The 115,343-nt window shown below is 43.4% G+C and carries 97 protein-coding genes, 4 tRNA genes, 1 other RNA gene and 1 pseudogene (2 of these 103 cut by a window edge); 47 read left to right on the forward strand and 56 right to left on the reverse strand.

The window, feature by feature from the left end:
- Both FIV01_RS03195 and FIV01_RS03200 read right to left on the reverse strand, forming a co-directional pair.
- A protein-coding gene (locus FIV01_RS03195) for an alanine/glycine:cation symporter family protein (protein ID WP_152429696.1) crosses the window boundary here: on the reverse strand, window positions 1–1,121 show its 5' portion. Its footprint begins 418 nt before the window's first position; the window shows 1,121 of its 1,539 coding nt (coding positions 1–1,121); its start codon is at window positions 1,119–1,121; its stop codon lies beyond the left edge, outside the window.
- Window positions 1,122–1,479: 358 nt separating this feature from the next.
- Window positions 1,480–2,757, reverse strand: coding sequence for a D-amino acid dehydrogenase (locus FIV01_RS03200; RefSeq protein WP_152429697.1), 1,278 nt, complete (start codon window positions 2,755–2,757; stop codon window positions 1,480–1,482).
- Between the two features lie 106 nt (window positions 2,758–2,863).
- Between FIV01_RS03200 and FIV01_RS03205 the strand changes: the two genes are divergently transcribed.
- From FIV01_RS03205 to FIV01_RS03215, 3 genes are all read left to right on the forward strand, one after another.
- On the forward strand, window positions 2,864–3,760 hold the full coding sequence (locus FIV01_RS03205; RefSeq protein ID WP_152429698.1) for a LysR substrate-binding domain-containing protein: 897 nt from the start codon (window positions 2,864–2,866) through the stop codon (window positions 3,758–3,760).
- 93 nt (window positions 3,761–3,853) lie between these two features.
- Entirely contained in the window at window positions 3,854–4,831 is a 978-nt protein-coding gene (locus FIV01_RS03210; protein ID WP_152429699.1) for an ion channel, read from the forward strand.
- A 332-nt stretch (window positions 4,832–5,163) separates the two neighbouring features.
- Complete coding sequence (locus tag FIV01_RS03215; RefSeq protein WP_152429700.1) at window positions 5,164–6,138, forward strand: chemotaxis protein CheV; 975 nt, start codon at window positions 5,164–5,166, stop codon at window positions 6,136–6,138.
- Here FIV01_RS03215 and FIV01_RS03220 read toward each other — a convergent pair.
- Window positions 6,125–6,886, reverse strand: a complete 762-nt coding sequence (locus FIV01_RS03220) for a 1-acylglycerol-3-phosphate O-acyltransferase (RefSeq protein ID WP_152429701.1) — start codon at window positions 6,884–6,886, stop codon at window positions 6,125–6,127. The genes FIV01_RS03215 and FIV01_RS03220 overlap by 14 nt on opposite strands.
- 436 nt (window positions 6,887–7,322) lie before the next feature.
- Here FIV01_RS03220 and FIV01_RS03225 point away from each other — a divergent pair, with 436 nt between their 5' ends.
- The 4 genes from FIV01_RS03225 (at window position 7,323) to FIV01_RS03240 (ending at window position 11,862) form a co-directional block, all read left to right on the forward strand.
- Entirely contained in the window at window positions 7,323–9,704 is a 2,382-nt protein-coding gene (locus FIV01_RS03225) for a S8 family serine peptidase (protein WP_152429702.1), read from the forward strand.
- Window positions 9,705–9,713: 9 nt separating this feature from the next.
- The gene (locus FIV01_RS03230) at window positions 9,714–10,055 is read left to right on the forward strand and encodes an ATPase (RefSeq protein ID WP_152429703.1); all 342 of its coding nucleotides are present in this window, start codon (window positions 9,714–9,716) and stop codon (window positions 10,053–10,055) included.
- A gap of 218 nt (window positions 10,056–10,273) precedes the next feature.
- Window positions 10,274–10,603, forward strand: a complete 330-nt coding sequence (locus FIV01_RS03235; protein ID WP_152429704.1) for a helix-turn-helix domain-containing protein — start codon at window positions 10,274–10,276, stop codon at window positions 10,601–10,603.
- Complete coding sequence (locus FIV01_RS03240) at window positions 10,600–11,862, forward strand: type II toxin-antitoxin system HipA family toxin (protein ID WP_152429705.1); 1,263 nt, start codon at window positions 10,600–10,602, stop codon at window positions 11,860–11,862. The genes FIV01_RS03235 and FIV01_RS03240 overlap by 4 nt, the downstream gene beginning before the upstream one ends.
- Window positions 11,863–12,082: 220 nt before the next feature.
- Here FIV01_RS03240 and FIV01_RS03245 read toward each other — a convergent pair whose 3' ends face one another.
- Window positions 12,083–12,565 carry a helix-turn-helix transcriptional regulator gene (locus tag FIV01_RS03245; RefSeq protein ID WP_152429706.1) on the reverse strand — a complete coding sequence of 161 codons (483 nt, stop codon included), beginning with the start codon at window positions 12,563–12,565 and terminating at the stop codon, window positions 12,083–12,085.
- Window positions 12,550–13,911, reverse strand: coding sequence for a type II toxin-antitoxin system HipA family toxin (locus tag FIV01_RS03250; RefSeq protein WP_172971806.1), 1,362 nt, complete (start codon window positions 13,909–13,911; stop codon window positions 12,550–12,552). Before FIV01_RS03250 ends, FIV01_RS03245 begins: the two co-directional genes overlap by 16 nt.
- A 419-nt stretch (window positions 13,912–14,330) precedes the next feature.
- On the opposite strand from FIV01_RS03250, the gene FIV01_RS03255 reads away from it, so the two are divergent.
- From FIV01_RS03255 to FIV01_RS03270, 4 genes are all read left to right on the forward strand, one after another.
- Entirely contained in the window at window positions 14,331–16,664 is a 2,334-nt protein-coding gene (locus FIV01_RS03255; protein ID WP_152429708.1) for a type I restriction-modification system subunit M, read from the forward strand.
- Window positions 16,664–18,073, forward strand: coding sequence for a restriction endonuclease subunit S (locus tag FIV01_RS03260; protein WP_152429709.1), 1,410 nt, complete (start codon window positions 16,664–16,666; stop codon window positions 18,071–18,073). The genes FIV01_RS03255 and FIV01_RS03260 overlap by 1 nt, the downstream gene beginning before the upstream one ends.
- A gap of 79 nt (window positions 18,074–18,152) precedes the next feature.
- Window positions 18,153–21,425, forward strand: a complete 3,273-nt coding sequence (locus FIV01_RS03265; protein WP_152429710.1) for a type I restriction endonuclease subunit R — start codon at window positions 18,153–18,155, stop codon at window positions 21,423–21,425.
- Window positions 21,425–22,444 (forward strand): PDDEXK family nuclease, encoded by a 1,020-nt coding sequence (locus tag FIV01_RS03270; protein ID WP_152429711.1) that lies wholly within the window; start codon window positions 21,425–21,427, stop codon window positions 22,442–22,444. The genes FIV01_RS03265 and FIV01_RS03270 overlap by 1 nt, the downstream gene beginning before the upstream one ends.
- Before the next feature lie 202 nt (window positions 22,445–22,646).
- On the opposite strand, the gene FIV01_RS03275 is transcribed toward FIV01_RS03270, so the two are convergent.
- The 4 genes from FIV01_RS03275 to smpB form a co-directional block, all read right to left on the reverse strand.
- Window positions 22,647–23,948 (reverse strand): type II toxin-antitoxin system HipA family toxin, encoded by a 1,302-nt coding sequence (locus FIV01_RS03275; RefSeq protein WP_152429712.1) that lies wholly within the window; start codon window positions 23,946–23,948, stop codon window positions 22,647–22,649.
- Window positions 23,948–24,190, reverse strand: coding sequence for a type II toxin-antitoxin system antitoxin HipB (hipB, locus tag FIV01_RS03280; RefSeq protein ID WP_152429713.1), 243 nt, complete (start codon window positions 24,188–24,190; stop codon window positions 23,948–23,950). The genes FIV01_RS03275 and hipB overlap by 1 nt, the downstream gene beginning before the upstream one ends.
- Before the next feature lie 220 nt (window positions 24,191–24,410).
- Window positions 24,411–24,796, reverse strand: a transfer-messenger RNA (tmRNA) gene (ssrA, locus tag FIV01_RS03285).
- 67 nt (window positions 24,797–24,863) lie between these two features.
- Window positions 24,864–25,349, reverse strand: a complete 486-nt coding sequence (gene smpB, locus FIV01_RS03290; protein WP_114786504.1) for an SsrA-binding protein SmpB — start codon at window positions 25,347–25,349, stop codon at window positions 24,864–24,866.
- A 120-nt stretch (window positions 25,350–25,469) separates the two neighbouring features.
- On the opposite strand from smpB, the gene FIV01_RS03295 reads away from it, so the two are divergent.
- Window positions 25,470–25,913, forward strand: a complete 444-nt coding sequence (locus FIV01_RS03295; protein ID WP_152429714.1) for an SRPBCC family protein — start codon at window positions 25,470–25,472, stop codon at window positions 25,911–25,913.
- The gene (locus FIV01_RS03300) at window positions 25,903–26,268 is read left to right on the forward strand and encodes an RnfH family protein (RefSeq protein WP_152429715.1); all 366 of its coding nucleotides are present in this window, start codon (window positions 25,903–25,905) and stop codon (window positions 26,266–26,268) included. The genes FIV01_RS03295 and FIV01_RS03300 overlap by 11 nt, the downstream gene beginning before the upstream one ends.
- A gap of 103 nt (window positions 26,269–26,371) precedes the next feature.
- Here the strand turns inward: FIV01_RS03300 and bamE are convergent, their stop codons facing one another.
- Window positions 26,372–26,734, reverse strand: coding sequence for an outer membrane protein assembly factor BamE (gene bamE / locus FIV01_RS03305; protein WP_152429717.1), 363 nt, complete (start codon window positions 26,732–26,734; stop codon window positions 26,372–26,374).
- Between the two features lie 168 nt (window positions 26,735–26,902).
- Window positions 26,903–28,567: a DNA repair protein RecN gene (gene recN / locus FIV01_RS03310; protein ID WP_152429719.1), complete on the reverse strand. Its 1,665-nt coding sequence runs from the start codon at window positions 28,565–28,567 to the stop codon at window positions 26,903–26,905.
- A gap of 253 nt (window positions 28,568–28,820) precedes the next feature.
- Between recN and sodC the strand changes: the two genes are divergently transcribed.
- A complete protein-coding gene (gene sodC / locus FIV01_RS03315; protein WP_152429721.1) occupies window positions 28,821–29,333 on the forward strand; it encodes a superoxide dismutase family protein in 513 nt (170 codons plus the stop codon).
- Between the two features lie 61 nt (window positions 29,334–29,394).
- Here the strand turns inward: sodC and nadK are convergent, their stop codons facing one another.
- A complete protein-coding gene (gene nadK / locus FIV01_RS03320; RefSeq protein WP_152429723.1) occupies window positions 29,395–30,279 on the reverse strand; it encodes an NAD(+) kinase in 885 nt (294 codons plus the stop codon).
- Between the two features lie 145 nt (window positions 30,280–30,424).
- On the opposite strand from nadK, the gene grpE reads away from it, so the two are divergent.
- The 4 genes from grpE (at window position 30,425) to dnaJ (ending at window position 36,081) form a co-directional block, all read left to right on the forward strand.
- Window positions 30,425–31,030, forward strand: a complete 606-nt coding sequence (grpE, locus tag FIV01_RS03325) for a nucleotide exchange factor GrpE (RefSeq protein WP_152429725.1) — start codon at window positions 30,425–30,427, stop codon at window positions 31,028–31,030.
- 284 nt (window positions 31,031–31,314) lie between these two features.
- Window positions 31,315–32,586, forward strand: coding sequence for a dicarboxylate/amino acid:cation symporter (locus FIV01_RS03330; protein WP_152431640.1), 1,272 nt, complete (start codon window positions 31,315–31,317; stop codon window positions 32,584–32,586).
- Between the two features lie 240 nt (window positions 32,587–32,826).
- Window positions 32,827–34,743 carry a molecular chaperone DnaK gene (gene dnaK / locus FIV01_RS03335; RefSeq protein WP_152429727.1) on the forward strand — a complete coding sequence of 639 codons (1,917 nt, stop codon included), beginning with the start codon at window positions 32,827–32,829 and terminating at the stop codon, window positions 34,741–34,743.
- Window positions 34,744–34,932: 189 nt separating this feature from the next.
- Complete coding sequence (gene dnaJ, locus FIV01_RS03340) at window positions 34,933–36,081, forward strand: molecular chaperone DnaJ (RefSeq protein WP_152429728.1); 1,149 nt, start codon at window positions 34,933–34,935, stop codon at window positions 36,079–36,081.
- A gap of 42 nt (window positions 36,082–36,123) precedes the next feature.
- Here dnaJ and FIV01_RS03345 read toward each other — a convergent pair whose 3' ends face one another.
- The gene (locus FIV01_RS03345; protein WP_152429729.1) at window positions 36,124–36,558 is read right to left on the reverse strand and encodes a type IV pilin protein; all 435 of its coding nucleotides are present in this window, start codon (window positions 36,556–36,558) and stop codon (window positions 36,124–36,126) included.
- A gap of 106 nt (window positions 36,559–36,664) precedes the next feature.
- On the opposite strand from FIV01_RS03345, the gene FIV01_RS03350 reads away from it, so the two are divergent.
- The 5 genes from FIV01_RS03350 (at window position 36,665) to tadA (ending at window position 40,055) form a co-directional block, all read left to right on the forward strand.
- Window positions 36,665–37,156, forward strand: a complete 492-nt coding sequence (locus tag FIV01_RS03350; protein WP_152429731.1) for a pilus assembly FimT family protein — start codon at window positions 36,665–36,667, stop codon at window positions 37,154–37,156.
- Window positions 37,150–37,791: a PilW family protein gene (locus FIV01_RS03355; protein WP_152429733.1), complete on the forward strand. Its 642-nt coding sequence runs from the start codon at window positions 37,150–37,152 to the stop codon at window positions 37,789–37,791. Before FIV01_RS03350 ends, FIV01_RS03355 begins: the two co-directional genes overlap by 7 nt.
- A gap of 1 nt (window position 37,792) precedes the next feature.
- The gene (locus tag FIV01_RS03360; protein ID WP_152429734.1) at window positions 37,793–39,079 is read left to right on the forward strand and encodes a hypothetical protein; all 1,287 of its coding nucleotides are present in this window, start codon (window positions 37,793–37,795) and stop codon (window positions 39,077–39,079) included.
- Window positions 39,069–39,452 carry a type IV pilus modification PilV family protein gene (locus FIV01_RS03365; protein WP_152429736.1) on the forward strand — a complete coding sequence of 128 codons (384 nt, stop codon included), beginning with the start codon at window positions 39,069–39,071 and terminating at the stop codon, window positions 39,450–39,452. Before FIV01_RS03360 ends, FIV01_RS03365 begins: the two co-directional genes overlap by 11 nt.
- Before the next feature lie 102 nt (window positions 39,453–39,554).
- A complete protein-coding gene (gene tadA / locus FIV01_RS03370) occupies window positions 39,555–40,055 on the forward strand; it encodes a tRNA adenosine(34) deaminase TadA (protein ID WP_152429739.1) in 501 nt (166 codons plus the stop codon).
- 327 nt (window positions 40,056–40,382) lie between these two features.
- Here tadA and mltF read toward each other — a convergent pair whose 3' ends face one another.
- Window positions 40,383–41,900, reverse strand: a complete 1,518-nt coding sequence (gene mltF, locus FIV01_RS03375; RefSeq protein ID WP_152431641.1) for a membrane-bound lytic murein transglycosylase MltF — start codon at window positions 41,898–41,900, stop codon at window positions 40,383–40,385.
- Between the two features lie 286 nt (window positions 41,901–42,186).
- On the opposite strand from mltF, the gene purL reads away from it, so the two are divergent.
- Together purL and FIV01_RS03385 are read left to right on the forward strand one after the other, a co-directional pair.
- Window positions 42,187–46,107: a phosphoribosylformylglycinamidine synthase gene (gene purL, locus FIV01_RS03380; protein ID WP_152429740.1), complete on the forward strand. Its 3,921-nt coding sequence runs from the start codon at window positions 42,187–42,189 to the stop codon at window positions 46,105–46,107.
- A 138-nt stretch (window positions 46,108–46,245) separates the two neighbouring features.
- Window positions 46,246–46,434 (forward strand): DUF4250 domain-containing protein, encoded by a 189-nt coding sequence (locus FIV01_RS03385; protein WP_152429742.1) that lies wholly within the window; start codon window positions 46,246–46,248, stop codon window positions 46,432–46,434.
- 14 nt (window positions 46,435–46,448) lie between these two features.
- On the opposite strand, the gene FIV01_RS03390 is transcribed toward FIV01_RS03385, so the two are convergent.
- Window positions 46,449–46,838: a nuclear transport factor 2 family protein gene (locus FIV01_RS03390; RefSeq protein ID WP_216649454.1), complete on the reverse strand. Its 390-nt coding sequence runs from the start codon at window positions 46,836–46,838 to the stop codon at window positions 46,449–46,451.
- 365 nt (window positions 46,839–47,203) lie between these two features.
- On the opposite strand from FIV01_RS03390, the gene FIV01_RS03395 reads away from it, so the two are divergent.
- The 6 genes from FIV01_RS03395 to wecB all read left to right on the forward strand — a co-directional run bounded on the left by FIV01_RS03395 (window position 47,204) and on the right by wecB (window position 57,902).
- On the forward strand, window positions 47,204–47,566 hold the full coding sequence (locus FIV01_RS03395; protein ID WP_152429744.1) for a hypothetical protein: 363 nt from the start codon (window positions 47,204–47,206) through the stop codon (window positions 47,564–47,566).
- Window positions 47,567–47,664: 98 nt separating this feature from the next.
- Window positions 47,665–54,648 (forward strand): RHS repeat-associated core domain-containing protein, encoded by a 6,984-nt coding sequence (locus FIV01_RS03400; RefSeq protein ID WP_152429745.1) that lies wholly within the window; start codon window positions 47,665–47,667, stop codon window positions 54,646–54,648.
- The gene (locus FIV01_RS03405; RefSeq protein WP_152429747.1) at window positions 54,620–55,192 is read left to right on the forward strand and encodes a hypothetical protein; all 573 of its coding nucleotides are present in this window, start codon (window positions 54,620–54,622) and stop codon (window positions 55,190–55,192) included. The genes FIV01_RS03400 and FIV01_RS03405 overlap by 29 nt, the downstream gene beginning before the upstream one ends.
- A 101-nt stretch (window positions 55,193–55,293) precedes the next feature.
- Window positions 55,294–55,434, forward strand: coding sequence for a hypothetical protein (locus FIV01_RS03410; protein WP_246210418.1), 141 nt, complete (start codon window positions 55,294–55,296; stop codon window positions 55,432–55,434).
- A 583-nt stretch (window positions 55,435–56,017) separates the two neighbouring features.
- Entirely contained in the window at window positions 56,018–56,392 is a 375-nt protein-coding gene (locus FIV01_RS03420) for a hypothetical protein (protein WP_152429748.1), read from the forward strand.
- 385 nt (window positions 56,393–56,777) lie between these two features.
- Window positions 56,778–57,902 carry a non-hydrolyzing UDP-N-acetylglucosamine 2-epimerase gene (gene wecB / locus FIV01_RS03425; protein WP_152429750.1) on the forward strand — a complete coding sequence of 375 codons (1,125 nt, stop codon included), beginning with the start codon at window positions 56,778–56,780 and terminating at the stop codon, window positions 57,900–57,902.
- Between the two features lie 59 nt (window positions 57,903–57,961).
- Here wecB and FIV01_RS03430 read toward each other — a convergent pair whose 3' ends face one another.
- Together FIV01_RS03430 and FIV01_RS03435 are read right to left on the reverse strand one after the other, a co-directional pair.
- A complete protein-coding gene (locus FIV01_RS03430) occupies window positions 57,962–58,513 on the reverse strand; it encodes a thiamine phosphate synthase (RefSeq protein ID WP_246210419.1) in 552 nt (183 codons plus the stop codon).
- Between the two features lie 74 nt (window positions 58,514–58,587).
- Window positions 58,588–58,794 carry a YaeP family protein gene (locus FIV01_RS03435; RefSeq protein ID WP_152429752.1) on the reverse strand — a complete coding sequence of 69 codons (207 nt, stop codon included), beginning with the start codon at window positions 58,792–58,794 and terminating at the stop codon, window positions 58,588–58,590.
- 216 nt (window positions 58,795–59,010) lie between these two features.
- Between FIV01_RS03435 and FIV01_RS20570 the strand changes: the two genes are divergently transcribed.
- Complete coding sequence (locus tag FIV01_RS20570; protein ID WP_172971807.1) at window positions 59,011–59,148, forward strand: hypothetical protein; 138 nt, start codon at window positions 59,011–59,013, stop codon at window positions 59,146–59,148.
- A gap of 71 nt (window positions 59,149–59,219) precedes the next feature.
- On the opposite strand, the gene FIV01_RS03440 is transcribed toward FIV01_RS20570, so the two are convergent.
- The 3 genes from FIV01_RS03440 to purM all read right to left on the reverse strand — a co-directional run bounded on the left by FIV01_RS03440 (window position 59,220) and on the right by purM (window position 61,664).
- Entirely contained in the window at window positions 59,220–59,870 is a 651-nt protein-coding gene (locus FIV01_RS03440) for a tellurite resistance TerB family protein (RefSeq protein ID WP_152429753.1), read from the reverse strand.
- Between the two features lie 108 nt (window positions 59,871–59,978).
- Window positions 59,979–60,620 (reverse strand): phosphoribosylglycinamide formyltransferase, encoded by a 642-nt coding sequence (gene purN, locus FIV01_RS03445; protein ID WP_152429755.1) that lies wholly within the window; start codon window positions 60,618–60,620, stop codon window positions 59,979–59,981.
- A 3-nt stretch (window positions 60,621–60,623) separates the two neighbouring features.
- Window positions 60,624–61,664, reverse strand: coding sequence for a phosphoribosylformylglycinamidine cyclo-ligase (purM, locus tag FIV01_RS03450; protein ID WP_152429757.1), 1,041 nt, complete (start codon window positions 61,662–61,664; stop codon window positions 60,624–60,626).
- Between the two features lie 177 nt (window positions 61,665–61,841).
- Here purM and upp point away from each other — a divergent pair, with 177 nt between their 5' ends.
- Window positions 61,842–62,468, forward strand: a complete 627-nt coding sequence (upp, locus tag FIV01_RS03455) for a uracil phosphoribosyltransferase (RefSeq protein ID WP_152429758.1) — start codon at window positions 61,842–61,844, stop codon at window positions 62,466–62,468.
- Between the two features lie 71 nt (window positions 62,469–62,539).
- Here the strand turns inward: upp and FIV01_RS03460 are convergent, their stop codons facing one another.
- From FIV01_RS03460 to metN, 3 genes are read right to left on the reverse strand one after another with little or no spacing between them, the layout of a single operon-like run.
- Window positions 62,540–63,349 carry a MetQ/NlpA family lipoprotein gene (locus tag FIV01_RS03460; protein ID WP_152429760.1) on the reverse strand — a complete coding sequence of 270 codons (810 nt, stop codon included), beginning with the start codon at window positions 63,347–63,349 and terminating at the stop codon, window positions 62,540–62,542.
- A gap of 32 nt (window positions 63,350–63,381) precedes the next feature.
- The gene (locus tag FIV01_RS03465) at window positions 63,382–64,059 is read right to left on the reverse strand and encodes a methionine ABC transporter permease (protein ID WP_152429763.1); all 678 of its coding nucleotides are present in this window, start codon (window positions 64,057–64,059) and stop codon (window positions 63,382–63,384) included.
- Window positions 64,049–65,083 (reverse strand): methionine ABC transporter ATP-binding protein MetN, encoded by a 1,035-nt coding sequence (gene metN / locus FIV01_RS03470; protein WP_152429764.1) that lies wholly within the window; start codon window positions 65,081–65,083, stop codon window positions 64,049–64,051. Before metN ends, FIV01_RS03465 begins: the two co-directional genes overlap by 11 nt.
- A gap of 313 nt (window positions 65,084–65,396) precedes the next feature.
- Between metN and gmhB the strand changes: the two genes are divergently transcribed.
- From gmhB to treC, 5 genes are all read left to right on the forward strand, one after another.
- Window positions 65,397–65,948: a D-glycero-beta-D-manno-heptose 1,7-bisphosphate 7-phosphatase gene (gene gmhB, locus FIV01_RS03475; protein ID WP_152431644.1), complete on the forward strand. Its 552-nt coding sequence runs from the start codon at window positions 65,397–65,399 to the stop codon at window positions 65,946–65,948.
- A 51-nt stretch (window positions 65,949–65,999) separates the two neighbouring features.
- Window positions 66,000–66,308, forward strand: coding sequence for an MliC family protein (locus FIV01_RS03480; protein WP_152429766.1), 309 nt, complete (start codon window positions 66,000–66,002; stop codon window positions 66,306–66,308).
- 47 nt (window positions 66,309–66,355) lie between these two features.
- Window positions 66,356–67,303, forward strand: coding sequence for a trehalose operon repressor TreR (gene treR, locus FIV01_RS03485; protein ID WP_152429768.1), 948 nt, complete (start codon window positions 66,356–66,358; stop codon window positions 67,301–67,303).
- 189 nt (window positions 67,304–67,492) lie between these two features.
- Window positions 67,493–68,917: a PTS trehalose transporter subunit IIBC gene (gene treB / locus FIV01_RS03490; RefSeq protein WP_152429770.1), complete on the forward strand. Its 1,425-nt coding sequence runs from the start codon at window positions 67,493–67,495 to the stop codon at window positions 68,915–68,917.
- A 77-nt stretch (window positions 68,918–68,994) separates the two neighbouring features.
- Window positions 68,995–70,674: an alpha,alpha-phosphotrehalase gene (gene treC, locus FIV01_RS03495; RefSeq protein WP_152429771.1), complete on the forward strand. Its 1,680-nt coding sequence runs from the start codon at window positions 68,995–68,997 to the stop codon at window positions 70,672–70,674.
- A 122-nt stretch (window positions 70,675–70,796) separates the two neighbouring features.
- Here the strand turns inward: treC and FIV01_RS03500 are convergent.
- The 4 genes from FIV01_RS03500 to FIV01_RS03515 all read right to left on the reverse strand — a co-directional run bounded on the left by FIV01_RS03500 (window position 70,797) and on the right by FIV01_RS03515 (window position 71,299).
- Window positions 70,797–70,881: transfer RNA gene (locus FIV01_RS03500), tRNA-Tyr, on the reverse strand.
- A gap of 54 nt (window positions 70,882–70,935) precedes the next feature.
- A tRNA-Tyr gene (locus FIV01_RS03505) sits at window positions 70,936–71,020 on the reverse strand.
- A gap of 53 nt (window positions 71,021–71,073) precedes the next feature.
- Window positions 71,074–71,158 (reverse strand) — tRNA-Tyr (locus FIV01_RS03510).
- Window positions 71,159–71,214: 56 nt separating this feature from the next.
- Window positions 71,215–71,299 (reverse strand) — tRNA-Tyr (locus FIV01_RS03515).
- 463 nt (window positions 71,300–71,762) lie between these two features.
- Here FIV01_RS03515 and FIV01_RS03520 point away from each other — a divergent pair.
- Window positions 71,763–72,827, forward strand: a complete 1,065-nt coding sequence (locus FIV01_RS03520; protein WP_152429772.1) for an efflux RND transporter periplasmic adaptor subunit — start codon at window positions 71,763–71,765, stop codon at window positions 72,825–72,827.
- On the forward strand, window positions 72,827–75,937 hold the full coding sequence (gene vexH, locus FIV01_RS03525) for a vibriobactin export RND transporter permease subunit VexH (protein WP_152429773.1): 3,111 nt from the start codon (window positions 72,827–72,829) through the stop codon (window positions 75,935–75,937). Before FIV01_RS03520 ends, vexH begins: the two co-directional genes overlap by 1 nt.
- A 39-nt stretch (window positions 75,938–75,976) precedes the next feature.
- Here the strand turns inward: vexH and FIV01_RS03530 are convergent, their stop codons facing one another.
- A complete protein-coding gene (locus FIV01_RS03530) occupies window positions 75,977–76,576 on the reverse strand; it encodes a YitT family protein (RefSeq protein WP_152429774.1) in 600 nt (199 codons plus the stop codon).
- A gap of 351 nt (window positions 76,577–76,927) precedes the next feature.
- On the opposite strand from FIV01_RS03530, the gene glyA reads away from it, so the two are divergent.
- A complete protein-coding gene (gene glyA / locus FIV01_RS03535; protein ID WP_152429775.1) occupies window positions 76,928–78,178 on the forward strand; it encodes a serine hydroxymethyltransferase in 1,251 nt (416 codons plus the stop codon).
- A 68-nt stretch (window positions 78,179–78,246) separates the two neighbouring features.
- On the opposite strand, the gene FIV01_RS03540 is transcribed toward glyA, so the two are convergent.
- The 13 genes from FIV01_RS03540 to leuS form a co-directional block, all read right to left on the reverse strand.
- Complete coding sequence (locus tag FIV01_RS03540; RefSeq protein ID WP_152429776.1) at window positions 78,247–78,573, reverse strand: hypothetical protein; 327 nt, start codon at window positions 78,571–78,573, stop codon at window positions 78,247–78,249.
- Window positions 78,574–78,728: 155 nt separating this feature from the next.
- Window positions 78,729–79,694 carry a lipoyl synthase gene (gene lipA, locus FIV01_RS03545; protein ID WP_152429777.1) on the reverse strand — a complete coding sequence of 322 codons (966 nt, stop codon included), beginning with the start codon at window positions 79,692–79,694 and terminating at the stop codon, window positions 78,729–78,731.
- 22 nt (window positions 79,695–79,716) lie between these two features.
- Complete coding sequence (lipB, locus tag FIV01_RS03550; RefSeq protein ID WP_152429778.1) at window positions 79,717–80,370, reverse strand: lipoyl(octanoyl) transferase LipB; 654 nt, start codon at window positions 80,368–80,370, stop codon at window positions 79,717–79,719.
- 180 nt (window positions 80,371–80,550) lie between these two features.
- Complete coding sequence (ybeD, locus tag FIV01_RS03555; RefSeq protein ID WP_114786547.1) at window positions 80,551–80,829, reverse strand: DUF493 family protein YbeD; 279 nt, start codon at window positions 80,827–80,829, stop codon at window positions 80,551–80,553.
- A gap of 128 nt (window positions 80,830–80,957) precedes the next feature.
- Complete coding sequence (locus FIV01_RS03560) at window positions 80,958–82,136, reverse strand: serine hydrolase (RefSeq protein ID WP_152429779.1); 1,179 nt, start codon at window positions 82,134–82,136, stop codon at window positions 80,958–80,960.
- Between the two features lie 89 nt (window positions 82,137–82,225).
- Window positions 82,226–83,011 (reverse strand): septal ring lytic transglycosylase RlpA family protein, encoded by a 786-nt coding sequence (locus FIV01_RS03565; protein WP_152429780.1) that lies wholly within the window; start codon window positions 83,009–83,011, stop codon window positions 82,226–82,228.
- Window positions 83,012–84,133, reverse strand: a complete 1,122-nt coding sequence (rodA, locus tag FIV01_RS03570; RefSeq protein ID WP_152429781.1) for a rod shape-determining protein RodA — start codon at window positions 84,131–84,133, stop codon at window positions 83,012–83,014.
- A 2-nt stretch (window positions 84,134–84,135) separates the two neighbouring features.
- Window positions 84,136–86,019: a penicillin-binding protein 2 gene (gene mrdA, locus FIV01_RS03575; protein ID WP_152429782.1), complete on the reverse strand. Its 1,884-nt coding sequence runs from the start codon at window positions 86,017–86,019 to the stop codon at window positions 84,136–84,138.
- Window positions 86,020–86,026: 7 nt separating this feature from the next.
- On the reverse strand, window positions 86,027–86,497 hold the full coding sequence (gene rlmH, locus FIV01_RS03580; protein WP_152429783.1) for a 23S rRNA (pseudouridine(1915)-N(3))-methyltransferase RlmH: 471 nt from the start codon (window positions 86,495–86,497) through the stop codon (window positions 86,027–86,029).
- A 2-nt stretch (window positions 86,498–86,499) separates the two neighbouring features.
- A complete protein-coding gene (gene rsfS, locus FIV01_RS03585) occupies window positions 86,500–86,817 on the reverse strand; it encodes a ribosome silencing factor (RefSeq protein ID WP_152429784.1) in 318 nt (105 codons plus the stop codon).
- A gap of 54 nt (window positions 86,818–86,871) precedes the next feature.
- Window positions 86,872–87,885 (reverse strand): DNA polymerase III subunit delta, encoded by a 1,014-nt coding sequence (gene holA / locus FIV01_RS03590; RefSeq protein ID WP_152429785.1) that lies wholly within the window; start codon window positions 87,883–87,885, stop codon window positions 86,872–86,874.
- Window positions 87,886–87,892: 7 nt separating this feature from the next.
- Complete coding sequence (locus FIV01_RS03595) at window positions 87,893–88,486, reverse strand: LPS-assembly lipoprotein LptE (RefSeq protein ID WP_152429786.1); 594 nt, start codon at window positions 88,484–88,486, stop codon at window positions 87,893–87,895.
- A 110-nt stretch (window positions 88,487–88,596) separates the two neighbouring features.
- The gene (gene leuS, locus FIV01_RS03600; RefSeq protein ID WP_152429787.1) at window positions 88,597–91,170 is read right to left on the reverse strand and encodes a leucine--tRNA ligase; all 2,574 of its coding nucleotides are present in this window, start codon (window positions 91,168–91,170) and stop codon (window positions 88,597–88,599) included.
- Between the two features lie 129 nt (window positions 91,171–91,299).
- On the opposite strand from leuS, the gene FIV01_RS03605 reads away from it, so the two are divergent.
- Window positions 91,300–91,770: a zinc ribbon-containing protein gene (locus FIV01_RS03605; RefSeq protein ID WP_152429788.1), complete on the forward strand. Its 471-nt coding sequence runs from the start codon at window positions 91,300–91,302 to the stop codon at window positions 91,768–91,770.
- Between the two features lie 51 nt (window positions 91,771–91,821).
- Here FIV01_RS03605 and lnt read toward each other — a convergent pair whose 3' ends face one another.
- The 5 genes from lnt to miaB all read right to left on the reverse strand — a co-directional run bounded on the left by lnt (window position 91,822) and on the right by miaB (window position 97,447).
- Window positions 91,822–93,330, reverse strand: a complete 1,509-nt coding sequence (gene lnt / locus FIV01_RS03610; RefSeq protein ID WP_152429789.1) for an apolipoprotein N-acyltransferase — start codon at window positions 93,328–93,330, stop codon at window positions 91,822–91,824.
- A gap of 26 nt (window positions 93,331–93,356) precedes the next feature.
- On the reverse strand, window positions 93,357–94,256 hold the full coding sequence (corC, locus tag FIV01_RS03615) for a CNNM family magnesium/cobalt transport protein CorC (protein ID WP_152429790.1): 900 nt from the start codon (window positions 94,254–94,256) through the stop codon (window positions 93,357–93,359).
- A gap of 103 nt (window positions 94,257–94,359) precedes the next feature.
- Window positions 94,360–94,824 carry an rRNA maturation RNase YbeY gene (ybeY, locus tag FIV01_RS03620; protein WP_152429791.1) on the reverse strand — a complete coding sequence of 155 codons (465 nt, stop codon included), beginning with the start codon at window positions 94,822–94,824 and terminating at the stop codon, window positions 94,360–94,362.
- Window positions 94,821–95,918, reverse strand: a complete 1,098-nt coding sequence (locus FIV01_RS03625; protein ID WP_152429792.1) for a PhoH family protein — start codon at window positions 95,916–95,918, stop codon at window positions 94,821–94,823. Before FIV01_RS03625 ends, ybeY begins: the two co-directional genes overlap by 4 nt.
- Before the next feature lie 104 nt (window positions 95,919–96,022).
- Entirely contained in the window at window positions 96,023–97,447 is a 1,425-nt protein-coding gene (miaB, locus tag FIV01_RS03630) for a tRNA (N6-isopentenyl adenosine(37)-C2)-methylthiotransferase MiaB (protein ID WP_152429793.1), read from the reverse strand.
- Window positions 97,448–97,720: 273 nt separating this feature from the next.
- On the opposite strand from miaB, the gene FIV01_RS03635 reads away from it, so the two are divergent.
- Window positions 97,721–98,875, forward strand: coding sequence for a 2-octaprenyl-3-methyl-6-methoxy-1,4-benzoquinol hydroxylase (locus tag FIV01_RS03635; RefSeq protein WP_152429794.1), 1,155 nt, complete (start codon window positions 97,721–97,723; stop codon window positions 98,873–98,875).
- 62 nt (window positions 98,876–98,937) lie between these two features.
- Here FIV01_RS03635 and crr read toward each other — a convergent pair whose 3' ends face one another.
- The 5 genes and pseudogenes from crr to cysZ form a co-directional block, all read right to left on the reverse strand.
- Complete coding sequence (gene crr, locus FIV01_RS03640) at window positions 98,938–99,447, reverse strand: PTS glucose transporter subunit IIA (protein ID WP_125320444.1); 510 nt, start codon at window positions 99,445–99,447, stop codon at window positions 98,938–98,940.
- A 110-nt stretch (window positions 99,448–99,557) separates the two neighbouring features.
- Window positions 99,558–101,277 (reverse strand): annotated as a pseudogene (gene ptsI / locus FIV01_RS03645) (phosphoenolpyruvate-protein phosphotransferase PtsI).
- A 136-nt stretch (window positions 101,278–101,413) separates the two neighbouring features.
- Window positions 101,414–101,671 carry an HPr family phosphocarrier protein gene (locus FIV01_RS03650; RefSeq protein ID WP_114786565.1) on the reverse strand — a complete coding sequence of 86 codons (258 nt, stop codon included), beginning with the start codon at window positions 101,669–101,671 and terminating at the stop codon, window positions 101,414–101,416.
- Between the two features lie 300 nt (window positions 101,672–101,971).
- The gene (gene cysK / locus FIV01_RS03655; protein ID WP_152429795.1) at window positions 101,972–102,940 is read right to left on the reverse strand and encodes a cysteine synthase A; all 969 of its coding nucleotides are present in this window, start codon (window positions 102,938–102,940) and stop codon (window positions 101,972–101,974) included.
- A gap of 294 nt (window positions 102,941–103,234) precedes the next feature.
- A complete protein-coding gene (cysZ, locus tag FIV01_RS03660) occupies window positions 103,235–103,972 on the reverse strand; it encodes a sulfate transporter CysZ (protein WP_152429796.1) in 738 nt (245 codons plus the stop codon).
- Window positions 103,973–104,183: 211 nt separating this feature from the next.
- Between cysZ and zipA the strand changes: the two genes are divergently transcribed.
- From zipA to FIV01_RS03675, 3 genes are all read left to right on the forward strand, one after another.
- On the forward strand, window positions 104,184–105,077 hold the full coding sequence (gene zipA, locus FIV01_RS03665; RefSeq protein ID WP_152429797.1) for a cell division protein ZipA: 894 nt from the start codon (window positions 104,184–104,186) through the stop codon (window positions 105,075–105,077).
- Window positions 105,078–105,238: 161 nt separating this feature from the next.
- Complete coding sequence (gene ligA / locus FIV01_RS03670) at window positions 105,239–107,248, forward strand: NAD-dependent DNA ligase LigA (RefSeq protein ID WP_152429798.1); 2,010 nt, start codon at window positions 105,239–105,241, stop codon at window positions 107,246–107,248.
- A 593-nt stretch (window positions 107,249–107,841) separates the two neighbouring features.
- The gene (locus tag FIV01_RS03675; RefSeq protein ID WP_152429799.1) at window positions 107,842–109,242 is read left to right on the forward strand and encodes an OprD family porin; all 1,401 of its coding nucleotides are present in this window, start codon (window positions 107,842–107,844) and stop codon (window positions 109,240–109,242) included.
- A 502-nt stretch (window positions 109,243–109,744) separates the two neighbouring features.
- Here the strand turns inward: FIV01_RS03675 and FIV01_RS03685 are convergent.
- The 5 genes from FIV01_RS03685 to FIV01_RS03710 form a co-directional block, all read right to left on the reverse strand.
- A complete protein-coding gene (locus FIV01_RS03685) occupies window positions 109,745–110,203 on the reverse strand; it encodes an NfeD family protein (protein WP_152429801.1) in 459 nt (152 codons plus the stop codon).
- An 8-nt stretch (window positions 110,204–110,211) separates the two neighbouring features.
- A complete protein-coding gene (locus FIV01_RS03690) occupies window positions 110,212–111,132 on the reverse strand; it encodes an SPFH domain-containing protein (protein ID WP_152429802.1) in 921 nt (306 codons plus the stop codon).
- A gap of 351 nt (window positions 111,133–111,483) precedes the next feature.
- On the reverse strand, window positions 111,484–112,338 hold the full coding sequence (locus FIV01_RS03695) for a co-chaperone YbbN (protein ID WP_152429803.1): 855 nt from the start codon (window positions 112,336–112,338) through the stop codon (window positions 111,484–111,486).
- A gap of 310 nt (window positions 112,339–112,648) precedes the next feature.
- Window positions 112,649–113,476, reverse strand: coding sequence for an SDR family oxidoreductase (locus FIV01_RS03705; RefSeq protein ID WP_152429804.1), 828 nt, complete (start codon window positions 113,474–113,476; stop codon window positions 112,649–112,651).
- Between the two features lie 44 nt (window positions 113,477–113,520).
- Complete coding sequence (locus tag FIV01_RS03710) at window positions 113,521–114,435, reverse strand: TIGR01777 family oxidoreductase (RefSeq protein ID WP_152429805.1); 915 nt, start codon at window positions 114,433–114,435, stop codon at window positions 113,521–113,523.
- A 233-nt stretch (window positions 114,436–114,668) separates the two neighbouring features.
- Here FIV01_RS03710 and FIV01_RS03715 point away from each other — a divergent pair, with 233 nt between their 5' ends.
- Window positions 114,669–115,343, forward strand: partial view of a DUF1538 domain-containing protein gene (locus tag FIV01_RS03715; RefSeq protein WP_152431645.1) — the 5' portion only. 60 nt of this gene lie beyond the right edge of the window; the window shows 675 of its 735 coding nt (coding positions 1–675); it begins with the start codon at window positions 114,669–114,671; its stop codon lies off the right edge, out of view.

The raw sequence follows: 115,343 nt of genomic DNA on the forward strand, positions 1-115,343 counted from the left end.
GCGAAGAAGAACAGAGCAACAGCAATAAACGGCTTTCCTATACCTGGAAGCGCACTTTCAATCGCCATTTGTGTGAACATTGGGCCATTGGCTGCGATGTCGGCTGCCACGTTTTGTACTAAGAATCCTTCAGCGCCATGCACATTATACGCACCTGTTATGATGATCATAAATGCAGTTGCCGAACACACAAGCAGAGTGTCGATATAGATAGAGAATGATTGTACTAAGCCTTGCTGAGCAGGGTGATCAACGCTTGCTGCTGCCGCTGCGTGAGGCCCTGTTCCTTGGCCGGCTTCATTAGAATATACCCCACGCTTTACACCCCAACCGATGGCAGCGCCTACACCAGCCATTGGAGTAAAGGCATCGCCAATGATCATTGCAAAGACAGTAGGGACCTGTTCAATGTTGAGTAAGATAATCACAAACGCTGTGATGATGTACGCGAGTGCCATGAAAGGAACAACGATTTGGGTAAAGTTAGCAATTCGCTTCACGCCGCCGAAGATGACGAATGCAAGAATGACGGAGATGACGGTACCAGTGAAAACCTTAGCAAAACTAAAGGTGCCTATTGCTGTTTCAACCATGCCTCCTGAGCCAAACGCGCCTTCAACGGCATTGCCGATACTGTTTGATTGCACACCAGGTAGTAGAAAACCACAAGCGAATATAGTAGCGATTGCGAAAACCCATGCGTACCATTTTTGACCCATGGCTTTTTCTATATAGTAGGCAGGACCACCGCGAAACTCGCCGTTATCTTCTTCTTTATAGATTTGAGCTAGGGTTGATTCAGCATAAGCCGTAGCAGCGCCAAAAAACGCAACAACCCACATCCAAAAAACTGCACCAGGTCCGCCAAAGCCAATAGCTGCGGCAACACCTGCGATATTCCCGGTACCCACTCTTCCCGATAATGAAACCGCAAGCGCTTGGAAAGATGAAATTCCTTTAGATGAGCTTTTTCCTGAAAGAAGTAATCGCCACATCTCGCTAAAATGGCGAATTTGGACAAATCGCGTCATGATTGAGTAGAACAACCCTGCTCCCAAGCACAGATAAATCAATGCGGGGCTCCAGATAATTCCATTCAGAAAATCAACTAATGACTGCATAAGTATTTTCCCTGTTTTATTATGATTGGTGGTTTGCACTCTGGATATTAACCTTATTGTAATTTTATTGTTAAATTTTTTGTGTTCTAAAGTTGGTTTGCGTGAACTCAGACACAAAACATGACGCAAACGTTAAACCGTATAGTGTTAGGAAGTTGAGGGAAACAAAGGATATATTTTATATGATCCATATTGCTTTCTTTGGTGTCTGTTAGTTACTAATTATTGATTTTGTGCCGTTTTTAAACAGAATTTAATCTTAAAACCAGTCAAATACTTCGTGGCTAAGTCGCTTTAAATCATTGGCAATGATGTTGTTATGCTTTTTGAAAACATTTTATTAGCACTTCGGTGTTGATTAAATGTGGGAATATTCATTTATATCAGTTGTATATCGATGCAAGCTTAGCTGTTCGTGCTGTTTTATCGATGGCTGAGTAATGATCTGGGTAAGTATGTCGGCAGAGCCGCAAGCCATTGTCCAGCCCAAGGTGCCATGACCTGTGTTGGTGTAAAGGTTTTTCACTGGGGTTCTTCCTATAATAGGTGTGCCGTCTGGTGTCATAGGTCGAAGACCTGTCCAATATTCAGCTTTTGAGAGTTCCGTGCCATGAGGAAACAAGTTAGAGACAACATGGTTTAATGTTGATAGTCGTTTATTGGGAAGGGAAGAGTCAAAGCCAGCAAGTTCAGCCGTACCCGCGACACGTATGCGGTTATTAAACCGAGTGACCGCTACTTTGTGGCTTTCGTCCATAATGGTTGAGTTAGGTGCATGAGCTTCATTTATGATGGGCAAAGTGAGTGAATAGCCCTTTACGGGGTAGATGGGAAGATCTATGCCAATTTGTTTTAAAAAATGCTTTGAGTAACTGCCTAGCGCAACGACAAATTTGTCCGCGGTGAATCGGCCTTGGGAGGTTTCGATATTATCGATTTGTTGTCCCTTCAGATTTAGCTTATGGATTTCTGTATCAAATATAAAACTCACACCCGCTTTTTGAGCCAGTGCTTGAAGCTGTTGGCAAAATAAATGGCAGTCACCTGTTTGATCGTCAGGAAGATATAATCCTCCAGCCAGTTTTCCCTGCATGTGAGTGAGACCAGGTTCTTGTTTCAGACATTCTGCACTGTTTAATAACTGATAACGTGTGCCGCTTTCGTCCAGTAACAAAGTATCTTTTTCTACCGCCTTGAGCTGTTTTTCTGAGCGGAATATTTGTAGGGTACCTTTACTTCTCCCTTGGTAGTTTATTTGATACTTTTTGTTTAACTTTTCTAAACATTCTCTGCTATGAAGTGAGATTTTGAGCATGCGCGATTTATTGATGCGATATCGATCTAAGTTACATTGGGATAGCATCTTGGTTGACCACTTGAATAAATCTGGATCAAGGCTGGGTTTTATTTTCAAAGGCGCGTGTTTTTCCATCAGCCATTTTAATGCCTTAAGTGGTATACCAGGTGCGGCCCAAGGAGAGGAGTAACCGTAAGAAATTTGCCCTGCATTGGCAAAGCTGGTTTCCTGCGCTGATCGAGATTGTCTATCTATCACAGTCACATCACATCCTGATTGCTGCAAATACCACGCGCTGGTTAGGCCTATCACACCACTACCTAGAACAATGACTTTCACCGTGATTTCCTCCTTTTTATCAACCTTATCTTACTCTGAATGATTTACATTTGGTTAACAATCGAGAAGAATTAACATTACCTTATAAAAAAACTAAAACCTAAATATGAAGTCATCTTTATTGAGTGGTGTTCACCTTGTAAGTATTCTTGCCCCGCATCAAAGCTTATCGAGTGCTGCAAGCAATTTAAACATCACGACTGGTGCTGTGAGTCAGCAGTTGCAATTGGCTGAGGAACGACTCGGTTTTGAAGTGTTTGAACGTCATGCCCGAGGTATACGTTTAACTGATCTTGGGCGTAAGCTTTTAGATTCAGTTAACCCACATTTGACTGCCATTGAAGAAGCGATTGAGAAATTAAGCAAAGAGGCAAGTCGCAAACCCATCCGGCTTAAACTTACGCCTTCTCTCGCCTATAAGTGGCTAGTACCACGTCTGGATGACTTTCAAAAATCCCACCCAAATATCCAGGTGCAAGTATTTGCCGAAGGGGCGTTGGTCAATAGTAGTAGCCGTGATTTTGATATCGCAATTGATTATGGGCCAATACCCTACAAGCTCGGTGATGCAGAGCTATTGATGCAAGAATGCCTTATTCCTGTGATGAGTCCAGATTACTTCAATAAGGTATGCAAAACTCAGAATACAGGTCCCCAATTGGTGTGGGAGAGTGTTACTTTGCTCCACGATGCTATGCCTTGGCAAGGGGCACAGAAGGATCAAGAATGGCGATATTGGGCCCAAAAGCATCAACTTGAGCTGGACGTAAGTCAGGGCCATTTCTTTAACAGAACCGATATGGCCATGGCGGCTGCCGAGGCTGGTGTTGGAGTTGCTCTTGCTCGTAAAGCTCTGTTAAATGATGAAATTAAGCAGAAAAGACTGGTTGCTCCCTTACCCGCCATTGGTGCTAATGCAGGGTACTTTATTATTACTCACTGTGAAGCATCAGAGACGCAACTTTTTAAAAGTTGGCTGAAACAACAAGTGGTTATGGAATAGTGGACAAATATCATTTGCCAGAGCCTAACTCATCACTACAATTAATATTATCAATAAGCGTGCATTTACTGAGGTGCTTACAGGGCAGTTTATATGGAATCGACTCAAGGCCAATGCAGCTATCAAAATCCTGATGGCTGGTGCTGCGATCAACCGTGTGGAGAGTCCGGTCTATGTTACTGGCATGATCCAAAAGTCGATAAGAGCAAAGATGACATTAAAGACAAGGTTGAAAAGTGGGCTGCAGAAGGTAAACCTTTAGACGGATTTCAGTTGGCAAGAACAAACTTAGTAGATATTAATTTGGTAAATCGAGGTAACAAAGATGGCTATTCGTGCCGTGACGTAGATTTTTATCGTGCAGACTTAACAGACGCTCACTTTTTTGGTCTCGATTTACGGGGCTCATCTTTGATGAAAACCAAAATGGTAGGAGCGAACTTACACTGCGCTAAATTAGATAATTGCAATTTACTGGGAGCTGACCTAGAAAGAGCTAAGCTAGAAAATGTCAATTGGGGCCGTTTCATAAAGCAAGAAGAGCAAGTAAGAGAGGCGCGCAAGGCTCGCCAATACGATAAAGTTGGGCCCTTGTATCAAGAAGCGGAAGAAGTGTGTCGTAACATTCGGAAACAATGTGAAACACAGGGGCTATTTGAGATTGCTGGCGACTTCTTTAAGCGCGAAATGCGATTTAGACGCTACCAGATGCCAAGATTAAGTGCTAAGCGTGTGGTATCCAAGACCGTTGACTTGTTTTGTGGTTATGGGGAAGACCCGATGAGGGTGGTCGGATTTTCTATCTTTTTGATTTTAGTTTGCGCCTTAGCCTACTTTTTCCTCGATACAACAAGTGCACACCCGATATATGAAGAGCTAAGCGGTTGGCAATTCTATTTTTTTGAGTTCCTAAACTCGATATATTTTAGTGTGGTGACTTTCACAACACTTGGCTACGGAGATATTTCACCAGTGGGTTTTGCGAGGTTTATCGCGGCTTTTGAAGCCTTTCTTGGCAGCTTTACTATGGCATTATTTGTGGTGGTATTTGTTAAGAAAATGACGCGCTGATTTTCATTTTATTTGATGAGTTAGGCATCAGATGCACAGGTTTGCATTTTTAACTTGCTAATTAAAAAGCAGATTTATGTCACTGGTGAAAGTTTTTCAAGCGCGGCTTATACTTTGAGAAGAAACGAATATATCTTCATAGTGTGAGCGAGGCAGGAGCTTGCGACGATATTGATGGAATATTCTAGTATTTATAGTGATAGATGAGATAGTTTACTTCTACTTCACTTATTTGCGGGGTAAATGGTGGAGTAGCACAATGAAGGTAGTTACGTGGGCTTGAGATGACCCAACGTACATGTAATTGATACCGAGAATGAGTAAAACCCATTATGAGCACTTCAAGCAGTACAATTCTTACAGAAAGTGGCACAAATGAACTCGAGATCATTGAGTTTCATTTGGAAAAACAGATGCCAGATGGCTCGAAAAAAACCTGTTATTACGGCATTAACGTGGCCAAAGTGCGCGAAGTTATTCAAGTTCCCGAGACATCGGATTATCCTAATGCTCAGCCGCACATGATAGGGGTATTTTCATCCCGAGATATACTCACTCCTCTGGTCGATTTAGCAGGCTGGCTCGGTGTGCCAACCAGTAAAGAAATTGACAAGAAGTTTGTGATTGTTACTGACTTTAACCGTATGACCAATGGATTTCTAATCGACAGCATCAGTCGCATCCACAGGATCTCTTGGAACGATGTTGAATCGCCCAGTCAGTTCTTAGAAGCCGGCGAGCAGGATTGTGTTGTTGCCGTAGTACGTAAAGATCAAAACCTCATCATGATCCTCGATTTTGAAAAGATTATCGCTGACATCAACCCAGAACTGAGTATGGAAAAATACGATGTTACTGCGGATAAGAGTGTTGATCTTAACCAAAAAATGATCACCAAACGTAATGCGAAAACCATTATGGTAGTGGACGATTCTGCTTTCATTCGAAATCTCATTCTAGAAACATTGAGCTCAGCAGGTTACAACACCATTGCTTGTAAAGATGGTGGTGAAGCGCACGACAAGCTAACAGAACTTGCTGAAATTGCAAAAAAAGAAGATGTCCCCGTCAGTGAACTCGTCGACGCGGTAGTCAGTGATGTGGAAATGCCGCGTATGGATGGCATGCACTTAGTGAAGAGATTACGTGACTCGGATGTTTACAAAGAAATGCCGATTGTAATGTTCTCGTCATTAATGAGTGATGATAACCGAGAAAAAGCGTTGGCTTTGGGTGCTAATGACACCCTAACCAAACCTGAAATTGGCCGTATGGTGGCCCTGATGGATCAGTTTATTTTAAAGTAACGGCTTTATCGCTACGCGACTTTTCTGCTTCGAGCTGGGCAACTTCTTTGTCCAGCTCGTTTATTTTGGCTGACATTAACTGGTGGCAATGCAGTGCGAGCTTGCGAGCATCTTCCAATTTGTAATTGGACACATCAATTGGTTCTAGCATCTCGGCAATCACAATGCCGTTGTTTCTTCGGTTAAGGTTAATCTTATTGTGTGTTGTGCTGACACACATTGGTGTAATAGGCACGCCAGCTTCAATGGCCATTCTGAAAGCGCCTGTTTTAAACGGCAATAAACCTCGGCCTTTACTACGAGTTCCTTCTGGGTAGACCCAAACCGATAAATCTCTTTGATGGATAGCCTCAGCGACTTGTTTTATGGTATCTCTCGCTTGAGACTTGTTCTCTCTATTGATAAGGATGTTTCCAGTTATCCAATACAGCTGGCCAAAGAAAGGCAGCCAAAGCAGATCTTTTTTACCAAGAGAGACGGTTCTTGGCCTTAACATTCCAGGATCTGTAACAAAATCATAGATACTTTGATGATTGGAGATATACACGCTTTTCTCTGGTGTTGGCGCATTCTCGAGCCCTCTATGAATGAGCTTTACGCCAACAATTCTTTGTAGCTGATTAAACCAGCGACAGAAAAAATACACATGCTTTGGATTTCTTGGGCTAAACAAGCAATAGACAAAGGCAAATAGTGTCGTAAAGACAATAAATACAGCAGCCAATATCAGGCGAATAATAGCAAGCAAATGACTTTCCTCATCGAATATAAACGCTGCACACTTAAAGTATCTATCGGGCAGCTATCACTTAGGCTCTATTTAACCACATTAGGGTATTTCTAAGCGAGTTTGTTTTAAACATGGCCTTTGTAAGGCAAAAGTAGAGCTGTGATTTGGTTTGTTTTTGAGAAACCTAGTGACTCATTTATGGAATAAAAGCTCGACTTATTGTTGCCATTATCCACTTTTTGTTGATTTATGTCTCACTTTTTTGATGTTAAATGGTTTGATGTTAACTAATTCAGTTGTTTTATAGATTACCTAGCGTTTTATGGCTCTCAAATTTTATAAAGTATTGGTTGTTTTGTGAGCGTCCTATATAGCTAGGAATCTCCTGATATGTTCATAAACGGACTATTCAAGAGACTAAAACAATAAAAATAGCTCAAAAGGATCAGAGCATATGCACAACATGATAAACATAAACAAAGGAATGTGTTTCCTTTCATCAATGACGGTGGCAATGGCAGGCTTCACATTTAATGCAGCAGCAGAAGTGGCGGAGCTTAACGAGGCTAGTCTTCCAACAAAATACATCGTTAAGTTTAAAGAAAATCATCCCTCACCGATGCGAATGGCGTTTTCTCCCCGCACTGCTACTCAGTCTAATCAAGCGGTACTTGAGCAAGCCAGTGCGCGAGAAATTGAAACCTTGATTGGCGCTTCGATGTTTAGTGTGGAAATGGATCAACAGCAAGTTGCTAAGTTAGAAAAGCATAAGCAAGTGGATTATGTTGAGGTCGACCCACCTCGTTACTTGCTCAGTGAAACCATACCTTGGGGATACACCGCGGTTAATGCGCAGGTGTTGAGCGATGAGAATGCTGGTAATCGAACCATATGCATTATCGATTCTGGCTACGATATGACGCATCACGATCTTAGTGGCAACCGAGTCAGCGGCACCGATGATAGCGGTACAGGATCTTGGAAATCCCCGGGGACAGGTAATGCGCATGGAACTCACGTCGCTGGCATCATTGCCGCAATGGCAAATGGTGAGGGAGTGAAAGGCATACTTCCCAACCAAAATGTGAATCTTCATATTGTTAAAGTCTTTAATGAGTCTGGTTGGGGCTATTCATCAAGCTTTGTGAAAGCGGTTCAAACCTGCGCTGACAATGGCGCCAATGTCGTGAACATGAGTTTAGGAGGCAGTATTGCCAGCCGAACCGAGCGTGATGTTCTGCAATCTCTGTATGATGATGGCGTACTCTTGATTGCAGCATCTGGCAATGGCGGCAATACCGCTCACAGCTACCCAGCATCTTACGATTCTGTGATGTCGATTGCGGCAGTGGACAATCAAAATCATCATGCGGCATTTTCACAAGCCACCGACCAAGTCGATATCGCGGCGCCAGGCGTTGCTATCTTATCGACAGTTACCATGGGTGAGGGCGTGCTTGCCGATATTCGTTCGAGTGATGGTCACTATTTTGAGCGAGGCGTTGTACCTCATAACCGTAAGATACATAGAGTTCCAGCCAATCCGCTTGACCCATACAGACCCGATCCTATTGAAGGCAGTGTCACCGCGCCTCTTGCACTGTGTGATGTGTCCTCTGGCAGCTACGATTGTGGTGATATGTCTGACAAAATATGTCTTACCGAGCGTATTGTTAACCAAACTCCTGAGGTAAGGCCTGAGGTTGAGCCAGTGAAAGCTTGTTATCAGTCAGGCTCCAAAGCGGCGATTGTGTTTAGTAATAAAGCGCTTTCTGGACTGCAAAATCCCTTTTTACTCGACGATGATGATGAGTATCGTATGGTGTCAGTGACTGTCGATCGCCAACTTGGGTTAGAGCTGGCAGAAAAAGTGGGTGAGAATGTGACGCTCAAGGTTACTACAGGTGAGGATTACCAATACTACAATGGCACCTCTATGGCGGCGCCTCATGTTTCGGGTATCGCAGGCTTGGTATGGAGCTATCACCCGCAATGTACTGCTCAGCAAGTGCGACGAGCGCTTACGGTCACAGCGACCGATCTTGAAGCCCAAGGCCGAGACAACCAAACTGGCTATGGGTTAGTGAACGCACAAGCCGCTAAGGAGTATTTGGATATAGGTTGTAACGGCCCTGATGCTGGCGATAAAGTGCTGGTTAATGGTGTGGCTAAGCAGGAATTATTTGGTGAGAGTAAATCCAGCGAAATATACACCTTTGACGTTCCAGAGAATGCAACAGAGGTAACTTTTGAGCTTAGTGGTGGCACGGGCGATGTTGATATGTATGTGCGTCGTAGCGGTATACCGACAAAAAGCAGTAATGATTGTAAATCAATTGAAGAGGGCAATAGCGAGGCTTGCTCTTTAGATGTGAAAGAAGCTGGTACATACCAAGTACTGATATACGGCTACAAATCGTATCAAGGGGTGACTTTGCTCGCTACTCATAATGGGCAAGACTCGACCGACACAGCGCCCACATATTATAGCAATGAAGAGGTCATGGATATTCCGGATCAAAGTGAAGCGGGCGTTAGCAGTGAGATTGATGTCGAGCGCGTGGGCGATGCGGGTTTAGTGTCTATCGAGGTTGATATCAGCCATGGTTATATTGGTGATTTACAGCTCACGTTAGAGTCTCCCTCTGGTCAAGAAGTTGTGTTACACAGTAAAACCGGAGGCGCTCTTGAAGCAATTAAAGAGACGTATCAAAAAGACTTTACTGGCTCAGATTCACAAGGGACTTGGAAGCTAAAAGCGGTCGATAATTCTTCTTGGCATACCGGGAAGATTAACCGCTGGGCCCTATCTTTTGAGGCTTTTCCTGCTAAATAAGGAGAGAATATGAGAAATAGGATGGTCACAATACGCACCATAGGTTGTGTTCTCATCTCGCTCTGTCTGCCAGTGGTGACACTGGCAGCAGGCCAAGAGCCAATGTCTAAAGACAGCCAATTGACAAAGATAGAAAGCGAGCCGTCGAGATTTTACGTCAAATATCACCAAGGAAAGCAGCAGCCAGTTCGAGAGCTTTTGCAAACCAAACAGTTAGACATCCTCGATTCTCTCGATGATCTTCAAGTGTTAGTGGTAGCAGGCACCGAAGATAAGCTCAAACAGCTCGAAGCCAATGATTTGATCGATTATATCGAGCCAGAACCGATTCGGCAGCTGTATTCGCAGTAGGTTTGGAGTGGCCGAGTTTCCCTCAATAGACTGAGTTTTTAGTCTTGCCTTTTAAATTTGCCTCTAAATTACAACTTAGGAGTTGTTATTTGTTTCAAATACAACTTTGGGGTTGTATATTTTACATTGTACAACTTAAAAGTTGTTTATTGGTATATTTACAACTAATATGTTGTTTATAGAGGTTGATACAACTAACAAGTTGTTTGAGGTGTATAATGAAGGAAATTGATAAAATTGCGGGGTTGATCGCTGAGCAACGTAAAAGGCTAGGCATAGAGCAAAAAGATATGTATATGCGAATTGGCATGAAGCAGCAACAGTATCAACGTATTGAGGCGGGCAGTGACGTAAAATTATCGACTTTGCTCAGAGTGCTGGAAGGGCTGGATTTAGAACTTGTCATTGCGCCTAAAAGAGCGGAGATAATGTCTGTTCCAACCCAGAGTAAAGTCATTAGGCAAAGTCAACTTGGCATAAGTGAAACGAATCTTGAAGATGACTCAGATGATCTTGATTTTTGGTTTGGCTCTGAAGGTAAATCATGAGCAAGCAAATCGAGAAAGTTGAAGGCTTAAACATCCAGTTACACGGAGTCGATATTGCTGTTATTGCGCACTATGCTGGTGGCAAAAATATACTGACCTTCAATCCTGAATTTGTTGCTATGCCAACAAATAAACGGCCAGTTTTTACTTTGAGGCAACTGCGAGATCCAAACTATTTAAGTAAACCCCAGATTCGGACTGAAAAGATTTCACCTGTCTTATCTAACCTGTTGCCAGAAGGCGTATTGAGGGAACTGACAGCCAAAGCGCTCCAGTGCCACGTAAACAATGAATTTTCTATCCTTGCCTACTTGGGTGCCAACTTGCCAGGCGCACTCATTGCTCAGCCGATAAAAGCTGGTAATGTGCCTGATTGGGCGCTAGAGCATCGTTTATCAACTGAGCCTCAGCAAATCAATGTTAAACATGCAGATACCAAGTTTTCGCTGGCAGGAGTGCAGATGAAATTCTCCTCGTCACATCTAGATGGCCGATATCATATTGATCAGGAAATCTCTGAGGACATGTGGATTATTAAAACTCCATCCACCGTCCATAAAGGTGTGCCTGTCAATGAATATACCTGCATGAAGCTTGCGGAAGTCGCGGGAGCGGAGATTCCAGAAATTCGATTAATCGAACTTAAGGCGCTAGTAGGGCTACCTAAAATTAAATTACCGGATGAGCAATATGCCTATGGCATCAAGCGATTCGACCGTAATGACAAGGGGCGTATCCATACTGAAGATTTTGCACAGGTTTTCGAACTGTATCCTTCGGACAAATACCAAAAAGTAAATTATGAACAATTAGCTAACGTACTCTATCAATCAAGCTCTGAACGCCTAAGAGATATTCAGCAAATGGCAAGAAGACTACTGATAAACATCTTGCTTGGAAACGGTGATGCACACCTTAAAAACTGGACTTTGATATATCCTGATGCCCTCTCGCCGCGTTTGTCACCTCTTTATGACGTACTATTCACCTCTGCATATATAGAAAATGACAGCCTTGCGCTCAATATGGTAGGAACCAAGCAATGGTCTGAAGTCTCCATGAGGCACTTTGAAGTGTGGGCAGAGAAAGCCTCAGCACCATGGGTGGCAATTAAACCTCACTTAATCGATGTGATCGAAATAGCGAGAAAAAATTGGCCTGACTTATTGCAACAACTTCCGATGGAAGCTGAGCACAAATCAGCACTTAGGCAGCATTGGCAACAATTAAGCAGCGATTTTCAGCTTTTAAAAGGGTAATGTGTCACTGCTCTTTGTGTAACAAATAAGATGCAAACAAAGTACTTAAGTAAACCCATTTAGTGTTAGTGGAATGCTGATGAGGGATAGTAGCAGCCAAGGAGTTAGGTATAGCTAGGGCTATTCAACTGAACCCGCGTCCATGTATTACTAAATCATTTAAAAATGCTAGCTTGTTATAGCAATTTAATCTAAAGCAATAGCGCTGATACTGAGTATTTTACCAATCCTCACCATCCATTAATAGCGACTTTAACGTATTGGGAGAAGAGGGGAGCAGTCCGACTTTTAAGCCAAATGGTTTGAATACCTTGTTGAGAATCTCTGTATTGTAGCTGCCCCGATCATTCTCTATATCTGAGAGTGTTTTTCTTGAGACATCGACAAGTCTTGCGAACACATCCTGTTTGAGTCCCAGTATATTAATGCGTAAACTTTTCAGCGCTTGGCCTTGCGTTAGTTCTCCAAGCAATAAGTGTTTGATGATTTTGTTTGCCTCGGTTTTGCGTTCTGCTGCACTTACTGCCTTGGCGTTTTTTGAGGCTTTCGATCTAGTCGGAGCATAAAGTTGCGATCGTTCTTTGGTCGAATGAATTGCATTCGTCCCAGTCTTGGGCTGATGTTGATTTCGGTTTGCTCTTAGACGAGCCACCGTATCTTGTACGGACTCTTTATTGTTTGGCTTATTCATAGTAGCCCCCATTTAGTGAGCTTTTCTGATATATGATTAAGTCCAGTGGCAGGCATCTCCAAGATTTGTTCTGGTACTCCTCGTAACGCTAGTCTCTGCTTTAAGTCGATGCATTTACTTGCCGTTACTTTTAGCTCTTGTAATAACACTTCCTTTGGCACGAGATCAGATAAGGTGTCCGTAATTTTGACGAAGTCGTAAGTTCCGCCAACCTCTAGTGGGGCCTTCCATTTTGTTGTTCTTGGAATGCCTTCAGGATCAGCTTTCATTGGTGCGAAATCGTAAATGGGAGCAAGCTTTATGACTCCATCACCTTTTAAGAATGACGTGTTTCTGCCGTGGTTATCACTATTACCAAATAAGATGTTGAGTAGATCTCTTTTCACCCATTCAATGACGAAAGCTTGGGTATCAAACCTATACCCTTGGTGTTTAACCATATTGCTTTCAGTAATTTTTTCTATGAGAGTTCGGATTGTTGTTTCGTGATCAAGAGTGACCCCTGCGCCTTTGTTCAAAATGGAATACACAGATTCCATGCCAACTCTCTCTATTTGTTGCTCAATAACTTGAACATCAAATCGAGGAAGCCATAAAGAAGGGTAGTTTAACCCTTCTTCCAAGCGCATACCGTCGGTGGAGATCGTTTCAACGCCCATTTCAGTTAGCTCGTGGTAGAAGTAGAACTCAGCTCTTAGAATATTACAGTCGATGGTGCTTCTTGAGCCTCTAGGGTACTTTACTAAGTAATGTAAGTCGTGGTTGCTATTGTCATCTTGGTACGGATCAATCCATATTTTTTCGCTGCTAGAGCTATGATCGAAACCACATCGGAGGATCAGTTTGGGCGCTTCACCTCCAGCCCCAGTTGCACCACCTGCGGCTGCTCCTCTTTGCTGTGCATAGTCGAGAAAATCACCTGCTCGATTTTTAACATCATCAACAGAGAAATAGAGGTTGTCTGCGACTTCGTAGCGCTCAGGAAGAGAGTCTTTTATTCTTAAGTTACCAATAGGCGACATTGTGCCAAATTTGAGTAAAACATAGTCTTGTTCATCTGAACTAAGGTCTTCAATATCTAGGTGCTTGACCCAGTAGCGTCTGCTAGCGCCGCTAGGCATAATATCGTCTAGAAACGTTAGCCATCCAGGTTTACCCATATCATCAAAAAAGAACGAGATAGGATAGTTTAGTGAAACAGCGTGGAAGTCATCTTTATCGTGATGTTCTAGCGCATAGTCGCTGAGGTAGTTGAGTTCAGTCACTCGGAAATTATGTTGGCGACTTTTAGGAAATGAGATGATACCAATATCTATCCATTCACCTTTGATAAAAGCTTGTACGGTTAGTTCTTCCATCGACAACACCTCTACTTATCAATGCGTAAAATTTTACTCGTAAATTGTTTTTTTTTCAAATAATGAGTAATTATTTGCTCATTTTTGGTTGAGTAGATACTTTATGCGTAAATAATTACTCATAGGCTGTAAGCCAAATTTGTTGATGAACAGAATGGATGGAAATCGCGAGAAAAAACTGGCCTGACTTATTGCAACAACTTCCGATGGAAGCTGAGCATAAATCAGCACTTAGGCAGCATTGGCAACAACTAAGCAGCGATTTTAAGCTTGTAAAAGGGTAATGTGTCACTGCTCTTTGTGTAACAAATAAGATGCAAACAAAGTGCTTAAGTAAAGACATTTAGTGCTGAACTCACAGACGACGAAACTGATTTTTTGTATACTAGCGCCAATTATATAGTAGTGCGCTAGGTTTTATGACTAATAACAACTTCTCCCAAACCGCCGCCTTTATCTGGTCGGTGGCTGATTTGCTTCGTGGTGACTTCAAACAATCTCAATACGGTCGGGTTATCCTGCCCTTTACACTGCTTCGTCGTCTTGAATGTGTGCTTAAGCCAAGCAAAGATGCCGTAGTTGCCGAACATGAGCGCATTAAAGCGGCGAATCTGCCAGAAGACGTGCAGGAAAAGTTCTTACTGCGTGCAACAAAATTACCAGAGCAACCTGATGGTTTGTCTTTCTTCAATACCTCGCCAATGAACCTTGGCAAGATGGGGCAGAGTAATATCAAAGCAAACCTTCGTCACTATGTGCAGTCTTTTTCTCGTGATGCGCGTGAAATTTTTGAACACTTCAACTTTGATGAATTTGTTGGTTTGCTGGAAGATGCCAACTTGCTTTATAAAGTGGTGAACAAGTTCGCTACCACAGATCTTAGCCCAAACCGCATTTCTAATCACGATATGGGCTTGGTGTTTGAAGAGCTGATCCGCCGATTTGCAGAAAGCTCAAATGAAACCGCAGGTGAACACTTTACTCCGCGTGACATCGTGCGTTTAACCACCTCTTTGGTGTTTATGGAAGACGATGAAGCTCTAACCAAAGAGGGTATTATTCGAACCATCTATGACCCAACAGCAGGTACAGGCGGCTTCCTTTCTTCTGGTATGGAATACGTACATGAACTCAACCCGAAAGCGGTAATGCGTGCGTTTGGTCAGGAGCTAAACCCAGAGTCCTATGCTATCTGTAAGGCAGATATGCTGATCAAAGGGCAAGATGTTAGCCGTATCAAGTTAGGTAACACCCTATCGAATGACCAACTTCCTACCGATAAATTTGACTACATGCTGTCTAACCCGCCCTTTGGTGTCGATTGGAAAAAGATCGAAAAAGAGATCAAGAAAGAGTTCGAAGACGGCTTTGATGGACGCTTTGGCGCAGGCTTGCCGCGTGTTTCTGATGGCTCGCTGCTGTTTTTGATGCACCTTATCAGCAAGATGCGTGACAAGAAAAATGTCGATAACCAAGTAGTCGATGGTGGTCGTATCGGCATCATCCTTAATGGTTCACCGCTGTTTACAGGTGGCGCAGGTAGCGGTGAAAGTGAAATTCGTCGCTATATCTTAGAAGCTGATCTGCTTGAAGCCATTGTCGCGCTGCCAACCGACATGTTCTACAACACAGGCATTGCGACCTATGTTTGGGTACTGAGCAATAAAAAAGACCCTGCACGTAAAGGCAAGGTGCAATTGATTAATGGCGCTAACTTAAGTACGAAAATGCGTAAGTCATTAGGCTCTAAGCGTCACTATTTAACTGATGAAGAAATTCGCACTATTACCAAAAACTTTGGTGACTTTGAAGAAATCGACACCTTGACCAAAGATGGTGTGACGGACAACCAAAAACACTTTGCCAGCAAGATATTTGATACTTATCAGTTTGGCTACCGTCGTTTGACTATTGAGCGCCCGCTGCGTCTGTCAGCACAAATCACCGATGAAGCGGTGGAATCACTACGATTTGCACCTAAGCCATTTAATGCAGTAATGCAGGCGTTATACGAGCAGTTTGGCTCGGAGTGGACGGAAGACACGTACGGCTCACTAACTGATTTGGAAAAAGAAGTTCGTGTCTTGATCAAAGCCGACTTCCCAGAGCTAAAAGAAAAGCAAATCAAAGACGTGCTGGACAGCAAACTGTGGCTAAGCCAAAAAGCCCTGATGGATGATGCCAAAGTCCTGCAAGTTGCTGTTGATGAAAATGCTGGTGGACAGGCTCTTGGTGGTAAGTATCAGCAATCTGACGATTTTAACCAGTTTGAACTGACTCTGAAAGGTGCGTTTAAGGCCACTGGTATCAAGTTTGATGTCAAGCAGAAGAAGCAATTTATTGATGCGGTTACATGGAAGAACCAAGACGCCGAACCTGTGATCAAAAAAGTGCTTAAAGAAGACGCACAGCCACTATACGGTGCTTTTGACTATAAAGGAAAGGTTGTTGAGTTTCAGCAGGATGGCGACCTGCGTGATAACGAGAACGTGCCGCTAGATCCAAGCGTTAGCACTTCAACGTTGATCGAAAGCTACTTTAAGCGCGAAGTACAGCCACACGTTGCCGATGCGTGGATTAACGCAGATAAGCGCGATGACAAAGACAATGAGATTGGTGTAGTGGGTTATGAAATCCCATTTAACCGTCACTTCTATGTCTACCAACCACCACGCACACTGGAAGCCATTGACGCTGATTTGGATGCTGTGAGTGCCGATATTATGAAGCTACTGCAAGAGGTGCATTCGTAATGGGCAAGTATAAGGCATATCCTGAGTACAAATTGTCAGGAAGTCGACAGGTTGACTCGATTCCAGTCAGTTGGAATACAAAACAGATAAAGCACCTTGGAATACTAAAAGGGGGAGCTGGGTTTCCTCATGAAGAACAAGGCATTATTGATGCTGAGTTGAGCTTCCATAAAGTAAATTCGCTAGGAAAAGCGGATCGAACAGGCAATTTAAAACGCGGTGATAATTCTATCTCTGCTGCAACGGCTAAGCGCTTGGGAGCATTCGTTTTCCCACCATCTTCGATCGTGTTTGCCAAAGTTGGGGCGGCCTTATTACTAAGCAGGATCCGCTCCCTGACAGAAGCTTCCTGTATTGACAATAACATGATGGGGTTGATCGTTAATGAGAAATATGACGCCAAGTTCTTAAAGTATGCAATGCATGAGATTAAATTTGACTACATTGTAAATCCGGGGGCAATACCGTCTTTAAATGAATTCCAAATGGGGAATTTGAAATTACCTATACCACCCCAAAGACAAGAACAAACCCAAATCGCTAACTTCCTCGATCACGAAACCGCCAAGATTGATACCTTGATCGAAAAGCAGCAGCAACTGATTAAGCTGCTGAAAGAAAAACGCCAAGCGTTGATCAGCCATGCGGTGACTAAAGGTCTAAACCCACAAGCACCAATGAAAGATTCAGGTGTGGAGTGGTTAGGGGAAGTGCCAGAGCATTGGGGTGTGCTGCGTCTAAAGCATTTAATTGAATCATTAGAATCAGGAGTTAGTGTAAACGCTGCTGATATTCCTGCTCGCACTAAAGAAGTTGGTGTTTTAAAAACTAGTTGTGTATATACGCGTACATTTAGGGCTGAAGAAAACAAGACAGTTGTGCCAGAAGACCTACAACGCGTGAAGTGTCCTGTTAGGAAAGGAGCGATTATTATTAGCCGAATGAATACACCTGAACTTGTTGGAGCTAGTGCACTCGTCAACGAAGATGTTTCAAATGTCTACTTGCCTGATCGATTGTGGCAAACAAACTTTAATCAAGAGGTTGATTTGGATTCTGAATACTTAGCTCATTTTATGACTGTCGAGGGTTTTCGGGTTCAGATTTCTCTCGCAGCAGAGGGGGCGAGTAGCAGTATGCAGAATATTGCAAAAGAGGACTATTTAAGTATCAACTGCCTTCTTCCACCATTGAGCGAACAACAGCAGATAGTTCAATACATTAGGCAGCGAATAGAGTATTTCTCAAAGTTGGATAGCAATGCCAATGATGCAGTTAATCTTTTAAAAGAACGCCGCACCGCACTAATCTCAGCCGCAGTCACAGGCAAAATCGATGTTCGGCACTTTACCTTGAAAGACGGGCAAGCACCAATATCTCAACATCAGGCAATGGAACAGACCGCCTAAACCTATTGCCACTCTGGATTAAGAAAGCAGAGTGGCGTTTTATTTCAGTTGGCTAACTTAAAATAATAAGAACAAAATAATGAAAGACACCACACAAGAAAAAGTATTTCAAGACGACATCATCAGTCAGATGTTGGCTAATGGCTGGGTGCAAGGCTCTGGCGAGGGCTACAACCGCGAATCCGCACTCTATGAAGCAGATGTGCTGAGCTTTATCAAACAGACGCAGCCGAAAGAGTGGCAGAAGTTCTGCAAAGTCTTCCCAACAGATTCTGAGCGTCACTTCCTTGATGCCTTGGTCACGCAGCTAAAAAAAGCCGATGAGAATGTTACTGATCGCGCATCACGCACCTTTGGCACCTTAGGCGTTTTACGCCACGGTTTAAAAATCCGCAATGCCCGTTTTGAATTATGTCAATTTAAGCCAGAGCACAGCCTTAACCCAGAAACCTTAGCGCGTTATCAACGTAATATCTGCCGTATTGTGCCAGAGCTAGTTTACAGCCCCCATATTTCAAAAGAGCAGCAACAAGAAACAGGAAAGAAGGCGACAGCCTTGAGCGAGAAAACAGCAAAGCGCTGGCGTATTGACTTGGTGTTGTTTGTTAATGGTTTGCCCGTCTCGACCCTTGAGCTGAAATCTGAGTTCAAACAAGCAGTAGAAAATGCCATTGCGCAGTACAAACTGACCCGTTTAGCGAAAGACCCTGCGACCAAAAAGCCAGAGCCGCTGCTCTCTTTTAAACGTGGCGCTTTAGTACATTTCGCGGTAAGTCAGTATGAAGTCTACATGACAACCAAGCTTGCAGGTGAAGAGACGCTCTTCTTGCCATTTAACCAAGGCACCCATGATGGTGGCAAGGGCAACGATATTCCGGATGATGCAAACCGCTATGCCACCGACTACCTGTGGAATAAAGTATTAACGCCAGATAACCTGCTTAATATCATTGGACGTTTTATCCATCTGCAAATTGAACAAAAGGAAGATTGGGAGGGGCGCAAAACCAAGAAAGAAACCCTGATCTTCCCGCGTTACCACCAGTGGGATGTAGTAACCAAGCTGGTTAATGCCGCGATTGAAGAGGGCACTGGTAATAAGTACCTGATCCAGCACAGTGCAGGTTCGGGCAAGTCCAACTCGATTGCATGGACAGCGCACCAACTCTCGACACTGTATGACGCCAACGGCAACAAACAATTTAATTCTGTGATAGTGGTGACAGATCGCACCGTTCTGGATGATCAGCTGCAAGACACCATCTATCAGTTTGAACATGCGGATGGTGTGGTGGGGCGCATCAACCACAAAGAAGGCAATGGATCGAAATCAGAGAAATTAGCAGCGGCTCTGGAAAGCTCTCAGCCAATCATCATAGTGACGATCCAAACGTTCCCACACGTGTTAAAAGCGATTGAACATTCAGCGTCTCTCAAACAGCGTTGCTATGCCATTATTGCTGATGAAGCGCATTCGTCACAAGGCCATTCTACCTCTCGAAAAATGAAAGAGGTGCTGATGAAAGATGACCTTGATAGTGAAGCTCCTCTTGATAGTGAGGATTGTCTAAACAATGCTATGGAAGCGCGGCGGGGAAGTGCAAACATCAGCTTTTACGCTTTTACAGCAACCCCAAAAGCTAAAACATTACAGTTATTTGGGCGATGCCCAGATCCTGACATGCCGCCTTCCAAACGTAACTTACCAGAAGCCTACCATATCTACTCAATGCGTCAGGCGATTGAAGAAGGTTTTATCCTTGATGTGTTAAGGAATTACACCAATTACAAGGTGATTTATCAGCTTAAACAAAAGCTGGAAACAGAAGATAAAGAAGTGGACTCAGGAAAAGCCAAGGTGAAACTCAATAATTGGGTACGCTTGCATGACCACAACATCTCACAGAAAGTCAAAGTGATTGTTGAGCACTTCAAAAAGAACATCATGGGATTACTCGGCGGTCAAGCTAAGGCGATGGTGGTCACTAGCTCACGTAAAGAAGCGGTGCGCTATAAGCTTGCTTTTGATAAGTATGTGGCAGAGCATGGCTACGCGGGTATACGAGCAATGGTGGCGTTTTCTGGTGAAGTTGAGTTTCACAATACTGATCCAGATAGCGCTGCATTACTGGATCAGAAGTTTACCGAGCACAACATGAACCCTGATCTCAAAGGTCGTGAGTTACGCAAAGCCTTTGATAGCGATGATTACCAAGTCATGTTGGTCGCGAATAAATTCCAAACGGGTTTTGACCAACCGAAACTCTGCGCTATGTACGTCGATAAGAAGCTGGCTGGTGTTGAGTGTGTGCAGACCCTTTCGCGCTTAAACCGCACTTATCAAGGTAAAGCTGAGTGTGGCACCTTTGTGCTTGATTTCTACAATGATCCGCAAGACATCCTCGACGCTTTTCAGCCATATTACCAAGTAGCAGAGCTTGAGGATGTGTCTGATCCTGACAAGATTTTTGATCTCTCAGAGAAGCTGCGTGCCAGTGGCATTTTCTTATGGACAGAGGTAGAGCAGTTTGTTGCTGCCTTCTTTACCAAGAATAAATCTAACGCCGCGATCAGCAATATCTGTAAGCCTGCCATTGAGCGTTGGCGTAAGCGTTATACCTCTGCGGTAGAAGCATACCTTCATGCTAAGACGGTGTTTGAACGAACCAAGAAAACCGGCGATGCAGTATTAATTACCAATGCGGAAAACAGTTTTAAAGAGTGCAAGCAAGAGAAAGACCGTCTTGAAATCTTCAAAAAGGATTTAGCCAGCTTTGTACGCTTTTATGAGTTTATGTCACAGATTGTTGATTACGACGATAAAGAGCTAGAAAAGCTGAGCCTGTATGCACGCACGCTTCGCCCAATGCTACGTGAGCAAGCAATCGAGGAAGATGAGTTAGACCTTAGTAATGTCGTGATGAGCCACTACCGTTTATCAAAAATCCGCCAACAGGATATTAGGCTTAAAGAAAATGAAGTGGGGTACAAAATTCAGCCAAGTAATGACATTGGTACCGCAAAACCAAAGAACAAGAAAGAAGAGTTTTTGTCACGTGTAATTGAGCGATTGAACGAGATATTTATCATCGATAATCTTACCGATAAAGATATGCTCAATTATGCTTTTACCGTGCGTGATAAGCTTACCGAGAATGACACTGTCATGAGCCAAATCGCAAATAATACTCGTGAACAAGCCATGTTAGGTGACTTTCCTCGTGCGATTGATGATGCGATTTTAGATAGCAATGAGTCCCATCAAGAGCAAATGATGCAGCTGTTGTCAGATCCGAATAAAGCTAGGGACTTTGCTAGGGTTATCTTTGATATGTTAAGTGGGGTGAAGTAATGGCGATTTATGAACTGGCTAGCGATACTCTCATTCGAATAGAGAGTACTTCATTTGAAGCAGAAAAGCTCAGAGAAAGGCAGGATATACAGCGCCTGTTAAGAGCTAACATCGGTGTCATCCTAGAGGATTGTCTGGTTATTGCTGAAGAATATGGACATTTTGTTGATTCGAACCGTCGTGTTGATTTATTGGCAGTCGATAAAAATGCCAATCTAGTCGTCGTAGAGCTAAAGCGAGATGACGATGGTGGCCATATGGAGCTTCAAGCTATTAGATATGCTGCTATGGTAGCGAATCTGACGTGGGAGCAAGCGGTAAGTGCCTATGCAGATTTTCTAACTCAGACTGAGCAGGATATAGATGCGCAAAGCTCACTGCTTGATTTTCTGGATTGGGACGCACCACAAGAAGATGACTTTGGCAAGGAAACGCGGATTGTTCTTGCTGCGAGAAATTTTTCTAAGGAAATAACAACATCTGTATTATGGCTGAATGATATGGGGCTGGACGTAACTTGCGTCCGCCTCAATCCTCATCGTTTGGGAGAACGCTTGCTACTGAACGTTGAGCAAATCATCCCCCTCCCCGAAGCTTTAGATTATCAAATTGAAGTGAGACACAAGAAGAGAGAAGAGAGAGCTGCCCGCAGTGGCAGCAAAGATCGTTCGGTCTTGAGCTTATTTGTCAATGGCGAGCTGTTTGAAAAGGACTTTAAAAAGTCGGATATTGGCCTGCATACAGTGTTAGCACTAGCGAAGAATAATCTTATTGACGAAGAGGCTTTTCAATATCTTCGATATAACAAAACGTGCTCGTTTCAGCTACTAAAGAAATTTGATGAAATAAAAGGGACTGAAGATAAATACAAAAAATATCGTACTCATCTAGAGCCTGAGTTTGTCTACCAAGAACAAAGCTACTATGTTGCAAGGAACTGGGGACTCCCAAATACCACTCGTTTTATCGACGAAATCCAAACCCACTTCCCTGAGTTGAGTTTTGAATGGAATGGCTGAACACGTTTTGGCATAAAGCAATGTTTACTATAGCTAGGTTGAAACCACTTCGAAGCGTTGTTTAATAAATCAAAGTAATCGTCAAGTACAACAGAAGAGACATAAGCCCAAATAGGAAAAAAGAACATCCATATTCATTCAATCGCGATACGCGGCAGCACAGACTAAAGTGCCCACTAAAATCGTTGCTTGCGCTGTGGCGTTAAATCTTGTTTGCTATTTTCTGGCTGTTGTCAAAAATGGAGTCTGCAATATGTTTAGGAAAATCTTCTGGTAGCGCAGAGCTTACTTTTAAGATAGCTTGAGGTAATGCCTCTTTCATTTCATTGAGTATCTCTTGCATGGTCTCTTGACTGAAATTAACTGCTTTGGCGGTATCTAAAAAGTGGCGAGGTAGGACTTTATAGATTTCATATTTTTTGCCTTTTGTTGCTTTCAAACCCATCGACAGTTTTAGTTTTCGGATGTTGAGCCCTTTTCCGCCCAGTAATGGGTAGGCAGACAAAATATCGTAGAATGGAGTGAGTCGATAGCTTCCACCTTTATCAATATAGATAGAAAAGTTTTTGCCATGCCCATCTGTCGCACCAATGAGCCATTGAAAGACTTGGAAGCGCATAAAGTTATGTCGATCTTCTAATGCATTGCTTGACCCCATTAACAGCGCCATGATCTGTGATATATCTGGGCCACCCTGAGATTCATACTTCATGGATGACGGTATCCCAAACACTTGGCAAATATCCTCTTGAGGTAGACGGAGCAAGTTAGTGTGATCTTTAGTCCAGCGTCTATCGAATCGCTCTACTGCTAAAGCTTTGATCTTGCCAGTTTTGATTATATCGATGTTGGGAACTGCGAACCCGAGTGCTCTGGCTAGTTCTATACAAAGATACTCATTTTCAACACTGTCTTTCAGATCGAGTGTTGCGTTTGCTTGCTGTATTTCACCGATTGGCAGCTTGATAATGTGAGTAGTAGGCGTGTTCCCTTTTGGGATACACCACTGCCCATTGGCTAATAGGAGCGCCGTTTTCTCCTGAGCGCCTGCAACAGAAATTCTAAAGTCCTGTTCTTCCTCGATCATTCCGAGGGGAATATTAGACTGATAGGCACAAAGAACCGCCTCTAGTTTTTGCTCATCCAGTACTTCATAGTGAAGTGGCTCTTTTTTATAGGGAAGTTCGGGGGGAAGTAAGGTGATAGCACCCACACTATCTTTTCCGACTTCTTTGAGGAGGTCAAAAGGCTGTTTGGATGAAGCCTTATACCGTGCAAGTATCCGGTCTCTGACGAGAGGGCTGTCTGGCAGGAGATTATCAAAATAGTTTATCACGGCGTCAGAAGTGATAGGTCGTAATTGAAGCTTTAAAGACAAGGATACTGGTCGGGTCATCGTATTGTTTAGCCAGCTTTGGTCATATTGGAAAGTATGAGCCCCATTCGTTTGCTTCTCTAAGGTGCCAACCCGTTCACCATTCATGTATGCGATTAGCTTTTGCATTACCAACTCTCATCATTATCTAAGGAGGTTACTTGCGTTTTTTCTTGGATACTTAATGTGAGATCCATTGCTTGAGCAAGCTTAAAGAAGGTAGAAAGCGTGGTTTTATTTGGGTTATTCTCAAAATTTGAGATCGTTGCTTGCTTGATGCCGACTTTTTTCGCAAGTTCTGATTGTGTCCAGCCATTTTTCTGACGGGTGAGTAACATTATGTCTGCTAATTGTTTTGGACTATATATCATTGGCGCCAGACCTCTATAAATAGGCTACTGCTTATTATCCTCTAGTGAGGATAAAGCAGAGTATATCCCCTAGTGGGGATAATTTCCACTTTATCCCTACTAGAGGATATTTAGAGTCGCCGTTATAAAAGCGCGAATATTGGGAAATGGTTAAATAAATTCTAATCGATATAGAAAACAAAAAGGCCCAACTCTGGTGAGTTGGGCCTTTCCAAACGTTTGGTGGAGCTGGCGGGAGTTGAACCCGCGTCCAAAAACCATTCATCTTTGGTACTACATGCTTAGTCGATCTTTAATTTCGCCACCCACCTGCGAACCGACACGCGAATGAATGACTAGCCTGAATTAAATTTCGCCGTTCATCTCTCAGGCGGGAGAATCCGGGCTAGCGCGTTTGGGTTTAAATCCTCATTATTCCCCGTCTTACGTGCGGAAGCTAGGGTGAGAACATCCTAGTAGGTTATTAGTCTACTTTTAAGCTGCGATTGCAGCAGGATTATATTCGTCGTTATTTGCGACTATTTTTTTGCGGCTTTTTACGTGGCCAACCGCCCCACGGCATGCACCTTAGACTGCAAAATTCCTGTCGAATCCTAAATCAGCCCCAAAGTGTTCTTTGCATAGTACCAGAAACAGGCGTACTGTCTAGCGCTATGCGTTTAAGTGGTTAAGATTAGCGCAGTGAGCTCTTCATCACTCGAGCTTTCTGGCGCTGCCAATCTTTGTCTTTCAGATCGTCTCGTTTGTCGTGAAGCTTTTTACCCTTAGCCACACCGATTTTGATCTTCACCCAAGAGCGTGACCAGTAAAGCGAGAGTGCTGTTAATGTCATGCCTTCGCGATTGATGCGTCCTAGTAAATTATCCAGTTCGCGACGACTCATAAGAAGTTTTCGCACACGTGTCGGATTGGCGACAACATGCGTCGATGCCTGATTAAGAGGAGTGATTGTCATGCCACTCACAAAGGCTTCACCGTCACGCATAAATACGTAACTTTCAGAAATATTGGCTTTACCTTGGCGAAGGGCTTTCACTTCCCACCCTTGTAGCTCCATGCCAGCTTCGATTTCATCTTCAATGAAATACTCGTGGCGAGCTTTTTTGTTGAGCGCGATGGTATTGCTACCCGCTTTTTGTTTTGATTTTTTCTTTGCCATAATGGAGCCATTATACGGTCAGGCGCTAAGATAAGAAATCCCTTTATTTGCGCTAAGGGCAAAAATAAAAGTAAAATTGATATATGCCAGCTGTTTTGGCATGTATGACGAGGAATCTATATGAAGCAAGTCAGTCGTTCGGCTTTGGTGTCATTTAGTGCACAGCAAATGTTTGATTTAGTCAATGACGTGGTCAGTTACCCAGAATTTCTACCAGGATGTTCGGGATCTAAGGTCATCGAGTCGAGTTTATCTGCAATGGTAGCTTCTGTTGATGTTTCAAAAGCGGGAATAAGTAAAACCTTTACGACTTCAAATCAGTTGGTTGCGGGTGAAGCTATTTTAATGAACCTTGTTGATGGGCCATTCAAAACCCTTAAAGGGGGCTGGTTTTTCACAGCTTTGGATGAAAAAGCATGTAAAGTCGAACTCAAACTGGAGTTTGAATTTTCGAGTAAGATGGTTGAGTTAGCGTTTGGTAAAGTCTTTAGTGAGTTGACCAATAATATGGTTAATGCATTTACCCAGCGCGCAAAACAGGTGTATTCGTGCTATGAGTATTGAGTCTGAAATGATCCATGTGGAAGTGGTTTATGCCTTGCCACACGAGCAGCGTGTCTACACCTTGGTAGTTAACCGCGCGATGACGGTTGAAGAGATTATTCGCCAGTCTGGGGTATTAGAGCAGTATCCTGAAGTGGATTTGTCGATGAATAAAGTTGGTGTGTTTAGTCGTAATATTAAGCTTGACTCGACGGTAAGAGATAAAGATCGAATAGAGATTTATCGTCCTCTTCTTGCGGACCCGAAAGATATTCGCCGCAAGAGAGCAGAGCAAGCCAAACAAGCAGGTAATGCCGATCCTGTCACGGGTGGAAAACAAAACCCACTGAGAAAAGAAAGTGCACCTGAGTCATAACTATATTGTGCTTAGCAAAATAGCCAATTAATCTTATTTAAGGTAAAAGGGTTGAAGTTTATACTTCAACCCTTTTATTTTCAGAGTCATTTAAATGATGAGCTTAATGTATTTGCTCAAAGAAGTCTGAGTTTGGCGCAAAGTCACCGTCAATATTGACCAGTTTACCTTCATCGTTAAAGCGGGCGATAAGATTTTTTTGCACCGAATCTTGGTGGCCTTCGGTCTGATGATCAATGTAGTACCAAGTATTTGGATAACCATTTTCGACTAACATAGGCGAGCCTAACACAAAGCGAACTTGCTCTTTGGTCATGCCAAATTTCAATTTATCAACGGATTTTTGCTCTACATAGTTACCTTGATTGATGTCAATCCGGTATACAAGCTTCTCTAGTAAAGAACAGCCTGTTAACAGTGTCATTGAGAGTGGAAGCGCAATAACAAGCCACTTTTTTATTTGCATATGAATCAATTCTTGTAACGGAAATTTCTTTAATTGGGCTGATAATAAACAAGCTGAGCGCTAAAGTAAAAAGCTCATCTTGTTTTGAACTGTTTCAGACCGCGATTTTTGAATTAAGTTGCAAACTCGTTCCAAATTTCCATAGCACTGTTACCTTGAGTGGGGAGCTTAAGCTGCTATCAGAAGCTCTTTCGCATTGGCAATGGTTGATTCGGTGATCTCACTACCACCGAGTAATCGGGCGAGTTCTGAGACTCTTTGATCGTTATCCAATGCGCGCATTTGTGTCTCCGTTTTACCTGCTTTGGTCTGCTTAGCAACAAAGAGTTGCTGGTGGCCACAGCCTGCTACTTGCGGTAAATGAGTGACACAGAGAACTTGAGTTGACTCTCCTAACTTGCGCAGCATTTTGCCAACCACAGCCGCTGTTGGGCCGCTGATCCCTACATCCACTTCATCAAAAATCAGGCTTGGAGTATCGACTTTTTGCGCGGTAATGACCTGTATGGCAAGTGATATGCGTGATAGTTCTCCGCCTGATGCGACTTTGGCAATCGGCTCTAGGGGTTGACCAGGGTTGGTTGATACCAAGAAACAAACAGTATTGATGCCAAGTGGTGAGGGATGCATATCTTGTTTATCAACTTGGATACAAAACTGTGCTTTTTCCATGCTTAGCTCATGCATACTTGTGGTAATTAGCTTGTTGAGCTCTTTGGCGTAGCGGCAGCGAGACTTACTGAGCTTTTCTGCGCTTTTAACAAAGCCTTGATAAGCTTCTTCAACATCTTGGCGCAATTCATCCAGCTTTTCATCTGAGCAATCAAGGTCAGCGATTTGGCTTAGTAAATCTTGATGATGCTGATAGAGCTCACTCGGTAGAACATGGTGCTTACGTGCTATTGACATGACTTTTGAAAAACGCTCCTCGACGTAGTTCATTCGCGCTGGATCCACATCAATGTTATCCATGTAGCTACGCAGCTCTCGGTTCGCTTCTTCAATCTGAATAATAGCTTCTGATAACATATCAGGAAGTTGAGTAAGCGTATTATCTAGCTCGGCCAGCTGAACTAAGGAGTGGTTGGCTGATTGGAGAATACCAAGCGCATTAACTTCTTCACCTTCGTATATAAGTTCGACGGCTTGTTGGCAAATGGTGGCCAATTCTCCACTGTTGGACAGTCGCTTGTGTTCTTGTTCGAGTTGTTCATACTCACCCTCGTCAAGAGAGAGCTCATTAAGCTCTTTGATTTGATACTCAAGGAGTTGTTTTTGCGCTAAGTTAGCTGCGCTATTTTCTTTGAGCCGTTTTAAATGATTATCTGCTTGGCGCCAAATTTGATAAGCATTACGAGTATTTTTTAATAGATTTCCGTGCCCAGCATATTGGTCTAGCATTGCCATCTGATGATCACCTTTCATTAATTGATGATGAGCATGTTGGCCATGAATGTTGATTAGTAATTGCCCGAGACTTTTAAGCTGTGACAAAGGAACAGGGCTGCCATTAATAAAAGCCCTTGAGCGGCCCTCTTTACTGATGACTCTGCGCAAGATGCAGTCATTGCCATCAAGTAAATCATTATCTTCAAGCCAGCGTGTTGCGTTGATATTATCTTCTAGGGTAAAGGCTGCGCTGACTTCGGTTTTTTCTTCTCCTTGTCTCACCATACTGGCATCTGCTCTACCGCCTAAACATAAGCCAAGCGCATCGATAGCAATCGATTTACCTGCGCCGGTTTCGCCTGTGATGGTTGTCATGCCTTTAGAAAGTTCAAGCTGTAGCGACTTAACAATGGCAAAGTTATTAACACTTAAATGAGCCAGCATCTTTCACACCTGTTTGAATTAATAATACTGTATAAAGAAACAGTATATACTGTTTCTTTATACAGTAAAGAGGAGTAAATCAAATTATTTTCGTTTTGTCATTATCAGGGCCATTGTTGTTGCCTATGTTATTAATAGGTGGTTTTGATTTCACAAGCTGATGGTGCAGGCGTTATAGTCGGTGAAGTTTATATCAATAGCCTATGAGCAAAGTCGCTTTGCCTTACACAAATAAAAAATGGGAGAATACCTCATGTATAAAACACAACTTGCTGCGCTGATGATGATGTTTTCAGCTACTGCTTTGGCCAATACCACTGACGTAGAAATGATCGATCTCAATTCGGGCAAATCCGTCGGTAGTGTTTCACTTGAGCAAACAGCTTACGGAACGGTTTTTACGCCCAATTTGAGCAACTTGCCAGCAGGCTTACATGGATTTCATATTCACGCTAACGCTTCATGTGACAGCATTAGTAAAGATGGCAAGACAGTGTTAGGCGGCGCAGCTGGTGGTCACTACGATCCTAAACAAACTGGTAAGCATGGAACGCCTTGGACTGACGATAATCACCTTGGCGATTTGCCAGCGCTCTACGTTGACAGTAAAGGTATGGCAACTCAGCCAGTGTTAGCTCCACGGGTACAACTGACTGATGTAAAAAATCGTGCGCTTATGATTCACGCGGGCGGTGATAACCATTCTGATCATCCAGCAGCTCTTGGTGGTGGTGGCGCCAGAATTGTGTGTGGTGTGATTAAATAACGATTATTTGCAACCAAGGTTAGTGAATATACTAACCTTGGTTGTTTATCTAATTAGCCCTCTAAAACAATCGGCTTGACCAACCTAGTTTGTTTCTCAGTACATGATAATAGCTATAATCTTTCGGGTGAATTAAATTTAACGTATTGGGACTTTGATAAATATGAATCTCATCGCCCGGTGATACAGGTAAAGACACTTGCCCGTCGCAGCTCACTTCTTGAGTTCCTCTATTTTCCGGTGACACTACAAGTCTGATTCGGCGTTTACTGTCAACAACCAAAGGCCGACTGGAAAGCGTATGTGGAAACATAGGCACCAGAGAAATCGCATTGAGGCTTGGAGAAAGAATCGGTCCTCCACCAGATAGAGAATAAGCGGTCGAACCTGTTGGGGTCGACACTATCAATCCATCCGCCCGTAAAGAGAAAGCAAAGCTTTTATCTATATACACTTCAAATTCAATCATATGGGCGACTTGCCCAGGGTGAAGTACGGCTTCATTTAATGCTGCATTGTGACTTTTTACTTGGCCGTGGCGATGCACTTCCGCTTCAAGTAAAAAGCGTTCTTCAACAATAAACTCACCGTCTAAGACACTTTTCAATGCGGCTTGGAAATCTTCAGGGTTGAGGTCGGTTAAAAAACCTAGGCTGCCACGATTAACCCCAATAACTGAAATTTTAAATCGAGATAGTACTCTTGCCGCCCCCAACATATTGCCGTCACCACCAACGACAATCGCCAGATCAGCCGCTTTACCCAGCTCAATCAGACTTGAAAAATCTTCTCGTGGTATATCGCTGAGAATATCGGCGAGTCGGTCGTCAATAAAAACCTTATACCCTTCGGATTTGAGCCAATTATATAAGTCTCTATGAGTTTGAATTGCTTGCTGATTTCTGGGTTTACCAATGATGGCGATCACTTCAAAAGGCTTTTTCATAGGTTTTCCGCACTAAATAGGCTTGATTCGACAATCTTCATCCCCATAATAATGGCAAGTTAGCTATTTATGCGAATTTTTATGTATCTAAAGAGTGATAAACGTGATGCTTTAGATACAGATGGAATTAGATTCTGGAGATATCATGAGCAACGAAGAAAACAAAATTAACCAAGATGAACTACAGCAGCAAGAGACGGTGCAAGATATTGAAGCCGAAGTTGTAGGTAGTGAAGCTGATATCGAATGGAACGAAGAGACAGAAAACCTTGAGCAAGATTCAAAGGTTGCGCAACTTGAAGCGGCTCTGCTCTCTAGTGAAGCTAAACTAAAGGATCAGCAAGATTCTGTACTGCGTGCTAAGGCTGAAGTTGAAAATATGCGTCGTCGTACTGAAACGGAAATCGACAAAGCCCGCAAATATGCGTTAAACAAGTTTGCTGAAGAATTACTTCCTGTTATCGATAACCTAGAGCGTGCTATTCAATCAGCAGATGCTGAAAATGAAGCGGTTAAACCAATTATTGAAGGTGTTGAGCTAACTCATAAAACCTTTGTTGATGCTGTGGGCAAATTTGGCCTCAAGGAAATTAATCCTGAAGGTGAGACATTCAACCCTGAAATGCACCAAGCTATGTCGATTCAAGAAAGCCCAGATCATGAGTCAAACACGGTTATGTTTGTGATGCAAAAAGGCTACGAGCTGAATGGTCGAGTTATTCGTCCGGCTATGGTGATGGTGTCTAAATAATAACTAATACTTATGTTTGTTATTTTAAAGAGAGGCTCATGCCTCTCTTTTTTTATTGTCCTAGATTACTGGCAAGATAAGCATCGAATGTATTGATTTATTGAATTATTTCTTGGTAGCCAATGACAAGAAAATAAATTTCCTATTGGATATATGTAACATTAACGTAAACAATGGCTTTATTTTGTTATCTCTTTGTGTATTATATGCGACTTCCGTCACTTTAATTGTCGGATTAAATTATAAAACCATAAAATACATACACAACATCTCGGAGATACATGATGGACAAATCTCTATCGAGCAAAATTTTCGTAGGCTTATTCGCAGGCCTACTCATAGGTGCTGCAATTCAGTATCTGTTTAGCGGAGTCGCTGTTTTTGATACTTATCTGCTCGGCGCAGCGGAAGGTGCAGGGGGGATGTTCGTTTCATTGATTAAACTTCTTGTTGTTCCTCTAGTATACGTATCTATTGTATGCGGTATTGTTGATCTGAAAGACATTAGTGCGTTTGGCCGTTTGGGCAGTAAAACCTTTGCACTTTATATTATCAATACCATTATCGCTATTGCAGCAGCCTTGACGGTAGGTCTACTTGTTCAGCCTGGTGCGGATGCTAATTTGGCGGGTACAATTTCGGAGTCGGTTAAGCTGACCACCACTGAGACTCCAGATATTTTCTCCCTCGTTGTTAATATTGTTCCTAGCAACCCTGTTCAAGCGTTTGCTAATGGTGACATGCTGCAAATCATTTTTATGGCGATCCTGACTGGTCTTGCAATCCAAGCTTTGGATTCACGAGGTGGCCCAGCCATTCGCACGTTTAAGCTAGCCAATGAGATCATGATGAAATTGGTTGGCTTGGTAATGAGCCTTGCGCCATACGGTGTTTTTGCGCTTATGATTCAACTAGGTGCGACATTGGATGCACACACTCTAGCCTCGGTAGCGAGTTATGTGGCGTTAGTGATTGCCATGCTGGTGTTCTGGATCTTTGTGTTCTATCCAATGGCGGTAGGCATTGCAACAGGCACGTCTCCTAAGACTTTCCTTCGTGCAACTCGTGAGCAAATTCTGTTCTCACTATCAACAGCAAGCTCGAATGCGACTATCCCTGTCACAATGAGAACCTTGACCGAGAAACTAAAAGTATCGGAATCGGTTGCAGGTTTTGGTGTGCCACTTGGCGCTACCATGAATATGTCTGGCGTGTCGATTTACATTGCGCTTGCGACTATTTTCGTTGCCAACGCTTTTGGTCAACCAATTAATACCACAGATGTCTTTACTCTTGGTTTGACGATTCTTCTCCTGTCTATCGGTGCTGGCGGCGTTCCTGGTGGCGGCGTGGTTATGATTGGTGTTTTGCTGCACCAATTGGGTTTACCACCAGAAGGTTTAGCTATTATTGCAGCGGTAGACCGTATCAATGATATGTTCTGTACTTCATCAAATGTTGTTGGTGATACGGCAGTTAATACCATAGTTGCCAAAACAGAAGGTGAAATCGGTAAACAAGAGCAGGAAGTCGAAACCGCGCAAGCGAATGTTTAAAGCTTGATCAACTATGCTTATTCAGAAAACGAGGCTAACAGCCTCGTTTTTTTATATTCAATTTTTTTGCACTTTTTTTTTATTATCCCCCTTGAAAAGACATTTAGCGCCCCTATCTATTTGGCATAAGTGAAACAAACAAAATTATTTTAGTTTGTGGATAAGGGTTGAATCCCTATTCTCCATCCCCACATAGGGGATATAGCAAAACGAAAATAGAATTTATTCGGAGATAACCTGATGGGTAAAATCATTGGTATTGACTTAGGTACTACTAACTCTTGTGTTGCTGTTCTAGACGGTGACAAGCCTCGCGTTATTGAGAACGCAGAAGGCGAGCGTACAACGGCGTCGGTCATTGCATACACTGATGGCGAGACTCTAGTAGGCCAGCCAGCAAAACGTCAAGCGGTAACCAACCCTGAAAACACATTATTCGCTATCAAGCGTCTAATCGGTCGTCGCTTCGAAGATGAAGAAGTTCAGCGTGATATCGAAATCATGCCTTATAAAATCGTTAAGGCAGATAACGGTGACGCTTGGGTTGAAGCTCAAGGCCAAAAAATGGCGGCTCCTCAAGTATCCGCTGAAGTACTGAAAAAAATGAAGAAAACAGCTGAAGACTTCCTTGGTGAGGAAGTGACTGGCGCTGTTATCACAGTTCCTGCTTACTTCAACGATGCGCAGCGTCAAGCAACGAAAGATGCAGGTCGCATTGCTGGTCTAGAAGTAAAACGTATTATCAACGAGCCAACGGCTGCTGCACTAGCATACGGCCTAGACAAGCAAGGTGGCGATCGCACTATCGCGGTTTACGACCTTGGTGGCGGTACATTCGATATCTCTATCATTGAGATTGATGAAGTTGAAGGCGAGAAAACATTTGAAGTACTAGCAACTAACGGTGACACTCACCTAGGTGGTGAAGACTTTGACAACCGCATGATCAACTACTTGGTTGACGAGTTCAAGAAAGAGCAAGGCATCGATCTTAAGAACGATCCTCTAGCAATGCAGCGTGTTAAAGAAGCGGCAGAAAAAGCGAAGATTGAGCTTTCTTCTACTTCACAAACTGACGTAAACCTACCTTACGTAACTGCTGATGCGACTGGTCCTAAGCACATGAACGTTAAAGTGACTCGTGCAAAACTAGAATCTCTAGTTGAAGACCTAGTACAACGTTCTCTTGAGCCTCTAAAAGTTGCTCTGGCTGACTCGGATCTTTCTGTTGGTGACATCACTGACGTTATCCTAGTAGGTGGCCAGACTCGTATGCCAATGGTTCAAGCTAAAGTAGCTGAATTCTTCGGTAAAGAAGCACGTAAAGATGTGAACCCTGACGAAGCAGTCGCTATGGGTGCTGCAGTTCAAGGTGGTGTTCTAGCGGGTGATGTTAAAGACGTTCTTCTACTAGACGTAACACCTCTGTCTCTAGGTATCGAGACTATGGGTGGCGTGATGACTAAACTAGTTGAAAAGAACACGACTATCCCAACGAAAGCGAACCAAGTTTTCTCTACAGCAGAAGACAACCAGAATGCGGTAACTATCCATGTTCTTCAAGGTGAGCGTAAACAGGCTATGTACAACAAGTCTCTAGGTCAATTCAACCTAGAAGGTATTCAGCCAGCGCCTCGTGGTATGCCTCAAATCGAAGTAACTTTCGATCTTGACGCGGACGGCATCTTGCACGTTTCTGCTAAAGATAAGCAGACAGGTAAAGAGCAGAAGATCACTATCCAAGCGTCTGGCGGTCTAAGCGATGACGAAATCGAAAAAATGGTTCAAGAAGCAGAAGCAAACAAAGAAGCGGACAAGAAGTTCGAAGAGTTAGCAACTGCACGTAACCAAGCTGACCAAATGATCCACGGTACTCGCAAGCAAGTTGAAGAAGCAGGCGAGGCTTTGCCTGCAGAAGATAAAGAGAAAATCGAAGCGGCTATCTCTGAGCTTGAAGAAGCAAAAGGCGGCGACGATAAAGAAGTGATCGATGCGAAAGTTCAAGCGCTAATGACAGCTTCTCAAAAGTTAATGGAAATCGCTCAGCAACAAGCTCAAGCACAACAAGCAGCAGGCGCGGAAGCTGGTGAACAGCCTAAGCAAGAAGACGATGTTGTTGATGCTGAGTTTGAAGAAGTGAAAGACGAGAAAAAATAAGTTTTAACTCGGACTTAGCTTAATGCATAATTGCGGGCGTTTGGGGTAACTCATGCGCCCGTCTGTTTGTAATTGACTTGTCAGTCTAGATAATGGTTCCCGAAACTGTGATCTCGAATTTTTATCTAGAGTGATATAAACACCAAGCGACAATAAGTCGTTTGCAGTAATAAATTGGTGACGAAGAAAATGTCAAAACGTGATTTTTACGAAGTATTAGGCGTAGGCCGTGATGCATCAGAGCGCGATATTAAAAAGGCGTACAAGCGCCTTGCAATGAAATTCCATCCCGATCGTAATCAGAGTGATGAGTCTGCTGCAGAAAAATTTAAAGAAGTAAAAGAAGCGTACGAAATTCTGCTTGATCCTCAGAAAAAAGCAGCTTATGACCAGTATGGTCATGCTGCCTTTGAGCAAGGTGGCATGGGTGGCGGTGGTTTCGGTGGCGGCGGAGCTGGTGCTGACTTTGGCGATATTTTTGGTGATGTGTTTGGCGATATCTTTGGCGGTGGTCGTCGAGGTGGTGGTCAGCAACGTGCGCAGCGCGGTGCCGATTTGCGCTATAACATGGAATTGTCTCTGGAAGATGCTGTACGTGGTATCTCTAAAGAAATTGAAGTTCCGACCCTAGTTAACTGTGATGTTTGCGACGGCAGCGGAGCGAAAAAAGGCTCAGCACCAGAAACTTGTGGTACTTGTCATGGACATGGCCAGGTGCAGATGCGCCAAGGTTTCTTTGCTGTTCAGCAAACCTGTCCTACTTGTCATGGTAAAGGCAAGGTAGTGAAAGACCCATGTAATGCATGTCACGGTCAGGGCCGTAAACAGAAGACCAAAACACTCAATGTTAAGATCCCTGCAGGTGTAGATACTGGCGATCGCATTCGCTTATCTGGTGAAGGCGAAGCAGGAGAAATGGGTGCGCCAGCGGGTGACTTGTATGTTCAAGTACATGTTAAGGAACACCATATTTTTGAACGCGATGGCAACAACCTTTACTGTGAAGTACCAGTGAGCTTTGCAATGGCTGCTTTAGGTGGTGAAGTGGAAGTGCCGACTCTTGATGGTCGTGTCAACCTCAAAGTCCCAACTGAAACGCAAACTGGCCGCATGTTCCGTATGCGCGGTAAAGGTGTTAAAGGCGTTCGTGGCGGCGGTATAGGCGACTTGATTGTGAAGTTGGTAGTTGAAACGCCAGTGAATCTAAGCAATCGCCAAAAAGATTTGCTGAAAGAGTTTGAAGAGTCTTGTGGCGGTGAAGCCGCAACCAAACATAAGCCTAAATCAGAAGGCTTTTTCAATGGCGTCAAAAAGTTTTTTGATGATCTGACTAGCTAAGCATTAGCCTGATTATAAAGCCTGCATAGATTGCAGGCTTTTTTATTGCCAGCAATCTTGGGGAAACGTCCTGTTATTTGCGTCAAGACTAAGATAGTCAGTATTATTGCTGATAAGGCAGTCATCAAGAGTTTGCTGGCTCTGCTCTTGAGCAATCGCTTTTATGACATAGGGCGAATCAGCGCTTGCCTGTATTTCAAATATGAAGCGTTCTGGCTCAGAGCGACACATGAGACATTTTCCGTTAGAGATTAAACTTTCCCAATGGTAACCCTGATCATAACCATGCTCTATTTCTAGTTGCAGCTTAGTAAGATCGCTAATGGCTGCCGTTCTGTGCGCTGCCCTTATTTGTTGCTGATAATTGGGGTAAGCAAATAGTGCGAGTAGACTCACTAAGGCGACAACAAACAAGAGTTCGATTAACGTCATTGCCTTTACACTTTTCTTACTCAATTTGCAGTGATTTACAAGCATTGCCTCGAATCCTATCTATTAGCCAACATGAGTTATTGTTGAGCAGTGTTAGCATCAAACCAAGTATGGTTTTGAGCACCTGACTGCTTGCAGGAGAAGTTGAGAAATGACTCGTGGATTTACCTTATTGGAGCTGGCGATTGTCATCGGATTGATAAGCATGACTCTTTTATGGGCAATCCCCAGTTTTCGCTCAGTGTCAGAAACGGCCCAAATGACTCGCCTTGCCAGTGAATTATATGGATTTATAGTTCAGGCTAAATCACAAGCGAAATTACGAAGGCAGCTTCTATGGGTTCATATTTTTCAGTCAGGCCAAAATTGGGAGTTAAGGCTCACGGATGATAAAGATAGAACACAAGGAAGGTTAATCACAAAGCTCTCAGGCTTGTCATTTAAAGGCACTTCTCTTTTTTCAAATCACAGTGCTAATCGGATCAGTTTTGATGCTAGCCATGGAAGGCCTAAAAGTGGGAGCTTGGTTTTTTACCCGTCACTTAGCCCTGAACTTAGTCTTGAACTGAGAACCCATTTTCGTTCAGCAATGGTTCGCGTATGTGCGCCTAGCACTGCGCATTTAGGCTATGACCTATGTTAAACCCCAAAAGTTATTGCCAGGGAATGAGCCTTATTGAATGCCTTGTGTCTGTGGCAATTAGTCTGATAGTGATGGCGACACTAATGAGTTTACTGCTGCACAATGCTCAAATAGCCAATGCGGGTATTAAGCAAAGACTACTGCAACAGAGCACTCACAGTGTTAGCCAAATGATAAAGCATGATTTATATCGCGCGGGCTACGGTGGTGAACTAGGCCGAGTGATTAAAATCTCGGGCGCCGACAATGTGTATCATTGGCTGCAAAACCCGGTGACTTCCCTCATCGGTTATGCATACCTCGCTGGTGAACTAGGCTCAAAGGAAGCTTACGTGAATGTGGTTTATCAACGTAATAATCACTACCCAAATCAGCTTAGAGTCTGTGAGGTTAAGCTACCTAGGGTGATATCAGTGACGGAAGCTGCCAACTTTAATGCCTACTTTGGCAATCGGTGTAATACATTATTTGACATTAAGCAAATAATGGTGACAGAGTTTGATTTAAAAAGCGAAACCATTCTATCTAGCTTGCCTTCATCTAGTTTGCTCTCGGTATCAATAACAACCGCTCTTACCGATTCGCCAGAGCAAAGTTTATCTGTCTCGTTTGTTCTACACCCGAGAAACTCATGAGATGAAGACTCAGTCTGGCGCAACAAGCGTTATAATGACTAGTTTAATGATGAGCCTCATTCTTGTGTTTGTGATGACCAGTGCTAAGGGGATATTTTATCAACTTAAGGACAGTAATAATCAAATAGATAGCCGTCGCTCCTACTGGCGAGCAGAAGGAGGACTTGAATGTGCATACGCCAAGATGCTAGCCAGTCGAAAGCTCACACACGATTTTAGAAGTTGTATCGAATTACTTGATTTAGATGAGTTAAGCCTTGAGCAAGGACGCCCTAACATTATTTATTCACGCAGTGGCTTTGTGACCTTATCCAAAGCTTTTTACTTGCCGAGGCTACAAATTAAAAGCTCAATCACCACTCGTTCACATTTGTTGGTGAATGGCAATTTCAAAGTCAGTCCTCATGTGGGAGATAGAATAAATAGCGCCGAATGGGAATGTTATTCGATTCGCTATACTGGAGATTTATATGCACTTAGCTTTTCCACAAGCCCCCTTATGTTGCAGCAAGTGAGTGAACCAAATACTTCCCATACCGATGCTCTCAATGACCCAAAATGTGCAGATTCACATTATACTCGCTTGGCATGGCAGCCTGAAGATACCCAAAAAGACTTTATTTTTAAGCCAGAAATAGATCCGTTTAAGGAAGTGTTTAATCTTGGCCGGAGCCAGTGGTTTACGATAATGTCTGATACCTCGAGAATTGCCCACGTTCCAATAACTTTGACCAATGCGTTGCCACCCAAAGCTGATCTTCTTCCAAAACCCAGGTTTAACGATTCATGCGCCAGTCAAATAGTCACTTTGATCAGATCGTTTCATGATTTGATTTGGGTATATGGCGGATGTGAGCTTTTGGAGCAGGATATCGCTTCTATTAACCTTGCCATTGAACGCTATTTAGATTCGGGTCTAGTACTGGTGTTACATAATGGCATTGTCTCTATCTCTTCGCAGCAGCCTCTTAATGGGGTTATCTACCACTTAGTGACATCAGAAAATATACAATTTACCGATTGGCCCAAAACAGCAAACGATAAGTCACCTTCACGTTTAAGCCAAACCTTAGCGCAATTACCGACAGCTCAGTTTAGCAAACAGCAAATCAGTTATTTTCAGTATGGCCGCTTTTATCCGCTTGGAGGTTTGATCCTAGATGCGCCTAATTATTATGCCGTGGCTAACGGTGAACTGAGCACTAAATACAGTCAGAGTATCAGCGAGTCAGTGGCCAAGTATTTTCATTCGCTAAACTGGGCCCAAGGTAGTTGGTATGATCTTTAATCAAACAGGGATGAGTCTTATTGAGGTTTTAATCGTGCTTGCGATAGTTGCCCTTGGTGCAATTGGGCTGGCTAAGCTCCAAGTTGATGTTGAAGTTAAAAGCGAAACGGCTAACCAACGGCTTATGGCGCTCAATCTGGCAGAGTCTCACCTAGAAAGGTTTGCAGCCAATAGAGTTTGGTCTAGAGATTGCCACCTAGCATCTAAATGTATCGCACCTGAAAATGGCTATTTTCAGATTCATTGCACAATGGAACCTGTGATCCTTGATGGTACGCAAGTGAACAAAGTTCTAGTGGAAGTGTGCTGGCAAGAGCGAAATAAACACAAACAATCGGTCACACTAGATACCTTGTTTGCTCTGCTGCCTTAAACCTCCTAGTTTTAAAGAAAGTTTGTGTCAATCGACGCACTTTTACTTATCTTGCGTTAACTGTAAAATTACCCGTCGTTAATGAAATAGTTAGGAGCGCTTTTGTCACAGCCTCAATTTAGTGAACAAGATCATCTTTTTATGCGCAGAGCAATGGAGCTGGCTGAGCTGGCTGAGCAAGAAGGAGAAGTGCCTGTTGGTGCAGTATTGGTCAGAGAAGGCGAGATCATTGCCGAAGGTTGGAATCAATCGATTGCTCATCATGACGCGACGGCTCATGCGGAAATGCAAGTACTGCGCAAAGCAGGCCAGACAATTAAAAACTATCGACTACTTGATACCACACTTTATGTCACGCTTGAGCCTTGCCCCATGTGCGCGGGCGCTTTGCTGCATAGCAGAGTGAAGCGGATAGTTTTTGGTGCATCAGATTTAAAATCAGGCGCAGCGGGTACAGTGCTAAATCTATTTGAGCATCAAGCAGCCTACCATTATGCCGAGGTAGAGCAGGGGCTATTAGAACAAGAATGTCGGTTGCAACTGCAAGCTTTTTTCAAGCGCCGCCGCAAAGAGAAAAAAGCACTAAAACAAGCCAAGGAATAAAAATTCTGGGTATGAGAGTCTGTTTCTTTTTATCACTAGCTAGCGTATACGGGTAACAGACTCTATGTAGTGGGTAATAATATAGAGTTACTAGGCGCAGATTAACTGCATAAACGCTCTGTGGCGAGCGATAACTTTTTTCCTATTATTGCTTAGCATTCTTTTACGACGATTAGCTGCAACAGTTTTACTTAGGCGTCTTGACTGAACTTTGCGTCTACGCATGAAAACACCCTCCTATTTGGGTTGAAATAAACACAACTTACTATGTATGGGCGCAGAGCAATAATTCAAGTGCCAAGGGGCACTTGAATTATGAAGCTTTAGTTACTCTTGAGTTTGCTCTGATACTGGTTGTGGAAGGGTCTCACTTGCATTGGAAAGTGAAGCGTCTGGAAGTTCAATCACTGCAATATCATCAACGTTATTGTCACTTTTTTCGATTGGCTTTTGATCAATGTGGCCTATGATACTTTGATAATAACGACGAATGTTTTCGACATAGTTTTTCGCCTCGTCCCCTCTTGCGTAGCCGTATTTGGTTTGGCTAAAGTATTTCTTCTGTCTCAATAAGGGCAATCTGTCCTTAACCTCCACCCAAGAGTCGGGGCTGGCACCTTGTTTTTTGGTTAGTCTTCTTGCATCCATCATATGCCCGTAACCTACGTTGTAGGCAGCGAGAGCAAACCAGATTTTTTCATGTGTCGCAATAGAGTCGGGGATGCGAGACACCATGCGGCGCAGATATTCAACGCCGCCTCGTACCGACTGTTGAGGGTCAAGGCGGTTAGTCACTCCGACACTTTTAGCTGTAGGCAAGGTCAGCATCATCATACCGCGTACTCCGGTCGGCGATTTTGCTTTCGGGTTCCAGTGAGACTCTTGATAAGCCAATGCTGCGACTAATCGCCAGTCAAATTCATCCGAATATTGCTTAAACAGCGGTGCCCATTGCGGCAATTTAGAATTGAGAGCGCGGATAAATGCGCGGGTATCGACGTAATCAAAGCTACCTATGTGGCCAATGTATTTTTCTTCAAGAGACGCAAGGTGGCCAGATTGTTTGGTGTAGCCAAAAAACTCAATCAGCAGAGCGTAAAGGCTTTCGTCTTCAGAGCGGCGTACAAACCATGAAATCGGTTGATCTTCAGTAAGCTCGAACGCCACGGCAATCTCTGGATAAACACGTTGTGACAGTGACAATTCGACGGAATCGGCGACGGTGAACATCAGCTGACCTTGGGCGACTTGTTTGAGTAAATCACTGACTTCAGCTTCGGGATCAACCTCGAACACAAAATCTGGGTGGTCCTTTTCTCTTAGTGTATTGAGTGTTTTTTTAACATGCGAGTCGCTGACGATTTTAAGCTTAGCTTCTTGTTCACCATCAACATCATGTCTACTGACCAACTGCTCCAGCGTTCTTGGTCGCCAGTTGCCTTTTTTATAAACAACTTGCTGACTGACATAGTAATAAGCAGGACCCGGTCTAAAACGTTCCGTGCGCTCAGGGGATGAAATCAACCCTGCTGCTATGATGTCAATCTCTCCTTTCTCAAGGGCAGGATAGAGGGATGGAATGCGATACGCGGGTTTCATCTCAAGTTGAACGCCGAGTTCATTGGCGAACTCTCGCGCCAATTCGTAATCCAAACCAGCAGGGCCATCTGGACCAATATAGTAAGAAATCTGGTTGTTTAATGTTCCGACGCGCAAGACGCCGCGTTCACGGATCTGGTCTAAGTCGCTTTTAGGCTCAGATTCGATTTGGCAGCCAGACAGCATCAAGGCAGAAAACAGCAGTGCGCCAAGATATGTCATAGGGTTTAAGTAATGCTTCTTCATTGACCACATTCTCATACTTCCATTATGAGCATTTATATCAAAGTGTCGTGACAAGGCAAGCCAATCAGGCCCCGTTGCGACGAAAGATTTGAAATTACGATTGTTGCGGTAATTCAAATTTGCTGAAAAAAATGACGCAAACGGTTGCTTTTAGTGTTACATCACAAAAATAAATCCTTTATAATGCGCTCGTCACACAGAGGTAGCATCGGCATAAGTTTGCAAGGTATTGATATAACCTTCTGAATTTATTCCCATATTACCTTAATATAAGAGACCTAAGCACATGAGAATTTTGCGTGGCTCCCCAGCTCTTTCTGAGTTTCGTGTTAACAAACTACTCGAACTTTGCCGTGAACAAGACTTGCCTATTATAGGAGTTTACGCTGAGTTTATGCATTTTGCTGATCTAACTGAAGACCTAAACGCGTCTGAGCTTGAGAAACTTGAAAAGCTTTTGACTTATGGGCCAACGATAGAAGAGCATGCGCCTCAAGGTCTGTTACTTTTGGTTACTCCGCGCCCTAGTACCATCTCACCTTGGTCTTCTAAATCAACCGATATTGCCAATAACTGTGGCCTAGAAAAAATCAAACGCCTAGAGCGTGGTACGGCTTATTATCTGCAAGCATCAAGTCAGCTGTCTGACGCTCAAGTAAGCCAAGTCAAAGCCATTATTCACGACCGCATGATGGAAGTGGTGTTTACTGAATTTGAATCGGCTGCGGCACTATTTACAGTTGCAGAGCCTGCACCGGTTGCGGATGTGGATATTCTCTCGGGCGGACGCACGGCGCTTGAAAAAGCTAACGTGTCGCTTGGTTTGGCCCTAGCAGAAGATGAAATCGATTATTTGGTGGAAAACTTTACCAAGCTTGGCCGTAACCCCAATGATATCGAGCTTATGATGTTTGCTCAGGCAAACTCAGAGCACTGCCGTCACAAAATCTTTAATGCAGATTGGACGATTGATGGCGTTGAGCAGCCTAAGTCTCTGTTTAAGATGATTAAAAACACCTATGAGACAACGCCTGAGCACGTGCTATCAGCTTATAAAGATAATGCTGCGGTAATGACAGGCTCAAAAGTTGGCCGCTTCTTCCCTGATCCAAACTCGCGTCAATATACTTATCATCATGAAGATGCGCACATCTTGATGAAGGTTGAAACTCACAATCACCCAACTGCTATTTCTCCATGGCCAGGTGCATCGACAGGTTCTGGCGGTGAAATTCGCGATGAAGGCGCAACCGGAATTGGTGGCAAGCCTAAAGCGGGTTTAGTAGGTTTCACCACTTCTAACTTACGCATTCCAGGTTTTGAGCAGCCTTGGGAAACCGATTTCGGTAAGCCTGACCGCATTGTTAACGCGCTAGATATTATGCTTGAAGGCCCACTTGGCGGGGCTGCGTTTAACAATGAGTTCGGCCGTCCTAACCTACTAGGTTACTTTCGTACCTATGAAGAGAAAGTGACCTCACACGCTGGTGAAGAGGTACGTGGTTACCACAAGCCAATCATGATCGCTGGTGGTATGGGCAATATTCGCGATGAGCACGTACAGAAAAAAGAGATCCCAGTCGGCGCGAGCCTGATTGTGCTCGGCGGCCCTGCGATGAATATCGGTCTTGGCGGTGGCGCCGCGTCGTCAATGGCATCTGGTCAATCAGCGGAAGATTTAGACTTTGCTTCAGTGCAGCGTGAAAACCCAGAAATGGAGCGTCGCTGTCAGGAAGTGATCGACCGCTGCTGGCAGCTAGGTGATAAAAACCCTATTGCTTTTATTCACGATGTGGGTGCTGGCGGTATTTCGAATGCTTTGCCTGAGCTTGTTGACGATGGTGAGCGCGGCGGTAAATTCCAGCTGCGTGATGTGCCAAATGATGAGCCGGGAATGAGCCCGCTTGAGATCTGGTGTAATGAATCTCAAGAGCGTTACGTATTGGCAGTGGCGAAAGAATACATGCCTGTTTTTGAAGCCATTTGTCAGCGAGAGCGTGCGCCATACGCAGTGGTTGGTGAGGCGACAGAGGAGCGCCATCTGACTCTAGAAGATGCTCACTTTGATAACACGCCTATCGATATGCCAATGGACATCTTACTTGGCAAGCCACCTAAGATGCATCGTGATGCGACCACGCTTAAAGTCGATAGCCCTGCAATAGAGCGAGAAGGTATCGATCTTAGCCAAGCCATTGATCGCGTATTACGCCTTCCTGCGGTTGCTGAGAAAACCTTCCTCATCACCATAGGTGACCGCACGGTCACAGGTTTAGTTGCTCGCGACCAAATGGTTGGTCCTTGGCAGGTGCCTGTAGCAAACTGCGCAGTCACAGCGGCAAGTTATGACACCTACCACGGCGAAGCCATGTCAATGGGTGAGCGCACCCCCGTCGCTCTACTTGATTTTGCTGCTTCTGCTCGCTTAGCCGTGGGAGAGTCATTGACCAATATCGCTGCCACTGATATTGGCGATATTAAGCACATTAAACTCTCTGCTAACTGGATGTCGCCAGCGGGCCACCCAGGTGAAGATGCCGGCTTATATGAAGCGGTAAAAGCCGTCGGTGAAGAGCTTTGTCCGGCGCTTGGTTTGACCATTCCTGTTGGTAAAGACTCTATGTCGATGAAAACCCAGTGGCAGGATAAAGGTGAAGATAAACAAGTGACCTCACCGCTATCTTTGGTGATCACCGCCTTTGGCCGAGTAGAAGATGTGCGTAAAACCGTGACGCCGCAGCTGCTTACACCGGCGACCTCTGAAGGGCTAGGTGAAACGTCACTCGTACTTATCGATTTGGGTAACGGCCAAAACCGCCTTGGCGCGACCGCACTTGCGCAAGTTTACAAGCAATTGGGCGATAAGCCTGCCGATGTCGATAATGCAGAGCAGCTTAAAGGCTTCTTTAATGCGATGCAGACTTTGGTTCGCAAAGATAAACTGCTGGCTTACCATGATAAAGGCGATGGTGGCCTTGTCGTCACTCTGGCTGAAATGGCCTTTGCCGGTCATTGCGGCGTACAGGTTGATGTTGCAAATATTGGCAATACATCAGAGCAAGACGTCTTGGCGACCTTGTTTAACGAAGAGCTTGGCGCTGTAGTGCAAGTGAGCAGCGATGAGCTTGACTCGGTACTGTCTACTTTAGCGGCTCACGGCCTTGAAAATTGCACTCATGTAATTGGTAGCGTAGAGGCATCAGATAAGTTTGTGATTACATCCGGTGATGAGGTAGTTCTTGATCGATCTCGCACTGAACTTCGCACTATTTGGGCGGAAACTACGCATAAGATGCAAGCGCTACGAGACAACCCAGCCTGTGCTGACCAAGAGTTTGCAGCTAAGCAAGATGATAATGATCCTGGCTTGAATGTGTCGTTAAGCTTTGATGTTAACCAAGACATAGCCGCTCCTTACATTGCCACTGGCGCTCGGCCGAAAATGGCTATCTTGCGCGAGCAAGGGGTGAACTCCCATGTTGAAATGGCCGCAGCCTTTGATAGAGCTGGTTTTGACGCTACCGATATTCATATGAGCGACATCTTGACAGGTCAAGCAGCGCTGGATGAATACCACGGTCTTGTGGCGTGTGGTGGCTTCTCATACGGTGACGTATTAGGCGCAGGTGAAGGCTGGGCGAAGTCTATCTTGTTTAACGATGCGGCTCGCGAGCAATTTGAAGCCTTCTTTACTCGTGAAAATACTTTCTCACTTGGTGTATGTAATGGCTGTCAGATGTTGTCGAACCTTAAGAGTTTGATCCCGGGCGCAGAGCTGTGGCCAAGGTTTGTTCGCAATGAATCGGAGCGTTTTGAAGCGCGCTTTAGCTTAGTTGAAGTGCAAAAGTCTGATTCTGTTTTCTTTGACGGCATGGCAGGCTCTCGGATGCCAATCGCGGTTTCACACGGTGAAGGACGAGTGGAAGTTTCTGGTAGCGATCACCTTGCGGCGATCGAGCAATCAGGCACAGTAGCGGTTCGTTATGTCGACAATTTCGGCAAACCGACTCAGCAATACCCGAATAACCCCAATGGTTCGCCAAATGCCATTACAGGGTTAACCACTCAAGATGGCCGCGTCACTATCATGATGCCGCACCCAGAGCGAGTCTTCCGCACGGTGGCGAACTCATGGGCGCCAGAAGGTTGGGGTGAAAACGGCGCTTGGATGCGCATGTTCCAAAATGCGCGCAAAAATCTTGGCTAACTGAGCAAGCGTTTAGCACTGAAACATAAAGCGCAGGTCATTGGCCTGCGCTTTATTTTTTGTTTCATTAAATGTCGGTGATTAGAAAAACAACTTGTTTTTGATATAGTAAGCAGGTTAATACGCTAAGGAAAACCAATGAGCCTAGAAAATTTTGAGACCATGGATACCTTTATCCTACTTAGTATGGTGAACATGAAACTTCGCGATGAATTTGGCGACTTAGACAGCTTGGTGACATTCTATGATATTGATAAAACCAAGCTGGTGGAAAAGCTTGCCAAAGCGGGGTTTGAATATTTAGCCGAAGCCAAGCAGTTTCGCTAAGCCTTTAGCCGCCTTTAATGGCGGCTGCCTAAATCTTCATCTTGCGCTTGCCCTTGTATCATCCGTGTCAGTTCCTGACAGCGCACAATTTTTCCCTCAAAAAGAGTGAAGTGGGCAAGTATCTCAAATTTCACACTATCTCCATCCGCCTTATCAGCAGAGACTTGGTGGTGAGTAAACACATGCTCCCCTTCGGCTGCGCAGGCAAGTATAGCCACGCGCCTATTTTTTGTGTCTTCTTTCAGCTTAGCCACATGCGCGACAAATTCATCGTAGCCTAATTCTAAACCATTGACGGTTTGTCGATAACTGGGCGCAAAGTATTGCTCAATTTCAGCTACATCAAATTCTGGATTGGTCAGCAGCACTTGCAGCGCATTTAAAGCGATTGTTTGATTGTCCATTGCTTTTCTCCTCATCGTTATGGATGGGATACAGATTACCGAAACCATCATTGGCAAGATTTCGATATTAAGACAACAAGTTTACCTATCCGGCCAAAGTGTAGTGGGAGAGAATTGTGATGTTTGGCCGCTCAGGATGAAGTGGTGGCTAAAAAATTCTCTTATTTAAGATCGTTACAATGTAAGTGACTGAATCAATATATAAAAGCAATAAATTTATTGTGAGCAATCTCTAATCATAAAATTGATTTATTGAATGTATATAAATGTAAATTACAATCCGAGTCTGGTAATTATTGTGTCAATTTATCTACTGATACAGAGCAAGTTGATGGCGGTGTCGGCCATCTTATACGGAGTGGGAAATGGCGAAAAAGCCTTACCTAATAGCAATGGTTGCACTGGTACTTTCTGGTGTAGCGATCTTTTTTCTTTCAGCACCTAGCCCAGAGCCAAAGCCTCTTGAACAAGAGATATCTGTCGAGGCCAATGTATCGGGCTTGCCTTCGGTGACATTGAGCAGTGAAGCCAATTTCCCTTCTCCGGTTATTGCGCTTGCGCAAACCCTTGCTCATGGCATGGTGGAAGTGGAAAAGACGAAGCTGCCATTACTCAGTGGCGAGTTAAACCAATTTTCACAAACTAACATAACCGAGGACTATGCCTCACCCCAAGAGTTAGAAGACTTAAAGCAGCGGCTAAACAAGCTGCCCTCTTCGAAGCCATAACAATTGCACCAAGTGAAAATCACATTAAGTAAAAATTAAACTAAGGCTGAGCAAAGACTTAGCTTACAACCTATTTAGAATAATTAGCAGTGGCACCTATGAAATCAATCCGTTTGACGCGCGCTTTGCGTTTGTCGCTTACCAGCTTGTGTCTCGGAGGCATGGCTTCTTCGGCATTCGCGCTGACCTCCGGTGCGGGAAAAAGTATCGAATTATCCGGTGAATTTGCCGCCTCTGGTGGTGAGGCAACCTATTCCCTTCCTTTGTCTGTCTCGCCCGGTCGAGCAGGGCATCAACCTTCTTTAAGCCTTGAATATCGCAGTGACTCGCCCAATGGCATGTTAGGGATGGGCTGGAGCATTGGCGGTGTATCTGCCATTTCTCGCTGTGGCCAAAACCTTAATAAAGATGGCCGTTGGGGCGGGGTGCGTTTTAACGGCGATGATAGATATTGTCTTGATGGCAAGCGATTAATTGCCGTTTCTGGTCGTGATGGAGAAGATTTAACCGAGTATCGACTGGAAAACAATGGCTACTCGAAAATTATTTCTTTTGGCCGTGCGGGCAATGGCCCTGCCAGCTTTAAAATCTGGTACAAAGATGGCTCGGTATACGAATACGGCGTGACTCAAGATGCTCGTGTTGAACTGCCTGCTCAGGCGCACGCATACAAATGGGCGCTGAATAAAATTACCGACAGCAGCAAGCAAAATCATATTAATTTTGTTTACAGTGAAGACAATGCTGCGGGTAAACATAAGCTTGCCGAAATTAATTATGTAGGCGGTAAGGTAAAATTTTTTTATGAATCCAGGAGTGATCAAGTCTCACAGTATCTATTTGGCGGCTTGCTCAGACGCAATGAGCGTCTGAAGACAATCAGTACATTTGATGCTAATGATATTCAAATCGGCAGTTATAACCTTAACTACCAATATTCAGCTACTTCATCTCGAAGCCTAGTAAACACAATAGACTATTGCAGCAATGGCCAGTGTAGTACAGAGATTAAGTTTACTTGGAATCATACTGACCCGAATACAAAGCGTTCTCATAAACTTTATTATAGCGATAGTGGTATTAATGGTTACCCACACCCATATAATTATGATTTTAAATTTGTCGACTTTTGGGATGCTGATAGAAACGGCGTAAGTGAGCCTTACGGTACCCTAGTGAATCCATTAAACGGGGGAGGGTTATTTTCTGTCGGGCCTGATGGGAAAATAGGTGGAAGAGTATACGCTTTGTCGGGGACCTTTGATAAACCAACATTGGCTTATCTTGATAATCGTAAACCAGGTATGAAGTATAAAACAACGATTCGTTCATACATGCCTAATGCAAATGGCGTTTTCTCACTCTACTTTTCTGATCAAACTCCCGTTGATCTTAATGGGGATGGTAAGCAAACGCTTATATCCTCCCCCGAAGGGTTAGACTCACCTATTTTAGGCGCGACAGATATAGATAATGATGGTCGAGACGACTATTATCTCCGACGAAGGCACTACTCTGATATTGATTTCTATCTATCTAGCAAAGGATATCGTAAGTTTACGCTTAAAATACCGCATAACTCCTATTTTGTGATATCCGATATAAATAATGATGGCTATAAAGACTTTGTTTCAATAAGATCTATTAGCCCTTCTCACCTGAATGTTCAAAGCTATCTATTTGATGGCCATAAATTTGTTAGTCATAGTAGGGTTTCCAATTTGAGCTATAAACGCAACTATGGGGGAATAAAGGTTGTTGATCTTGACAACGACGGCTATCCAGAAGTTAATATAGCTGGCAATTTTTACAAAAATAGATTTGGCCGTATAGATTTTTCTAAGCAAGTCGGTCCTTTCACGCCTAATATTCAGCGGTCGCTTGATTATAACTCTGATGGCCATATAGACTTTGTAAAACAAGATAATGAAAAGCTATATCTTGTTTCCTCAAGCCCCTATCCAACCGATAAAGTAGCAAAAATTGAAGAGCTAGCCGTTGAATACAGTGTTACTTATAAAGTGGCAAGCGATACGAGTGTGCATACACAGGAACGTTATTACCAGTTCCCTTTTGCAAATACTACACCGACTGCCTACCTTGTCTCCAAAGTAACCAAGCAACCGAAAGGTTATGCGCCAATTACCTATGACTACCACTATTCTGGTGCAAAGAGTCACCTAAAAGGAGGTGGCTTCCTAGGCTTTAAAACCATTACAGAAACTGAAACCGCCGATGTGGTAACAGTGACCAAAACCTCTTATGCACAGCAACCTCTGGCGTTAAAAGGCAAGATTTCTTCTTTTGAATCAAGCAAAAATGGGCATAAAGTTTCTCACATTGACTATCAATATAAGGTCAACACACGCCGAGGCTATAATGCTAACTATTATCAGGTTTATGCCCAAAATGAAGTAAGAAAAGAGTTCTCACTGGGCAGTGATGCTATTGAGAAGCAAGAGACGATCACACGCACTACAGACAGCTTTGGTAACTTGATGGAAGAGACCAAAGTGATATCCAGTGAACTGGAAGGCGCTGGTCAGTTTACCAGTCATGCACAGTTTAAATATGTGTCAACAGGGCTGAATCAAAATCACTATATTTATGATATTACCAGTGTCAGTAATATCGACAACCTTGATCAGACGCTTAAAAGTTTTAAAGCTGGGATGACGCGTTATTGTGGCGCCGATGGCGAAGTATTTTTCTCACCGAACGATCGTTTTGTGCTGATCCACGGTGAGGTTGATACCCCTATACTGCTGGAGCGCTATAACCGTTATTTTAAATACCAAACCAAATCCTACAGTGTCGATCTTGACGGTTTAACCATTTATCAAGGCCAACTCGCCAATAGTAATGCCGGTGAGCTTGCATCAGCTGATGTTAAGGCTTGCGGCAGTTATTCTTACAATGATTACGACGGCGACGGAAATCTGGAGTTTACCACTGCAAACCGTACCCGAGTTGAGTCTGTTGGTGAAACAGGCGAAAACTTTTGGAAAATCGGTGCGATAAAGCGAGCGATATCCACCATTGTTGATAATAGCACTGGGCTAAAGCGCACGGTTGCCAATGATTACAAGTACAATGCTTCCAGCTTTATGGTCTCTGATCGTATGACCAGTTCTGACTATGACTCCAGTGGTGAAGTTGCCCAGTCGGCGAAGTTTGTTACCCAGCGTTATAGCTATGATAATTGGGGTAATGTCACCAGTGAAAGTATCGAAGGCAGCGATTTAAAGCGCCGTGAGCAAAGTACAACATTTGATGAGCAAGGCCTGTTTGCCATTGCCGATACGAACGCTGAAGGTCATCGCAGCCGAGTGAAGTATGATGCGCAGGGCCTTCCCGTTCGAACCATTAGCGCACTTAAAAATCGTACCAGCGAATTTAGCTATGACGTGTTTGGCCGCTTAAAAACTGAGACCTTACCAGGTAAAGGCAACGTTAACCGGACTGAATATCAGTTCGGATCGGCATGTGGACAATACGCTACAGCGCAAACCGTGAGCTGCGTAACCACCACACTAGGCGCAGGTGGTAAAGTGATTACCTTGTTTGATTATGCGGGTCGCGAGGTTCGCAAGCTACATACTGGCTTTAGCGGTCAGTTGGTGGTGGTCGACACCAAGTGGGACCGAAATGGGCGCAAACTCAGTGTTACTCGCCCGCAGTATGCTCACTTAAGCACGCCAGCCCCTAAAGTCACGTTTGGCTACGATGCGCTTAATCGTGAAATTAGTAAGCAAGAGCCAGCAGCTGGTGGCGGCATTGCTAGCTTTACGACGCGTTATCAAGGCTATAAAACCAGCGTCAAAGACGCGCGCGGTTTTACCCACAGCACCATAACCAACGTGATGGGCCATATTCTGCGCAAAGAAGAGCCAGACAGCGCTTATCAAACCTATTTGTACTATCCAGATGGCAAGCTAAAATCCAGCACGGATTCTGCTGGTAATACAACCCATATTCGCTATGACAATTTAGGCCATCGCCGCTATCTCGATGACCCAGATATGGGCAAGTGGCATTATGTGTATAACGCCGCCGGAGAGCTGATTTATAAGCGCGACGCTAAAGGAACAGTCACCACAACCGAGTACGATGATTTAGGCCGTAAAACCAAACAGGTTGAAGCGGGTAAAGTGTCAACTTGGCGCTATGATGAGCGCGGCGCGCTGGGCACTTTATCGGGCTTTTCCGGTAATGGCAGTGAGACGGATTACTACTACAATGCGTCGGGTTTAAGTGAAGAAGTCGCGGTTAAAGTAAAAGGCGAAATCTTTAGCACCTTCTATTACTACGATGACTTTGAACGTGTGACGCGCGAAGTGCGCCCTAATGGCGCGGCGACCACCTTGGCTGATGCGGCAAAACAGCTTAGCTCGGCCAATAAAAAAGACAGACTAGCGATTGAGTATGTGTATAACCCTTATGGCTATCAATCTGCGGTGCGCAGCCCGAAAACCTACGCCGATGAGGTGTTTACCAGCAGTAAATTTCGCGATGATATTGCCAAGCTACTGGATGCTGCCAAGCAGCAAGCCGAGCAATATCTAGCCAAAGCCGAGCGCTACTCTCAGCAAACTTCGTTTTTTAGCGATAAAGCGGCGCAATACAATGCCAAAACCGTTAATGTTCATACTTTAGATGCCAGCTCGCTAGCGCTACTTAAAGACGGTTATCGCTACAAGCAGTGGTGTAATGAGCAAGGGGAGTGTTACCTAAGGCCTGGCACTTGGGTGATGCTGCATGATGATGTCACCATTCCTATTGATGTGACTTTGGAAGGGGCGATCTATCGTTTAAATACCGCGCTGGCTAACCGCACGGGCAACGGCATTCGCTATTATGATGCCACGGTTCACTCTGTGCCAGAAAGTGAGATTGACGGGCAAAACCTAAGCCCTGCACACGATTATTTGCTAACAGATTACGACGGTAACGGCGTAAAAGACTTGATGAGTAATCAAGATATTTATATTGCCAATGCGGATGCTAGTACCCGTGAAGAACTGCTGTTTAGCGCCGATGATTTAGAAAAAGCCGCGGTCGTAGCGAGTACTCGTTATAAATTCTACACCGACTTAGCCCGTGAGCTGATTGAGCTTTCTGAGCAAGTGGCCAAGCTTAGCGGTCAATACTGTCAATACGCGAACCAGTTGGGTGGTAATCAAATTGATAGTGCTAACCGTTCTAGTTGCCAAAACAGCCAACAATCGAGTCAAGCCGATCACCTTAACTTGATTTTGACTCAGTCTCAGTTGGCCGATTCAACCCAAAATAAAGCCTATGTGTATTATTGGCAAAGGCGAGAAACCGATGCTTACGATCACACCCTTGCGGAAACCTTGGGTAATGGTTTAGTTAATACCTACAGCCATGATGCCAATACGGGGCGACCTAACTATATTACCACCCATAAAGCGAGTGTGTTGTTTGACCCAAGCATTCGCCAAAGCACAGCCAAAGGGCGCAATGTACGCTTTATTCAGTATCGTTATGATAATCATAATAATGTCACCTACCGCTACGATGAAAGCTTAGGTATTACCGATACTTGGCAATACGATGGGCTTGATCGCGTGGTGCATAATAAGGTCTCACTGGTTAGCAAAGACAGACATGGGGTGAATAACCCAGATTTTTCCGGACCATTTGAGTATCAATACGACAAACTCGGTAATATCAAATACAAGAGCGATATTGGCCGTTACGACTACAGTGGCCGTGATGCTGGGCCACATGCGGTAACTAAGGCTAATGGCCTGCATTACCAATACGATGCGAACGGCAATATGCTAAGAGCCAGAGCTGATGGCAGCGCGCAAAATGAGCGTGAGCTGGAATGGACGGCCTTTAACAAGCCAAGCAAGATAATGCGTAACGGTAACACTGTGGAGTTTTTCTACGATGCCAACCATAACCGCTATCTCAAGAAAAACAGCGAGGGTATCGAAACCTTCTACTTTGGTAAGAGTTACGAGCGCATTACCGATAGCAATACAGGGATCACTCAGCACAAACACTTTGTTTACGCCGATGGCAAGTTAATTGCGCTTAATACCCAAAGTATGGATGCCAATAACCAGCTACAAGATAAGCAAATCCGCTATTTACATTATGATGCGCTTAACTCGGTGGATATGATCACCGATGGTTACGGTAATGTAGTTGAACGCCGCAGCTGCGACACTTGGGGCGAGCAGCGCAAAGTGACTTGGCGCGAAGAGGGCCCGCAAGATGTGGTGCAATCGGTGATCACCAACCGTGGTTATACTGGCCATGAAGAGATCACTGAAGTCGGTCTGGTGCATATGAATGGCCGGGTCTATGACCAAGAGCTAGGGCGGTTTATTAGCGCCGATCCATTGGTGCAGGCGCCTTATGTCACCAACAGCTACAATCGATATGCTTATGTGTGGAATAACCCAATTAAGTACAATGATCCAACGGGTTATATTGCGATGGTAGCGTCGGCAGCGCCCACAGCAGCAGGTATCGGGGGGGCTTATAATGGTAATATCAAAGTCACTAATCGTGATATTGATGATGCTATAGATGCCATTAATAAAGTTAGGGCTGGAATGGCTTATGGTATGGCTAAAACCCTTGGGGCGAGTGATGACCAAGCTGCTACATTTGCTAATGCAGTGGTTAATCCTAGTTCTGTTTTTAGTAAGAAAGCGGAAGACAAAGCTGAAGATCAAGCTAAAAACGCACTGGATGCTAAGGATGAAGATGGTAGGGATGATGAAATTGATAGCTTTGATAAGATAGTTAAATCAGCTGATTATGTCGGAAAAACTAGAAAAACAAAGCAATATACAAAAGATGGTGATGTAAATGATGCAAAAGAAGACTTTCGAAACGCTATTGATCCAAGTACAGAAAAAGATATAAGTAAAGAAGGAATAGAACAAAAAGTTGGATTAGACAAGAAAGATAGACGCCCTGTAACCTACAGAGAAAAAAGCAGAGGGGACACTTCCAAAGATGGTTATGATGGTCCACCCACAGTTTCTAAAGGTAAGGATAAAATTAGATATGAACCCAGAAAAACTAAAGCAGACTAAAGAATATGAAGCGTTACAGAAGCTCAGTAGAGATATACTTAAGTTAAACCACAAGGATTCTGCTATTTTCTGTGGGTACAAATATTATGTACCTAGAAATTGGGTTGAATCACAAGGACTTTCAGTGATGATATCTTTAGAAGGAGCTAGCGAGTTTCTCGGTAATTTTTTTGAAATATTCAATGAAACGTATAATGAGAAATTTTATTTTTGTCCCGAGCCGAATGACAGCGATGGCAATAGTACCGAAGTACTACCTTTTTATTTTACCGATGAGGCTATGTATAACGAATCTTATTATGATCTTTCAGGTATTTTATTGAATAGCTTTTTAGTTTTTAATCAAAGTCTAGATACTATATTTTATGTGGCTTCAGATGATATGTTATTCGCGTTCGGAGATTTGGATAGATTGGAACGTATATTTGAATTTTCGTTAGAAGAAAACAAGGAAGACATGCTTAATTATGTTGAAAATGACGACAGCGAATTTTTCTGTGCTGATTATTACTGGGGGCCAAACTGGAGATCAGAAGTGAATTAGGAAAAAAGATAAACGGGGTCAGGTCTTGCCTTTTGCCCCTTTGTTTGAATTTTAGGTAAGGCAGTTTAGGTATTGGGTTAAGTGTTTTTCAGGGAGGAAAAATGAGTAGGCCATTAAGGGTTGAATTTGCTGGTGCGTTATATCATGTGACGTCTCGTGGTAATGCACGGCAACCTATATATCTAGACGAGCAAGACTTTACTTTGTTTATAGAGCCAGTGGCCAAAAAAGTAACCTTATAATTTTGCGTTCGAAACGCGAGTTAAAAAATCAAACCATGTTCCCTTGGTACCAAGGGGGCTTTAACATCAATCTTAAAACCAAACTAGGTTAATTATGAAAAAAATAATCGCATTAGGGTTGCTATTCGCCAGCTCATCGGTATCGGCAAATTACTTTCCATGTATAGGTAAAGTTAAAAATGTGTACGTTTACGCTGTAGGTCATGTAAATGTAGAGACAAGTTATAGGAATGCACCTACCCAGATATAAATGAAACGTAAACAGGGTCAGGTCTTGCCTTTTGCCCCTTTATTTGAATTTTAGGTAAGGCAGTTTAGGTATTGGGTTAAGTGTTTTTCGGGGAGGAAAAATGAGTAGGCCATTAAGGGTTGAATTTGCTGGTGCGTTATATCATGTGACGTCTCGTGGTAATGCACCGAAAACAAAATAAACAGGGTCATATATGACCCCTTTTGGGTTGGAAACGATTACCTTGTTCAAGGGCCGAAATAAAAGGATAAACGAGGTCATAGAATAAACGGGCTTATATATGTCAGCCTCGTATTGTAGTAGCGTGTTTTGATTTATTATTAGGAGATTTTTATGAAGTCTTTAGGACTCTTTTTTTTACTAGCATTGAGCACATTTAGCAGCATTGCAGGTACTTGTAAAAACTGTAAAGTGGCATCTATTGGTACTGGGCCTTACTACGGCGAGGAGTGTATCGATACCAATGATTGTGCAGTCGTAAAGGTAAGTGGTGGAAATTTAACGAGAGCTAGCTGCAATGGCTATACAGCATGGCATTATGTCCTAGATTTATCCACTGAAGCAGGAAAGGCTACCTATTCACAATTAACGGTTGCCTTTACAACCGGTGCACTTGTAACAATTCATGGTCGCGATAGTTGTAAATTGTATAAATCTAATGGAGGCATAGAAGACCTGCTTTACATGTATTACGCACCAAAGAATTAGTCATTCCACAACAAGGAATAACAAATAAAGAACTGTTTACTACTTATTTTACTAGCTTTTACTTCGGTTCCTGCTTTAAGTGCAGACAAGTGCAAGGGCTGTAAAGGTATGGCTCAGTACTTTATTAACGGCCCAGTTTATGTGGGCATTGTTAACGATTAAGCAAAAGCTTAAAATTAGGAGGCAATATTCGCCTCCTTGTGAAACTAAACCTATCCTCCCCCCACCTATGACCAATCGCCTATTAAAACTCAGAAAGTAAGTTAAAACGTCCAAGCTTCAGCTAGGGCACCTGTTATAGCCTAAATCATCAATTTTCTTCTCAAAACTTAACGGTTTTGAGGTGAAAAACTCAAGATTATTTCAAAGTTATGGTGAATAGGTGATGGCAAAGAAAAAAATACTGACCGTCTTTGGCACTCGGCCAGAGGCGATTAAAATGGCGCCTTTGGTTGATGCGTTAGCCAAAGATCAACGTTTTGAAGCAAAATGCTGCGTGACCGCGCAGCATCGAGAAATGCTTGATCAAGTGCTTGAGGTGTTCTCAATTTCGCCCGATTATGATTTAAATGTGATGCAGCAGGGACAAAATCTTAATCAGGTAACGGCGCGTATTGTGGTTGAATTAAAGCCGATATTAAAAGCCTTTAAGCCTGATGTGGTTTTGGTTCATGGTGATACGGCCACCACCTTTGCTGCCAGCTTGGCCGCTTTTTATGAAAAAATTGCCATTGGTCATATTGAGGCAGGACTTAGAACCGGCGACCTCTATTCGCCGTGGCCAGAAGAAGCCAACAGGCGGCTCACCGGCGTATTTGCGCATTATCACTTTGCGCCAACCGAAACTTCAAAAGCCAACTTAATGGCAGAAAATGTCCCACAAAAGCGAATTTGTGTCACGGGTAATACGGTGATTGATGCTTTGTATCTTATTAAAGATAAGATCGCTTCCGATGCCATGCTTAGCGCCAACCTTAAACGTCAGTTCCATTTTATAGATCCAGATAACAAGCTTGTTTTGGTCACAGGGCACAGAAGAGAAAGCTTTGGCGCTGGTTTTGAAAATATCTGCCAAGCGTTAGCGGTTGTGGCAAAGGCTCACCCCAAAACGCAAATTGTTTATCCCGTGCATTTAAACCCTAATGTGCAAGAGCCAGTCAATCGCCTTCTAGCTGGTATCGATAATATCTTGTTGATTGAACCTTTAGACTATCTACCTTTCGTTTATTTAATGGATAAAGCCGATATTATTTTGACCGATTCAGGAGGCATTCAAGAAGAAGCGCCGGCTTTGGGTAAACCAGTACTCGTGATGAGAGAGACCACTGAGCGCCCAGAAGCGATAACAGCAGGCACGGTAAAATTGGTTGGCACTAAGGTGCAAAGCATTGTAGAGCAGCTTGATACATTACTTCGCGATAAAGATGCATACCAAGCAATGAGTCTTGCTCATAATCCTTATGGCGATGGTAAAGCGTGCGCGAGAATATTGACGAAATTGGCTGATTAGAAATGTGAGTGCTTACTGACTTTTTTTGGGGGGGGGATGGGTGATTTATATAAATCAAATCATTGCCAGAAATTACTCACCCCAGCTACACCATAGGCGCCGTGTTGCTGCGCCGTGGTGAGATCATCAGCGCCTACTCCGCCTAGAGCAAAGACAGGCATGATTGCAAACTTGGCAAGCTTTGAGAAACCTTGCCAGCCAATGGTGGCTGCTTCTGGGTGGCAACTGGCAATATGAACTGGAGAGAGGGTGACAAAGTCACATTTTATGCGGTTGGCAATTTCTAGTTCGGCTTGATTGTGGCATGAGGCGGCAATATAACGCGCCCCTGCTTTTTTGATATCTTGAATGAGCGCGTTATCTTGAGCATCTTTGGAGGTTAAGTGTACTCCATGAAACGGACCAAGCTGGCTGCCATCATAGGACGATGAGTTAATCAGCACGATACCAGAGAGTTTGGGTCCAAGGATTTGTTTAAGGCTGGTTAGAGAGTGAGTTTTGGCTCGGATTTGACACATTTCGTTGGCGCGGTTTTTCTCCAGCATTTTTATGATGGTGTCTAACTCTTCTTCATTACCCGTTATGGCGTACTTTCTTGGTAATTGGCTCAAGTTTTAGTCCTTATCAAGATACTAGCTTAATCTAGGTCGAAAAATACCATTAGAAAGCCTTGTGATAAAGCTCATCATGTATCTTCACAATCGGAAATAAGTAGGTTTGCGGCGGCAAACGCGGCCTTTTCACGTACCTCGTGAGGCAGGTCTGCTTGGGAGGCAATATCATTGAGTGCCCGCAAGGTGCAGCTAATCGCTTTTGGGATGTAAGCTTGATCGCCACTGCCTATTTGGGCGTAGAACTCTCTGACTAAATCACAGCATTCATATACTTTCATGGCTTTATTACTCTTTAGGCTTAGATCTTTTTTAAACATAACTATAGTGATGACTTAGCGCCAGATCGGTTTTGATCTTGCGCAAATAGACAAGTGGTATGGCTAAGTTTTTTCCATTTGGGCAGATGGTCTCAAAAACAGGCTTTATATTAGCAAAAAGCGTGAATTTACAAATAAATAACATATAGTGCTAGATTCATAATAAGGAGAATAAAAATGAAAAAAATATTACTGGTTTTAACGCTTTGTTTGTCGGCTATGGTCAGTGCATCAGAATCGGCATACCCTTGTCCTGAGGGAGAGGTATTGCGTTGTCCTGCCACAGGGTCGGGCTGCTTTTGTATGGCCGAGTAAATAGGACTTAGCCAAACAAAAAATGGGACCAAGCCGGTCCCATTTTTGGATCTGGGTAGGCAGAATTAAGGTTAGTTTTGCAATTGCAGTTCCAGTTGAGCGGTTAGCTCTGGCGCCAGCTTTAGCTGTTTAGCAAGTTCTTGAAGGTAAGCCTTTTCCATAAAATTTTGTTCGTCGATAACAATCAATGAAGCAAGATAGATTTCACTGGCTTGCTGCGGCGATTGCGCAAGTCTAGCAATCTCACTCGGGTCGAGAGGCTTGTTAAGCTCAGTGTGCATGAGAGATTGCAGCTGACTATCAGCGCCTGCTTCTTTAAGCGTTGATTCAATGCGTTGCATCTCTTCGCTATCCACATGCCCATCGGCTTTGGCTGCGGCAATCATGGCTTTTAAAATCAGTTGTTGGTGTATCGCATCCTCACCGTCAAAGCTTTCACTGTTTCCAGCATCAGACTGTTTAGACTGCCAATTATTGTATGCCGAGTAAGCAAGAGCGCCAAGGGCAGCCGCTCCGCCTATCTTGAGTGCATTTTTACCCACTTTTTTGCCAAGCTTTTTGGTCTTTTTTGAACCCATTAAAAGTCCGACAAGGCCACCACCTACAGCGCCTGCGCCGAGTGTTTTTAATGAACCAGAGCTTGAGGCCTGCTGAACTTTTTGCTGGCCTTGACGAGCGAGATCTGAGTTTAATGCTTGATTAAGTAAACTTTTTAAATCCATTCATGCCTCCTAGGTTTTAAGCAGTCTAGCTTAACGTATATGAATACAAGATTAATATAAATCTAGGAGCAAAAAAACGGGCCGAAGCCCGTTTTACTTTATTAAAAATCAGTCTTGTGCGTGGCCGTGAATGCCAAGGAGCTTGCCATCCAAGTAGGCTTCTTTGCCATCTTTCATGGTTAAGCGCTCTTCAACCAGCCATTGGACGACTAAAGGGTAGATGTTGTGCTCTTGAACTTGGACACGTTTGGTGAGCGTTTCCACTGTATCATCTTCAAAGATAGGCACTTTAGCTTGAAGTATCACAGGCCCGCCATCGAGCTGCTCGGTCACAAAGTGCACGCTGGTGCCATGCTCTTCATCACCGGCGTGAATCGCACGTTGATAAGTATTAAGACCCGGGTATTTAGGTAGTAGTGAAGGGTGAATATTGATCATTCGCCCCATATAGTGGCGTACAAATTCACCGCTTAGGATACGCATGTAACCAGCAAGAACAATCACATCTGGCTTGTATTCATCGATCTGCTTCATTAACTCGCGGTCGAATGCATCACGCGTGTCGAATGAGTTCGGATCTAAAGAATGCGCTGCCGCGCCTGCGTTTTTGGCACGTTCTAAGCCATAAGCTGTTGCTTTATTTGAAAAAACAGCACTTACTCGGCCGGTTGTGATCTTATCTTCACAAGCATCAATGATCGCCTGTAAGTTCGAACCGTTTCCTGAAACTAAAACAACAATACTTTTCATCGTTTATCTGATCTCTACTTGTTCTTGGTTGGCTTGTGCATCCGCGATTTCGCCAATGAACCAAGCATTCTCACCTTCGGCTTGAAGAAGTTCAACCGCCGCTTGCGCTTGGTCTTTTGGCAGAGCAACGATTAGCCCAACACCACAGTTGAAAGTACGATACATCTCATGAGTCGTAACATTGCCTTTTTCTTGTAGCCAGCCAAAAATACTTGGCCACTGCCAGCTGTTGCCATCGATCACTGCTTTGGTGCCCTCTGGTAAAACGCGTGGGATGTTTTCCCAAAAGCCGCCACCAGTAATATGAGAAATTGCGTGAATATCATGCTTTTCGATCATTTTAAGCGCAGATTTGATGTAAATTTTCGTAGGTTCGAGAAGGTGCTCGCCTATGGTTTTGCCTTCAAGTTCTTGACTGGTATCTGCGCCAGACACTTCAATGATTTTACGGATCAGAGAGTAACCGTTTGAATGTGGACCACTTGAACCGACCGCAATAAGGGCATCACCAGCCGCCACTTTTGTGCCATCAATAATGTCGGCTTTTTCAACCACACCAACACAGAATCCTGCCACATCGTAATCTTCGCCTTCATACATACCGGGCATTTCAGCGGTTTCGCCACCGATCAGAGAACATCCAGCTTGGACACAGCCTTCAGCAATACCAGAGACAACGTCTGCCGCAGTATCGACATCCAATTTTCCTGTTGCGTAGTAATCAAGGAAAAATAATGGCTCGGCACCTTGTACAATCAGATCATTAACGCACATCGCGACAAGATCGACGCCGATGGTGTCATGTTTGTTCATATCCAATGCAAGACGTAGTTTGGTTCCTACGCCATCTGTGCCGGAAACAAGTACAGGTTGCTTGTATTTGGTTGGTAATTCACACAGCGCACCAAAACCGCCAATGCCTCCCATGACTTCAGGGCGACGAGTACGTTTGACCGCCCCTTTGATACGGTCAACTAGAGCGTTACCCGCGTCGATATCTACGCCAGCGTCTTTATAGCTAAGAGAAGTGTTATCAGCACTCACAAGCAAGTCCTCAGTTTTAATATTGGATATGAAATCGGCGCTATTCTAACAGCGGACAATACTATATGGCAAACGTTTGCGTGGGTTTTTCTTTTGTTCTAACTCAAGAATTACCCAGCGAAATCATTTATAATCCGCAGGTTTGTTTAAATTTTACCTAAATACTCGGAGATGGAAATGAAAGTTGTTGAAGTAAAACACCCTCTGGTTAAGCATAAAATCGGCCTGATGAGAGAAGGTGATATCAGTACAAAGCGTTTTCGTGAGCTTGCAACGGAAGTGGGCAGTTTGCTGACTTATGAAGCAACTTCAGACTTTGCAATGGAAAAAGTTACCATCGAGGGGTGGGATGGCCCAGTAGAAGTTGATCAAATTAAAGGTAAAAAAGTCACTGTAGTGCCTATTTTACGCGCGGGTCTGGGCATGATGGATGGTGTGCTTGAACATGTACCAAGCGCTCGCATCAGCGTAGTGGGTATTTACCGTGATGAAGAAACGCTTGAACCAGTGCCTTACTTTAACAAACTGGCTTCTAATATTGATGAGCGAATCGCTTTGGTAGTAGACCCTATGCTGGCAACAGGTGGCTCCATGATCGCTACCATTGACTTACTCAAAGAAAAGGGATGTAACCAGATTAAAGTCTTGGTATTGGTTGCAGCACCTGAAGGCATTGAAGCGCTTAAAAAAGCTCACCCAGATGTTGAGCTTTACACTGCCGCTATCGATGAAAAACTTAACGATAAAGGTTATATCGTGCCAGGTTTAGGCGATGCGGGCGATAAGATTTTCGGCACGAAATAAATGTAAGTAAGTTAAACAAAAAGGGAGCCATGGCTCCCTTTTTACATCGTTACTGTAATCTATTTACGCTATTACCAGCCTTTGACTACGCCGCCTTGGAAAATCTTATAGGCTGCGCTGTAGACTTCTTCAGTTTGGTAAGACTTGATGAAGTTCTGCACATTCTCAGCGTTGACATTATCTTCGCGTGCTACCACTAGGTTCACGTATGGTGATTCTTTATCTTCAACAAATATGCCGTCTTTTTGCGGTGTTAACTTGATAGAGCTGGCATACGTTGTATTGATTACAGACAAAGTTACATCATCTAAAGAGCGCGGAAGCTGCGCTGCATCTAGCTCAACAAGAGTGACATTTTTTGGATTCTCGGTAATATCGCGAACGGTTGCAAGTAGCCCAACACCTTCACGCAATTTAATAATGCCTTGTTGCTCAAGCAACAGTAACGAGCGGCCAAGATTGGTTGGATCGTTAGGGACTGCGATACGATCACCATCAATAATCTCATCAACCGATTTCACTTTCTTAGAGTAGCCAGCGATAGGGTAAACAAAGGTGTTGCCAGCAATTGATAGTTTGTAACCGCGATCTTTGATTTGCTGATCTAAGTATGGTTTGTGCTGAAACGCGTTAACGTCAATTGAGCCATCGTCCAGCGCAGCGTTAGGAGTAACATAATCACTAAAAGTGACCAGCTCCACCTCAAGGCCATATTTCTCTTTAGCGACTTTTGCCGCGACTTCTGCAACCTGAGCTTCGGCACCGGCCATGACACCTACTTTTATTTTATTTGCGTTGTCTTGCTTGTCACCACATCCTGCCAATACCAACGCTGAGGCGGCGACAGCCGTGGCAAGTAGGCCTTTAATTCCAAATTTCATGACTTTACTCCTTAACTTCAATTCAAATATGCTTATCTATGATCGACACGGCGTACAAGTGCATCACCGATCGATTGAATAATCTGTACTAAAACAATCAACATAACGACAGTTACCGCCATGATCACCACATCATAGCGATGAAATCCATAGCGAATCGCTACATCACCAAGCCCGCCGCCACCGACGGTTCCTGCCATTGCTGAATAACTCACTAAAGTGACCAGTGTAATCGTGACTGAGTTAACTATAGTGGGAAGAGCTTCTGGTAGCAGTACTTTACTAATGATTTGTAGGGGAGTGGCCCCCATAGATTGAGCCGCTTCAACCAAGCCAGTTGGCACTTCCAGTAATGCACTTTCAATCAGGCGAGCAACAAATGGGATAGCCCCTATGGTCAGTGGGACAATGGCAGCCGTTGTGCCGATAAAGGTGCCAACTAGAATTTTTGTAACTGGAATAATGGCAACCATAAGCACAAGAAAGGGTACTGAGCGACCTATGTTTACAATAGCGCCTAGCATACGGTTCAATTTGGTATTTTCCAGTAATCCGCCTTTTTTGGTGGTATGCAGGATAACGCCTAGCGGAATGCCGAGCGCAAAACCGACAATACCAGCAACGGCAACCATGTATAAAGTCTCACCCGTTGCATTGATTAAAAGCTGGCTATTTAGGTTTAGCCATTGTGACAGAGTTTCAAAGGACATAACCTAGCACCTCGACTTTTACATTGTGCGCGCGAAGAAATTCAATCGCGGCTTTATCATCGCTTTCATTGCCAAACAGTTCTGCGACCATCATGCCAAATTTAACCCCGCCAGCGTAATCGAGATCAGAGCTAAGAATACTGACATCAATATTGAATTTACGCGCGATTTGACTCATCACTGGTGCATCAACGGTCGCACCGGTAAACTCGAGGCGAACCAGCGGATAGCTGCCTTCAACGCGAGTTGACTGAAGGCGTGCCTGGTAATCTTCCGGTATTGAAAGATCAAGTGTAGAGCGGATAAATTCATGGGCGAGCTCGGTCTTCGGATGAGCGAAGATCTCTCCCACAGAGCCACTTTCGACCAGCTCTCCGCCTCCAATAATTGCTACTTCATGGCAGATGCTTTTTACCACATCCATTTCATGGGTAATCAGGAGCATAGTAATATTGAGCTTACGATTAATTTCTTTTAGCAGCTCTAAGATTGATTGAGTGGTGGCGGGATCAAGTGCGCTGGTGGCTTCATCACACAGCAATACCTTGGGATCGCTTGCCAGTGCTCTCGCAATGGCGACACGTTGTTTTTGACCGCCACTTAAATTTGCAGGGTAACTTTCATGCTTGTCGGCTAAGCCTACCAGTTTAAGCAGCTCAGTGACTTTGTTCTTTATATGTGCTTTTTCTTTGCCAGCCAGCTCAAGTGGCAAGGCAACATTGTCAAATACTGTTCTTGATGAAAGCAGATTAAAGTGTTGGAAAATCATACCGATATTGCGGCGTGTTTCACTCAGTTGCGATTTAGATAATTGTGTTAAATCGACGCCATCGACAACGATGGAGCCTGAAGTTGGTGCTTCCAACATATTAACGCAGCGAATCAGCGTACTTTTCCCTGCTCCTGATGAGCCAATTACACCAAATATGGTGCCTTGAGGAATATTAAGATTAATATCCTTTAAGGCATGTATTTCTTTGTTTCCTTGCAGAAATACTTTGTTTACTTGATTTATTTCAATCATCGAGAAATCCGCGCTCAGGTTAAGGTCAACTGACGTTTGAACATAGCTTATGTTCGAAAGGTAGCAAACCCCAATCAAAAGTCGATAGTTTGGTACTACGCCATACAGATCACAGATGCTATGGTTTCATACTAAATGTGTCAATAGATATTTTTACGTCTAGACGTCTAAATACCTTTTTTCATCAAAACCAAGTGGAATTAGATAGTGCTGAATGAAATAAAGCGTGCAATAATTCAGGCATGTGTTGGCCTTTCAAGCAGAATGTATGCGTGAAAGACAAGTGAGCAATAGTAAAAAAGAGAAGTTAATTTTGGCAAAACCTGCTGTCTTTCTAGATCGTGATGGTGTGATTAATGTCGATCACGGGTACGTGCATGATGAACATGATTTTGAGTTTATTGAAGGTGTGTTTGAAGCAACCAAAAAACTCAAACAAATGGGTTATTTGTTAGTGCTAGTCACTAATCAATCTGGCATTGCTCGTGGTAAGTTCAGCGAAGATCGCTTTTTATCGCTGACCCAGTGGATGGACTGGAATTTCGTTGATAATGGCGTCGAATTCGATGGTTTCTATTATTGCCCTCATCATGCAGAACATGGTCAAGGCAAGTACCAGCAGGATTGTGATTGTCGAAAACCCAAACCTGGTATGTTTATTTCGGCGCGTGATTATCTTGATATTGATATGGAAAAGTCAGTGATGGTCGGTGATAAAGCCGAAGATATGATGGCTGCGCAATCTGCTGGAGTAGACACTCGTATATTGGTTCGCACTGGTAAACCTGTTACTGATAAGGGACAAGCTTTGGCTTCTGTGGTGCTGGATAGTCTCAGAGAAGTTCCTGACTACTTAGGTAAATAAAGCAATAAGCTAACGGCCATATATTGTGGCCTTTTTATTGGGTAAAAAATAATGAATGTGAAAGTACTTAGCAGCGTTTGGCTGGTTATGATGCTACAAGCATGTAGCACCTCGTATGTGACTTACCATTGCCAAGCAGATAAAGAGTTTGATGTGGCTTACACGAAAGGTCATGAGTCGGCTGTTTTAAGAGTTGGTAATCAAGAATACACTTTGATGCAAGTTCCCGCCGGGTCTGGGGTAAAGTACGTTCAAACTGGTGATGAAAAAACCAAGGTTAATTCTATTGTATTGCACACGAAAGGTGAACATGCACGCTTGGAAGTTGGATCTGAAGTTTATAAGGGATGTAGAATATAGTTGTCTTAACTATTTGATGTTCCGTAAGGAATTGTTCACAAGCCATTATGAGTAAAAAACTGACTATCCTTGATATCGCCAAACTTTCTGGTGTAGGAAAATCCACTGTATCTCGTGTTCTCACCAACGACCCTAAGGTAAAGCCCGAAACGCGGGCAAAAGTAGAGCGTGTGATTGAAGAGTCCGGTTATGTTCCTTCTAAATCGGCTCAGGCCATGAGAGGGGGCAGTCAAAAAGTGGTAGGCGTTATTATTTCCCGCTTGGACTCTCCTTCTGAAAATCGTTCGGTTGGCAGTATGCTTCAGGTTCTCTATCGCAGTGGCTATGATGCTGTCATTATGGAAAGCCAGCTGAACCGCCGTTTAGCGAATGAACACCTCGATGTACTTGGTAAACGCAATGTTGACGGCATTATTGTTTTTGGTTTCAGTGACTTTGATGTTGAACGTTTAGCCAATTGGCAGGGCAGATCTGTCGTAATTGCCATGGATACGAAAGCCACCTCGTCGATTAATTATGACAATGATGGGGTAATCCGTTTAGCCCTAGAACATCTTGCTCGCCAAGGTGCCAGAGATATCGCCTTTATTGGCGTTGATCCTTGCGACCAAACCACTGGTTATTTACGCCTTGAATCGTATCTTAGCTGGTGTGACCAAAACGGACGCATTGCTAACTATCAAACGGGACAACTTAACCTTGAAAGTGCGTATAAATTGGTTGATCAAGTCCTTACCCAAGAGACTCAAGCTATCAGCTGCGCAAGCGATACTCTAGCGCTTGGAGTCATTAAACGTCTTCAGGAGCTTGGTCGTGAGGATGTCATGGTCACTGGAGTTGGAGGCAGTGAATTGCTATCTTTCCTTTTCCCTAATGTCTTCAGTATTGATCCTGGTTATGCCAAAGCAGGGGAAAAAGCCGCTAATCTTTTGATTTCTCATATTAATGGAGAGACTGACCCAGAACATCTCACTCAAAGCCCAATTCTCAGCTAACTTACTTATTATTATATATTTTTAAATTATACTGTGATCTTATTCAATTAATGGGACCGTTCCCATTTATATTTGTCGATAGATTTGACACTATGTTTCCCACATTGGGAATGTTCCCAAAGATTATATTCATAGCGCGGAGTCATTTACTCTGTGTAAAGTAAAAGTCCAATTCAGGGTGGATAAACTATGAGCAAGATTTTACGGCAAGAGGTCGAGGATCTAATAGAGAATGTGGGTGGGCGAGATAATATCGCGAGTGTAAGCCACTGTTTGACGCGCCTTCGTTTTGTTTTAAATGATACCAGCCAAGCAGATATTAAAGCACTGGAAGCGCTGTCTTTAGTTAAGGGGTGCTTTACCAACGCTGGTCAGTTTCAAGTTGTCGTTGGCACTGATGTTGATGAAGTGTATAAGATTTTGATTGAGCTTTCTGGGCAATCTGGTGCGTCTAAAGATGAAGCTAAGCAAGCGGCTCGTCAGAACATGAATCTATTAGAGCGCGGTATCTCACATCTTGCTGAAATCTTTGTTCCTCTTCTGCCAGCAATCATTACCGGTGGTTTGATCTTAGGTTTCCGTAATGTGATTGGCGACATCAAGATGTTTGATGGGCAATCTTTGACCCAAATTAGCCAGTTCTGGGCAACAGTGCACAGCTTTTTATGGTTAATTGGCGAAGCTATTTTCTTCTTTCTTCCTGTTGGCGTGTGTTGGTCAACGGTTAAGAAGCTTGGCGGGACGCCCATTTTGGGCATTACCCTCGGTGTTACCTTAGTTTCTCCACAACTGATGAATGCTTATCTCATCGGCAAGCAAATGCCTGAAGTATGGGATTTTGGATGGTTTGCGATTGAAAAAGTCGGCTATCAGGCTCAGGTGATCCCTGCGATGCTAGCAGGTGTTGCGCTTGCTTTCATTGAAACTAACCTAAAGCGTATCGTTCCTTCGTACCTATATCTGGTTGTGGTGCCTTTTGTTTCGATCATTGTTTCTGTCGTGCTTGCGCACTCTTTAATTGGTCCACTTGGACGCACCTTAGGTGATGGTGTGGCTTTTGCTGCTAAAGCCGCGATGACAGGTGATTTTGCAATTATTGGTTCTACTATCTTTGGCTTTTTATATGCGCCCTTAGTTATTACTGGTATTCACCATACCACCAACGCGGTCGATCTGCAGTTGATGCAAGACTTGGGTGGAACACCTATCTGGCCTTTGATTGCTTTATCAAATATTGCTCAGGCTTCGGCTGTGGTTGGCATTATCATCATCAGCAAAAAGCATGGTGAACGTGATATCTCGGTGCCTGCTGCCATATCCGCTTATCTTGGAGTCACAGAACCTGCTATGTACGGTATTAACCTCAAGTATAAATTCCCTATGCTAAGCGCCATGATAGGTAGTGCGATTGCTGCGGCGATTTGTGGTAGTGCTGGTGTAATGGCAAACGGTATTGGTGTAGGTGGCTTGCCCGGTATCCTCTCCATTCAGCCACAGTTTTGGGGTATCTACGCATTAGCTATGTTAGTCGCTATTGTTGTCCCTACTGCATTGACGTTATTTTTCTATAAGCGTGCTCAAATGAAAGGTGAGTTAGAGCCAGCGAACGCGTAATGATAGTTTAGGCCGAGGCAGTATTTTCAAACACTCGGCCTTTTTGTAATTTTTATTTTTGGTAAGTGAATTAGACGATGACATTCAGCACGGATCCTAATTGGTGGAAAACCGCATCCATCTATCAGATTTATCCTAAGAGTTTTTGTGACAGCGGCGATAAAGGTACAGGAGATATCCAAGGTATTATCTCTAAGCTAGATTATCTCAAGTTGCTTGGTATTGATGCTATTTGGCTTACCCCAGTGTACCAGTCGCCTATGGTCGATAATGGTTACGATATTTCTGACTATTACGCTATCAATCCTGATTTTGGGACTATGCAAGACTTTGAGCAGTTAGTTGCAAAGGCTCGTCAACGTGATATTCGCATCATCATGGATATCGTTGTTAACCATACCTCAACCAAGCACGCTTGGTTTCAATCTGCTTTAGGGGATAAAAATAGCCCTTACCGCGACTACTATATTTGGAAAGATCCTATCGACGATGAAGTCCCCAATAACTGGCAATCTAAGTTTGGTGGCAGTGCTTGGGAACTTGATAGTAAAACGGGTCAATACTATTTACACCTTTTTGCCAAAGAGCAAGCGGATCTCAACTGGGAAAATCCAGAGGTGCGACAAGCGGTTAAAGAGGTAATTAGCTTTTGGGCTGAAAAAGGAGTCGATGGGTTCCGCCTTGATGTGATTAATCTTATTTCTAAGCAGCAAGACTTTCCTAGTGACGATCTTGGTGATGGCCGCCGTTTCTACACAGATGGCCCTCGTGTACACGAATATTTGCAGGAAATCAGTCAAGCTGTGTTTCGTAAATATGGCAGTGTGACGGTAGGAGAGATGTCTTCCACCTCATTAGAACACTGCCAGCGTTACTCCTCGCTTGATAACAAAGAACTTTCTATGGTGTTTAATTTTCACCATCTTAAAGTGGATTATCCGAATGGAGAAAAGTGGACCAAAGCGCCGTTTGACTTCATTCAGCTCAAAGAGATTTTTAATCATTGGCAAACAGGACTTAATGGCCAAGGTTGGGGGGCACTATTTTGGTGTAACCATGACCAACCACGAGTTGTCAGTCGTTTCGGTGATGATAAAAAATACCGTGTCGAATCAGCTAAGATGCTTGGCGCATCAATTCACATGATGCAGGGAACTCCGTACATATATCAAGGTGAAGAGATTGGTATGACCAACCCTGGCTACGGTTCGATATCTCAATATCGTGATGTAGAGAGTACTAATATGTATGACATCATGGTCAATCATAATGGCATGAAAAGTGACGATATGATGGCTATTTTGGCGCAAAAATCACGTGATAATTCAAGAACTCCAATGCAGTGGAATGCCGAAGAATATGCTGGCTTTTCCAAGGTTAGACCTTGGCTAGAAGTGGCGGAAAATTATCTTGAGATTAATGCCGCGCAGGCGGTTGATGATCCCAGCTCAGTGTTTTATTTCTATCAGCAGCTAATTGCTTTACGTAAGCAAATAGAAGTGATTACCTGTGGCAATTATCAAGATCTTTATCCACAGCATGAACAGATTTTTGGTTATCAGCGTCAGAGCGAAAAGCAAAGTTTAATTTGTTTGAATAACTTTTATGCGGTTGAAGCCAGTTGCAGTCTACCTGAGACATTTGATGCCACTAAAGCGAAATATTTGTTAGGTAACTACACAGATTTATCAGAGCAAGTGTCAATGGAGCAGGTTTTGCGTCCATACGAAACACGAATTATTCTACTAGAAAAATAAAGGCAATAGCCATCACCCCCATTTTTGTGTTGTCTATTTAGCCCTGTTTTCAGGGCTCTTTTCTTTTCGTTTAAGATTACTAGATACAAAAAAACCAGCTCAGTGAGCTGGTTATCTTAATATGGTGGAGGGGGACGGATTCGAACCATCGAAGGCAGTGCCAGCAGATTTACAGTCTGATCCCTTTGGCCACTCGGGAACCCCTCCAGGGTATTTTTATCCTTAATTGATGTTTTCCCAACACAACAATCAAGCGTTACATGGTGGAGGGGGACGGATTCGAACCATCGAAGGCAGTGCCAGCAGATTTACAGTCTGATCCCTTTGGCCACTCGGGAACCCCTCCAGGGCATTTTATCCTTAACTGATGTTTTCCCAACACAACAATCAAGCGTTATATGGTGGAGGGGGACGGATTCGAACCATCGAAGGCAGTGCCAGCAGATTTACAGTCTGATCCCTTTGGCCACTCGGGAACCCCTCCAGGGTATTTTTATCCTTAATTGATGTATTCCCAGCACAGCAATCAAGCATTGAATATGGTGGAGGGGGACGGATTCGAACCATCGAAGGCAGTGCCAGCAGATTTACAGTCTGATCCCTTTGGCCACTCGGGAACCCCTCCAGGGTGTTTTTATCCTTAATCGATGTTTTCCCAACACATCAATCAAGCGAGGACCGAATCATAGCAAACTCGTTAACTCTGTAAAGCCTTTTCTGGTAATTTTGAACTAAATGCTGGCTTTTTGGACAAAGAGGCAAGGAATGAGTATTAATCTAGTCAAGATATGTTTATTTTCTCTTAAATTTCATTCTCTTAGTGGTTTTTTTATTCTTGTATCTAGGCGTTGATTATGACTAAGAGTAACGACAACCGCCCAAATTGAACATACTTTGACGATATTGAAAGGTAAAAAACGGCTCAAATTGGTTAAAGGGTCGATTTTTTAGCCTAGATATCAAGGAAAGTAGACTGATTAAGTTAAAAACAAAACTTACAGTTTATTTCCCTTTCTTTACATTGCTTGACGTTTTTATTGTGGTTTAGCGATTAGACTATATGCAGCTTTTTGAATTAGAACTTAATCATGAAAAAAATAATTATTTTAAGTCTCGTTTCTTTCTCTCTCTCTAGTACGGCGTTAACAGCGTTTGCTCGAAATGGCCAAACGCAGGCTATTACTGTTGTTACAGAACAAGTCCAAACGCATGAGGTATCCCAGTCATTAACCTTAGTGGGGAAAATTGATGCAAAACAATCAGTCGTCATCTCACCTGAGGTAACTGGCCGAGTCAATAAAATTGCTATAAAAGCGAATCAGCAGGTTGAAGTAGGCCAGATGCTTATTGAACTAGACGATGATAAGGCCAAAGCCAGCATCGCCGAAGCTAGCGCTTATCTTGACGATGAATTACGTAAGCTTAAAGAATTTGAGCGTCTGGTTAAAAGTAGTGCGATTACCCAAACTGAGATAGACGCTCAAAAAGCAAGTGTGACAATTGCAAGGGCTCGTTTAGATGCAGCTAAGGCTGATTTGAGTGATTTACACATCAGAGCGCCTTTTTCTGGAACGGTAGGCTTTATTGATTTTAGTGTTGGAAAGTTCGTCACCGCAGGAGATGAATTAGTATCACTGGATGATTTATCGGTAATGCAACTTGATCTGCAAGTCCCTGAGCGTTATTTATCACAAATTTCAAAAGGCATGAGTGTATTAGCGACTAGCTCAGCATGGGGTAAACAAGAGTTTAAGGGTCAGGTTGTTGGCGTTGATTCAAGGATAAATCAGGAGACACTCAATTTAAGGGTACGAGTTCACTTTGATAATACCAACGGGCAACTCAAGCCAGGAATGTTAGTGACGGCGACTATGGCGTTCCCTACTATCAAAGCGCCAATTATTCCAGTGCAGTCTCTTGAATACTCAGGCACTAAGCGCTTTGTTTACATAGTTGATGAGAAGGGTAAGGCCAATCGCACCGAAGTCTTTTTAGGGGCTCGAATTGGTAATCAGGTGGTGATTGAACAAGGGGTATCGATTGGCGATAAAATCGTTGTTCAAGGCATTGTCAATATGCGCGATGGTGTGACGGTTAGCGAGCTCGCAGAGGTGGCCTCCAAAGAAAAACCCACACAGGAAGGGGAACGCTAATGTGGTTATCCGATGTTGCTGTTAAACGTCCTGTTGCTGCAGTGGTTTTGAGTCTGCTTTTATGTGTGTTCGGTATTGTTTCTTTTAACAAGCTCGCCGTGCGTGAAATGCCCGATATTGAAAGCCCGGTTGTTTCAATTAGTACTCGATATGAAGGAGCATCTGCCACCATCATTGAAAGCCAAATCACTTCTGTGCTTGAGGATCAGTTATCCGGCATTAGTGGTATTGATCAAATTGAGTCGACTACGCGCAATAGCATGTCGAGTATTATGATTACCTTTGAGCTGGGTTATGATCTGACCACAGGTGTCAGTGACGTTCGCGATGCGGTCTCTAGGGCACAGCGCTCGTTACCTGATGAAGCCGATGATCCTATCGTTTTTAAGAACAATGGCTCCGGAGAGGCCTCTTTATATATCAATTTAAGTTCATCTGAGATGGATCGTACCCAGTTGACTGATTACGTAGATCGCGTATTGCTTGATAGGTTTAGCCTGATATCCGGTGTCAGCTCGGTTGAGGTATCAGGTGGGTTATACAAGGTGATGTATGTCAGGCTCAAACCTGCCGAGATGGCGGGACGCGGAGTAACCACAACGGACATTACCACTGCGCTCAATAATGAAAATATTGAGAGTCCTGGTGGAGAAGTGCGAAATGACCAAATAGTTATGTCTGTGCGAACAGCTCGCAGTTATAGCCAAGCAGAAGACTTTGAATATTTGGTGGTTAAACGAGCCAGTGACAATACGCCCATTTATCTCAAGGATGTCGCTGATGTGTTTATTGGCGCAGAAAATGAGAGCTCAACGTTTAAAAGTGATGGTGTGGTTAATGTCAGTATGGGAATTGTGCCTCAATCTGATGCTAATCCACTTGAAGTGGCAGATCGCGTCCATGAACAAGTCGAGAAAGTTCAGAAGTTCTTACCCAAAGGGACGCGCCTTGCTATCGATTATGACTCGACGGTCTTTATTGAACGCTCTATCACAGAAGTCTATAACACCTTATTTATTACTGGTGGTTTAGTTATTCTGGTTCTTTACATATTCATCGGTCAGGTGAGGGCGACTTTGATTCCTGCTGTTACCGTTCCGGTTGCGCTCATTTCATCCTTTATTGCTGCGTATTATTTTGGCTTTTCAGTGAATCTCATCACCTTGATGGCTTTGATTTTATCCATCGGCCTAGTCGTTGATGATGCCATTGTAGTGGTAGAGAATATTTTTCATCATATTGAGCGAGGAGAAAAACCACTACTGGCTGCTTACAAGGGCACCCGAGAGGTTGGTTTTGCTGTTGTCGCCACTACCTTGGTTTTAGTGATGGTCTTTCTACCTATCTCCTTTATGGATGGTATGGTCGGTTTGCTCTTTACTGAATTCTCGGTGTTACTTGCAATGGCTGTCGTGTTTTCATCTTTGATTGCTCTAACTTTAACGCCAGTGCTCAGCAGCCATCTGCTGAAAGCCAATGTAAAACCAAGCCGATTTAACTTGTACGTTGAATGTCTTTTTTCACGCCTTGAAACGGGTTATCGAAAAGCCCTTTTGAAAGCTTTGAAATGGACATGGGCTGCGCCCGTTATCATTATTGCCTGTGTTGCAGGAAGCTGGGGGCTGATGCAGCAGATACCTTCACAGTTGGCGCCATCTGAAGACCGTGGTGTGGTGTTTGCTTTTGTCCGAGGAGCTGACGCAACCAGTTACAACAGGATGGCCGCAAATATGGAACATGTCGAAGAACGCTTGCTAACGCTATTGGGAGAGGGGTTTCTTAAGTCATTCAGTATTCAGTCGCCTGCTTTTGGTGGAAACGCTGGTGATCAGACTGGGTTTGTGATCATGATCCTTGATGATTGGAATGAGCGGGATGTCACGGCTTCACAGGCTTTGGCCCAGGTAAAAAAAGCGCTCACAGGTATTGCTGATGTGAGGATCTTCCCCTTTATGCCCGGTTTTCGAGGTGGTTCGAGCGAGCCTGTCCAATTTGTTTTAGGTGGTGCCGATTATGCAGAGCTTAAAATCTGGGCTGAAAAACTAGAACAGCTCGCCGAAGCCTCTCCTATGATGGAAGGCGCGGATATTGATTACTCGGAAAGAACGCCAGAATTGGTCGTGAACGTTGATAAACAGCGGGCTGCCGAGTTGGGCATCAGTGTTGCGGACATTTCTGACACACTAGAAATCATGCTTGGAGGCAAAAGTGAGACGACCTTTGTAGAGCGAGGTGAAGAATATGATGTCTATTTGCGAGGTGATGAAAACAGCTTCAATAATGCCACCGATCTTAGCCAAATCTATTTAAGAACCAACTCCGGCGAATTAGTGACCTTAGATGCGGTCACTCAGATTGAAGAAGTTGCGTCATCGATTCGTTTATCCCATTACAACAAGCAAAAATCTATCACGATAACGGCCAATTTATCTGAGGGCTATACCCTAGGTGATGCTCTGGATTATTTGGATCAACAGTCGATTGAGATGCTGCCAGGTGATATTTCGGTAAGTTATGCAGGAGAGTCCAAAGACTATAAGGAAAATCAATCCAGTGTGCTTTTGGTGTTTGGCTTGGCTTTGCTGGTTGCTTATCTTGTTTTGGCTGCTCAGTTTGAGAGTTTCATCAATCCCTTAGTTGTGATGTTTACTGTACCTATGGGGGTGTTTGGCGGCTTTATGGGGTTGCTTGTGATGAGTCAAGGACTCAACATTTATAGTCAAATAGGAATGATCATGCTGATTGGTATGGTGACTAAGAATGGTATTTTAATAGTCGAATTTGCTAACCAGTTACGTGATAGAGGTTATGTTTTTGAAAAGGCCATTATTGATGCCTCTGCCCGTCGTTTACGCCCTATTATGATGACGGCCTTTACCACCTTGGCAGGTGCGGTGCCACTTATCCTCTCTAACGGCGCTGGTTATGAGAGTCGAGTGGCGGTAGGAACCGTTATCTTCTTTGGTATGGCGTTTGCGACTTTGGTGACTTTGTTTGTGATCCCGGCTATGTATCGACTTATCTCGGTATCGACTCGAGCACCAGGTTATGTTGAAGCTGAGCTAAACAAGGAACTCAGCCACGATGTAAAAGCGCGGAGTTCTCATTAATTAGCCCCTTTCATCAAGGGAAAGGGGCTAATCACTTGATTAGCTATAGTTGACCGAATAGCGAGTAGGCTTGTGGTTCATTGCCAACACTATATTAAGCAAAACCGCTCCAATAACGGATAAACCTATGGTCGTCGGCGAAACGAAAAAGCATGAAGTGATAAGAATGCAGAAGTCGATAGCAAGCTGGCATTTACCCACTGAAATACCGTATTTGTCTTGAATAAATAAACACAGCACATTGAACCCGCCCAGGCTTGAACGGTGGCGAAATAAAATGAGCATACCTAATCCCATTAACAGCCCTCCAGCAACCGCGCAGTATACGTTATTGATGGTTTCAAGGCTTATCACCAGATACAAGTGATCAGAAAGTATCGATACTAGGGCTCCAGAAATGATACTACTCAAAGCAAACCTAGGGCCAAATTGTTGCCATGCCAGTAAATAGAAAGGACAGTTACTCATAAAGTAAAGTGTACCAAAAGACAGTGGGATGAACTGGTTGAGCAAAAGGGCTAAACCTGTGGTGCCACCAGTCAACAACTCTCCTGATTGGAGGAAAAAAATACCTTGTGCGACAAGAAATGTTCCAGTGAGGATCGCTATCCAGTCTTCTTTTGGTGAGTGTTTATTCATGATATAAAAACAAAATAGTAATTAAGGGCGGCATGATAGTGAAAAAGCGATTATTTCGGTAGCTTGGGTAGTAAATTTCAGGTAAACCTATGTAGATATTGTTTTACGGGCTGTATAGAGAAAAATTGACACTTTTGTTATTCATCAGGTTTTTTGGCAACATCAGGTGACACTTTGTTGCTCTGCATGAAAAGTCTTCATAAGAAAAAGTATAATTTTCTCTTTATGGCTATGATCAAATTATGTAGAATGCGCGCTATTAACGTGATGCAAACGTTTGCGTGGGTAAATTGCGCAGATTATTAGGGTCATTCTTAGTTTTTCAGTTTAAATCTGAGTCAGGAGATACAGATGCTAAAGCGTGATATGAATATCGCAGATTATGATGCGGAACTGTTCGCAGCGATCCAAGAAGAAACTCGTCGCCAAGAAGAGCACATTGAACTTATAGCGTCAGAGAATTACACCAGCCCACGAGTGATGGAAGCTCAAGGTTCTCAACTTACCAACAAGTATGCAGAAGGCTACCCAGGCAAACGCTATTATGGTGGCTGCGAATATGTGGATAAAGCAGAAGCTTTGGCTATTGATCGTGCGTGTGAGTTGTTTGGTTGTGCTTATGCCAATGTTCAGCCTCATTCTGGTTCACAAGCAAACAGTGCTGTTTATATGGCGTTGTTAAACCCAGGTGACACTGTGCTTGGTATGAGCTTGGCGCACGGCGGTCACTTGACTCACGGTTCACCAGTTAACTTTTCTGGTAAGCATTACAACATCATTCCTTATGGTATTGATGAAGCGGGTCAAATTAATTATGACGAAATGGAGTCGCTAGCTTTAGAGCATAAACCGAAAATGATCATTGGTGGTTTCTCCGCCTACTCACAAATTGTTGATTGGGCGCGAATGCGTGAAATTGCTGATAAGGTTGGTGCCTACTTATTTGTTGATATGGCGCATGTAGCAGGCCTAATTGCTGCTGGCGTTTATCCAACGCCAGTTCCGCATGCACATGTGGTTACAACGACAACCCACAAAACGCTTGCTGGACCGCGCGGTGGCTTAATTCTTTCCAACGCCGGCGAAGAAATGTACAAGAAACTCAACTCTGCAGTATTCCCGGGTGGGCAAGGTGGCCCATTGATGCATGTTATAGCTGGTAAGGCTGTTGCGTTTAAAGAGGCGATGGAGCCGGAGTTTAAAGCATATCAAGAGGGTGTGATTAAAAATGCTAAAGCTATGGTTGCCCAGTTCCAAGAACGTGGTTATAAAATTGTCTCAAATGGCACTGAAAACCACCTCTTTTTAGTTGATTTAATTGACAAAGACATTACAGGTAAAGAAGCGGATGCTGCTTTAGGTTCAGCTAATATTACAGTGAACAAAAACTCGGTACCAAATGATCCTCGTAGCCCATTTGTTACATCTGGGATCCGTGTTGGCTCGCCAGCAATTACACGTCGTGGATTTACAGAGGAAGATGCCAAAGAACTAGCTAACTGGATGTGTGATGTACTAGATAATATTGATAATCAGGATGTTATCTCAGCGACCAAAGCAAAGGTTCTTGAAATCTGTCAGCGCTTACCTGTGTATGCATAATGTTCAAGTAACTTGAAAACTAAAAAAAGGGGGGATACATGGTATCCCCCCTTTTTGTACATTAGTTTCTACTTGGAAATACTTAGGAGTGTGCCTGATTTACACTTGAACGAGTAATACTTTCGACTCTCACTGAACTTGCCCAGCCCTTCACCGTGGCAATAATCGATATTAATATCACGCATGGTTTGCAGAGTGGCCTCACTGGTCAGAGCAAACTTAGAGCCATCTGCACAAACAATACGAACGCGGCCATCATCGCTTACAGAATATAGTTCAACTTCTGTATTACATAGTTCAAAAGAAGCTTCACGAAAGTTATCTTGTTGGGTATTTGATGCACAACCTGATGTCACTGCAGTGACCGCTAGAGCAATAAAACCTAGTCTTTTCATAATCATCCCTTGGAATAAAAACAGTTTTAGTATTATTAGAGCTAAGCCTATAGAAGAGTGTTGTCTCATTCAAGAAGTGAACAATAAAAAGGGCTAATTGATTCAAATAACCCTTTTATAGTGATGCTTTTATTGTTGTGGCTTAACGCAGTGAGTTAACCTACTTCTATCCCTTGAGCTTGTAGGTCTGCATGGTAAGAGGAGCGGACAAAAGGCCCACAAGCTGCGTGGGTGAATCCAAGGTCCAGTGCAATTTCTTTTAACTCATCGAACTCGGATGGTGGTACATAGCGCTCAACAGGAAGATGGTGACGGCTTGGCGCTAGATACTGACCTAGAGTCAACATAGTTACACCGTGATCTCGAAGATCTTTCAACACTTCGATAATTTCTTCTTTTGTTTCGCCAAGCCCCATCATAAGTCCTGATTTAGTCGGAACATCAGGGTGCTGCTGTTTAAATTTCTGTAGTAGTTGTAGAGACCATTTGTAGTTTGCTCCCGGGCGAGCTTTACGGTACAGTCGAGGAGCCGTCTCTAGGTTATGGTTGAAGACATCTGGTGGATTGTCTTTCATCAATTCGAGAGCGACATCCATTCGACCTCGAAAGTCAGGCACTAGAGTTTCAATTTTGATATTTGGGTTCTTTGCACGGATCTCACGGTTACAGTCAGCGAAATGTTTGGCACCGCCATCACGAAGATCATCGCGGTCGACAGAGGTAATAACTACGTATTTGAGTTTCATGTCTGATATGGTCTGGGCCAGTTTTTGAGGCTCATCAGCTTCAGGGGCAACAGGGCGACCATGTGCGACATCACAGAATGGGCAGCGACGAGTACAAATCGCACCAAGGATCATAAAGGTAGCGGTACCATGGTTAAAACACTCAGCTAAGTTAGGGCAAGACGCTTCTTCACACACAGAATGAAGGTTGTTCTTACGCATTGCTGATTTGATCTCTTGAATGCGTTGACTGTCAGCCGGTAGCTTGATTTTCATCCAGTCAGGTTTTCGCAGAATTTCTTTTTGCTCGGTAGGCATATTCTTGACTGGAATTAGAGCCATCTTATCAGCGTCGCGGTACTTAACGCCTTTTTCCATTTGGATTGGTTTACTCATGCTTTATACTTCTCTTTGCTTCTCAACGCGTAGGAGAGGCTTCTGTGCTGAATTCAACTTGCTCATAATCAAGCAAACTGACAAGTTCTTCGACTAGTGTTGTCTCAACTTGGGCAAGATCTGTTGGTCCACCAAGTTGGCTCATTTGAACCATTTCCATACCCGCATAACCGCATGGATTAATACGCAAAAAGGGCGACAAATCCATATTCACGTTGAGAGCCAAACCGTGAAATGAACAGCCTTTGCGAATTCTAAGGCCCAAAGAGCAGATCTTTTTACCATCAACATAGACACCTGGTGCATCTGGTCGTGCTGCCGACTCTATATTGTAATATTTTAGTGTTTTTATCACGAGTGTCTCAATTGTCGTGACAAGATCTCGTACACCGAGTTTTTTACGACGAAGGTTAATTAGGAAGTAAGCCACTAGTTGACCTGGCCCATGGTAGGTAACTTGCCCACCTCTATCGCTTTGTACGACAGGAATTTCACCAGTATTGATTAAGTGCTCAGCTTTGCCGGCTTGACCTTGAGTAAAAACAGGGTTGTGTTCAACAAGCCAAACTTCGTCGCAGGTTTCCTCTGTTCGAGAATCTGTAAACTCATGCATGGCTCGCCAAATAGGTTCATAGTCCTGTCGGCCCAAGTGCTTTACAACAAGCTGGTTGTACATTCCTAATCCTATCGTCAGTTAATCAGGTTTACGGAGTATAAACTGGTTCGGTTCATGTAACTATATGTAAGTAAGATATTTTTAACCCTCTGAAAAGTAGAAGATTTATATCTATCTGATATATATAAATAAAGCAGCCACAAGGCTGCTTTTAAATTTATTTGATTAAATCAAATAAATTTACAAAACCATACGAACGATATCAATCTCACCGAGCTCTTTGTAGAGAGTTTCCACTTGTTCAATAGATGTCGCTGTAATCGTAATAGAAACAGAGTGGTAATTCCCTTTAGCGCTTGGTTTGACACTCGGGCTATAGTCACCTGGAGCATGTCGTTGTATGACTTCAAGTACCTTCTCTGGTAACTCAGGCTTAGCATAACCCATGACTTTGTACGTAAAAGAACATGGGAATTCAAGCAGATCTTTTAGTTTTGCATCTGAGTTAATAGTCAACATTTTGAAACTCCACATTGGATGTCATTTAGCCAGCGCGAAATAGTACTGCTATTCAACTTAAATCTCAACAGGTCATAAACCAAAGAAAGCCGCTTTGTGCGGCTTTCAAGTTATGGAAGCTGGGAAGATTAAAACATGCTCTTGAACAACATGACGATATAATCCCAAAGACGACTGAATAAGCTGCCTTGTTCTACGTCTTCGAGAGCAAGGAGTGGGTACTCAGCGACATCTTCGCCTTCTAGTTGATAGTATAGCTTACCGACAACATCACCCTTCTTAATTGGTGCTTCGAGCTCTTTTTCTAAAACGAAACTGGCCTGAAGATTTTTAGCCTGACCTCGAGGAAGGGTTACATAGGTGTCTTGATCAAGGCCAAGCGCAACTGTGTCTTTATCACCCATCCAGACTTTTTCTTCGACAAAAGTTTCACCAGATTTGTGTGGTGCAACCGTCTCAAAGAAGCGGAAACCATAGCTTAGTAGCTTTTTACTCTCAGATTTACGTGCATTGGCATTTTTAGTCCCCATGACCACAGCGACCAAACGCATTTGTCCTTCAGTTGCCGAACTCACCAAACTGTACCCAGCATTACTTGTATGGCCAGTTTTAATACCGTCTACATTCATGCTTTTATCCCATAATAAACCGTTGCGGTTATATTGGGTAATGCCGTTATAGGTGTACTTCTTTTCCGAATAAATACGGTATTCATCCGGAACATCACGAATCAAAGCTTGACCTAGTAGTGCCATATCGTAAGGCGTTGAGTATAGATTCGGGTTATCTAATCCATGTACGTTAGCAAAATGGGTATCCTTCATTCCTAGGCTGTCTGCCCATGCATTCATCAAATCAACAAACGCATCTTCTGATCCCGCAATGTGTTCGGCCATGGCGACGCAGGCATCATTTCCAGATTGAACAATAATGCCACGATTTAAGTCTTTCACTTTGACTGTGGTGCCGACTTCAATGAACATTTTCGATGAATCAGGGAAGTTTTTTGCCCATGCATTTTTGCTTATGGTGACATCGTCATCGGGTGAGATGTTTCCGCGTTCCAATTCTTGGCCAATGACATAACTTGTCATCATTTTGGTTAAGCTTGCAGGTGATAATTTTGTATTCATCTCATGCTCTGCGAGTATTTTACCTGAATGGTAATCCATCAGAACATAGCCTTTAGCTGCAATTTGAGGCGCATCAGGTACGACGATAGGTGCAGCGAAAGAAGATGATGCGAAGGTTGCAGAAAGCGCAATAGAAGAAGCAAAAACGGATTTGATTAGCGTTATTTTTTTCATATTGACTACAGGTTTTAATTAATTGTTCATATCTTAACAGAAACAATCTCTCAAGCCAGTGTAAGACGTGCCTCACACTGGTTTGAGGACTACAAGGATTTTATAAAGGCACTTGAATAGCCCATGAGTTTAACTTGTTCTAACGTTTTTTGCGTCAGCATATAGTCATCAAATGGACCCAAAAAGACACGATGGATATTATTGTCTGAATTGATGTAACTCTTTACTGAAAGGTTTTGACTCAAATCTTTAGCTAAAGTTCGCACTCTGTCTTGGTGTTTTGATGAAGCGACTTGCACGACAAATTTAGGTATCGATTTTTGCTTGTGTTGAGCCGTGGGTTTTTCTACTGAAATAACTTCTAGTTTTATATTAGCGGTCCCTGTGCGAATGACGTCAAGCTTAGTTGCAGCTGCATAGCTAAGGTCGATAACGCGTCCTTGGTGGAAAGGCCCTCTATCGTTAACTCTAACAATGGCTGTTTTCCCATTGTCTTTGTTGGTCACTTTGACATAACTTGGAATGGGTAAAGTCTTATGGGCGGCTGACATCGAGTACATGTCATAGACTTCGCCATTAGACGTAAGATGACCGTGAAACTTTTTGCCATACCATGAAGCAATGCCCTCTTGAGTAAAGCCTTGAGGTTCCTTAATGATAGAGTAGTGTTGACCTCTTAGGGTATAGTCACGATTTCCGCCTACACTGTATGGTTCATATTGAGGGTGTGCATCTTCAATATGGTCAACCGAAATGGGGGCGTTTGGAGCAAGATCATCTTCTATTGAATAACGTTGTGACGGAGAAGAAGAGCAGCCAGCCAAAAAAACGGTAATAGCGCAAAGTATACCGATCAGGACATTTTGAAAAATCATTTATGTTGCCTTAGAGAAAGCTTTCCTATGAGTGTGTATAGACATTAACATGCCAAAGCCTGCCATCAGGGTAACCATGGAGGTTCCACCGTAGCTAATGAGTGGTAAGGGTACTCCGACTACAGGTAGGATACCACTAACCATGCCTATATTAACAAAAACATAAACAAAAAAGCTTAAAACTATACTACCAGCCATCATCCGGCCAAAAGCTGTTTGTGCTTTACTGGCTAAAACCAGACCTCGGCCAATGATAAACAAATACAAGCTGAGTAAGATCAAAATCCCGATTAATCCCCACTCTTCTGCAATAACAGCAAAAATAAAGTCAGTATGCCTTTCTGGTAGAAACTCTAATTGAGATTGGGTACCTTGTAACCACCCCTTGCCTGATATGCCTCCAGAGCCTATTGCGATCTTGCTCTGAATAATATGATATCCAGCTCCCAGAGGATCTGATTCAGGATTAAAGAGAGTTCGGACCCTGACTTTTTGATATTCCCTCATTAGGAAAAACCATAGGACAGGTAAAAAAGCCCCAAGGCTACACACCGCAGCGAAAATAATTTTCCAACTGATACCTGCTAGGAAGATAACGAATATACCAGAAGCTGCGATCAGTATCGAAGTCCCCAAATCTGGCTGTTTAGCAATAAGAATGGTTGGAACACAGACCATTACTAGCGACAGTACTAAGGTTTGAAAGCTTGGTGGGAGTGAGCGTTTACCAATAAATCGTGCCACCATAAGAGGAACGGCGAGTTTCAAAAGCTCCGAAGGTTGAAATCGCACGAAACCAAGGTTTAGCCAGCGCTGAGCACCTTTAGAGGCTTCGCCAAAGAACAGTACTCCAAGTAATAGTAAAACACCGACTGTAAACATGAGCGGTGCAAGAGTCTCGTAGGTACGAGGTGGTATTTGAGCGAGCAGAACCATAATGCCTAGTGATAGGGCCATACGCATAGCTTGTCGGTCCATCATGCCAAGGTTTTGACCACTTGCACTATACATAACGACAAGACCAAAGCCCATGAGGACTAAAATTCCGAGTAAAAGGGGGAGATCGAGATGAAAGCGCTCAAATAGAGCTCGATTCTGGCCTGTGGATGGATCAAAATCCATGATTATTTTGCCTCTTCTTTTTCTTTGACTAACATTTTATCAAAGACTTTTCTTACCAGAGGGCCACCTTGTGATGAGCCTCCTCCAGCATTTTCTAGTACAACAGTGACAACCAATTTGGGTGAGTTGAGTGGTGCAAAACCAGTAAATAGAGCGTGGTCACGTAAGTGCTCAGCAATTTCGTCAGCATTGTATTCTTCATCTTCACCAAGGCCAAAAACTTGAGCAGTCCCTGACTTTCCACCGCTGACATAAGCTGTGTTATAAAATGCTCGACGAGCTGTGCCTTTTTTCCCATGATTAACTAGGCGCATACCGTCAATTGCTAAATCCCAAAAACGGTTTTTAACACCTGTAATGGGGGGGTAGGTTTCTACTTCGGTTAATATTTGATCTTCGAATGGTTGACCGTTATCTACGGTGCCTCTTAGCAAATGAGGAGGCATGACCTTGCCTCGATTAATCAATACTGAGGTCGCTTTGGCGATTTGCATTGGCGTCGCAGTCCAATATCCTTGCCCTATGCCAACAGGTATGGTGTCTCCTTGGTACCAAGGTACGCGGTGTCGTGCTAATTTCCACTCTTTGGTTGGCATGTTAGCTTTGCTTTCTTCATAGATATCAATGCCCGTTTTCTCTCCAAAGCCAAACATCATCATCCAGTTCGAGATGCGGTCAATACCCATATCGTAGGCGATTTGATAAAAAAAAGTGTCGACGGATTCTTCAATTGATTTGACTATGTTGACTTTTCCATGCCCCCAGCGTAACCAATCTCTAAAAGGTTTGGTTTTAGAATTGGGGATTTTCCAGTAGCCCGGATCGTTACGTGTGGTATAAGGAGTGATCACGCCTTCTTCAAGTGCTGCGACGGCCATTAAAGGCTTGATAGTAGATGCAGGCGGATAAATGCCTAAAGTGGCTCTATTCACCAATGGGCGATTTTTGTCGTTAAGTAAAGCGCTATAGGCTTTGGTAGAGATTCCATGTACAAAGGCATTCGGGTCATAACTAGGGCTGGAAACCATGGCTAAAACACCGTTATCATTGGGGTCAAGTACAACCACACTACCTCTGCGTTCAGAGATCAACTGGTGGATATAAAGCTGAAGGTCAATATCTAAATTGAGTACAACATCTTTCCCTGGTGCTGGCGGAATGTATTTGAGTGTGCGGATAATACGGCCGCGACTGTTGACTTCTACTTCTTGGTATCCAGCGGTGCCATGTAATAAGTCTTCGTAGTATCGCTCGATTCCGAGTTTGCCTATATCTCGTGTGGCTTGGTAATTACCCTCTTTACCTTCCCGACTCAGCCTTTTCATGTCTTTGTCGTTGATCCGAGACACATAACCAATGACATGGGTGAGTACTTCACCGTAGGGGTAATGCCTTTTAAGGTTTGCGTTTACTGTAACCCCAGGAAATTTGTGCTGATTGACAGAAAACTTGGCGACTTGGTCTTGGGTCAATTGTGTCAGAATCGGCACAGACTTAAATCGACGCGCATGACGTCGCTCTCGTTCAAAGCTTTCAACTTGCTCGGGAGTAATGTCGAGATATTTTCTTAGTCTTTCAATTGTCCTAGGCATGTCTTTAATTTTTTCTGGGATAATTTCCAAGCTGAAAACAGGGCGATTTTCCGCTAGTAATTTACCATTACGATCGTAAATTAATCCCCGATTAGGGGCGATAGGTACAATTTTAATCCGATTGTCGTTGGAGCGAGTTTTGTAATCTTGATATTGATTGATTTGAATGTTGTAGAGGTTGGCAACTAAGAGACCAACCATAGTGATGATTCCAATGAAAGCGATGATAGCACGACTTTTAAATAGTTTTGCTTCTGCTTGGTAGTCTCTAAACCGGGTGCGCTTTCGTAACATTGGCTACTTATTCTCGGTGATATGGGTGATTGGCGGTTATGCTCCAGGCTCTGTATAGGCTTTCTGCCATAATTATTCTTACTAACGGATGTGGCAGTGTTAGTGCAGACAGCGACCAGCTTTGGTCTGCGGCAGCTTTGCAGGCAGGAGCAAGACCTTCAGGCCCGCCAATAAGGATAGAAACGTCTCGGCCATCGAGTTTCCAACTCTCTAGTTGTTGGGCTAATTGTGGTGTGTCCCACTTTTTACCAGGAATATCTAGTGTAATAATGCGATTGCCTTTCGGTACTGAAGCTAGCATAGCTTCGCCCTCTTTTTGCAAAATCCTTGCAATATCAGCATTCTTTCCCCGTTTTCCTGCAGGAATTTCAACTAGCTCCAACGGCATATCATGAGGAAAACGACGTTTATACTCTAAAAAGCCATCTTCAACCCACTTGGGCATTTTAGTGCCAACTGCAATCAGTTGTAGCTTCATTTTTAGCCCCAAAGCTTCTCTAGTTGATAAAGCTCACGCTTTTCCTCTTGCATGACATGCACTATCGTACTGCCCATATCGAGCACCACCCATTCTCCTTCGACATCACCATTAACGCCAAGTGGTTCAATACCTGCACTCTTTGATTCTTTCGCTACGTGTTCCGCTATTGAGTTTACATGACGCTTTGAAGTTCCAGTACAAATAATCATGTAGTCGGTAATCGATGACTTCCCTTTGACATTTAAGGTCTGTATTTGTTGCGCTTTCATATCATCGGCTTTGTCGACCAGAAAATTATTCAGTTCTTCAAGTTGCAAGGTGTTGTCCTTTTTTGTATTGTTCAATCAAAGCGGGGAAGTATATCACGCTTTTTATAGCTCAACCTGTGGTAGGCATATCTCAGCACTTAATTGGTGTAATAATGGCCAACAGGATGTCTCATATTGAGTTTTAGAGATTATTTCTGCTTTGGCAATTAACTGTATTAATCGCATTATTTTATTTTTTGATAGCCGATTTAAGGCGCTTGAATATAAAGGTCGTTTCGACTGCCAAATTTTGTGAGATTCGAATATTGCACCTATTGGTTGAAGTGACATTTTACTTTGCATAGTCAAGAGCAAAGTCATCTCTTTTTGAATGGTTCTCAGAAGTATCGTTGGCTCAATATCTTCCGCTTGTAATTGGAGAAGGATCCGCTGGCTACGTTTCGCTTTGCCCATAAGTAGAGCATCGGCCCATTGGAAAGCATTATAATGGTTACTTCGGCTAAGAGACTCTTCCAATCTGACTAAGTTTAGTTGTCCATCAGGGTAGATAAGAGCTAGCTTTTCTAAGCTCTGTACTAATGCAAACAGATTACCTTCATGCCACTGAGCTAGCAGCTGAATAGCTTCGGAGTCAGGCTGCAGTTTCATTTTTCTGCATCGTCCCTGCACAAATTGTGGCAGTCTGCTGATATCAGGAGAAAGGCAGTTGACCCAGCACCCTTTGGTCGACAATGCTTTAAACCATTTGGCATTTTCTTGTGCCTTGGTCAGCTTACTGCCTATGAGGACCAAAACGATATCATTATGTAGAATATCAGACAGGTTTAATAACCCATTGGAAATACTTGTATTTATGCCACTTTCAGGTAACTCTAACTCAATTAATTGGCGTGATGAGAATAAGCTCATGCTTTGACAGCACTGATAGAGTAACTCCCAATCGAAGCTTGCATCAATAGCAAATCGGTGGCGCTCTTCAAAACCTTGATGGTAGGCCACTTCTTGGATTGATTGACGTGACTCTTGTAACAGCAGAGGCTCATTGCCAAACAGCAGATAAACGGATTGAAGTTGTTTATTTAGTTGTTCGGTAAGCCTCTCAGCGAAAATACGCATAACGTGATTACTCTGTACTTTCTATCTCTTGAGAGTTGCCATTAACTTGCTCATCAAATGAATTAAGCTCTTCTTGTGTTAAAACGTGCCCAGCTTTTATGTCAGAACGTAAACGAGCCATTTGGCGAATGATCTGGTCAGTAGCAAATTGGCGCATTTCGTCTTCGATCATGTCTCTTTCAACCGATTTTGCCAGTGCAGTTAATGGGTTTTCTAAGTAACTGCGGCTTACGCTAGTCGAGAAGGTTTTATCACCTACATCAGGGATAGTGACTCTATATGTAGCAGTAAAAGTGAGTTCTTTTTCTGCTGCGGTTGTATTTTGGTAAAGGGATAAGTTTCTCTCTCGTAAGCCTTCACCGACGATATGCAGGTTGGGAACATCTTCTGAGGGCGGAACGACATTGACTTCATTAACGCGTAATTGTGATTTCATCATGCGAGTGAAAGTGCTGTACTGATCGTAACTGGTGAGTGAGAGTGTCCCGAGCTCCTCTGGGATTGAATAATCTCCCCTAAGGTGAAAGCCACAGGCTGACAATAAACTTGCGCTAAGGATAACGCTGACAATTTTTATAAAAGATACTGGAGCTAGGCGCATTGGTGAAACTTTCTCAGTTAGTGGAATACTTATCTTAATCTACTCAGTGAATATATTAAGATAAGTAAAGCAGAGTAAGGTATTTACTCTGCTTAAAGTTAGATTTCAGATTAGTTTGCTACTATGTTCAATAGCTTACCTGGAACATAAATTATTTTACGTATGGTATGGCCTTGCGTGAATTTAGTAACATTCTCATCGTCAAGAGCAAGCTTTTCAATATCTTCTTTCGCTATGTCTGCGGGTACCGTAAGTTTCGCGCGTAGCTTACCATTGACCTGAACAATAATAAGTTTTTCGTCTTCAACTAATGCCTTATCATCGTGTTTTGGCCAGACAGCGTTATCGATGTCAGACTCACCTAAAGCGGTCCACAGTTCGAATGAGATATGTGGAGTGATAGGGTACAGCATCACTACAACCGCTTTAAGAGCCTCATCAAGAATAGCGCGATCTTGCTCAGACTCCTGAGATGCTTTCGCTAGTTTATTCATTAACTCCATGATGGCTGCAATTGCCGTATTGAAGGTTTGACGGCGAGCAATATCATCTGTGACTTTAGCAATCGTTTTATGTACATCACGGCGCAGAGACTTTTGGTCACCAGATAGAGCCTGTGTATCAAGAGGTTGAGAGTGTCCTTGTGATGCATGCTCATTGACCAGCTTCCAGATGCGTTTTAGGAAACGGTTAGCCCCTTCTACACCTGACTCTTGCCATTCCAATGTCATATCTGCAGGAGATGCGAACATCATGAACAAGCGCACTGTGTCTGCACCATATTTATCGACCATTTCTTGCGGGTCTATACCGTTGTTCTTTGACTTAGACATTTTAATCATGCCTGAGTGAGCAACATCACGATCTTGGTTGTCTTTGGCTGAAGTGATACGGCCTTTACCATCGCGCTCTACTGTTACATCGGTTGGTGCAACCCACTCTTTACCACCTTTGTCATTTTCAAAATAGAATGCATCGGCAAGAACCATTCCCTGACAAAGTAACTGTTTGAATGGCTCATCAGAGCTAACGTAGCCTGCGTCTCGTAATAGCTTGTGGAAGAAACGAGAATATAAAAGGTGCATACAAGCGTGTTCAATGCCGCCAATATATTGGTCAACAGGTAGCCAGTAATTCGCTTTCTCTGGGTCTAGAATATCATCCGCTTGTGGTGAGCAATAACGAGCATAGTACCAAGATGACTCCATGAAAGTATCGAAAGTATCGGTTTCTCTAAGCGCTGGTTGGCCGTTGAACGTGGTCTTGGCCCATTCTTTATCTGCCTTAATCGGGCTTGTGACACCATCCATCACCACATCTTCAGGCAGAATAACAGGTAATTGTTCTACGGCAACCGGGTGCACTTCACCGTCTTCCGTGGTCACCATCGGAATTGGTGCTCCCCAATAACGCTGACGTGATACGCCCCAGTCACGTAGACGGAAGTTGACAGTTTTATGACCTTTCTCTTCTTGTTCTAACTTCTCAGCGATGGCATTAAATGCCGCTTTGAACTCAAGTCCATCAAACTCGCCTGAATCGAACAGCACGCCTTTCTCAGTGTAGGCTTCTTCTGAAATATTTAGTTCGCTGCCGTCAGCAGGCTTGATGACAGGAATAATATCTAAGCCATATTTAGTTGCAAACTCATAGTCACGTTGGTCGTGTGCAGGTACTGCCATTACAGCGCCTGTGCCGTAGTCCATTAGAACAAAGTTGGCGACGTAAATTGGGACTTCTCGGCCATTTAACGGATGAATTGCGGTCAGGCCTGTAGCCATTCCCTTTTTCTCCATTGTCGCAAGTTCTGCTTCTGCAACTTTATTGTTCTTACATTCTTCAATAAAATCGGCAAGTTCAGGGTTAGTTTCTGCTGCTGCAGTTGCAAGAGGGTGCCCTGCGGCAATGCCCACATAAGTCACACCCATCAAAGTATCAGGGCGAGTTGTGTATACTTCGAGATCAGCTTGACCTTCTACTTCAAACTTAAGCTCAACCCCTTCAGAACGGCCTATCCAATTGCGTTGCATTGTTTTGACCATTTCAGGCCAGCCATCTAGGTTGTCTAGATCATCGAGAAGCTCTTGTGCATATTCAGTGATTTTAATAAACCATTGAGGAATTTCTTTTTGTTCTACTGGGGTATCACAGCGCCAGCAGCAACCATCTTCGACTTGTTCATTGGCGAGAACGGTTTGATCATTTGGACACCAGTTTACTGAAGATGTTTTTTTATAGACCAAGCCTTTGTCATATAGTTTGGTGAAAAACTCTTGTTCCCAACGGTAGTATTCAGGTGTGCAAGTGGCGAATTCGCGACTCCAGTCGTAGCCAAAACCCAGTAGCTTTAGCTGGTTCTTCATGTACTCGATATTTTCATACGTCCAAGGTGCAGGAGCAGTGTTATTTTTAACTGCTGCATTTTCTGCAGGAAGTCCGAAAGCATCCCAACCGATTGGCTGCATGACGTTTTTGCCTTGCAAGCGTTGGAAGCGAGAGACCACATCACCGATAGTATAGTTCCGTACGTGGCCCATATGCAGTCGACCGCTAGGGTAAGGGAACATAGAGAGACAGTAGAATTTTTCTTTGTTTGGGTTTTCGCTTACAACAAAGGTTTTGTTGTCATCCCAGTGCTTTTGAACTTTTTGTTCAATGTCTTGTGGATTGTATTGCTCTTGCATCGATGATATCCGGTTATCTTGGAAATTGTGAGTTCAGTTCGAACAGACATAAATAGATCGTCATAGAATACCTAAAGGAGAGGAGCACAACAATAGCTTACTCTGTTCAATTGTTAGAAGGAGGCCACTATGTCTAAAAGCAAATCGGTTTATGAGGAAATGTTTGAGGATGTGGTCGAGGTGCTCAAGCATAGTCCTGATGAGATTAATCGGGTATTAGAAACCTCAGAAAAGCTTGTTGAAGCGGCTAACGACATGACCAAAGATGAGCTCGCTCTGGTGTCTGCCTATGTGAAATCAGATTTAAAGGAATTTGCAGAAAGCTTTGAAGAGTCAAAAGCTGGGCCATTTTATTTGATGATTGCAGATTCAATATGGCAGGGGTTACTGGATATTACTGATAAAACGAAAGTTGAATGGGTTGAATTGCTCGATGATTTGGAACACCAAGGCTTATACCAAGTAGGTGAAGTGATAGGTTTAGGTGTGCTAGTCTGCGATGAGTGTGGGCATAAAACTCAATATAATCACCCAACAGTTGTTATTCCTTGTATAAAATGCGGCTGTAAAGGCTTTAGCCGCCAGACATTAAAACCATAGTTCTATAATCGTTGCCAAGGGCTAAGTGATTACTTAGCCCTTGTGTTTGCTCTAGTCTTTGAGTCGCCAGCCTACAATTAGACTGAATAATACCCAAATATAGAGTGGCCATGTGCCAAATTTATGGAAAGGAGTCCGCCCCTCTGTAGAGGTGACCTCGGTTCGCAGGACATGAGTTTCAAACTGAGGGATCTGAGCGATCACTTTTCCTCGATAGTCGGTCACTGCGGTCACGCCGTTATTTGTGGAGCGAATCACTGGCTTACCTAACTCGAGTGCACGCATACGTGCAATCTCCATATGCTGTAGTGGTCCAATCGATTTTCCAAACCAAGCATCATTAGATAGCGTCAGAATGAAATCCGTGTCCTCGGTTACGTTTCGACGGACTTGTTCATTAAATATGATTTCGTAACAAAGAGCAGGAGCCATATGGCGGCCATTTGCCACTATGTTGGTTTGGATAAAATCGCCGCGGCTAAATGATGACATTGGTAAGTTAAATAGCGGAGCTAATGGCCTTAAGATACTTTCAAAGGGGACAAACTCGCCAAATGGCAATAGGTGATGTTTGTGATACCTCTGGTCCATATTGAGGCTATAGTCACCATAATTGGTTTGACCTAATGTCAGGATGCTATTGAAGTATCTGCCATTTTTATCTTGGTTGAGGACACCAGTCACTATGGCACTACTATTTAACTTACCAGCTGAATCTAGGTTGCTTAAATAGGATGGTATCTCCAACTCAAAAGCAGGAATCGCGGCCTCAGGCCAGATAACGACATCGGCATCCCAATTTTCTCTAGTAAGGTCAGTGTACTTCATTATGGTTGGCCAGCGCTGCTTGGGCAGCCATTTTTTCGCTTGATCTACATTACCTTGGATTAGAGCCAGTTTAGTGGAACTTTCTGGGTTAGGTATCACCCAGTGAGCGGAATTTAGGCCGTAACCAGTAAACAAAATAGTGGCTGGAATGAGTATGTTCATCCATTTCTTACTGACCATTGCGTAGGCTATTGAACCAGCAGAGATGATGAGCAACAGAGTAATAAGTTCTACGCCGCTGATGGGAGCGAAATTACCCAACGGGCTATCTATTTGGCTATACCCTAGCCATAGCCACGGAAAGCCAGTCATCACCCATCCTCTTAGCCAATCACAGCATAACCATATAGCAGGAGCGGCGAGAAGAAAACGAACTCGATTGTGACGGCCAAAATAGCGGTTTAATGCCCAGGTGAAGAGACCGGAATAGACTGCAAGATAGCCGATTAGCAGCGACATAAGAAATACGCTGGCAATTTTAGGCATGCCGCCAAACTTATCAATACTAATATGTACCCAACTTATTCCAGTGGCAAACTGGCCGATTCCCCATGCATATCCAGTCCAAAGTGCAGCGCGGCTGGATTGGTTGTGGATTAAAATCAGTAAAAGTGCGGGGCTGATAATCGCAATTGGCCACAGTTGGTAAGGAGCAAAAGCAAGTGTCGTAAGAGCGCCAACAAAAACGGCCGCGAGCGGCCGTTTGAGGCGATGAAAAAGTCTTTTTATCATCGTTATACTATCTAATCGAGTTTGGGTTACTCTTCTGCTGGCTCAGGAAGAGGTTCTTCATCGGGTATGGTCACCTGCAGCTGTAAAACGCGTCGGTTGTCTGCTGAGGTTACTTTGAAGCTGTATTTCTCAATTTCGACCACCTCACCACGTGAAGGCAAATGACCGAACGCTGTCATCACTAAGCCACCGACCGTATCGACTTCCTCATCACTAAATGAGGTGTTGAAGGTTTCATTGAATTCTTCAATAGTAGTTAATGCTTTGACAGCATAGGTGTGTTTACTCAGCTTGCGAATATCCAACTCTTCTTCATCGTCAAATTCATCTTCAATATCGCCGACAATTTCTTCAAGAATATCTTCAATAGTTACAAGGCCAGAAACACCACCGAATTCATCTACCACAATTGACATATGGTATCGTTCTTCGCGGAACTCTTTAAGCAGCCGGTCAACCCGTTTACTTTCTGGAACCACTACTGCAGGGCGAATGACTTGTTCGATATCAAAAGGAGCGCAGTCTGAGCCTAAATACTTAAGTAAGTCCTTCGCTAGGAGTATGCCTTCAACATGATCTTTGTCTTCACTAATGACAGGATAGCGGGAGTGCTGAGCATCGGTAATTAAGTGAACGAGTGCGTCAAGGTCGTCACTACGATCAACGGTTACCATTTGTGAGCGAGGGATCATGATGTCGCGCACGCGCATCTCGGCTATTTCCATAACGCCTTCGAGCATGTCTCTAGTATCATGGTCTATCAGATCATTTTCTTCTGAGTCTCGAAAGACTTCTACCAGCTCTTGGCGGTCTTTCGGATCTCCTTGAAATAGTTGGCCAAGGCGTCCAAAGAAGGACTTTCTACTCGGACCTTCAGATTTCTCTTTCTTACCTTCTGGAGAAGAGGGCGAATTGTCTTCGTTCATTTTTTCTCATTTAAGTCACGCTATCAGATGTGTGATAGCACACATTAGTAGAGCTTAATATTAAAATGTAACCAACTGAATGTTTGTTACACCAATCTAGCTGCTACTCTTTTTCTGCAAGATATGGGTCATCAAAGCCCATAGATTGCATTATCTCTGTCTCGAGAGATTCCATTTCTTCAGCTTCTTCATCCTCGATATGATCATAACCTAGCAGATGCAGGCTGCCATGTACAACCATATGAGCCCAGTGAGCCATTAATGGCTTGGACTGCTCCTTGGCTTCTTGTTCCACCACCTGTTTACAGATGACAAGATCGCCAAGAAGATCCATTTCTATTCCTATTGGAGCTTCAAAAGGAAAAGACAAAACATTGGTTGGTTTGTCTTTTCCACGATACTCACGGTTGAGTTGATGGCTTTCACTGTCATCCACAATTCTCACCGTTACTTCGGCCTGCGATTGAAATTTATCGACAGTGGATGTTAACCAAAGGAGAATATCTTCAAAGCTGGGTAAACCTGTTTCTTCCTTGACTGCAATTTGAAGATCAAGTTCTATGCTCATGATGGTTTTATCTCTGATGATGGTGTTTGCTGAGATGATCCGGCTTCCTGAAATTTAGCCTCGCGCTCTTCTCTACGCCGTTTCTCGTACTCTTTACGCTCTTTTTGGTCTTGTGCTTCCCACTTCTCATAGGCGTTAACGATACGAGCAACGACAGGATGGCGAACGACATCATCTGATAGAAAGAAGTTAAAGCTGATCTCATCGACTTCATTGAGAACCTCAATGGCATGACGTAGCCCTGATTTTGCTCCGCGAGGCAGGTCGATTTGTGTTACATCACCTGTGATGACAGCTCGCGAGTTAAAGCCGATACGGGTGAGGAACATTTTCATCTGTTCCACTGTGGTGTTTTGGCTTTCATCAAGAATGATGAAGGCATCATTAAGTGTGCGACCTCGCATATAAGCTAGAGGAGCTACTTCAATCACGTTACGCTCGATGAGCTTTTCAACCTTCTCAAAACCAAGCATTTCAAATAGAGCGTCATAAAGAGGGCGCAAGTATGGGTCCACTTTTTGACTTAAATCTCCAGGTAAAAAGCCAAGCTTTTCTCCCGCTTCGACTGCAGGGCGGGTTAGCAAAATACGTCTAATTTCTTGGCGTTCCAGGGCATCCACGGCAGCTGCAACCGCTAGGTAAGTTTTACCAGTCCCCGCTGGCCCAATACCAAAGGAAATGTCATGAGTCACCATATTGACTAGATATTGTGCCTGATTTGGAGTACGTGGTTTTATGACACCTTTTTTGGTTTTGATGAAGACTTCCTTGCCATATTCGATATCAGGCTGACTGTCTTGTTCAAGAACCCCGGTTTCTTTGATGGCGAGGTGGATTTGTTCAGGTTCTATGTCTGGGATATTGCCTTTTATTGGCGCTGTGCCTACGTAGAGCGTTTTTATAATGTTCAGAGCTGCAGCTGATGTATGGGGCTTACCCACTATGGTAAAAAAGTTGCCTCGGTAGCTGATTTCTATGCCTAAACGGCGCTCTAAGTGTTTGATATTGTCATCGAAGGGGCCGCAAAGGCTAGCAAGACGGCGATTATCAGAAGGTTCCAGATTGATTTCTAGAGTTACAATTTTATTGCTCAAAGTTGCCTCTCATGTTTGCCATTAGCAGAGTCCGATTTCGACCGGACTCTCATGGCGCTGTATTCCTCTATCTAAGATGGTCACTTAGATAACTATTTTCAAGGTTACGGAGTAAAGGTTGCTACTCCGAGTTCATCTTCGCGCTTTGTTCTCGCCATCATTTGAGTGGGAGAAATGACGGTTCTCAGGTCCATGTCATTCTCTGTACGAATAATTTCGCCACGCAGTGAGTTAGCAAACACGTCAGTGATCTTGACGTCCACAAATTGGCCAATAAGCTCTGCGTTACCCTCAAAATTCACCACACGGTTATTCTCTGTACGTGCGCGAAGCTCCATTAGATTCTTTTTAGACGGCCCTTCAACGAGAACTCGCTGTTCTGTGCCAAGCATTAAACGAGAGTAACGCATTGCTTGGGCATTGATTGTTTGCTGCAACTCATACAGGCGATCTTTTTTGGTCTGTTCTGATAGATCACATGGATAATCAGCAGCAGGCGTCCCCGGGCGAGGAGAGAATATGAAACTAAAACTCATGTCAAAGTCGACGTCTTTAATCAGCTTCATTGTCGCCTGATGATCCATATCAGACTCACCAGGGAAACCAACAATAAAGTCAGAACTTATCTGAATATCAGGTCGAGCTTTGCGTAATTTACGTATAATGGACTTGTATTCAATGCCTGTGTGTGGACGCTTCATCATAGTCAAGATGCGATCGCTGCCGCTTTGCACCGGAAGGTGTAAGAAGCTAACCAGTTCAGGTGTATCTTCGTAAACAGCGATAATATCGTCTGTAAACTCGAGAGGATGGCTTGTTGTAAAGCGAATACGGTCAATACCATCAATCGATGCGACAAGACGAAGGAGCTCTGCGAAAGAGCACACATCACCTTCGTGTGTCAAACCACGGTAGGCGTTCACATTTTGGCCGAGTAGGTTAACTTCTCTTACACCTTGGTCGGCTAGTTGTGCAATTTCAAATAGCACATCATCGAGTGGACGACTGACTTCTTCTCCCCGAGTGTAAGGAACTACACAGTACGTGCAGTACTTAGAGCACCCTTCCATAATGGAAACGAATGCGGTTGCTCCTTCAGCACGAGGCTCTGGCAAGCGATCAAACTTTTCAATTTCAGGGAATGAGATATCCATAACAGGAGCATCATCATTTTGAGACTGCTTGATCATTTCAGGCAGGCGATGCAAGGTTTGAGGGCCGAAAATTACATCCACAAAGGGAGCGCGCTCACGAATATGATCACCTTCCTGAGTGGCGACACATCCGCCAACACCAATCACAACACCTTGCTTTTTATCCTTGAGCGTTTTCCAACGACCCAATTGGTGGAAAACTTTTTCTTGCGCTTTTTCACGGATAGAGCAGGTATTGAGGAGTAATACATCTGCTTCTTCTGGTTCTTCTGTCAACTCATAACCATTGGTTGCATTCAGTAGATCGGCCATCTTTGATGAATCGTACTCATTCATCTGGCAGCCCCAGGTTTTAATTAGCAGTTTTTTACTCATGTTGTTCGCTCGATCGTTAGTTTAAATTAAGGGAGCAAATCGCCCAGTGTTGAACAGTATCGCCATTGTATTTAATTGGCTATATTTTAGCCTATGCTACGGCGTTAAGCCGCGTATTGTACTGGTTTAGAAACCTACTGACTAGAGGCACGAATAAAATCGTTTAATGGCCATGTTTTATAAGGGGTTTGACCATATCCAAGTTAAGGTTTTTGGTTACATTTGGATGGTGAAAAAGTACAATGAAAGACTCGAACAATAGAAGTGTAAATTATGACCAAGTTTGATGTTGCCGTTGTTGGTGGTGGAATGGTAGGTGCTGCTGTCGCTGTTGGTTTTGCCAAGCAAGGCAGAAATGTAGTGGTCATTGAAGGGTATGCTCCCACCCCCTTTATATCAGATCAGCCCATGGATATTAGGGTTTCGGCTATCTCGCAACACTCAGTCTCTATTCTTGATAAACTTGGTGCATGGAGAAGCATTGCAGACAAACGAGTCTGCCCTTATCGCCGTTTAGAAACTTGGGAAAACCCTCAATGCCGCACCCGATTTCATTCAGACTTACTTGGAATCGACCAGCTTGGTTATATTGTTGAAAATCGAGTTATTCAACTCTCTCTTTGGGAGCAGTTTTCGCATTATTCCAATATCACAGTCCATTGCCCTGATAAGCTAGCTGAGATCGATTTTAGTCAACCTTGTACCCTCACTTTAGAATCTGGAGAAACCTTTTGTGCAGACCTAGTGGTTGGTGCTGATGGGGCCAATTCACAAGTACGTTCGTTAGCTAGTATTGGCGTTACCGCATGGGACTATCGTCAACATTGTATGCTTATCAATGTTGAAACCCAAAAACCTCAACAAGATATTACTTGGCAGCAGTTTACTCCGTCAGGCCCTCGCTCTTTCCTACCTTTGTGTGGTAACCAAGGCTCTTTGGTATGGTATGACTCTCCCAAGCGTATCAAGCAGCTGTGTTCCATGACCAATGAGCAGTTACGGCAAGAGGTATTAGCTTATTTCCCAGCAGAGTTAGGCGATATTAAAGTATTACAATTTGGTTCGTTTCCGCTAACTAGGAGCCACGCTCAGTCATATTCAGCATCTGGGTGCGTGTTAGTTGGCGACTCCGCACACACGATCAACCCGCTAGCTGGGCAGGGTGTTAATATCGGTTTTAAAGATGTTGAAGCTTTGCTGGAGGTCACTTGTGGGCAGGACTTACACTCTCAACAAGCTCTAAAGCGTTACGAGCGAAAACGGCGCCCAGATAACCTAGCTATGCAGTCAGGTATGGATCTTTTCTACAAGACATTTAGTAATGATTTAGGGTTAGTGAAATTTGCGAGAAATGCGGCATTGAAAATAGCCGACAATGCCGGACCGATAAAAAAACAAGTTCTGCGCTATGCTTTAGGTCTAAATTAAACCCAGTTAACCATAAAAAAACGCAGCAAGCTTGCTGCGTTTCGATAATGGTACACGCTTAGTTATTTAGTAACACGTAGAACAGGTGTTTCACCTACTGAAACCGTACCAGACAGTTTGTTAAGTTCTTTGATCTCATCCATGTTAGAGATAACTACAGGCGTTAATGTTGATTTGGCTTTTTCTTCAAGAAGAGCAAGATCAAACTCAATGATAGTATCGCCAGCTTTTACGGTTTGGCCTTCTTCAGCGATACGTTTAAATCCTTCACCTTTTAGTTCAACAGTATCGATACCGAAGTGAACGAAAAGCTCAACACCTTCGTCTGACTCAATTGAGAAAGCGTGATTAGTTTCGAAAATTTTACCTATAGTACCGTTAACAGGAGCTACCATTTTCGTGCCTGCAGGTTTGATAGCGATACCATCTCCGACGATTTTTTCAGCGAAAACAACATCTGGTACATCTTCAATGTTTACAATTTCACCAGATAGAGGCGCAATGATTTCAATTGCATCTGCGTCAGCGCTGTCGTCAGATACTAGCTTCTTAAGTTTGTCAAACAGACCCATTGTGTCATGCTCCTAAGGTTTTGTGTTCAATTCTGTCGAATTATAGTATACCAATCTAGGAAGATAGACGACTATTTTTAGTCGACTATTGTATTGGTATCAGTTAATTGTTACGACTTATCTGCAATAAATTTTTCTACAGTGGCTTCAATTTCGGCTGCAGTTGGTAGAGAAAGTGCTTTTTCAGCCATCTCTTTTACTTCGCTAAAGTTGGAGTTGCGTATTACTTTCTTCACTTTAGGGATAGAGATACCACTCATAGAAAATTCATCCAGTCCCATACCTAGAAGTAATAAGGTGGCGCGTTCATCACCAGCCAGTTCACCACACATACCTGTCCATTTTCCTTCTGCATGTGACGCATCAATAACCTGTTTGATCACGTTTAGCACTGCAGGTGACAATGGGTTGTACAAGTGAGAAATCATTTCGTTACCACGATCGACTGCCAAAGTATATTGAGTTAGGTCATTGGTGCCGATAGAGAAGAAAGCCACTTCTTTTGCTAAGTGATGAGCAATAGCGGCGGCAGCTGGTGTTTCAACCATTACGCCGATTTCAATGTTTTCGTCGAAAGCATGTCCTTCAGTGCGAAGCTCTGCTTGGTATTCTTCGATCGCTTTTTTAAGTTCACGTATTTCTTCTACAGAGATGATCATAGGGAACATGATGCGCAGTTTACCGTGTGCGGAAGCACGCAGAATACCACGTAATTGGTCACGTAAAATTTCACGGCGATCTAAGCTGATACGCACTGCTCGCCAACCAAGGAATGGGTTCATTTCCTGTGGCAGATCCATATAGGGGAGGTCTTTATCACCACCTATGTCCATAGTCCGAATAATGACCGCTTCGCCATTCATAGCTTCAGCTACTTCTTTGTACGCTTGGTATTGCTCTTCTTCGGTTGGAAGAGCATCACGGTCCATAAATAAGAATTCAGTACGGTAAAGGCCTACCCCTTCTCCGCCGTTGCGCAAAACACCGTCACAGTCTTTTACTGTGCCTATGTTGCCGCAAACCTCAACGCGGTGACCATCTAAGGTTTCTGCGTGTAGGTCTTTAAGCTTTGCAAGTTCTTCTTTTTCAGCGATGAAAGCGCTTTTTACTGCTTTTGCTTCTTCAAGCTCTTTATCTGATGGGTTGATAATGATTTTATTTCATCGCATCAAGGATCAGAGTATCGCCGTTTTGAACTTTCTTAGTGATATCGTTAGTACCAACGATTGCCGGTAACTCAAGAGAACGGGCCATGATAGACGTGTGTGAAGTGCGCCCGCCAATATCACAAGCGAAGCCCAGGACATAATCTAGGTTTATTTGTGCCGTTTCTGAAGGAGTAAGATCATAAGCAACCAAAATAACTTCTTGGTCTATATCGCTTAAAGATACGATGTTAATACCTAGTGCATTTTTTACAAAACGGGAACCAATATCGCGAATGTCGGTTGCACGCTCTTTTAGATACTCATCGTCGAGTGATTCAAGTGCAGTGGCTTGTTCTTCGATAACAGTATGAATAGCGTTATCAGCATGCATTTTATCTTTTTTGATGAGAGTAAGGATTTCCTCTTCTAGCTCTTCATCTTCAAGAAGCATTATATGACCTTCAAAGATCGCTTCTTTTTCTTCACCAAATGTTTCCAGCGCCTTCTGCTTAATAGTCTCAAGCTGAGCCGTTGATTTGTCACGTGCTTCAAAGAAACGTGCGACCTCTGTGTCGACTTGCGCATCAGTGATAGAGTTGGTGTTTAGGACAATTTCATCTTCTTGGAGGAGTAATGCTTTACCAATAGCAATACCGGGAGATGCTAGGATGCCTGAAATCATAGCCTTACCTTAAATTGGTCAACTTAAAAACGGGAGAAAATGGGTGTGCTAACGATAATTTTTAGCTTATGTTTGGGTTTATTTCCAACAAAGCCATTTCGTTTTCACAAAATGGCGTTAGAAATGCGAGACCGGATTAGTGCAGTTGGTCCATCAGAGCAACAAGGTGATCAACCGCTTCTTGAGCTTGAGGGCCTTCTGCTGAGATAGTCACTTGAGTTCCTTTAACTAGACCTAGTGTTTGTAGTTTAAATAGGCTCTTGGCACTTGCACTTTTACCGTTAGAAGTCACTGTAATATCCGCATCAAAGCCTTTGGCTTCTTTAACGAATTGTGCAGCTGGGCGAGTGTGAAGGCCGTTCTCTGCGGTGATTTCTACTTGCTTCTCGTACATGTTATATACCCCAAATTGATTTATATTTTGATAGATTCTTAATCAGGTCCAGCTTAACCTCTAAATGAATGTTGTGACAAATACACGATACCCATTTAGTGGCATATTTTAACCTAATTGCAAATTTTTCAGATATGATTCCGATCTAGGCCGGATTTCATAACCGATGCTAATTCTGGCTTCTTTTTTATTTTGAAGCTTAAAATAAAACTGCCCCGATATTACCAAAGGTGAGTCAGGGATCAACAAAAAAGCCCCTCAAAGGGGCTTTTTTCGAAGAAAAATTGATTTCATCACATATTATTGATGATTCTCTTTCTCCGTGAAGAGACCTGCGAACAGTGCAGTGCTCAAGTAGCGCTCGCCTGAGCTTGGCAGCACGGTTACAATGGTTTTTCCTTTGAATTCAGGTAGCTCTGCTATTCTGTTAGCTGCTACGACAGCGGCACCTGAAGAAATACCAGCCAAAATACCTTCTTCTTCCATTAGACGCCTAGCCATCTCGATCGCTTCGTCGGACGTAACAGGTTCGACTCGGTCAATAAGCTCTAAATCTAGGTTGCCAGGAATAAACCCAGCGCCGATTCCTTGAATTTTGTGTGGGGCAGGCTGAATTTCTTCGCCAGCAAGCGCCTGAGCGATGACTGGAGATTCTGCAGGCTCTACTGCTACTGAAACAATGTTCTTACCTTTCTTTCCTTTGATATATCGGCTGGTCCCTGTGATTGTACCGCCCGTGCCTACGCCAGCAATAAAGACATCGATTTCGCCATCAGTTGCGTCCCAGATTTCAGGTCCTGTTGTCTTTTCATGTATTTCTGGGTTAGCAGGGTTACTGAATTGTTGGAGTAGCAAATACTTTTCTGGATTATCAGCAACAATTTCTTCCGCTTTTGCGATAGCACCTTTCATGCCTTTAGCTGCCTCGGTTAGCTCAAGGTTAGCACCTAAAGCCTTGAGCAGCTTACGACGTTCAAGACTCATGGACTCAGGCATAGTTAGGGTTAGTTTGTACCCTCGAGCTGCTGCTACGAATGCCAATGAGATGCCGGTATTACCACTGGTGGGTTCGACAAGTTCTATACCGGGCTTTAGCCTACCTTCTTTTTCAGCTTCCCAAATCATGTTGGCGCCGATGCGGCATTTAACGCTAAAGCTTGGGTTTCGAGCTTCTATTTTTGCTAGAACCTTACCTTGACTCACCTTATTGAGTCGAACCAAAGGTGTATTCCCTATGGTAAGAGAGTTATCTTCGTAGATTTTGCTCATATCATGATCCTTGGGTTGTTGAGCGCCTATGGTCTGTCTGGAGTAGAGACCTTGGACGACAGGTATGGGCCTTGAGAAACCCTGCATGGGTAGAAGAGTAGGCCAGTGATAAAACCTAGAGAAGGATTAAAAAGTTATAAGTTATTAGAATGAGAACAAGAGCATGTTATTAAAATTGAGTTGATGGTCTCCAGAACTAAGTATGATAGGCAAGGTCAACTAACGGCTTTCGCATTTGTTTTAGATGACCTTGCGTAGTTCTGTCAGCAGATTAAACGCAGATAACTCATCAATTTATCGTTTGAACTCTGAGACCCAGATAGCCGTTGCACCACATACGGCAACAGGCATAACAATGAGGTTTAAAATTGGGATGGTGGTGAAGATAGAAACGAGTCCTCCAAAGCTATATGCTTTGGCCTGTTTTTGTTTCAAATCATTACGCATATCGTTAAAGCCGATTTTATGGTTGTCAAATGGGTAATCGCAATACTGAATCGCAAGCATCCAAGCGGAAAAGGCAAACCAAACAATAGGACCAATTGTCTGTCCTAAACCAGGAATGAGTAACAAAATGAAAAGACCAATCGCTTTGGGCAATACATAGATAAGTTTGCGCCATTCTCTAGCCAAAACTCTTGGCGTATCTTTTAATACTGCGAGCATATTGTCATCGTTGACTTTCTTTCCTGTTAGGTGCTCTTCCACTTTTTCTGCCAATAATCCGTTAAAAGGAGCAGCAACAAAATTAGCTAATGTGCTAAAAAAATAAGAAAAAGTGGCGAGAATGGTTAAGACTAATAGTGGCCACAGTATATAGGTTAGCCAAGAAAGAAAGCTTGGTAGTTGTCCTATAAAGTGTTCTATCCAAGTATCTAAATGTGAGAAGAGGTAGAATAGGGCTCCCCCTACCAGCAGAACGTTTGCGAGTAAGGGAAGAATGACAAATTGGCGGATCCCCGGAGTAACGGCAAGCTGTAAGCCATAGAAAAAGTAACCGAAGCCGGAACGATGTCGTGTTATTGGATTCATAAGCCTTGACTAAGTAGTGAGGTAAAATTGAACGCTTTTTATCTTAACAAAGAAAAAAGCGTGGTCAAAATCACAACATTGTATGAACTTCTCACATTAAGCTGTTCTAAAACAGGTGAGAGTTTTGGTAAAGTTGTAGTAAGAGAAGGTTTAACATGGTTCGATAAGTTTGTTTACGGACTCAACGTATCGATTAATTTGAGAGTGGAACATGCAGGAATTGCGATTTGTACTCATAATCGTCGGAGCGATAGCGATTGCCGCGCTGTTGTTTCACGGCTTATGGACAAGCAAAAAAGAAGTTAAAGCTAAGTTTGGTAGCAAGCCACTTCGTAAGTTAGATGTAGATAAAAACCAAGCGATTGAGCCAAACATAGAACCAGAACAAGCCGTTGCGCCGGAAGATGATTTTGAAATTATTCGAAAGGTACGAAAAGAACCGGCCTTTGTGCCGGACAATATCATCGCCGATCCATTGATTGACGGTTATCCTGAGTCAAATACTGAGCAGTCTCTTGTTTCTGCTTCTCAAGATAATGAGTCTGCGGTTGATGATCCATTGATGTCTGGCACTTCGCGGCAGGGTAGTGAGCCTTTTCGTGCTAATTCTCAGAATCATGCTGGCGTTAACGACGCTGAGAGTGTTGCAAGTTCCCAGGCGGAGGAGCCAGCCCCACAGCAGGACATGGAAGTTATAGTGCTCAATGTTCACTGCGCTGGGTCTGAGCCGCTGGTTGGCACTAAGTTATTTGATAGCATGCAGCAAAACGGTCTACTTTATGGTGAGATGGACATCTTCCATCGTCACTCTGACCTTTCTGGTACAGGAAAAGTGTTGTTTAGTGTTGCTAACATGATGCAACCGGGTACGCTTGCCCACTCGGATCCGGCTGAGTTTAATACTAAGGGCATTTCATTTTTTATGACTTTACCTTGTTATGGCGATCCAGAACAAAACTTTAAGTTAATGCTTAAAACTGCGCAGCAAATTGCCGATGATCTTGGAGCGAATGTACTCGATGATGGTCGTAATTTAATGACGCCAAATCGTTTGGATGCGTATCGAGCTCAGATCCAGGAATTTAAGACTTTACAAAGTGCCTGAAGAATAGAATATGTCATCAAGGCTCCGAATGTCGGAGCCTTTCTTTTTCGTGTTTTGGTGAGTTTTTAAATAATTTGATCCTAAAAACAGCCTAAACTCAGTTTATTTTTAATCCGTCAGGCATGAATGGCCTAGCTATCAATTTTTAAACAGAGTGAATTATGCCTCTAGATATTCAAGAACAGCTCAATCAATTGCGCGAAACCTTACACTACCATGGTGTGAAATACTACGTTGAAGACAGTCCTGAAATACCAGACTCAGAATATGATCGCCTGATGCGTGAGTTATTAGAGCTTGAGGCTAAGCACCCTCATTTGATGAGTCTTGATTCCCCCAGCCAACGAGTTGGAGGACAGCCACTTGATGGTTTTCAATCGGTAAGACATGAGATAGCCATGTTGTCTCTGGACAATGCGTTTGACGATGATGAGCTTGATGCTTTTTATAAGCGTATGCTAGATCGTCTCTCTGTCACGGAGTTGGCGCAGTTTTGTTGCGAACCTAAACTGGACGGGTTAGCTGTTAGTCTCTTATATGAGGGGGGTGTTTTGGTCCAAGCTGCGACTCGTGGCGATGGCACAACCGGAGAAAACATTACAGAGAATGTCCGCACCATAAAATCTATCCCACTTAAACTAAATGGTGACGGCTGGCCACCTCGCATCGAAGTTCGAGGTGAAGTGTTTATGCCAAAGATTGGCTTTGAGCAACTTAATCAAAACGCCCTTAAAAAAGGGGAAAAAGTATTTGTTAACCCTCGCAATGCTGCTGCTGGCAGCTTGCGCCAGCTTGACTCCCGAATAACAGCAACACGGCCTTTGAGCTTTTATGCATACAGTGTGGGGGTAGCAGAAGGTGGTGTATTATCACAAAGTCATTACCAACGTTTTGTGCAACTAAAAAGCTGGGGGCTGCCTATGTGCCCGGAAACTCGTCAAGTATCGACTCTTTCAGAAGTTAAAGATTATTATCTAGACATCTTGACGCGCAGAGATGAATTGGCCTATGAAATAGATGGTGTTGTTATCAAGGTTGATGATATTGCTGTGCAAGAGCAATTAGGCTTTGTTGCCAGAGCTCCTCGCTGGGCTATTGCTTATAAGTTTCCAGCTCAAGAGGAAATCACCGTTCTTAATGATGTTGAATTTCAGGTAGGTCGAACTGGCGCTATTACTCCAGTGGCTAAGCTAGAGCCTGTCTTTGTTGGTGGTGTTACCGTTAGTAACGCAACTTTGCACAATGCCGATGAAATTGCCCGTCTAAAAGTTAAAATTGGAGATAGCGTTATTGTGCGACGAGCGGGGGATGTGATCCCGCAAATTGTGTCCTATATCCAAGACCGCCGCCCAGCAGATGCAGAAGAAATCGTCTTCCCTAGTCAATGCCCCGTTTGTCATTCTCAAATTGAGCGCCTTGAAGGTGAAGCCGTGGCAAGATGTTCCGGTGGCTTATTCTGTCAAGCACAAAGAAAAGAAGCGTTAAAGCACTTTGTATCGCGTAAGGCTCTGGATGTGGACGGATTGGGAGAAAAGGTGATAGAGCAGCTTGTAGATAGGGAGATGGTAGAAACGCCTGCAGATCTATTTAAATTGTCTGCCGGTATGATTACCGTTTTAGACAGAATGGGGCCCAAGTCGGCACAAAATGTGGTTGATGCTTTGAACAAGGCGAAATCAACCACGCTGGCTCGTTTCCTATATTCTCTTGGAATTCGTGAGGTGGGGGAAGCAACAGCAGTAAACCTAGCGCAGCACTTTAAAACTCTCGATAAAATAAAAGCGGCAACTTATGAGCAATTGATTGAGGTGCCTGACATAGGAGGCATTGTTGCCAATCATATCATTGCTTTCTTTGCTCAAGAGAAGAATCAACTGGTAATAGATGACTTGTGCGCTCAAGGCGTGACTTGGCCTGATGTCGAAGAGCCTAAACATGATATCCCCCAGCCCCTTATGGGCAAGACGGTTGTGTTGACAGGATCCTTGTCTCAGCTATCACGAAATGATGCCAAGGCGGCCTTACAAAATCTGGGTGCTAAAGTGACAGGAAGTGTGAGTAAGAAAACGGACATTCTCTTTGCTGGAGAAAACGCTGGCTCAAAGCTCGCGAAAGCACAGGAATTGGGCGTTGAGATAAAAACAGAGCAAGATCTTGTTGATTTAATATAAATAGAGTTTGTGTATCCTTCTCGGTGCTTTGTCGACATTGTATACGTGAGTTCTACGTCTTATCTATATACTAATATATTAATTATTTGGGATGGATATCTCAAATAATACCTAACGTCTATTTAAAGCCATCTCACACGAGATGGTTTTTTTTTGATGAAAATTATTGATGCTTTTATTTTTTATTAAAAAGAAAATAATGCAGTGATCTAAATCTAATTACTAATAAAGTCGGAATAATAATGGTTCTTATGAGATCTTAATCCCAATCATAAAATTGTCTTTTGATTGTAAGTATTTGTTTGTTAATGATTAAAAATTAAACTTGATATTTTTATATAAAATATTTGAGTAAAGTCACTCTGTGGATAAAAATTTGGAGCTGGTCATGTTTCTTTATTTAAAGACCAAGTTCTAATTGATATTTTTCGTTGCGAAGTTAGTCTTGATCGTGGATACACTGAGTTTATATATCAGTGATAAGTCAAAAATGAGTTATTTTTGCTTTTAAAACATAATGAAATAGTCCTCCCTTCGGCGGCCAACTTAAGGTGAGGATACAAAACAGCTATATCCATTTTTAGGAGTTTTTCATGGACAGATTGTTCAAATTATCATCCATTGCATTAGCAGTACTTGCTAGTGCCAGCCCTGCCTTGGCATCAACAGAAAGCTCTGCTGGTGATCAGTATGTTGAAGCCGTTGATGAATTTATGCAAGACTCAGCGCTTAATGCATTATTTGTTGTTGATACACGTTCGAGAACACGCACAACGGGTAAGCCTGGAGGATCAAATGGTGATCGTTGGAGCCGATTAAATTATTCAGCCTACAATGCGATATTGGACTTTTCTTCTGGCTATCATGAGGGATGGCTTGGTGCTGATTTGGCCGGGTATTATTCCGGTGACCTTTATAATGAGAGTTTGAAAGGGGATGACGGCTACCTCTGTAATGAAATATCGACGTGTTCAAACCTTGATTGGGGAGCGGGCGAAGGTGAACAACTCAAGATCTACAAAGCGGCACTGAAATTTAAATCTGGTGAAGATTTTAACGCTCGATTTGGTATGTTGCAGTCTGGAGGTAATGGAACTGTCGGTAATGTTTGGAGTTTTGTTCCAGGGACTTATCGAGGGTTTGAACTCAATGGCAAAGTGGGTGAGTTTAACCTCAGCTATTTTGGCGCAGATCAATTTACCGCGCCATGGCTACTTAGTGAGGATGATTATGCTCCGGCACTCTGGTCTGATACATCTTGGAGTTATCTTCACTCACTGGGCCTCAACGGACAACTCACTGAAAGCTTATACTTCCAGGTGGGGGTTGGCCAAGCAAAAGGGGTTATTTATGCTGATACAGTAGACTGGAATGCAAATCAGGTGACAAGCTACACGGATAAAAATGACAACACATCCTACAAAGCCTATCTAAAGTACCAACATAGCAAGAATACAACCCTTGCCGCTGACTTTTATGGTGTCAATGACGATGTCAAATATGATGGCTTAGGCTATCACGTAGGTCTCTCGTTACAACAATCCTTTGGGCAATTTTCCTGGATGTCTGAGCTGCGCTACACAGACACAGATAATCGAGCCGATTTTGTGCCACGCACTATCCATACTTATGGAATGACTAATGGTACTTGGTCTCAGTATTGGGATGCGCTCTCCGATTGGAATAAAGCAGGAGAGATTGCTTGGTATAACCGCTTGTCTTACGATCAGGGTAATGGCTGGAATTATTATCTAGGTCTTGGCTATGGTACTGGATCCGACTCTTCTGCCAGCGGGGCATCAGGTGATTGGGATTATGAGAGTGAATATGCAATGAATGCCACGATTTCTTATTCGCTTCAGAGTGGTTCTCTAAAAGGTACGACGATTCGATTACATGGCACAGTGCTTGAGCGTGATGAGTATTCAGGTGCGAATGATGCCGATGAAACAGATTTGCGTTTCCAAGTACTTATTCCTTATAGCTTTATGTAATTTGTGAGGAGCCACCAAGCTCCTCTAACTCTATCTTCTTAAAGTGGTTTGCCGTTGAAGATTTTGCAATACAAGGGAGGTAAGGCTTGGGTTTGACCTTTTTTAAGCTCACATTTTATCTCAGGAGATAGTGTACTGCCTCCTTGGTTTCCACTCGCGTGCAGGTTAAATGAGATTATAGTTAAAACAGGCAATAACAGTGTTAGCTTCGCTTTCATTCTTGTCCTCGCTCCATAGTCGAGTGTCGGGTGAGTTAGGTTTTAACGTAACGGCTGATTTTGATAACCATGTAAATATAGAGCTTACATAATGAGTGTTACATGGGTTATGTAGTGATAAGTATGAAAGTGAAAGGGTGAATATCAAGGTAAAGGGTAATTTTAGATAGAAAATTATCAATTTACGCTGGTACTCAGCCACAGAGCAGGCATTGTAATGCCTTCTCTGCGGTTGTTTTTTGTTCTAAAATGAAATTATTGTGACAAGTAACGGCTGAGTGGATTTAGCTGAGCTTTTTCTCTTCAATCGTCAAAATTATCCCATTTACTTGGGTGACTTCGACTAAAGTGCCTGCCGCTATAGGATGATCAGTTTGGGCAGACCAGGTGCTGTCGCCAATTTTGATTCTGTGTCGTCCTGGAGCGATATCCTCTTCAAGAACCACTGTTTGCCCTATCATTTGTTTTTGCTTTTGATTTAGCTCCCTGTGCTCATCATCACACACATCTTGGTTAAATTGTTTTCTCCACCAAAGCCAAGAAGTGGCTAATGAAAATACGGCAAAGGCTATCCACTGAAATTGCCAACTCATCGGCAATAATGATAAGAGTCCACCTATGAGTAGGGCTGATATCCCTAGCCATAGGAAATATCCAGCCGTACCAAAAAGCTCCATGGCTAGCAAAGCTAGCCCAAAGGCTAGCCAATGCCAATGATTAATAGAATCAAGTAATTCGAGCAAGTGAACCTCTATTTATTTTGTTCAGGTTGTTTGAACATTTCTGCAATACCGGCAACTGAGCCCATAAGCCCAGATGCTTCAAGTGGCAACATAATGATTTTGCCATTTTCGGCCTGACCAATACTGCGCAGTGCATCTGTATAGCCCTGAGCGATAAAGTAATTGACTGCCTGCATGTCACCTTTCGCTATAGCTTCTGATACCATGGTGGTAGCGCGTGCTTCTGCTTCAGCAGCTCGCTCACGTGCTTCTGCTTGTAATATTGCCGCTTGTTTTTCACCTTCGGCTTTGAGTATTTCTGATTGTTTATGACCTTCAGCTCTGAGAATTTCTGCTTGGCGTACACCTTCGGCCTCTAATATCTCAGCACGTTTATTTCTTTCAGCTTTCATTTGGGCATTCATGGCAGCAGTCAGATCGGCTGGTGGTTGCACATCTTTGATTTCAATACGAGTGACTTTTACTCCCCAAGGGTTAGTTGCCTCATCAACAATGGCAAGTAACTTGCTGTTGATCATATCTCTCTGGCTTAGCATCTCGTCTAATTCCATTGAGCCAAGGACTGTCCTGATATTGGTGAGAGTTAGGTTACGAATGGCATGCTCTAGATCATTTACTTCGTATGCTGCTTGAGCGGCATCGACCACTTGTACAAAACAAACAGCATCGATCGTTACGTTAGCGTTGTCCTTTGAAATAACTTCTTGAGCGGGAATGTCGAGAACACGCTCCATCATATTTACCTTCTGTCCGATGCCATCAATAAAAGGAATAATAATGTTTAAGCCTGGTTTGAGAGTATGTGTATAGCGGCCAAATCGCTCAACGGTCCAATGGTTTCCTTGAGGGACAGTTTTTACACCAGCAACTATGAATGCAATCACAACTACGAGTAGAACGCCGATGGTAATAAGAGAATCAATTGTCATGGATAACCCCCATTTTATTCTTTATGCTGATTGTTGCTTAGATCTGTGTTGAATACAATGATATAAATGCAAGATAATTACATATTTCATACTCTGTCAGTACTGAGGCAAAGCTAGGATAGCCGAGTAAAAGAGTAAAGATGTGGAATAGATATGGTGGCAGTGACGTATTGACGAAATAACCTTTAAGATATTAAAGTTATAAATAAGAATAACTTATCAAATCATTTCAGTGTTTTTCTTATTTATCGATTAGTTGTGAACAAATGATGTTTCTACACTGAAAAAGTGACGAAAGAGGCATTTAGTAAAGAAAAAGCTGAGACCTAGCAGCTTTTTCTTATGTAACATTTAGTACAGTAGTGAATACAGCTTGCGCCTATACTGGGATGCTAACGGGTTGGTTTGGCCCAATGCGGCGAGAATATCCATAAAATGCTTTTTTACCTCTCCATCAAGAGCATTTAAATCACGACTTAGGAACTGCCATAAAATCTCTAGCGCTTCTTGGTCACGATTAACTTGGTGGTAGCTTAACGCCAGCTCGGCGGCGAGCTTTACGTTACTTGATTCAGCTTGAAATTGTTTCTCAAGCGATTGAATTTCAGGACTGTTTGCCGAGTGCTCATGCAGTTCAAGCTTAGCCACTAATCCTTTGTAGTAGTTATCTTGATATTCTAAAGGAATGTTACCTAGCAAGACTTTCGCTTGCTCAAAGTCTTGTGTTTCTAACAGACATTCTGCTATTGCTAACTTTACATCGCCTTTTTGTTTTAAATCATCTGGTAACGCTTGAAGTAATGCGAGAGCTTGCCCATGTTGATTTGTTTGAATCAACTCCAATGCTTGTTTTATATCGAGTTCATCTTGGCTGGGCAAATGATTGGCCAACATACTCTGAATAGCTTGTAACTCTTGTGGCCCACCTAGACCATCGACAGGTTGACCATTTACAAATAAAGCGATGGTAGGCAGAGCTTGCACTCCAAACTGACTGGCGATCATCTGTTCTTGTTCGCAGTTTAAAAGTGCTAAAGTAAAGGCTCCATTGTATTGCTGAGCGAGTTCCTGTAATTGTGGGATAACCTGCGTACTTTCCTGACTCATTGGTGCCCAAAAATGGATAAGGACAGGGGCTTGCATTGAGCCTTCAAGTACCTGACGAAAGTTTTGCTCATTGAGTTCGACAATAAAGGGAGACTGCATGAGAAGATTCCTTGAGACGATTAATATACTCCAGACATATGGGCGTATAGTGTAAATATCAAGCCGTGAGTTTTCTCGGGCAAGTGAACACAGCAATATCGCCGCTATACTGGCGGTATTGCTGTTGTCGAATACAAGCGGAGGTGTTTATAAGACGATAAACAAAGTTAGCGCAACACCCACACTTAGCCAGTTTAATTGGTTTAATGTCATGTTTTTATCCGAATGTAACGCTCTTGAAGGTAGTAAAGTTTGTCACTTCATCTGCCACAGTATCGTTTTATTATTACGGTATGATGACATCCTTTTTTTAAGAAGCGCGCCTTAACACCCAATCTAACGTACGACTTGATAGTAAGCGCTTTAATATTGCAAATATCTTAGTTGGTGTTGTAATACGATAGCGAATTCTGGGTTTCTTGGCCTCTAATGCATGAAGTAGTGGTGCAACGCAGGATTCTGGTGGCAGTACAAATGCATTTGTTGATGTCTGGTTCCCCAGTGCTTCCAAGCGCTTTTCATATTCTTCATGGTGAACGCTTTGGTCAAAATCGATCCATTTCATCAAGGTTTTATGGGCATTTTTTCTAAACTGAGTTTCAATGGGTCCAGGTTCTATTAAACTGATTTTAATGTCGGTATTCGCGAGCTCTAAGCGCAGCGTATCGGTCCAGCCTTCTATGGCAAATTTAGATGCATTGTAAGCCCCACGATAGGACATAGCTGCAAAGCCAAGTACTGAGCTGTTTTGAACGATGCGACCATAGCCCTGCATGCGCATAATTGGCAGTACTTGTTTAACTAGGTGATGCCAGCCAAAGAAGTTGGTTTCAAACTGCTCTCTTAAAGCTTGTGTAGGAAGGTCTTCCAAGGCACCAGCTTGCCCGTAAGCCCCATTATTAAACAAAGCGTCAAGTGTTCCCCCAGTTAGTTCCAGCGCTTTTTTCACAGCACTTTCAATGCTGTCGCTGCTATTTAGATCTAACTGAATGCAAGTGAGTCCCTCACTTTGTAGATGTTTAACGTCATCGGAATTTCGGCATGATGCGATGACTTGGTAACCTGCTTTTTGTAGCGCATGAGCGCAGGTGTATCCAATGCCGGTGGAACATCCGGTAATGAGAATAGATTTAGCCATTAAGTATTTGTATTGTTTGTTTTTTAAACCAATAGCATACAATATTAATCTTGGTGTTGTAACAAGTTCTTCATGGCCGGTTCAATACGAGAATAGCTAAAGCGAAAGCCCAGTTCGGTGAGCTTTTTAGGCTTGGCTCTTAGACTGTCGAATAAGAGTACGGCACTCTCTCCCATGACTATGTTTAATATCCATTTCGGTGTGAACAATAGATGCGGTCTTTTGAGTGATTTTGCCAAAGTTTGGCTGAATTGTTTGTTAGTAACTGGGTGAGGCGCGCACAGATTAAACTCGCCATGAGCGTGCTCTGTTTCTATTAAATAGATGATGCCACGGACCATATCAAGGAGGTGTATCCAGGGAATAAACTGGTTACCTTTGCCAATAGGGCCACCCAAGCCAAGTTTATAGGGTAAAATCATTTTGCCTAATGCTCCGCCACCAAGACCAAGAACAACACCGGTACGTAAAATACAAACGCGTGTAGATTCAGACCGAGCACGATTAGCAATTTCTTCCCATTTGGTACACACAAGATGAGGAAAACTTTGGTTATGAACGTTTAAGCCCTCGTCGAATGGATGTTCTTGTTGATCTCCATAGTAGCCTACTGCGGAACCGCTAATAAAAACGCTAGGTGGTGATGTACTCGCATGAATAAGGTCAACAATTTTTTCGGTGATATGCCAACGACTGTTGCATATTGTGCTTTTCTGTTTTTCACTCCAACGTTTATCTGCAATAGGCTCGCCAGCTAGATTGACCACGGCGTCAAAGTCGTTGAGATCATTTAAACAATCGAGCCTGGAGATATAGGTGATATTGCCCATATCAGCATGGCTAACTTTGATTTTTGCGTCACTGGGTGAACGTGTAAGAAGCACAACCTCGTAGGTGGTAAAATGTTTTAACAACTCTCTACCAATAAAGCCTGTGCCACCCGTTAGCAGTACTTTCATCCAGATCTCCCGTCGCCTCCTAGATACTGTTTCAATGAATAGATTAAAACAGCAATTCTAGTAATTATAGCGAGTTAGCTATATTTGGGATCATCATATACGGAAAATGAAAGCAATAGGCAGCAAAAATGCATATTTTCTATTTTTTGGTTGTCTATTGCTCTATTTGGGTCAAACTTACATCAGAGCCTTATCGCCATAATCAATGGCAAATAATTGGATATGAGGTTGATATGCAGGCTGTGGCCGCACTTCTAAAAGCATTTTTAGGAAGTTTGAGAGATTTGTTGCCAATAGTGGCTGTCATTTCTTTTTTTCAACTTATTGTATTGCAAGAGCCTTTACCCAATATGTTATCAATATTGTTTGGTCTCGTTTTGGTCGTTATGGGCCTAACCTTTTTTATCTTCGGACTAGAAATGGGGCTTTTTCCAATCGGAGAGTCTATGGCCCAGGCTTTTGCTCGGAAAGGAAGCGTTGCTTGGCTAATGCTATTTGCGTTTTGTTTAGGTTTTGGAACGACAGTGGCGGAGCCGGCTCTCACTGCTGTTTCTGCAGAGGCAGCTCAAGTCGCAGCAGAAGGTGGAATGATCGCGGCTAACGAGGCATCAATGGATAGCTACGCAAATGGTCTGAGGTATACCGTTGCTCTATCAGTAGGGGTAGCCATTATGCTGGGCGTATTGCGTATCCTTCGAGGCTGGTCGATTCAGTACATGATTATCGGAGGCTACATAGGTGTTGTGGTATTGACGATGTTTGCACCCGAAAGCATTATTGGTGTTGCCTACGACTCTGGAGGGGTTACGACATCCACGATTACAGTGCCTCTCGTTACCGCATTAGGAGTTGGGCTAGCATCAGCAATTAAGGGGCGTAACCCCATGTTGGATGGATTTGGTCTAATT

Origin of the sequence: Vibrio aquimaris (genome assembly GCF_009363415.1) — a bacterium.
Lineage (GTDB): Bacteria > Pseudomonadota > Gammaproteobacteria > Enterobacterales > Vibrionaceae > Vibrio > Vibrio aquimaris.

Bases quoted from the DNA above. Each gene is read 5' to 3' on its own strand.
- metN (WP_152429764.1), bottom strand. From the start codon at position 65,083: ATGATTGAAATAAATCAAGTAAACAAAGTATTTCTGCAAGGAAACAAA.
- treB (WP_152429770.1), top strand. From the start codon at position 67,493: ATGAGCAAGATTTTACGGCAAGAGGTCGAGGATCTAATAGAGAATGTG.
- FIV01_RS03520 (WP_152429772.1), top strand. From the start codon at position 71,763: ATGAAAAAAATAATTATTTTAAGTCTCGTTTCTTTCTCTCTCTCTAGT.
- FIV01_RS03245 (WP_152429706.1), bottom strand. From the start codon at position 12,565: ATGGGGGCTACTATGAATAAGCCAAACAATAAAGAGTCCGTACAAGAT.
- hipB (WP_152429713.1), bottom strand. From the start codon at position 24,190: ATGATATATAGTCCAAAACAATTAGCAGACATAATGTTACTCACCCGT.
- FIV01_RS03300 (WP_152429715.1), top strand. From the start codon at position 25,903: ATGAGTATTGAGTCTGAAATGATCCATGTGGAAGTGGTTTATGCCTTG.
- FIV01_RS03390 (WP_216649454.1), bottom strand. From the start codon at position 46,838: ATGGACAATCAAACAATCGCTTTAAATGCGCTGCAAGTGCTGCTGACC.
- FIV01_RS03395 (WP_152429744.1), top strand. From the start codon at position 47,204: ATGGCGAAAAAGCCTTACCTAATAGCAATGGTTGCACTGGTACTTTCT.
- vexH (WP_152429773.1), top strand. From the start codon at position 72,827: ATGTGGTTATCCGATGTTGCTGTTAAACGTCCTGTTGCTGCAGTGGTT.
- FIV01_RS03675 (WP_152429799.1), top strand. From the start codon at position 107,842: ATGGACAGATTGTTCAAATTATCATCCATTGCATTAGCAGTACTTGCT.
- FIV01_RS03695 (WP_152429803.1), bottom strand. From the start codon at position 112,338: ATGCAGTCTCCCTTTATTGTCGAACTCAATGAGCAAAACTTTCGTCAG.
- ybeD (WP_114786547.1), bottom strand. From the start codon at position 80,829: ATGTTGACTATTAACTCAGATGCAAAACTAAAAGATCTGCTTGAATTC.
- treR (WP_152429768.1), top strand. From the start codon at position 66,356: ATGAGTAAAAAACTGACTATCCTTGATATCGCCAAACTTTCTGGTGTA.
- rlmH (WP_152429783.1), bottom strand. From the start codon at position 86,497: ATGAAGCTACAACTGATTGCAGTTGGCACTAAAATGCCCAAGTGGGTT.
- wecB (WP_152429750.1), top strand. From the start codon at position 56,778: ATGGCAAAGAAAAAAATACTGACCGTCTTTGGCACTCGGCCAGAGGCG.
- FIV01_RS03215 (WP_152429700.1), top strand. From the start codon at position 5,164: ATGAGCACTTCAAGCAGTACAATTCTTACAGAAAGTGGCACAAATGAA.
- FIV01_RS03705 (WP_152429804.1), bottom strand. From the start codon at position 113,476: ATGGCTAAATCTATTCTCATTACCGGATGTTCCACCGGCATTGGATAC.
- FIV01_RS03330 (WP_152431640.1), top strand. From the start codon at position 31,315: ATGGACAAATCTCTATCGAGCAAAATTTTCGTAGGCTTATTCGCAGGC.
- purN (WP_152429755.1), bottom strand. From the start codon at position 60,620: ATGAAAAGTATTGTTGTTTTAGTTTCAGGAAACGGTTCGAACTTACAG.
- treC (WP_152429771.1), top strand. From the start codon at position 68,995: ATGACATTCAGCACGGATCCTAATTGGTGGAAAACCGCATCCATCTAT.
- FIV01_RS03710 (WP_152429805.1), bottom strand. From the start codon at position 114,435: ATGAAAGTACTGCTAACGGGTGGCACAGGCTTTATTGGTAGAGAGTTG.
- corC (WP_152429790.1), bottom strand. From the start codon at position 94,256: ATGAACGAAGACAATTCGCCCTCTTCTCCAGAAGGTAAGAAAGAGAAA.
- upp (WP_152429758.1), top strand. From the start codon at position 61,842: ATGAAAGTTGTTGAAGTAAAACACCCTCTGGTTAAGCATAAAATCGGC.
- FIV01_RS03650 (WP_114786565.1), bottom strand. From the start codon at position 101,671: ATGTACGAGAAGCAAGTAGAAATCACCGCAGAGAACGGCCTTCACACT.
- FIV01_RS03560 (WP_152429779.1), bottom strand. From the start codon at position 82,136: ATGAAAAAAATAACGCTAATCAAATCCGTTTTTGCTTCTTCTATTGCG.
- FIV01_RS03605 (WP_152429788.1), top strand. From the start codon at position 91,300: ATGTCTAAAAGCAAATCGGTTTATGAGGAAATGTTTGAGGATGTGGTC.
- recN (WP_152429719.1), bottom strand. From the start codon at position 28,567: ATGCTGGCTCATTTAAGTGTTAATAACTTTGCCATTGTTAAGTCGCTA.
- cysK (WP_152429795.1), bottom strand. From the start codon at position 102,940: ATGAGCAAAATCTACGAAGATAACTCTCTTACCATAGGGAATACACCT.
- FIV01_RS03400 (WP_152429745.1), top strand. From the start codon at position 47,665: ATGAAATCAATCCGTTTGACGCGCGCTTTGCGTTTGTCGCTTACCAGC.
- FIV01_RS03565 (WP_152429780.1), bottom strand. From the start codon at position 83,011: ATGATTTTTCAAAATGTCCTGATCGGTATACTTTGCGCTATTACCGTT.
- purL (WP_152429740.1), top strand. From the start codon at position 42,187: ATGAGAATTTTGCGTGGCTCCCCAGCTCTTTCTGAGTTTCGTGTTAAC.
- FIV01_RS03275 (WP_152429712.1), bottom strand. From the start codon at position 23,948: ATGCAAAAGCTAATCGCATACATGAATGGTGAACGGGTTGGCACCTTA.
- FIV01_RS03270 (WP_152429711.1), top strand. From the start codon at position 21,425: ATGGCGATTTATGAACTGGCTAGCGATACTCTCATTCGAATAGAGAGT.
- lipB (WP_152429778.1), bottom strand. From the start codon at position 80,370: ATGTACAACCAGCTTGTTGTAAAGCACTTGGGCCGACAGGACTATGAA.
- grpE (WP_152429725.1), top strand. From the start codon at position 30,425: ATGAGCAACGAAGAAAACAAAATTAACCAAGATGAACTACAGCAGCAA.
- leuS (WP_152429787.1), bottom strand. From the start codon at position 91,170: ATGCAAGAGCAATACAATCCACAAGACATTGAACAAAAAGTTCAAAAG.
- ligA (WP_152429798.1), top strand. From the start codon at position 105,239: ATGCCTCTAGATATTCAAGAACAGCTCAATCAATTGCGCGAAACCTTA.
- FIV01_RS03250 (WP_172971806.1), bottom strand. From the start codon at position 13,911: ATGGAAGAACTAACCGTACAAGCTTTTATCAAAGGTGAATGGATAGAT.
- FIV01_RS03530 (WP_152429774.1), bottom strand. From the start codon at position 76,576: ATGAATAAACACTCACCAAAAGAAGACTGGATAGCGATCCTCACTGGA.
- FIV01_RS03435 (WP_152429752.1), bottom strand. From the start codon at position 58,794: ATGAAAGTATATGAATGCTGTGATTTAGTCAGAGAGTTCTACGCCCAA.
- FIV01_RS03355 (WP_152429733.1), top strand. From the start codon at position 37,150: ATGTTAAACCCCAAAAGTTATTGCCAGGGAATGAGCCTTATTGAATGC.
- holA (WP_152429785.1), bottom strand. From the start codon at position 87,885: ATGCGTATTTTCGCTGAGAGGCTTACCGAACAACTAAATAAACAACTT.
- FIV01_RS03480 (WP_152429766.1), top strand. From the start codon at position 66,000: ATGAATGTGAAAGTACTTAGCAGCGTTTGGCTGGTTATGATGCTACAA.
- glyA (WP_152429775.1), top strand. From the start codon at position 76,928: ATGCTAAAGCGTGATATGAATATCGCAGATTATGATGCGGAACTGTTC.
- FIV01_RS03460 (WP_152429760.1), bottom strand. From the start codon at position 63,349: ATGAAATTTGGAATTAAAGGCCTACTTGCCACGGCTGTCGCCGCCTCA.
- lipA (WP_152429777.1), bottom strand. From the start codon at position 79,694: ATGAGTAAACCAATCCAAATGGAAAAAGGCGTTAAGTACCGCGACGCT.
- cysZ (WP_152429796.1), bottom strand. From the start codon at position 103,972: ATGAATCCAATAACACGACATCGTTCCGGCTTCGGTTACTTTTTCTAT.
- FIV01_RS03365 (WP_152429736.1), top strand. From the start codon at position 39,069: ATGATCTTTAATCAAACAGGGATGAGTCTTATTGAGGTTTTAATCGTG.
- FIV01_RS03410 (WP_246210418.1), top strand. From the start codon at position 55,294: ATGAGTAGGCCATTAAGGGTTGAATTTGCTGGTGCGTTATATCATGTG.
- FIV01_RS03540 (WP_152429776.1), bottom strand. From the start codon at position 78,573: ATGAAAAGACTAGGTTTTATTGCTCTAGCGGTCACTGCAGTGACATCA.
- ybeY (WP_152429791.1), bottom strand. From the start codon at position 94,824: ATGAGCATAGAACTTGATCTTCAAATTGCAGTCAAGGAAGAAACAGGT.
- lnt (WP_152429789.1), bottom strand. From the start codon at position 93,330: ATGATAAAAAGACTTTTTCATCGCCTCAAACGGCCGCTCGCGGCCGTT.
- FIV01_RS03345 (WP_152429729.1), bottom strand. From the start codon at position 36,558: ATGCTTGTAAATCACTGCAAATTGAGTAAGAAAAGTGTAAAGGCAATG.
- FIV01_RS03360 (WP_152429734.1), top strand. From the start codon at position 37,793: ATGAAGACTCAGTCTGGCGCAACAAGCGTTATAATGACTAGTTTAATG.
- FIV01_RS03295 (WP_152429714.1), top strand. From the start codon at position 25,470: ATGAAGCAAGTCAGTCGTTCGGCTTTGGTGTCATTTAGTGCACAGCAA.
- FIV01_RS03260 (WP_152429709.1), top strand. From the start codon at position 16,664: ATGGGCAAGTATAAGGCATATCCTGAGTACAAATTGTCAGGAAGTCGA.
- FIV01_RS03230 (WP_152429703.1), top strand. From the start codon at position 9,714: ATGAGAAATAGGATGGTCACAATACGCACCATAGGTTGTGTTCTCATC.
- FIV01_RS03635 (WP_152429794.1), top strand. From the start codon at position 97,721: ATGACCAAGTTTGATGTTGCCGTTGTTGGTGGTGGAATGGTAGGTGCT.
- FIV01_RS03595 (WP_152429786.1), bottom strand. From the start codon at position 88,486: ATGCGCCTAGCTCCAGTATCTTTTATAAAAATTGTCAGCGTTATCCTT.
- FIV01_RS03225 (WP_152429702.1), top strand. From the start codon at position 7,323: ATGCACAACATGATAAACATAAACAAAGGAATGTGTTTCCTTTCATCA.
- miaB (WP_152429793.1), bottom strand. From the start codon at position 97,447: ATGAGTAAAAAACTGCTAATTAAAACCTGGGGCTGCCAGATGAATGAG.
- FIV01_RS03205 (WP_152429698.1), top strand. From the start codon at position 2,864: ATGAAGTCATCTTTATTGAGTGGTGTTCACCTTGTAAGTATTCTTGCC.
- FIV01_RS03255 (WP_152429708.1), top strand. From the start codon at position 14,331: ATGACTAATAACAACTTCTCCCAAACCGCCGCCTTTATCTGGTCGGTG.
- FIV01_RS03420 (WP_152429748.1), top strand. From the start codon at position 56,018: ATGAAGTCTTTAGGACTCTTTTTTTTACTAGCATTGAGCACATTTAGC.
- sodC (WP_152429721.1), top strand. From the start codon at position 28,821: ATGTATAAAACACAACTTGCTGCGCTGATGATGATGTTTTCAGCTACT.
- FIV01_RS03405 (WP_152429747.1), top strand. From the start codon at position 54,620: ATGAACCCAGAAAAACTAAAGCAGACTAAAGAATATGAAGCGTTACAG.
- rodA (WP_152429781.1), bottom strand. From the start codon at position 84,133: ATGGATTTTGATCCATCCACAGGCCAGAATCGAGCTCTATTTGAGCGC.
- FIV01_RS03350 (WP_152429731.1), top strand. From the start codon at position 36,665: ATGACTCGTGGATTTACCTTATTGGAGCTGGCGATTGTCATCGGATTG.
- smpB (WP_114786504.1), bottom strand. From the start codon at position 25,349: ATGGCAAAGAAAAAATCAAAACAAAAAGCGGGTAGCAATACCATCGCG.
- FIV01_RS03385 (WP_152429742.1), top strand. From the start codon at position 46,246: ATGAGCCTAGAAAATTTTGAGACCATGGATACCTTTATCCTACTTAGT.
- dnaK (WP_152429727.1), top strand. From the start codon at position 32,827: ATGGGTAAAATCATTGGTATTGACTTAGGTACTACTAACTCTTGTGTT.
- FIV01_RS03690 (WP_152429802.1), bottom strand. From the start codon at position 111,132: ATGACAATTGATTCTCTTATTACCATCGGCGTTCTACTCGTAGTTGTG.
- nadK (WP_152429723.1), bottom strand. From the start codon at position 30,279: ATGAAAAAGCCTTTTGAAGTGATCGCCATCATTGGTAAACCCAGAAAT.
- FIV01_RS03440 (WP_152429753.1), bottom strand. From the start codon at position 59,870: ATGGATTTAAAAAGTTTACTTAATCAAGCATTAAACTCAGATCTCGCT.
- mltF (WP_152431641.1), bottom strand. From the start codon at position 41,900: ATGAAGAAGCATTACTTAAACCCTATGACATATCTTGGCGCACTGCTG.
- mrdA (WP_152429782.1), bottom strand. From the start codon at position 86,019: ATGTTACGAAAGCGCACCCGGTTTAGAGACTACCAAGCAGAAGCAAAA.
- FIV01_RS03265 (WP_152429710.1), top strand. From the start codon at position 18,153: ATGAAAGACACCACACAAGAAAAAGTATTTCAAGACGACATCATCAGT.
- zipA (WP_152429797.1), top strand. From the start codon at position 104,184: ATGCAGGAATTGCGATTTGTACTCATAATCGTCGGAGCGATAGCGATT.
- crr (WP_125320444.1), bottom strand. From the start codon at position 99,447: ATGGGTCTGTTTGACAAACTTAAGAAGCTAGTATCTGACGACAGCGCT.
- FIV01_RS20570 (WP_172971807.1), top strand. From the start codon at position 59,011: ATGAAAAAAATATTACTGGTTTTAACGCTTTGTTTGTCGGCTATGGTC.
- dnaJ (WP_152429728.1), top strand. From the start codon at position 34,933: ATGTCAAAACGTGATTTTTACGAAGTATTAGGCGTAGGCCGTGATGCA.
- FIV01_RS03465 (WP_152429763.1), bottom strand. From the start codon at position 64,059: ATGTCCTTTGAAACTCTGTCACAATGGCTAAACCTAAATAGCCAGCTT.
- FIV01_RS03240 (WP_152429705.1), top strand. From the start codon at position 10,600: ATGAGCAAGCAAATCGAGAAAGTTGAAGGCTTAAACATCCAGTTACAC.
- FIV01_RS03210 (WP_152429699.1), top strand. From the start codon at position 3,854: ATGGAATCGACTCAAGGCCAATGCAGCTATCAAAATCCTGATGGCTGG.
- FIV01_RS03235 (WP_152429704.1), top strand. From the start codon at position 10,274: ATGAAGGAAATTGATAAAATTGCGGGGTTGATCGCTGAGCAACGTAAA.
- bamE (WP_152429717.1), bottom strand. From the start codon at position 26,734: ATGCAAATAAAAAAGTGGCTTGTTATTGCGCTTCCACTCTCAATGACA.